Origin of the sequence: Saccharothrix sp. ALI-22-I, from assembly GCF_001984175.1 — a bacterium.
Lineage (GTDB): Bacteria > Actinomycetota > Actinomycetes > Mycobacteriales > Pseudonocardiaceae > Actinosynnema.
Window position 1 is genome coordinate 112,746 of the sequence record NZ_MTQP01000062.1, and the last position, 111,899, is coordinate 224,644.

The following is a 111,899-nucleotide window of genomic DNA, read 5'->3' on the forward strand; positions in this document are numbered from 1 at the left end:
GGCGGTCAGTTTGTCCTGGTCGTCTTGCAACTGGTTGATCCGGCTCTTCACCACGTCGCCGATGCTGACGATGCCGACCAACCGGCCATCGTCGACCACCGGCACGTGGCGGATGCGCCGCTCGGTCATCAACACCGTGAGGCTGTCGACCGAGTCGCGGGGTGTGCAGGTCAACACCTCGCTGGTCATGATCTCCGACACGGGCGCGCTCAACAGCTCGCCGCCCCGGTCGTGCAGCTTGCGAACGACGTCCCGTTCCGACACGATCCCGGCGATGCCCTCGGGCCCGATCACGACCATCGCGCCCACGTTGTGCTCGGCCAGCGCGGCGACGAGATCCGCTACCGACGCTCTCGACTCGACCGTGGCCACGGCCGACCCTTTGTTCCGCAACACGTCAGCGATCCTCATGGGCGCCTCCCGATCTCCGCCAGACCCGGTTGCTACCCAGCTCAGGCTAGTTCTCCGAGCGCGTGATCGGCAGATCACGCGCCCAATAGGACCACTCTGCGTCGAGTCGGTCCTCAGTCGAGACGCATTTGAGACGCCGTCGCGAACACCCCCATCGCCGTGATCACGATGATCACGATGATCACCACGGCGGTCTGCTGGAACCCGCCGAGCGCCGCGCCCAGCGCCGGTCCGGCGGAGAAGCCCACCGTGCGTACCAGCGTCGTCACGCCTCCGGAGGTGCCCATCAGCTCCGGAGGCGTCCGCTCCAGGACGGCCGCCGCGTCGGTCCGGCGAACAGTCCGTGGCCGATCCCGATCACCGCCAACCGCCACGCCAGGTCCCACGGATCATCACCCGCTTGGAGCAACAGCACGGTACCGATCAAGATCACGGCGGCGCCCACCAGCGCGACCACCCGGTACCCGTACCGTCCGCGATCACGCCACGCGGCCTGGACCGGACCCGCCACCGGCAGGACGGCGGCGTAACGCGCGTGCAGCTCGACCCGTTCACCGGGGAGCAGCCGCCGGTAGACCGCGTCACGGATCAGGGCGTGCCGGAACGCGTAACCGTCATCGTCCACGACCCAGCGTCCACAATGGACCGGATCGGAGCTGTGCCCTGGACCTTGCTCGGCAGATCGTGGGAAATGCGCCTGCCACCGACGGCGGCGGCGCAGTCGGCACTTCCCGGCACCGCCTCACCGCCGACGAGCACCGTCGCGGGCGCGTTGTCGAACGCGCCCGCGAGGTGCCCGATCTCGGCCGACCGCCCGAACAGCTCCGGGCTCACCAGGTGTGCGCTCATAGCGCGCCGGAGACTGGTCGAGCGGTCGCGTCGCGCCCGTCAGCCGCCGCTCGTGCGGCGGAACACGCGCCGTCCCACGAACGTGTTCTGGTGCGGCCGACCGGGGACCTTGTTCACGCTGTCGTTCTTGTTGGCGTGACCGCGGCGGGCGGCGCGGTTGAGCGGGGCGGCCGTCTCTTCCTGCTCCTGCGGCTCCTGCTCGGCGTCGCCCTGCGGAACGTCTTTGTCGGTCATGTGTGCCTCCTGGGGTGTGGCGAAGTCGCTGGTCAGCGACGCCGCATGGCGTACTGGCGCGGGTTGACGGCAGCCCGACCGCCAGCGAAACGCGGGTGCACCGCGCCGGACGAGCGCGCGCCGCGGCGTGCGGCGCGATTGGTCGGCTGACCGTCGTGTGGCGGTTCGTTGCGCATGGTGGGCATGCGATCGCCTCCTCGATGTCGAGGCGTGCAAAGGCTACGACCCGTGGTTCGACAGGGTCGCGGGAACAGCCGCTAAGGCCACCAGGAGAAGGGCGCGGCACGGCCCGAGGCCAGTGCGGCGCTGGAGGAAGAGATCCTCAGAAGTAGATCTGAAAGAACATGGTCATGACGTTAGCGTGCTTCACGCCGAAGCGCCAACTGATTTACGGCGGCCGAGCTGATGGAGTAGAGCGCGGAGCACACGTAGAACGCCCCGTCACCGACCGAGAGTTGGCCGGCTGAGCAACCGCGAGCACCAACCGGGCCGGCTCGCGGTCGGTGTTACTCGCGGATCTCCAGGACCTCGCCGTCGATGACCGTGCCGTCCACGACTGCCGGGGGTTCGTCGCGTTCGGTGAAGAAGCGGGCGGCGAAGGCGCCTACGGCGCGGGTGGTGACGGCGTCGAAGGTGCCGCCGATCACTCCGCCCACCAGCGGGACGCCCTTGGCCAGGGTGACGGTGGCCTTGCTGGTGCCGTACTTGGCCAGCAGGGTGAAGCCGACCCGTTTGTTGATCTCGCGGATGAGCTGCGCCGGGATTCGCTCGATCAGGTTCATGGTGAGCTTGGCGCCCACCTTGATGCCCGCCTTCTTCAGCAGCTCGGTCCCGGCGTTGCCGAGCAGGCACACCAGGATGGCGGTCTGTACCTCGTCGCTCTCCAGGTCGTGCCCATAAACGGCGGCGATGGAGGCGATCAGGTGCGTCTGCACCAGGTAGGCGGCGGTCAGGTTGGCGGGCAGGCTGATCGGCAACGTGATCAGGCCGCCGACGTTCGTGGCGAAACCCTGCACGCCCGCCGCCGCCACGTGCGTCCTGATCAGGTGCTTGATCGCCTCCTCCGGCGGCAGCCCCTTCTCCAGCGCCTCCACGGCCATCTGCTGAGCACCCTTGAACGGCCCGAACCCGTTGATGCCCACCCTCAGGAGGTGGTCAACCGCGTTCTGCTGCACCCTGGTGATCGCACCCGGTTCGTCCACCATGCCCCCGAGGTTACGCGGCGCGCGAGCGGGTAGCCGAGGCCAATGGACATGTCTTCGTTGGGAGAGCTGGTCAGGCAACGCGGCCCGTTCGCGTCGGTCTACCTGGACGCCTCGCACGACACCGAGGACGCGGCCAAGGCCATGGAGCTGCGCTGGCGCGGTGTGCGCCAGGAGTTGGCCCGGCAGGGTGCGGACGAGGCGACGTTGGACGCGATGGAGGGCGCGGCGCTGGAGCCGGTCGTCGGCAAGTCCGGCCGGGCGCTGATCGCGGCGCACGGGCGGCTGCTGCTGGACCGGGTGCTGCCGCGCCCGCCCGCCGTGGAGACGGTGCGCTGGTCGGACCTGCCGCACCTGCTGCCCCTGGCCACCTGGACGGAACCCACCGTGCCGCACGTGGTCGTGCTGGTCGACCGGGCGGGCGCGGACCTGCACGGATACGACGGGCGGGGTGAACGGGCCACCGAGGTGCACGGTGAGGAGCACCCGTTGCACAAGATCGGTGGTGGCGGCTGGGCGCACAAACGGCTGCAGAACACCGTCGAGGAGACCGCCAGGCGCAACGCGATGCGCGTCGCCGAGGAGGCCGACCGGCTGGTCAGCGAGGTGGACGCCCGGCTGCTGATCCTGGGCGGCGAGGTGCAGGCCCGCGCGGACGTGCGGGAGCAGCTCAGCCTGCGGTGCCGGGACGTGCTGATCGAGGTGGAGGGCGCGACCCTCGCCGAGGGCGGGGACGACGCCGCGTTCGACCACGCCGTGCAGTCGCTCGTCGCCCAGTACCAGTTCGACCTGGACAACGACGTGGTGGAGGAGTTCACCGCCCAGTCCGGCCGCCCGGACGGCCTGGCCGTGCAGGGCCTGGCGCCCGTGGTGGAGGCGCTGCGCGAGGCGAAGGTGGCCGCACTGCTGGTGTCCGACCCGGCGGTGGGCGACCGCACGGTGTGGTCCGGCGACGACCCGGCCCAGGTCGCGCTGCGCGAGAACGACCTGCGCGGCCTGGGCGTCGAGCACGTGGGCGAGCACCGCGCCGACGAGGCACTGGGCACCGCCGCCGCCGCGACCGGGGCACAGGTGGTCGTCGTCGACGTCACCGACCTGCGTGAGGGCGTGGGCGCGCTACTGCGCTACTAGCACCCCGTGTTCGAGGTAGAGGGTTACGCCGCGCTCCCGTGCTCCGAGCGCGGCGGACACCCACCTGGTCAGACGGCGGCCGCGATGACGTCCTCGGCCGGTTTCTTCTCCAGCTCGATCACCTTCTTGTCGCGCCGGTTGCGCTTCTCCAGGTACGTCGCCAGCCAGGTCAGCAGCAGGCACATGGCGATGTAGATCGCGCCCACCACGATCGTGACGGGCACCAGCGGCCGACCGAACTCGAAGGCCCGGCCGATCCGCTGCGCCTCGTTCAGCAGCTCCTCGTAGGTGATGAGGAAGCCGAGCGCCGAGTCCTTCAACAGCACCACGAGCTGGCTGATGATCGCGGGCAGCATCGCGCGCACGGCCTGCGGCAGCAGCACGAGCCTCATGACCTGGCTCTTGCGCATACCCACCGCGTACGCGGCTTCGCTCTGCCCGCGCGGCAGGGAGAGCACGCCGGCGCGGAACACCTCGGCGAGCACCGAGCCGTTGTAGAGGGTCAGGGCGACCACCACGGAGTAGACCGGCGCGCCGAGCGACAGGCCGTAGTGGAACATGAAGATCATCACGACCAGCGGGATCGCGCGGAACAGCTCGACGATCAGCATCGACGGCACGCGGATGATCTTGTGGTCGGAGAGCTGGCCCGCCGCGAAGATCGCGCCGAACAGCAGTGCGAACAGCGCTCCGAAGGCGAACGCGCGCAGCGTGTTGCCCAACGCGCTGAGCAACTGGAGCTGGACGAACTCGTACTGGGGCCACGACCACTTCTCCGCGGAGAACTGCCCGGTCACCCAGAACCGGTACACCACGAAACCGATCACACCGACCACCGCGGCGGTGCCGATGACGGCGTAGAGCCGGTGGCGGATCCGGGCCCGGGGCCCGGGGACGTCGAACAGGACCGCGCTCATCGGGCGATGCTCCACCGCTTCTCGAGGCTGCGTTGCAGCAGGGTCATGGGAGTCACGAGCACCACGAAGAACAACGCGATCCAGAGCAGGCCGATGAGCTGACTCTCGCCCCGATCGGACAGGTTGAGGCTGATGGAGCCCGCCTGGAACACCGAGAAGCCCGCCGCGATGGTGGTGTTCTTCAGCAGCGCGATCATGGTGCTCATCATCGGCGGCACGACCGCCCGGCCGGCCTGCGGCAGCACCACGGAGGCGAGCATCTGGCCGAACGTCAGGCCCAGCGCGCGGGACGCCTCGGCCTGGCCGACGGGCACGGTGTTGATGCCGGACCGCACGACCTCGCAGACGAACGCGGCCGTGTACAGGATCAGCGCCGCCAGCGCCGCGTTGCGGTAGTAGGCGGCGGCCGAGCCGAAGCTCGCCGGCGTCACGATCTCCAGCAACGGGAACGCGAAGGTGAAGAAGAAGAACACCAGCGTGAGCGGCGTGTTGCGGATGAGCGTCACGTAGGCGGTGCCCGTGGCGCGCAGCATCGGGACCGGCGCGACCCGCAGCATCGCCAGCAGCGTTCCCAACACCAGCGATCCGACCGCGGAGATCAGGAAAAGCTCAACGGTGTTGAGGAACCCTGGCCCGTACAGGTCGAGGTTGTCGAGCAGGACGTCCATCGGCTTCCTCGGCTAGATGTGGTGCGGATGTGGTGCAGGTGTGGTGCGGCCGGTCGCCGGGACGACGACCGGCCGCGGGAAGTGATCAGTAGCGGTCGAGCACCGGCTTCTCGGCCGTGGAGCCCGACTTGCCCAGGGTGGCGTCGTACACCGACTGCCAGTCGCCGCCCTTGATGGCCGCGTCCAGGATGTCGTTGACCTTGTCGCGCAGGGCCTTGTCGTCCTTCGGCAGACCGATGCCGTAAGGCTCGTTCGAGAACGGCTTGCCGACGACCTTGAACTTGCTCGGGTCCTGCGAGGCGTAGCCCTTCAGGATCGCGTCGTCGGTGGTGACGGCGTCGACCGCACCCTGCTCCAGCTGCGTCACGCACTGCGAGTAGTTCTGCAGCTCGACGATGTTCTCCGGCTCGGTCAGACCGTCGGTCTTGACCTTCTGGATCGGCGTCGAACCGGTGACCGAGCAGACCTTCTTGCCCTTGAGCGTGTCCGGGCCGGTGATCGAGTTGTCGTCCTTCTTCACCAGCAGGTCCTGACCGGCGGTGAAGTACGGGCCGGCGAACCCGACCTGGTCCTTGCGCTTGGCGTTGATCGTGTAGGTGCCGACGTAGTAGTCGACGTCACCGTTGATCAGCGCCTGCTCGCGGCCCTGGGACGCGATCGCCTTGTACTCGATCTGGTCGCTGTTGAAACCGAGCTTGGCGGCGACCAGCTTCGCGATCTCGATGTCGAAGCCGGTGAACTTGCCGGTCGTCGGGTCCTTGTAGCCCAGACCCGGCTGGTCCTCCTTGACCCCGACGATGACCTTGCCGCGGCCCTTCATCTTCTCGAACGTCGCGGAGCCGTCGACCGTCACGTTCGACTCCACCTGCTGGGAGGGGGCCGTGCCCGGGTCGGTGGGGCTCCCCTCCTTGCCGCATGCGGTCAGGGCGAGGCCGCCGGCCAGCAGCGCCACCGCAAGGGTGCGAACCCTCATCGTCACTTCTCCTGCTCTTCTTCGGGTAGAGCGGCGCCAGGCTCAGCGCCGCGGTCTGGGGACTTCAGTGGGTCAGGATCTTGCCAAGGAAGTCCTTCGCGCGGTTGGACTTCGGCGCGGAGAAGAAAGCCTCCGGCGTCGAGTCCTCGACGACCTCGCCGTCGGACATGAAGATCACGCGGTCCGCGGCCTTGCGGGCGAAGCCCATCTCGTGGGTCACCACGAGCATGGTCATGCCCTCCTTGGCCAGCGTGGTCATCACGTCCAGCACCTCCTGCACCATCTCGGGGTCCAGTGCGGAGGTCGGCTCGTCGAACAGCATCACCTTGGGCCGCATCGCCAGCGCGCGGGCGATCGCCGCACGCTGCTGCTGCCCACCCGACAACTGGGCGGGGTACTTCTCCGCCTGGTTCGCGATGCCGACCCGCTCCAGCAGCTCCATGGCCGTCTTGCGAGCCTGGGCCGTCGGCGTCTTGCGGACCTTCACCGGCGCGAGCATCACGTTCTCCACGATGCTCTTGTGGGCGAACAGGTTGAACGACTGGAACACCATGCCCACGTCGGCGCGCAGCCGGGCGAGCTCCTTGCCCTCGGCGGGCAGCGGCTGGCCGTCCACCTCGATGACACCGGAGTCGATCGGCTCCAACCGGTTGATCGTGCGGCACAGCGTGGACTTGCCCGAGCCTGACGGGCCGAGCACCACGACGACCTGCCCCTTCGGCACCTCGATCGTGACGTCCTTGAGGACGTGCAGAGGCCCGAAGAACTTGTCCACGCCCGCCATCCGGATCATCGGCGGAGCAGGAGTGGCGGCGGTCATCAGTCCTCCAGTAGGGGTTCCTGAGCGATGGCGGAAACGTAGGTGTGAATCACCACACCAGTCCAGGCGGTTGAGCAAGACTTAGGGTCTCAACTCTGTCACAGGGTGGCGACATTATCGGGAGGCTCCACGGTGCGGGTGCTGTTGGTCGAAGACGACGACCGCGTGGCAGAAGCGCTGGTACCGGCGTTAACGCGGCGCGGTTTCACCGTAGATCGGCAGGCCACCGGTCGGGGGACGCTCGATCGACTGGCCGGAATCGACGTCGTACTGCTCGATCTCGGCCTGCCCGATGTGGACGGTGTCACGCTCTGCCGCCACATCCGTGCGGCGAGTGACGTGGCGATCATCGTGGTCTCGGCCCGCGGCGAGATCGACGACCGGATCCTGGGGCTGCACGCCGGCGCGGACGACTACCTGGTCAAGCCCTACGACGTGGGCGAGCTGGTGGCCCGGGTGCACGCGGTGCGGCGGCGGCGCGGCGATCCGGTGGGCGTCGGCGGCACCGGCACCGAGGTGTTCGAGGTGTCCGACGTGCGGGTCGACCTGGGTCGGCACGAGGTCACCGTGGCCGGTGAACCGGTGGCGTTGTCGCGCAAGGAATTCCAGGTGTTGGCGCTGGTGGTGGCCGCGGGTGGCGCGGTGTGCACCCGGGAGCGCATCCTGGCCGAGGTGTGGGGACGCACCTGGGCGGGGGCCAACCGGACCCTGGACGTGCACGTGGCGACGCTGCGGACCAAGCTCGGGCGTCCATCTTTGTTGGAGACGGTGCGCGGAGTCGGGTACCGGTTGAGCGGGGGCTGAGTGCGGTCGCGGCTGCTGGGCATCATGTTGACGTTGGTGGTGCTCGTGCTGGTCGGCATGGGTGTCCCGCTGGGGCGAGGGGTGGCCCAGACCGAGCAGCAGGAGATGTTCCTGGACCGGCTCACCGACACCACGCGGTTCGCGTCGGTGGCGCAGCGGCCGTTCATCGACGACCAGCCGGAGGTGCTGGCGGCCGAGCTGCACCGCTACCACGAGCTGTACGGCATCCGGGTGGCGCTGCTGGGCCGGGACGGGCAGGTGGTGGCGGCGTCCCCGGGCAACGTGGACGTGTCCTCGCCCGAGGTGTCCGACCTGGTGCGAGGCGCGTTGGCCGGTCGCCAGCCGGTCGCGCCGGAGCTGGTCATGCCGTGGGAGTCGACCGAGCTGGTGCTGGCCGAGCCGGTGCTGGAGGCGGGTGAGGTCCGCGGCGCGGTGGTGACGTTCTCGCCGCCGTCGAAGACCCGGATCGAGGTCCTGCTGTGGTGGTCGGTGCTGCTCGTGTCCAGCCTGCTGGTGCTGGTGCTGGGCGTGTTCGTGGCGTTGCCGCTGGTCCGGTGGACGCTGCGGCCGGTGCACCGGTTGGACGACGCGACCGGGCGGCTGCTGTCGGCGGTGGTGTCCGGGCAGCCGGTGCAGCCGGTCGGCTCGTCCGACGGGCCGCCGGAGCTGCGGCAGCTGTCCCGGTCGTTCGACCAGATGGCGGCCAACGTGAGCGACGTGCTGGCGGCCCAGCGGGCGTTCGTCGCGGACGCCTCGCACCAGCTGCGCAACCCGTTGACCGCGTTGAAACTGCGTCTGTCCAATTTGGAGGACTACGTGGTCGGCGAGGGCGTCGCGCACCAGGTCGCGGCGCTGGACGAGGCCAACCGGCTCAACCGGATCCTGGACGAACTGCTGTCCATGGCACGGGCGGGCGCGGCCTCGGTGGACCCCTTGCCGGTGGACGTGGACCGGGCGGTGGCCGGACGCCTGTCGGCGTGGCAGCCCGCCGCCGCGGCCCGCGAGGTGCACCTGGTGCTGGACGGCGAGCCCGGTGGCATGGCGCTGGTTCCGCCGCGCGGTGTCGAGACCGTGCTGGACGCGCTGCTGGACAACGCGCTGAAGTTCACCTCCGACGGCACGCTGGTGCACGTCGACGTCCGCCGGAGGGACGGCGTGGTGCGGCTGTCGGTGCGCGACGAAGGGCCGGGGTTGGCGCCGGAGGAGCTGGAACGCGCCACCGACCGGTTCTGGCGCAGCCCGGCCCACCAGAACGTGCAGGGCTCCGGGCTGGGACTCGCGCTGGTGCGGCAGATCGTGGAACGGGTGGACGGCTCGATCCGCCTGGAGTCGCCCGAGGCGGGCGGGCTGCAAGTGGTGGTCGAGTTCCCCGGTGTTTGATTGCCGCTGCTCCGCAGACGGCGGGCGAGGTCGCCTGGGAAGACGCGACCTCGCGTACTAGATGCGAGGTCGCGTTCTAGATCTTGACGTCGCGGTAGTAGCGCATGGCGCCGGGGTGCAGCTCGATCGGGGTCGTCTCGATCGCCGACCGGACCTCTATGGATCTGGCCACCGGGCTCGCCGCGACCAGCTCCGACTGCGCCTGGAACAGGCCTCTGAGCAGGGCTTCCGCCACGTCGTCCGACATCGTGTCGTTGACCAGCAGGAAGTTGCGCACGACCAGCGTGACGACCGGGCCGCCGTCGAGCTGGTAGGCCGACGCGGGCAGCGTCGCCGAGCCGTACACCGGGTACTGCTGGCGCAGCTTCGGCAGCACGTCGCTCAGGTCCAGCATCCGCACCTTCACCGTCGTGGCCAGGGTGGTGACGGGGCCCGTCGGCACGCCACCGGACCAGAAGAACGCGTCCAACGCCCCGTCGCGCATCGCGTCCGCGCTGGTCTGCAGGTCCATGTACTGGACCTTGAGGTCGCTGTCCAACGAGATGTCCGCCGACTCCAACAGCCGCTCGGCGATCAACTTCACCCCCGAGTTGCTCGCGCCCACGCTCACCCGCCGGCCCTTCAAGTCGGACAGTTTGGTCACCGGCAGGTCGTCCCGCACCACTACCTGGAGGTAGTCGTCGTGCATCCGGGCCAAGGCGAGCAGTTTGTGGCCTGTGCTCTCCTTCTGCGCCCGCTCCGCCGCGTCCGCCGCCGAGAACCCCACCTGCGCCTGGTTGGCCCGCAGCCGGCCCAGGTTGTCCACCGAACCGGCAGTGTTCGCAACCTGCGGTCGGGGAATGCCGGGGTCCCGGCTCCACGCGTCCGCCAGCGCCATGCTCAACTCGTGGTAGACACCGCCCGGGCTGCCGGCCGCCATGGTCAGCTTCACCTGGTCGAAGTCGTCACCGCACGCGCTCAACGACAGGGTGGCCAGGGCCAAGGCGGCCCCGACCGCGTGCAACCGCAGCAGCGTTCCCGACACCTGCGCATCGTCGCACGTCCACGCTCTACGCTGGACCCGACGGAAGGACTAGGTTGCAGTGACGCGCAGTTACCAGATCCGCACGTTCGGCTGCCAGATGAACGTGCACGACTCCGAGCGCCTGGCCGGCATGCTGGAGGACGCGGGCTACACGCCCGCCGAAGGCGACGTCGCGCCGGACGTGGTGGTGTTCAACACCTGCGCGGTGCGGGAGAACGCCGACAACAAGCTCTACGGCACGCTCGGTCACCTCGCGCCCGCCAAGTCCGCGAACCCCGACATGCAGATCGCCGTCGGCGGCTGCCTGGCGCAGAAGGACCAGGCCGCGATCGTCAAGCGCGCGCCGTGGGTGGACGTGGTCTTCGGCACGCACAACATCGGCTCGCTGCCGGTGCTGCTGGAACGCGCCCGGCACAACCGCGAGGCGCAGGTCGAGATCCTGGACTCGCTGGAGACCTTCCCCTCGACACTGCCAGCGCGCCGCGACTCGGCCTACTCGGGCTGGGTGTCGGTGTCCGTCGGCTGCAACAACACCTGCACCTTCTGCATCGTCCCGTCGCTGCGCGGCAAGGAGAAGGACCGCCGCCCCGGCGAGGTGCTGGCCGAGGTGCAGGCGCTGGTGGACGAGGGCGTGCTGGAGGTGACGCTGCTGGGGCAGAACGTCAACTCCTACGGCGTCGAGTTCGGCGACCGGTTCGCGTTCGGCAAGCTGCTGCGCGCCGCCGGCGGGATCGAGGGCCTGGAGCGGATCCGGTTCACCTCGCCGCACCCGAAGGACTTCACCGACGACGTGATCGCCGCGATGGCCGAGACGCCCGCCGTGTGCCACCAGCTGCACATGCCGTTGCAGTCGGGCTCGGACCGCGTGCTCAAGGAGATGCGCCGCTCGTACCGGACCGCGAAGTACCTGTCCATCCTGGACAACGTGCGCGCGGCCATGCCGGACGCGGCCATCACCACCGACATCATCGTCGGCTTCCCCGGTGAGACCGAGGCGGATTTCCAGGCCACTTTGGACGTCGTCCGCGAGGCCCGGTTCTCCTCCGCGTTCACGTTCCAGTACTCCAAGCGCCCCGGCACGCCCGCCGCCGACCTGCCCGACCAGCTGCCCAAGCAGGTCGTGCAGGAGCGGTACGACCGGCTGGTCACGCTGGTCAACGAGGTGGCGCACGAGCTGAACCTGGAGCAGGTCGGCCGCAGGGTCGAGCTGCTGGTGGCCTCCGGCGAGGGCCGCAAGGACGCCGAGACGCACCGGATGACCGGCCGCGCCCGTGACGGCCGCCTGGTGCACTTCACGCCCGGTGACGCGCACGTGCGGCCCGGTGACGTGGTGGAGACCGTGGTGACCTACGGCGCGCCGCACAACCTGATCGCGGACGGCCCGCTGCTGTCGCACCGCCGGACCAAGGCGGGTGACCGGTCCGAGGCCGGGATCAAGCCGAAGACGCCCGGTGTGACGCTGGGCCTGCCGTCGTTCGGCAAGCCCGCGCCCCTGCCCGCGGCCGTCGGTGGGTGCGCAGTCGGATGACCTCCGAAGAACCGGACGACCTGGCCGGGTTGCGCGCGGAGATCAACGGGGTGGGCCGCTCGGCGGCCAAGCGCTTCGACCCCGGCGCGGGAGCGTTGACGATCGCCGTGGCGGCGCTGGCGATCCTGGTGTCGCTGATCCTGCCGTGGGTGGACGGCATGCCGGGGCTGAGCGTGCTGTTCGGCGAGGCGGACGCGTTGCCGAAGGTGTTCTCCTACGCCGCGGTGGTCGTGGGCGTGCTGTTGCCCGCGTTGACGCTGGCCGTGCGCCGGTGGGCGTTGGCGTGGGTGTGCGCGCTGGCGTCGTTCGCCACGTCGGTGGCGGGCGTGCTGTCGATCTGGACCACGCAGACCACCACCGGTCACCACCCCGGTCCCGGTCCGGGCGCGGGTCTGGTGCTGGCCGTGGTGGCGGTGGTCGTGCTGCTGGTGAAGTGGCTGCGGCTGGCCGCGTCCCGGCCGCCCATGCAGTGACCTGGCGATGTCCGACCGGACGGCGTTCGACAACACCTCGTTCGACAACGCGGAGCTGCGCACCGAGCGGCTGACGCTGCGGCGGCCCGCCGCCCACGACGTGATCGCGGTGCACGCCATCCACAGCGACCCGGCGGCCTACGAGCACAACCCGTCGGACGCGCTGCGCACCCACGACGAGGCCGCCCACCTGCTGCGACGGTGGATGGCGCACTGGCACGACTTCGACTTCGGCTACTGGGTGGTCCGCCCGCTCGACTCCCAGCGGCCGGTCGGGTTCTGCGGCGTGAAGTTCACCGAGATGGACGACCGGCGCGCGCTCAACCTGTTCTACCGGTTCAGCACGGCGAGCTGGGGCCAGGGCGTCGCCACCGAGGCGGCCCGCGCGGTCGTCCGGTGGGCCCGCGAGCACCTGCCCGAATACCCGGTCGTCGCCAGGGTCCGGCCCGCCAACACCGCCTCGCAGCGAGTCGCGCTCAAAGCGGGTCTGACCCGCGCCGAACACCTGGACCGACCCGGCGAGGACGGCCCCGACCTGCTGTTCACCGCGGGCTGGGCCCCCTCACCACCGGTGAAGGGGCCCCTCGCCCACTAACGGCTCGCGACCGCCTGCTCGGCGGCGGCCAGCCACTCGCGCCACTGCTTGGCCTGGGCCTCGGCCTGCTCGGCGCGGCGCTTGTCGCCCGCCGTGCGGGCCTTGGCGGCCTGCGCCTCGAACTGCTCCACCCGCTCGCGGAACTGGGCCACGCGGGCCTCGGCCTCCGGGTCGGAACGACGCCACTGGGCGTCCACCGCGCCGCGGACCCGCTCCTCGATGGTGCGGAGCTTGCCCTCCAGCTCGCGGACCCGCTCGCGCGGCACCTTGCCGATCGCGTCCCAGCGCTCCTGGATCTTGTAGAGCTGGTTGCGAGCGGCTTCCAGGTCCAGCGACGGGTCGATCCGGTCGGCCTCGGCGAGCAGTTCCTCCTTCAGCTTCGCGTTGGTCGCGAACTCCGCGTCACGCTCGTTGAACGCCTCGGAGCGCTTGGCGAAGAACGCGTCCTGGGCCGCGCGGAACCGCTGCCACAACGCGTCGTCGGCCTCCTTGGGCGCCCGCCCGGCGGCCTTCCACTCGACCATCAGGTCCTTGTACCGGCCCGCCGTGGCGCCCCAGTCGTCGGACTCGATGAGCTTCTCGGCCTCCTCGACCAGCTCCTGCTTGCGGGTCTTGGCCACGCTGCGCTGCCGGTCGAGGTCCGCGAAGTGCGAGCCGCGCCGGCGGTTGAACGCGTCGCGCGCCTTGGAGAACCGCCGCCACAGCTGCTCGTCGGTCTTGCGGTCGACACCCCGGATGGTCTTCCACTCGTCCAGGATCTGCCGCAGCCGGTCGCCGGCCGCCTTCCACTGCGTCGACTCGTTGGCCAACGCCTCGGCTTCCTCGACCAGCTCCTGCTTGCGGGCGCCGGCCGCGGCCCGGGCCTCGTCCTTGGCGGCCTTGGCGGCCTCCAGGCCCTCCTCCGCCTTGACCAGCACGTACTCGACGCGCGCGGCCAGGGCGGCGAGGTCGCCGACGACCGCCGCGTCGGCCAGGCTCTCCTGCACGTGCTTCGCGCTGGTCAGCGCGTGCTTGGGGTCGCCCGCACCGGAGGACAGCCGCGTCACCAGCAGCTCGACCTCGGTGCGGATGTCGTCGAACCGGCGCGCGAAGTGCGCCAGGCCCTCGGCGGGCTCGCCCGCCTGCCAGGAACCGACGACCCGCTCGCCCTCGGCCGTCTTGACGTAGACGGTGCCGTCCGCGTCCACGCGCCCCCAGCGGTCAGGGTGGTCCGACGCCACGGGGACCGGCGGTGGCGCCGTGACCGGCGTGACCGGCGTGGCCTCCACCGGCGTAGCTTCCACCCGGGTCTGTTCGACCACCGCCCCCGCACCACTGTCGCCAGTGGTTCCCGGTGTCGTCTCGTGCTCCGTCATCGCCGGCTTCCTCCTCGCCTGCCCACTTCGTGGTGCCCGTGCCGACCACGGGCGCCCCGCCTACGACGGGGCCCAGCACCCGGGTACCGCGACGCTCCCGAGAGTGCCCAGTACCTCGCGCGCATTCAAACAGGTCAAGGCTCGCATCGGTACCGGTGGTGGCCGATGAGTAGCGTGGACTGCCATGATCTCGCGCCTGGTGGTCGTGCCGCACCCTCCGCTGCTGGTGCCGGAACTGGTGGCCGGAGCGGTGTCGGAGACCGAACCGGTGCGCTCGGCGTGCCTGGCCGCGGCACGGGAACTGGCCGCGCACGCGTCGGACTGGGTGGCGGTGGGCGTGGATCCGTCCGGGCCGCGGGTGGTCGAGGACGTGGCCGGCACGTTCCGCGGTTTCGGGGCGGACGTCCCGGTGTCGCTGTCGGACGACGCGTCCTCTGTGGATGACGACCTGCCGCTGTCGGTGCTGGTCGCGGCGTGGCTGCGGGAACGGGCGGGCGCACGGAGCGTGCGCGTGCACCTCGTGCCGCCGGATCTGCCCACTGCCGAGTGCGTCGCGCTGGGTGAGCGGCTGGCTGGTTCGCGCGCGCTGCTGGTGCTGGGCGACGGGTCGCACCGGCACGGGGAGCAGGCCGTGGGACGCCCGGACGAGCGGGCCGAGCCGTTCGACGAGGACGTGCGCACGGCGCTGGCCACGGCGGACACGGGCGCGTTGCGGGCGATCGACCCGGCGCTGGCCGCCGAGCTGGGCGCGTCCGGGCGGGCCGCGTGGCAGGTGGCGGCGGGTGTGCCGGGCGCGTGGCGGTGCACCCGGTCGGCGTTCCTGGCGCCGTTCGGCGTCGGCTACCACCTCGCGGTGTGGGACAGCGCGATCTGAAGGGCTCGGGCACGTCTGAGAGGCTTGGACGCGTGAGCACCCCTCTCGCAGTCGTCGGCCCCACCGCCACCGGGAAGTCCGATCTGGCCGTCCGGCTGGCCGCCGAACTGGGCGGTGAGGTGGTCAACGCCGACGCGATGCAGCTCTACCGGGGCATGGACATCGGCACGGCCAAGATCACCGAGGCCGAGCGGCAGGGCGTGCCGCACCACCTGCTCGACGTGCTGGACGTGACCGAGACCGCGTCCGTGGCCGCCTACCAGCGTGAGGCACGGGCCGTGGTGGAGCGGCTGCTGGCCGACGGCCGCACGCCGGTGCTGGTCGGCGGTTCCGGCCTGTACGTGCAGGCCGTGCTGGACGACCTGGTGTTCCCCGGCACCGACGAGAAGATCCGCACCCAGCTGGAGCAGGAGCTGGTGATGTTCGGCGCGGAGACCCTGCACGGCCGGCTGGCGCAGCTCGATCCGGCCGCGGCGCTGGCGATCCTGCCCAGCAACGGCCGCCGGGTGGTGCGCGCGCTGGAGGTCATCGAGCTGACCGGGCAGCCGTTCTCGGCCACGCTGCCCAAGCCCGGACCCGCCCGCTACGGCACGGTGGTGATCGGGCTGGACCGCGAGGTGTCCGAGCTGGACGAGCGGGTCGACGCGCGGGTGGCGCGGATGTTCGAGTCGGGCCTGGTGGACGAGGTCCGGGCGTTGGAGGCCCGCGGTCTGCGTGACGGCCGCACGGCGTCCCGCGCGCTGGGCTACCAGCAGGTGCTGGCCGCGTTCGACGGCGAGTACTCGCTGGAGGAGGCGGTGACGACGACCGCGCAGGCCACCCGGCGGTTCGTCCGCAAGCAGCGGTCCTGGTTCCGCCGCGACCAGCGGGTCACCTGGTTCGACGCGGGTGACCCGGGGCTGGCCGAGGACGTGCTCAAGCTCGTCGCACCGTAGCCTGGTGCGCGTGGGAGTCGAGTTTCTGAAGGGCCACGGCACCGAGAACGATTTCGTGGTGCTGCCCGATCCGGACGGCGTGCTGGACCTGACCGAGTCGCGGGTGCGCGCGCTGTGCGACCGGCAGCGCGGCCTGGGGGCGGACGGCGTGCTGCGGGTCGTGCGGCCCGATTTCGTGCCTGATGCCGCCTCGGCGGAGAAGAGCACCTCGGGCGGGCCCTGGTTCATGGACTACCGCAACGCCGACGGCTCGATCGCCGAGATGTGCGGCAACGGGGTGCGGGTGTTCGTCCGGTACCTGGTGGAGGCCGGGTTGATGCCCGCCGGCGAGTTCACCATCGGCACGCGTGCCGGTGAGCGGCACGTTGTCGCGCACCCGGACGGCACGGTGACGGTGGACATGGGGCGCGCCCTGGTCACCGGCACGGGCACGGCCACGGTCGGCGGCAGCGCGTTCGGCGGGGTCGCGGTGGACGTCGGCAACCCGCACCTGGCGTGCGTGACCGAGACACCGGTGGCCGAACTCGACCTGCACGTGCCGCCCGGCCACGACCCGGTGCTGTTCCCGCACGGCGTGAACGTGGAGTTCGTCAACGTCCTCGGTGACGGCGCCCTTCGGATGCGCGTGCACGAGCGCGGCGTGGGCGAGACCAGGTCGTGCGGCACGGGCACGGTGGCCGCGGTGGCGTCGTGGCTGTACGGGACCGGTCAGCGCACCGGCAAGGCCACTGTGGACGTCCTCGGTGGACAGGTGTCCGTGGTGATCGAGGAGGAGACCTCCACGCTCACCGGCCCGGCCGTCCTCGTCGCCCGCGGCGAGCTGGACCAGGCCTGGTGGGACGCGCTCTAGAGCGTCCGGAGCACGAGGGTCACGCCGTGGTCGAGCCGTTGGGCGAACCCGCCCGGATCCAGGTCGTCGGCGACGGCCCGCAGTGACGGGTAGTCGCCCGGTGCCTCGACCAGCGCGTCGGCCAGCCGGCCGTCACCGGCCTGTTCTTCCAGCACCAGCCCCAGCGTGAGGTGGACGAGGGTCCGCAGGGTCCACGCCACCCGCGGCACCTCGCCCGCGATCAGGGCCGCCGCCAACGCTTCGCTGAACCGCAACGTGCCGGGCTCGGCCATGTGGGTGCCGACCACGGCACTCGCGCCGTCCCGGTGCGCCAGCAACGCCCGGCGCAGCCGCCTGGGCAGTTCGGCCGCCCGTTCCCGCCAGTCCTCTGGCAGGCCGGCCAGGTCCACCTCGCCGACGATGGCGTCCGCCATCAGCTCCCGCAGCCTGGCCTTGCTCTTCACGTGCCAGAGCACGGTGTTCATCCGCACGCCCAGCCTTGTGGCGACGGCACGCGTGGACACCGCGTCCAGCCCTTCCTCGTCGAGCAGGTCGAGGGCGGCGCGCACGACGGTGTCGCGGTCGAGCCGGGTGGGGCTGGGCCGACCGCCTCGCGTCTTGGTCACTGACCTATTTTAGAGGCTGATCGACCGCAGTGACCTGGGCCACATCACGCATCGACCGCAGCGGTGACAGGACCACCCAGAGCACGGACAGGATCATCCCCACCGACGCGACCCACAACGTGTTCCGCACGCCGATCCACTCGGCCAGCGCACCGCCCGCCAACGCGCCCACCGGCATCGCGCCCCAGGCCAGGAACCGGACGCTGGCGTTCATCCGGCCCTGCAGCCGGTCCGGGCACAGCGCCTGCCGCAGGCTGACCTGGGCCACGTTGTAGACCACGACCCCCATGGACGTGATCAGCGTGCCGACCGCGAACAAGGAGAGCCGCCAGTCCGGTTCGGCCAGCGGGATCAACACCCACGCCGGCTGCGTGACCAGCATCGACAACCAGATCAGCCGCACCTGCCCGATCCGGGCCAACCGGGCGGTGAGCAGGCCCACCAGCGCGCCGCCCGCGCTGCCCAGGCCCAGCAGCACGGCCGCGGCCGTCGGCGACAACGCGAGGTCGTGCAGCAGGAACAGCAGGTTGACCGCGACCCATATGCCGTTGGCCAGGTTGAACGACGTCGTGCACAGCACCGTGGGCCGCAGGAGCGGATGCCCGAACACGAACCTCAAGCCCTCGGCCATCTCCGCCCGGAGCGCACGTTCGCGCGGCTCCACCGGCTGCTCGACCAGGCGTATGCCGCGCAGCAGCAGCGCCGAGGCCAGGTACGAGATGCTGATCGCGAGGACGGCGTTCGCGTTGCCCAGGAACTGCACCATCGGCCCGCTCAGCGGCCGTCCGGACAGCCGTGCGACCTGCTGCGTCGACACCAGCCTGCTGTTGGCCTGCGACAACTCGCCGCGCAGCACCAGAGCGGGCAGGTACGCCTGGCTCGCCACCTCGAAGAACACCGTCAGCACACCTGCGGCCAGCGCGGCGAGCAGCAGGTGGAGATAGGTGAGGCCGCCCAGCCACGCGGCGACCGGGACGGTGGCGAACAGCAGCGCGCGCCCGGTCGTGGTCCACATCAGCAGGGGCCGCTTGCGCAGCCGGTCGATGTAGACGCCCGCGGGTAAGCCGATGAGCAGGAAGGCGGCCATCCCGGCGGCGGCCAACAGGCCGACCTGGAACTCCGAGGCGTCCAGCGCCTCGATCGCCACCACCGGCAGCACGAACGACGACACCGCCGTGCCGAACTGGTTGATCGCGTCGCTGCCCCAGAACAGCCGGAAGTCACGCGGTGACGGCATCACTGCTCCTCAGCGGCGACAGCAGGGCGACCACGACGAGGTGGACCAGCGTGAGCACGCCCAACCACCAGGCCACCGGGATGGACAGCATCAACGCCGCGCGGGCGAAGTCGGCCACGAGCATCACCGGACGGCGGCTCAACCGGTCCACCCACACCCCGACAGGCAGCCCGATCAGCAGGAACGCGGCCGTCGCGGCCGCCGACAGCACACCCATCTCGAACGGCGTCGCGGCCAGCGCGCCCGCCGCGAGCAGCGGCAACACGGTGCGGCCGATCGACGAGCCGAACTGGCTGATGGTGTCGCCTGCCCATAACAGGCGGAAGTCGCGATGGGACCAGAGAGTCACAGTCGAAGTGTCGCGGGAGTGATTGGAAACTGTCAATCACTTGTTCTGGCGGGACCTATGCTGGGCAGGGTGGAGAGACGTCCGGCAACCGACGCCGAAGCCGCCGCCCTGGCCTCGGCCGTGCGGCTGCGCATCATCCGGCTCACCTACGGCCGCGCGATGACCAACAAGGAGATCGCCGAACGGCTCGGCAAGGACCCCGCCACCACGCTGCACCACGTGCGCAAACTCGTCGCCACGGGCTTCCTGGAGGCCCAGCCCGCCCGGACCGGCAACCGGGGCGCGCGGGAGATCCCGTACAAGTCGACGGGCCTGTCGTGGCAGCTCACGAAGGAGCGCAGTCCGTACGCGACCGAGACCGGCGAGGCCATGCTCCAGGCGTTCCTCGGCGAGGTCGCGGACGTCGGGCCGGCCGCCGTGGACCAGATCCGGTTGGTGGTCAGGGTCGACCGCGCGGAACTAAAGCGGCGCCTCCGTTCGTTGTTCGATGAGCTGGCAGCCGAGCCGGCCCACCCCGACGGGGAACGCGTGGCGATCTACCTGGCGCTCTACCCGGGAGATTAACCACTCGGTCCTGGTAGGGGTGCCGTGGGACGATGAAGGGCAAATGACGGAAAACACGCACAACAGCAACGACTGGCTCGACCACGAGGACGAGCTGTCCACCGGCGACCTGGCGCTCGAAGAGCGCGCCGCACTGCGTCGCGTAGCGGGGTTGTCCACCGAGCTCGAGGACGTCACCGAGGTCGAGTACCGGCAGCTCCGCTTGGAGCGCGTCGTGCTGGTCGGCGTGTGGACCGAGGGCACGACGGCCGATTCGGATGCCTCCATGGCGGAACTGGCCCTGCTCGCCGAAACGGCGGGCTCGGAGGTGCTGGAAGGCCTCGTGCAGCGGCGCGACCGGCCCGACCCAGCCACCTACATCGGCTCCGGCAAGGTCCACGAACTGCGCGACGTCGTGATCGCGACCGGCGCGGACACGGTGATCTGCGACGGCGAGCTCTCCCCCGGCCAGCTGCGGCAGCTGGAGGAGAAGCTGAAGGTCAAGGTCGTCGACCGCACCGCGCTGATCCTCGACATCTTCGCCCAGCACGCGTCCACCCGTGAGGGCAAGGCGCAGGTCGAGATGGCCCAGCTGCAGTACCTCCTGCCGCGTCTGCGCGGTTGGGGTGAGTCGCTGTCCCGGCAGGCCGGTGGTCGTGCGGGCGGCGGCAACGGCGGCGTGGGTCTGCGCGGTCCCGGTGAGACGAAGCTGGAGACCGACCGCAGGCGCATCCGCGCGCGCATCTCCAAGCTGCGCCGCGAGATCTCCGCGATGGGCGTCATCCGGGAGACCAAGCGGCACCGCAGGGTGTCCAACGCGGTGCCGAACGTGGCCATCGCGGGTTACACGAACGCGGGCAAGTCCAGCCTGCTCAACGCGCTGACCGGCGCGGGGGTGCTGGTGCAGGACGCCCTGTTCGCGACCCTCGACCCGACCACCCGGCGCACCGAGACGCCCGACGGCCTGCCCTACACGCTGACCGACACGGTCGGCTTCGTGCGGCACCTGCCGCACCAGCTGGTCGAGGCGTTCCGGTCGACGCTGGAGGAGGTCGCCGACGCGGACCTGCTGGTCCACGTGGTCGACGGTTCCGACGCGATGCCGGAGAAGCAGGTCGTGGCGGTGCGCGAGGTGATCACCGAGATCTCCTCCCGGCGCGACGACCCGATGCCGACCGAGCTGCTCGTGGTGAACAAGATCGACGCGGTGGGCGAGCTGGGCATCGCACGGCTGCGGCACCTGTTCCCCACGGCGGTGTTCGTGTCCGCGCACACCGGTGAGGGCATCTCCGACCTGCGTGACCGCATCGCGTCCATGACGCCGCGGCCGGAGGTCGTGGTCGACGCGCTGGTGCCGTACGCGCGGGGCGAGCTGGTCGCGCGCGTGCACCGCGAGGGCGAAGTGCTCAAGGAACGGCACACCGAGGAGGGCACCGAGCTGTCCGCCCGGGTCCGGCCCGACCTGGCCGGCGTGCTGGAGAAGTTCGCCGTGAACGGAAGCCGCGCCTGAGCCGTTGCGCGCCTTCCTGGTAGCAGTCGCACTGTTGTCGACGGCCGGTTCCGCTTCGGCGGAGCCGGCCGTCGCCGACGTGTGCGCGGTGACCGACGAGCGGCTGGCGGAGCTGTCCGGCCTCGCGTCGGACGGCGGCCAGTGGTTCGCGGTGAACGACAGCGACGACGGCCGGCTCTTGATCCAGGTGATGGACCGCAATTGCGCGATCACCCGGACGATCACCGTGCCGACCAACCCGCTCGACGTCGAAGATCTCGCATTGGCCCCTGACGGAACCCTGTGGGCGGCGGACACCGGGGACAACGGCAAGTCGCGGGAAACCGTGGCATTGCACGCGGTTTCCCCGGACGGCTCGGCCCGTTTGTACCGACTTACGTATCCTGACGGAAAGCACGACGCCGAAGCATTGTTGGTGGACCGCGACGGCATTGCGCACATCGTGACGAAGGAAACGATCGGGTCGCCTTTGGTGTACCGGCCGGTTTCCGGGTTGACCGAGGGCGTGCCGACGCCGATGGAGCAGGTGGCGAGGGTGCCGATCAGCGGCACCGACACCCCCGGCGGGCCGTTGCAGAATTCCGTGGTGACGCGCCTGGTGACGGGCGGTGCGATGTCGCGGGACGGCCAGGTGGCGGCGTTGCGGACCTACACCGACGTCTACCTGTTCCCGGTGCCGGACGGTGACCTGGCGCGGGCGTTGGAGTCCGACCCGGTGCGGGTGCCGTTGGCCGGTGAGCCGCAGGGTGAGGCCATCGCGTTCGACCCGGACGGCACGCTGCTGTCGGCGTCCGAGTTCGGCAACGGCGGCGGTACTTCGTCCGCCGTGCGGGCGGTACAGGGTGCGGCGGCGTTGGCCGTGCCGCCCTCGCCGACCACGACTACGGACGCTCCGGCAGCCGGGAACGACGTGTCGGCCGCTCCCCCGGCCTCCTCCGACTCGCGGTCGGCGTGGCCGGTGGTGGGTGGCGGCGTGGTGGCGTTGGTGCTGATCGGAGCCCTGGTCCGGCGTTCACGCCGACGCAAGCCTTAACCGGGCTGAGCGGCCCGTGCCTCGCGACCCGGACCGCTACCCCGCTGTCCTCCGACTGTCCTCCGACGTGCTCAGAGCCTGCGCAGGACCGCCACGACCTTGCCCAGGATCGACGCGTCGTCGCCCGGGATCGGTTGGTAGGCGGCGTTGTGCGGCATCAGCCACACGTGCCCGTCCTCCTTGCGCTTGAACGTCTTGACGGTGGCCTCGCCGTCGATCATCGCGGCCACCACCTCGCCGTTGTCCGCGGTGGGCTGCTGGCGCACGACGACCCAGTCACCATCGGTGATGGCGGCGTCCACCATCGAGTCACCCACGACCTTCAGCAGGAAGACATCGCCCTCGCCGACGATCTCGCGCGGTAGCGGGAACACGTCCTCGATGGCCTCCTCGGCCAGGATCGGCCCGCCGGCCGCGATGCGGCCCAGCATGGGCACGTACGCGGGCGTCGGCTTGGACGCCGGGTCCAGGCCGGTCACGATCTCGGCCGGCAGCACTCCCACCGCGCGCGGTCGGTTCGGATCGCGACGCAGGTACCCCTTCCGCTCCAGCGCTCGCAGCTGGTGGGCGACCGAGGAGGTGGAGGTCAGGCCGACCGCCTCCCCGATCTCACGCACGCTGGGCGGGTAGCCGAACCGGTCGAGCCAGTCGCGGATCACATCGAGCACCTTGCGCTGGCGCAGGGTGAGCCCGGCATTGCCCGCGATGTCCGCCGGTTCGGGCGCGGAGGGCACATCGGCGGTGCGCAGGTCTTCGTTGGTCTTGCGTGCCACGGTGCTTCCTCCTCACCGGTCCCGATTGCCCAGGCCGGCTTCTCCGACGATCTTCACTTGTGGACGGTAGTCGCGTTCCCTGTCCAGATCAAACACCTGTTCGAAGTAAAACGCGGCGTGTCCTAGCGATTTCGCCCGGTGAAGTGGTAGACATTCGCACGGACGTTCGATCGAACACAGGTTCGATCATGATCGGATGACCTGCGTTGGAGGACATCATGGCGGTGGTCATTGGCACCCGGAACAGCTTCGAACTCGTGGACGGCGCCGGTGTCGAGGATGTCGCCCTCGGTGTCGGATTGCGACCCGGACCACGGGTACTGCGCCGGTTCGAGGTGGCGGACAAGGACAACCGCCGCCCATCGACCCGCCCCCGCCCCATCGCCGTCCAACAGACCCCACCCGAGCCGGCCGCCTGCGAGGTGCGCCCACAGCGCCACCCGGCCGTCCAGTTCCTCGCCTACGCCGCAGCGGCAGCCGTGTTCGCCGCCCTCCTGAGCCTGCTCTACCTGTACACCTCCGGCGCCACCACCGTCCCCGAACGGACCAGCGTCCTACACGTCCAGGTGGGCGAGACCCTGTGGGACGTAGCGGAGCGCAGCGCCCCCAACAGCAACCCCGACGCCGTGGTCGCCCGCATCCGCGAACTCAACAACCTCCCCAACTTCGACGTACTCCCCGGCCAACCCCTCATCGCCCCCCACGGCACCCCCTGACCCCTCACCAGCTCCCGCGAGAGTCGAACCCTCAGCCCCCGAGAGTCGAACCCTCAAGTCGCGCGTGTCCAACGTCCAGAACGCGCGTGTCCAACGTCCAGGACCCCCGAGTTCAACGTTCGGAACGTTGAACTCGGGGGTCCTGGACGTTGGACTCTCGGGACCTGAGCGTTCGACTCTCGCGTTTGCGTTCGCAACTCGAGGGTGACCTGCGGTGTCACCGGAGGCGGTGAGTGATCACGGTGTCGCGCAGCGCAGACCGTCCCAGCGGGTGGGCCGGGAGGGGTGTGTCGGAGTTGCAGAGCAGTAGGGTCCAGGCATAGGTTGACCCCTACATCTAGTGGTTACACCGTTGTAGTTAGTCCACAGGTTGGGGTATTCCCCGCCATGGGGGCTGACGCGATGGATGCTGCGCGGAGGAGGGGGAGACCAGCCGTGCGATGCCCGTTCTGCCGGAACGCGGACTCTCGTGTGGTCGACTCGCGCGAGGTGGACGAAGGCCAGGTGATCCGTCGCCGGCGGTCCTGTTCGAGCTGCGGACGCCGGTTCACCACCGTGGAGGAAGCCGTGCTCGCGGTGGTCAAGCGCTCCGGCGTCACCGAGCCGTTCAGCCGGGACAAGGTCGTCAACGGCGTCCGCCGCGCCTGCCAGGGCCGCCCGGTCGACGAGGACGCCTTGCAGCAGCTGGCCCACCGCGTCGAGGAGTCCATCCGCTCGGGCGGCAACGCCGAGATCCCGAGCCACGAGGTGGGCCTGGCCATCCTCGGCCCGCTGCGCGACCTGGACGAGGTGGCTTACCTCCGGTTCGCCAGCGTTTATCGATCCTTCTCGTCCGTAGAGGACTTCGAGAAGGAGATCGCCGATCTTCGCGACGCCCAGCGCACTGACGACTGAGCACCGCGACGCAGGACCTGCGACCGCATCGAACGGGGAGCCGGACGTGGGTCGCGCAAGAGAACTTCGAGAACATGTGAATACGGGAAGAGGACACGGGGAATGACGGAGACCGTCAGTGGCTCCAGCAAGAAGACGGCCACCCGCAACGGCGCGGGGGACAGGAACGCCAAGCTGAAGGTGGAGCGCGTCTACACCACGGCGGGCAAGCACCCCTATGACGAGGTCACCTGGGAGCACCGCGACGTCGTCATGACGAACTGGCGCGACGGCTCGGTGAACTTCGAGCAGCGGGGTGTCGAGTTCCCCGACTTCTGGTCGGTCAACGCCACCAACATCGTCACCAGCAAGTACTTCCGCGGCGCGGTGGGCACGCCGCAGCGCGAGCACAGCCTGCGCCAGCTCATCGACCGCGTGGTGAAGACCTACGTCGAGGCGGGCGTCAAGCACGGCTACTTCACCACCGACGCGGACGCCGAGATCTACGAGCACGAGCTGACCTGGATGCTGCTGCACCAGGTGTTCAGCTTCAACTCGCCGGTGTGGTTCAACGTGGGCACCAGCTCGCCGCAGCAGGTCAGCGCCTGCTTCATCCTGTCGGTCGACGACACGATGGAGTCGATCCTGAACTGGTACCGCGAGGAGGGCCTGATCTTCAAGGGCGGCTCCGGCGCGGGCCTGAACCTCTCGCGCATCCGGTCGTCCAAGGAGCTGCTGTCCTCCGGCGGCACGGCGTCCGGCCCGGTGTCGTTCATGCGCGGCGCGGACGCGTCCGCGGGCACCATCAAGTCCGGTGGCGCGACCCGCCGTGCGGCGAAGATGGTCGTGCTGGACGTCGACCACCCCGACGTCGAGGAGTTCATCCAGACCAAGGCGCGTGAAGAGGACAAGGTCCGCGCCCTGCGCGACGCAGGGTTCGACATGGACCTGGGCGGCAAGGACATCGTGTCCGTGCAGTACCAGAACGCGAACAACTCGATCCGCGTGTCGGACGAGTTCATGCACGCCTACGAGAACGGCGGCCAGTTCGGCCTGCGCGCGCGCCAGACCGGCGAGGTCATCTCGACCGTCGACGCGAAGGACCTGTTCCGCAAGCTGGCGCAGGCCGCGTGGGAGTGCGCCGACCCGGGCATCCAGTACGACGGCACGATCAACGACTGGCACACCACGCCGGAGTCGGGCCGGATCACCGCCTCGAACCCGTGCTCGGAGTACATGCACCTGGACAACTCCAGCTGCAACCTGGCGTCGTTGAACCTGATGAAGTTCCTCAAGGACGACGGCACGTTCAACGCGGAGCTGTTCGCCAAGTCGGTCGAGCTGATCATCACCGCGATGGACATCTCGATCTGCTTCGCGGACTTCCCGACCCCCGCGATCGGCGAGACGACCCGCGCGTTCCGCCAGCTCGGCATCGGCTACGCGAACCTGGGCGCGCTGCTCATGGCGACCGGTCACGCGTACGACTCCGAGGGTGGCCGCGCACTGGCCGCCGCGATCACGTCCCTGATGCAGGCCGTGGCGTACAAGCGGTCGGCGGAGCTGGCGGGCGTCGTCGGCCCGTACGAGGGCTACGCCCGCAACGCCGAGGCGCACCAGCGGGTCATCCGCAAGCACTCGGCGGCGAACGACATGCTGCGCACGTACTACGCGAACGACGGCGCGGTGCAGAAGGTCGCGACCAAGGCGTGGCAGGAGTGCCAGAAGATCGGCGCCCGCAACGGCTGGCGCAACGCGCAGGCCAGCGTGCTCGCGCCCACCGGCACCATCGGCCTGATGATGGACTGCGACACCACCGGCATCGAGCCGGACCTGGCGCTGGTGAAGTTCAAGAAGCTGGTCGGCGGCGGCTCGATGCAGATCGTCAACCAGACGGTGCCGCGCGCGCTGCGCGTCCTGGGTTACCAGGAGGAGCAGATCGAGGCGATCGTCGAGTACATCGGCGAGCACGGCCACGTGGTGGACGCCCCGGGTCTGAAGACCGAGCACTACGAGGTGTTCGACTGCGCGATGGGTGACCGCTCGATCGCGCCGATCGGTCACGTGCGGATGATGGCGGCGGTGCAGCCGTTCATCTCGGGCGCGATCTCCAAGACGGTGAACATGCCGGAGACGGCGACCGTCGAAGAGGTCGAGGACATCTACTACCAGGGGTGGAAGCTGGGCCTGAAGGCGCTGGCGATCTACCGCGACAACTGCAAGGTCGGCCAGCCGCTGTCGGCGGGCAAGACGGCCAAGGCAGTCGGTTCCGGCTCGCCTTCGGAGGCCAAGACCGAAACGGTCGTGGAGTACCGCCCGGTGCGCAAGCGGCTGCCGAAGAAGCGCCCGTCGCAGACGGTGTCGTTCACGGTCGGCGGCGCGGAGGGTTACCTGCACGCCGGGTCGTACCCGGACGACGGCCTGGGCGAGATCTTCGTCAAGCTGGGCAAGCAGGGTTCGACGCTGGCCGGCGTGATGGACGCGTTCTCCATGTCCATCTCGGTGGGTCTGCAGTACGGCATCCCGCTGGAGTTCTACGTCTCGAAGTTCCAGAACCTGCGCTTCGAGCCGGCGGGCATGACCGACGACCCGGACGTCCGGATCGCGACCAGCGTGCTGGACTACCTGTTCCGCCGCCTGGCACTGGACTACCTGCCGGTCGAGAAGCGCGCGCAACTCGGCATCTTCACCGCCGACGAGCGCACCGCGCAGGTGTCGGCCGACTACGGCAACGGCGACGTGGACCTGGAAGGCCTGCGCACGTCGGTCGACTCCGCCCCTGCCGCTCCCGCCGCGTCCACCCCGGCACCGGCGGAGAAGAAGTCCAAGCCGCAGGACGTCAGGGTGGGCAGCTCCACCGAACTGCTCGAACTGCACCTGGGCAAGGCCGCCGACGCGCCGCTGTGCATGACCTGCGGCACGAAGATGCGCCCCGCCGGCTCCTGCTACCTCTGCGAAGGCTGCGGCTCCACCTCCGGCTGCAGCTGATCACGAGCGCTTTAGCAGGTGAAGTACCTGATCGGGCCGGGGGTCGACGGAAGTCGGCCCCCGGCCCTCTTTCATCTAGTCTGTCTAGATAGATGGTGAGGAGCATGCGCAATGAACGGACACTGGCAGTTGCAAGAGGCCAAGCAGCGTTTCAGCGAGCTGATCAGGTCTGTCGAGACGGACGGCCCGCAGTTCGTCACCAGGCATGGGGAAGAGGTCGCGGTGGTCATCGACATCGCCGAGTACCGACGTCTCCGAGGTGGCGGGGAGGACTTCAAGGCGTTTTTGCGGGCTGCCCCGGACCTTGACCTTGAGGTTGACCGGTCGTCGATGCCCGCGCGAGTTGTCGACCTGGGTGAGGGTGAGTGAGCTTCCTCCTCGACACCAACATCGTGTCGGAGATCCGCAAGAAGGTGCCGAACCCCGGTGTTTCCGCCTGGTTTACGTCGGTTCCCGCGAGCGAGTTGTTCCTCAGCGTGATGGTTGTCGGCGAGATCAGGCAGGGCATCGAGCGGCTCGCCCGGCGAGACTCGACCCAGGCCGAGGTCGTCGAGCGGTGGCTCGGACAGTTGATCGACGTTTACGGCGACAGGGTCGCGCCCGTCACCGCGGAGGTGGCTGAGACATGGGGGCGTCTCAACGTCCCCGACCCCCTGCCGGTCGTTGACGGCCTACTGGCGGCAACCGCCCTGGCACACGGGTGGACCCTGGTCACGCGGAACGTCAGCGGTGTCGCCTCGACTGGTGCACGGCTCCTGAACCCCTTCACCACGGACGCACGCTAAGAGCAACACCGCCGGTGTCGAGCCGGACCTGGCGCTGGTGAAGTTCAAGAAAGGCTCGCCGCCGGGCTGCCGTGGCGGGAGGCCACCGGGGCCTCGTCCAAAGGGTGTGGCGCGAACATGCGTGTAGCGCCGGTGGGACTCGTGCCGGACCTGTCCGACGACGACCGCACCGGGATCGCCCAGCTCCAGTCCGCTCTCACGCACGGCCACCCGACGGCGCTGGCGGCCAGTGAGCTGACGGCGTTCGCGGTGCACTGGTTGCGCGGTGGCATGGATCCCGGCGACCTGACGACTGCGTTGCGGCAGCGGTGCGCCGAGCAGCGGTCCGACTACCGCGAGGACTGGTTGGGCGATCTGCGGGTTGGCGAGAGTTTTAGACAGATCGTTACAGAACCTGCTACCGTCACCGGCATGCCCCGACCCAAGGCATTCGACGAGGAGCAGGCGGTCGACGCGGCCATGCGCGCGTTCTGGGCGAACGGCTACGAGGCCACGTCCACCGAGGACCTGTGCCGGGCCACCGGGTTGGGGCGGAGCAGTATCTACAACACGTTCACCAGTAAGCACGAGCTCTTCAAGCGCGCGCTCGTCCGCTACACCGAGCTCATGACCACCAGCCAGGTCGCGCTCCTCGAAGACGAGACCCGTTCGGCGAAGGACCGGCTGCGTGATGTGCTCGACGCGATCATCGCGGGCGAGATCGAGAACCGACGTGACGACCGGGGGCTGGGCTGCCTCACGGTCAACACCACCGTCGAACTCGCCGCACGGGACAGGGAAGCCGCCGAGTTGGTGGCACGAGATCAGCAGCTCAGGCTGGACGCGCTGGCGACGGTCATCCGGATCGGCCAACGCGACGGCGAGTTCACGTCCACCAGAGACCCGGCGGAGCTGGCGCGTTTCCTGAACGCCGTCATCGCGGGCATACGGGTCACAGGTCAAGGCGGCGCGGACATCCCGACGCTGCGCGCCATCGCGACCACCGCCTTGGACGCCCTCTAGAACGACACAGCGGGCCCGAGGAAGTCACCCATGCCCGCATTTTGGACAGATCAATACAAAATAGGAGCACCCAGAATGCCCCGTGTCGTCCACCTGCTGGCCCTCGGCATCTTCGCCATGGTCACCAGCGAGTTCGTCGTCGCCGGCCTCATGCCGCAGATGGCCGCCGGCCTGCACGTCACCATCCCCGAGATCGGCTACCTGATCACCGCGTTCGCCGCCGCGATGGCCGTCGGCGGACCGCTGCTCACCGTGCTGATGCTCCGGCTCCGCCCCAAACCGGCGCTCATGACGCTGTTCGCCGTCTTCCTCGCCGGCAACGCCCTCGCCGCCACCGCCGCCGACTACGGCGTGATGCTCACCGCCCGCGTCATCACCGGTGCCGCGTCACAGGCGTTCTTCGGCGTCGCGATCTCGGTGACCTCTGCCCTGGTCAAGGAGAACCTGCGCGGCCGGGCCACCGCGACCGTCCTCAACGGACTGATGCTGGGCACGCTCCTCGGCCTGCCGCTGGCCACGTTCATCGGCGAACACCTCGGCTGGCGCGCGGCGTTCTGGGGCATCGCCGTGCTCACCGTCGCGGCGGCCGCGAGCACGTTCGCGGGCGTGCCGACCTTGGACCGCGTCAACGGCGACACGACCGTTCGGGCCGAACTGAGGGCCTTCGCCCGGCCCAGGCTGTGGCTGGTGCTGTCCACCAGCACGTTCGTCATCGGCGCGACGTTCGCCGCGTTCAGCTACGTCAACCCGATCCTGACCGAGGTCACCGGCTTCACCCCGAGCACGGTCCCGTTGCTGCTCATCGCCTACGGCGCCGCCACACTCGTCGGCAACCACGTGGTCGGCCGGTTCGCCGACCGGCACGCGCTGCCGACGTTGTTCACCGGCCTGGCCCTGAACGCCGTCTTCCTCACCGGTTTCGCCCTGCTCGCCGACGCGAAACTGCCGGCAGTCGTGAGCCTGCTCGGCATCGGCCTGGTCGGCGTCACGATGAACCCCGCGCTGGTGACCCGCGTCCAGCGCACGGGCAACGCCGGACCGCTGGTCAACACCGTGCACGGGTCGTTCATCACGCTCGGCATCATCATCGGCTCGTGGCTGGGCGGCCTCCTCATCACCGATCACGGCCTGCGCGCGCCACTGTGGCTGGGCGCGGCACTCGCGGTGACCGGCCTCGCCACCCTGATCCCCGACCTGCGCCGCCGTGAAGTGCGCGAACCGGCGGACGGCCGGTCCGAGGCCGCCGGCTACCGGAAGTAGTCCGCCGCACCCGGCGCCGTGCCGTTGTCGAAGGTCACGGCGCCGGGGTGGACGGGTCTTCCCGCAGCGGCAGCCGGGTTACGACCGGCGGAACAGTTTGTTGCCCAGCCACACGATCGGGTCGTAGCGCTGGTCGGCCACGCGTTCCTTCATCGGGATCAACGCGTTGTCGGTGATCTTGATGTGCTCCGGGCACACGTCCGAGCAGCACTTGGTGATGTTGCACAGCCCCAGGCCGTGCGAAGACTGCGCCTGCGCCACCCGGTCCGCCTCGTCCAGCGGGTGCATCTCCAACTCCGCCACCCGCATCAGGAACCGCGGCCCGGCGAACGACTCCTTGTTCTCCTCGTGGTCACGGATGACGTGGCAGGTGTTGTTGCACAGGAAGCACTCGATGCACTTGCGGAACTCCTGCGAGCGCTCCACGTCGACCTGCTGCATCCGGTACTCCCCCGGCGCCACGCCGGCCGGCGGCTTGAACGACGGGATCTCGCGCGCCTTGCGGTAGTTGTACGACACGTCCGTCACCAGGTCGCGGATCACCGGGAACGTGCGCATCGGCGTCACGGTCACCGTCTCGTCCTCCGCGAACACCGACATCCGCGTCATGCACAGCAGTCGAGGCTTGCCGTTGATCTCCGCCGAGCACGACCCGCACTTGCCCGCCTTGCAGTTCCACCGCACGGCCAGGTCCGGCGTCTGGGTCGCCTGCAACCGGTGGATCACGTCGAGCACCACTTCACCCTCGTTGACCTCGACGGTGAAGTCCTCCAGCCCTCCCCCCTGGTCCGAACCGCGCCACACCCGGAAGTGCCCCTGGTACCCCATGTCACCCCTCCAGCTCGTCCGCGGTCAGGTACTTCTGCAACTCGGCGTGCTCGAACAGCTCCAACAGGTCCGACCGGATCGGGATCTGCGGCTCCTCCACCACCTCGACCGAAGCACCCGGACCATCGGCACCGGGCAGCCGGCACACCAGCAACTTCCGCCGCCAGTCCGCTTCCATCTGCGGGTAGTCGTCCCGCGTGTGACCGCCGCGGCTCTCCGTGCGCATCAACGCGGCCTTCGCCACGCACTCGCTGACCACGAGCATGTTCCGCAGGTCGAGCGCCAGGTGCCAGCCGGGGTTGAACTGCCGGTGCCCCTCGACGACCAGGGTCGCGGCCCGCCGCTTCAGCTCGTCCAGCCGCTTGATCGCCTGGTCCATCTCCTCGGCCTTCCGGATGATGCCGACCAGGTCGTTCATCGCCTGCTGCAACTCCATGTGCAGCGTGTACGGGTTCTCACCGCCCTCGTCGGAACCGGAGAACGGCGCCACGGCCACCCGTTCCGCCTCGGCCACGGCCTCGGAAGAGCACACCGGCCGAGCCGAAAGCTCCGACACGTACCCGGAGGCGCCCGCGCCCGCCCGTCGCCCGAACACCAGCAGGTCGGACAGCGAGTTGCCGCCCAACCGGTTAGAGCCGTGCATCCCGCCGGACACCTCGCCCGCCGCGAACAGCCCCGGCACCGACGACGCGCCGGTGTCCGGATCGACCTGCACGCCGCCCATCACGTAGTGGCAGGTCGGCCCGACTTCCATCGGCTGCGCGGTGATGTCGACGTCCGCCAGCTCCTTGAACTGGTGGTGCATCGACGGCAGTCGCCGGGTGATCTCCTCGGCGGGCAGCCGGGTCGAGACGTCCAGGAACACGCCGCCGTGTTCGGACCCGCGTCCGGCCTTCACCTCGGAGTTGATCGCGCGGGCGACCTCGTCGCGCGGCAGCAGCTCGGGTGGCCGACGGTTGTGCTCGGGGTCGGCGTACCAGCGGTCGGCCTCGGCCTCGTTGTCGGCGTACTTGTCCTTGAACACCTCGGGGATGTAGTCGAACATGAACCGCTTGCCGTCGGAGTTGCGCAGCACGCCGCCGTCACCGCGGACCGATTCGGTGACCAGGATGCCCTTCACCGACGGCGGCCAGACCATGCCGGTCGGGTGGAACTGGACGAACTCCATGTTGATCAACGACGCGCCGGCGCGCAGGGCCAGGGCGTGACCGTCGCCGGTGTACTCCCACGAGTTCGACGTCACCTTGAACGACTTGCCGATGCCACCGGTCGCCAGCACCACGGCGGGCGCCTCGAACAGCACGAACCGGCCGGACTCGCGCCAGTACCCGAACGCGCCGGCCACGCGGCCGTCGTCGAGCACCAGGTCGGTGACGGTGAACTCCTGGAACACCTTCAGCCGCGACTCGTAGTCGCCGGTCTCGGCGAAATCGTCCTGCTGGAGGGACACCACCTTCTGCTGGAGGCTGCGGATCAGCTCCAACCCGGTGCGGTCGCCCACGTGCGCCAGGCGCGGGTACTCGTGGCCGCCGAAGTTGCGCTGGCTGATCCGGCCGTCCTTGGTGCGGTCGAACAACGCGCCGTAGGTCTCCAGCTCCCACACCCGGTCCGGGGCCTCGCGCGCGTGCAGCTCGGCCATCCGCCAGTTGTTGAGGAACTTCCCGCCGCGCATGGTGTCCCGGAAGTGCACCTGCCAGCTGTCGTTGGAGTTCACGTTGCCCATGGCCGCGGCGATGCCGCCCTCGGCCATCACCGTGTGCGCCTTGCCGAACAACGACTTGCACAGCACCGCCGTGCGCATCCCGTGTTCCCTGGCCTCGATCGCGGCGCGCAGCCCCGCACCGCCGGCACCGATCACGAGCACGTCGAACGAATGCCGTTCCAGCTCGGGCAAAACCACTCCTCAGTTGACGAATCGGAGGTCGGAGATCGTCCCGGAGGCGACCAGCGCGACGTAGAGGTCCGTGACGCAGACGAAGATCAGCGAGGCCCACGCCAGCTGCATGTGCTTGGCGTTGAGCTTGGAGATCTGGGTCCACGCCCAGTACCGGACCGGGTGCTTGGAGAAGTGCTTCAGCTGCCCGCCCACGATGTGCCGGCAGGAGTGGCACGACAGCGTGTAGGCGGCGAGCAGGCCCACGTTCGCCAGCAGCACCAGGTTGCCCAGGCCGACGCCGGTGCTGAACGCGTAGCCCGCGTCGTAGATGTTGATCAGCAGCAGGAGCGACGCGGCGTAGAAGAAGTAGCGGTGCAGGTTCTGCGCGATCAGCGGGAAGCGGGTCTCGCCGGTGTACTTGGCGTGCGGCTCGGCCACCGCGCACGCGGGCGGGGACATCCACGCCGCCCGGTAGTACGCCTTGCGGTAGTAGTAGCAGGTCACCCGGAAGCCGAGCAGGAACGGGATGATGACCACCGGCGGGGTGAGGAACCCCGGCAGCTCGGGCAGCGGCCGGCCGAAGTGCGCCGCCGCGGGCAGGCACTCCTCACTCAGGCACGGCGAGTACATGGGCGTCAGGTAGCGGTACTCGTCCACCCAGTAGTAGTCGCCCATGAAGGTCCTCACGGCCGCATAGATCGAGATCAGCAACAAGCCGACGAACGTCGCCAGCGGCGGTAGCCACCACCGGTCCGTCCGCAACGTGCGCTGGGCGATCTGCGCCCTCATACCTCACCTCGTTCCACGTCGTTGTGGTGCGGGACACATTGTGGTGCGGGACACACTTCGGGGCCGAAAACGGGAGCGGCCCCCGCGTTCTCACGCGGGGGCCGGCCTTCGGTCTGGTCAGGTGCGTTGACTGCGGTAGCCGCCGAGACCCTCGTCGTCGGCGTCGGTCCACAGTTTCGGGTCGTACGGCGTGTCCGGCACGACGACGACCTCCCGTTCGACTCTCGGGGCCTCACGCTGTCGGGGCGTGCTGTCCATGTCCAGCAACTCGGTCGCGTCGATGTCCAGTCGCTCTACGTCGTTGGCCAGCCTCTGCACCGCGGCCACGTCGCCATACCTGGCGCGCAAGCCGCCGACGCAGTGGCGCAGTTGGCCAAGCGTCCGGCGCAGCTCGACGATCTCGGAGGACGTCATGGTCAGCACCTCCCTCGGTGGGTCCGTGTGCCGACTCTGCCAAGTCCGACGCCCTGTGACAAGCACCACAGGGATTTGAGTCACATCCCATTATCTGAATCGGTTTTGTGACGATCATGTGTCGTGACTTACTGTGCGGGTTGTCACGTCCGCACGTGCGACGCCAGCGCTGCCGTCCCACCGGGTCCACTACGGCCCGTGATCACCACCGGAGACAGCGAACCATGAGCGTGCATCCCGTCGTCGCCGGAGTGACGGCTCGAATCGCCGCCCGCAGTGCCGCCGGCCGGTCCGCCTACCTCGAACGAATCGCTCAGGCCCACCAAGAGGGCCCCGCCCGTGGCGACATGGCGTGCAGCAACCTGGCGCACGGTTTCGCGGGGATCACGGGCGGTGACAAAGACCTCCTTCGGGCACTTCGCCGCCCGAACGTGGCGATCGTGTCCGCGTACAACGACATGCTGTCCGCCCACCAGCCCATGCACGAGTACCCGGCGTGGATCAAGGACGCCGCACGTGCCGTGGGCGGCGTGGCCCAGTTCGCGGGCGGCGTGCCCGCGATGTGCGACGGCATCACCCAGGGCCGCGCGGGCATGGAGCTGTCCCTGTTCAGCCGGGAAGTGATCGCGATGTCCACCGGCATCGCGCTGTCCCACGAGATGTTCGACTCGGCGCTGCTGCTCGGCGTGTGCGACAAGATCACGCCGGGTCTGCTGATCGGCGCGCTGTCGTTCGGGCACCTGCCCGCGATCCTGGTGCCCGCGGGCCCGATGAACTCCGGGCTGCCGAACTCGGAGAAGGCCCGCGTGCGGCAACTGTTCGCGGAGGACAAGGCGTCCCGCGAGGAGCTGCTGGAAGCCGAGTCCGCGTCCTACCACAGCCCCGGGACCTGCACGTTCTACGGCACCGCGAACTCCAACCAGCTCGTGGTCGAGGTCATGGGCCTGCACCTGCCGGGCGCGAGTTTCGTCCCGCCGGGCACCAAGCTCCGCAAGGCGTTGACCGAACAGGCCGCGCGGCGCGCGGTGGAGATCAGCCGCGGCGACGACTACACCCCGATCGGTCACGTGGTGGACGTGAAGTCGGTCGTCAACGGCGTGATCGCGCTGCTGGCCACCGGTGGGTCGACCAACCACACCATGCACCTGGTCGCCATCGCCTCGGCCGCGGGCATCGAGCTGAACTGGGACGACTTCTCCGAGCTGTCCTCGGCGGTGCCGCTGCTGGCCCGCGTCTACCCGAACGGCTCGGCGGACATCAACCACTTCCAGGCCGCGGGCGGCGTGCAGTTCCTCGTCTCGACGCTGTTGGACGCGGGCCTGCTGCACGGTGACGTGCAGACCGTCGCCGGACCCGGGCTGGACCGCTACCGGCAGGAGCCGGTGCTGGTCGAAGGCGTGCTGACTTGGCGCGATGGGCCCGGCCACTCGCTGGACACCGACGTGCTGCGGCCCGTGTCGGAGCCGTTCGCGGCCGACGGCGGCCTGCGGATGCTGTCCGGCAACCTCGGCCGCGCGGTGATCAAAGTGTCGGCGGTCAAGCCGGAGCACCGGATCGTGGAGGCGCCCGCGCGGGTGTTCACCTCGCAGGAGGGTTTCAGCGCCGCGTTCCAGGCGGGCGAGCTGGAGCGGGACGTGGTGATCGTGGTGCGCCAGCAGGGGCCGCAGGCCAACGGGATGCCCGAGCTGCACAAGCTCACCCCGGCACTGGGCGTGCTGATGGACCGGGGCTTCAAGGTCGCGCTGGTCACCGACGGTCGGATGTCCGGCGCGTCGGGCAAGATCCCGGCCGCCATCCAGCTCACCCCGGAGGCGGCCGTCGGCGGTCCGCTGGCCCGCGTGCGGGACGGTGACGTGCTGCGGCTCGACGCCGAGACCGGCACGCTGGAGGCGTTCGTGGACCCGGCGGAGCTGGCCGGGCGCGAGCTGGTGGACTTCCCCCCGGACGCGCAGGCGTGGACCGGCACGGGCCGGGAGCTGTTCGGCGCGCTGCGCCGGGCGATCGGGCCCGCCGACCGGGGCGCGAGCGTGTTCGGACCGATCGCGGCCTCGCACTTCGAAGGCCAGCTCAACCAGGAGGTTTCCCGGTGACCACGACCCCCTCACACGCCACGGCCGCGGATCTGCTGGCGCTGTCCCCCGTCATTCCGGTCGTCGTCGTGGACGACGCCGACCACGCCGTGCCGCTGGCCCAGGCGTTGCTGCGCGGCGGCATCCGCGTCATCGAACTGACCCTGCGCACGCCCGCCGCGCTGGCCGCGATCGAGCGGGTGGCGGCGGAGGTGCCGGGCATCGTGATCGGCGCGGGCACGGTGACCGCGCCCGAGCACGCCGAGCAGGCCGCGAAGGCCGGTGCCGCGTTCCTGGTGACGCCGGGCTCGACGGACCGGGTGCTGGACGCGGCCGAGGACACCGGGCTGCCGTTCCTGCCGGGCGCGGCGACCGTGTCGGAGGCGATGCGGCTGGCCGAGCGCGGGCTGACCTCGCTGAAGTTCTTCCCGGCCGAGGCCGCGGGCGGGGTGGACTACCTCAAGTCCATCGGCGGCCCGCTGCCCGGCCTGCGGTTCTGCCCGACCGGCGGCATCACGCCGGCGAGCGCACCGCGTTACCTGGCGCTGCCGAACGTCGGGTGCGTCGGCGGGTCGTGGCTGGCGCCGAAGGACGCGCTGGCCTCGGGTGACTTCGCGCGGATCGAAGAGCTGGCACGCGCCGCCGCCACTCTCTGAGTTTCGTGAATGGGCGCCTCCTCTGACGGGGAGGCGCCCGCTTCGTTGCCAGGAATGACTCTCAGGTCACAGCAAGTACGTCAGGGCTTCCGGGACCGAGTCGGCGACCGGCACGCCGGTCTGTTCGAGCACCTTGCGCGAGCTGGTGCCGGTGGCGACCAGGACGACCTGCGCGCCGACGTGCCGGGCGGCTTCGGCGTCGTCCACCACGTCGCCGATGAGCACGACCTGGTGCGGGTGCAGCTTCAGCGCGTCGAGGTGTTCGGCGAGGTGTTCGGCCTTCGAACCGCCGCCGGTGGTGAGGCGCAGGCCGTCGACCCGGGTGAACAGCTCCCCCAAGCCGAAGTCCGTGACCAGCGGGACCAGCTCGTCGTGGAACCACATCGAGAGCAGCGACTGGGTGTGGCGCAGCCGCCGGAGGTGGTCGGGCACGCCGGTGGCCAGGCCGCACAGGTCCAGCAGGGCGCGGTACTCGTCGTGGTAGAGCACGTCGATGAGGGCCCAGTCCGCTGTGGTCAGGTCGCGGTCGAGCAGGCGCTCGTAGCAGTCCTTGAGGGGGCGGCTGAAGACGTCACGCCAGTGGTCCAGGGTGACCGGCGGGCGGCCGAAGTGGCGGCAGACCCGGTTGACCGCGGCCAGGACCGCGTCGTTGTCGGCGAGCAGGGTGCCGTTCCAGTCCCAGACCACGTGTTCGGCGCTGATGTGCCCGGCCCCTATGCCCACCCGCGCAGGGTACGACGATAGGTTGAATGTTCACTTTTCGGGGGAGGTAGTGCGGGATGAACGCGCGACGAACCACGGTGATCGCCGAACCTCGTGGGCAGGTAGCGCTGGTGTCGGTCGGGTTCCCGGTGCTGGGCGCGGTCGTGGTGTGGGGCTTGAAGTCCATCGCCGGGTGGGTGGCCGGGCTGTCGTGGGCGCCGCTGCAGGGACCGTTCCGGTTGGTGGCGGACGTCCCGGAGCCTTGGGCGACGGTGGGTTCGGTGGCGGTCGGCGCCGTGCTCGGGCTGGTGGTGGCCGGGATCGCGGCGCACGAACGGCTGGTGGTCGAGGTGTTCAACGACGGTGTCGAGCTGTTGAAGGGCGGCAAGCACCGGAGCTTCGACCGGACGCTCGTGTCCGGTGTGTTTTTGGACGGCAAGAAGCTCGTGCTGCTCGGGGTGGACACCGGTGAGTTGGCCCGCGAGACCCACGACCTGAAGCCGGAGGAGCTGGCGGACGCCTTCCAGTCGCACGGGTACCAGTGGCTGGAGGACGGCGACCCGTACCGGGACCAGTACCGGCGGTGGGTCGACGGGACGCCGGACCTGCCGCCCGGGGCGAACGCGTTGTTGAAGGTGCGGGCCGAGGCGTTGCACAAGGATGACAACGACGACGCGGCCGAGCTGCGCGACGAGTTGAGCCGGCTCGGTGTGGTCGTGCGCGAGGAGAAGAAGCGCCAGTACTGGCGCCTGACCCGGCCACTGCACTGAGGCCGGTCACCGCACTGAGGCCGGCCCCGACGGTCGGCCCCGCCCCGTCCGACCTGACCGTCCGACCTGACCGTCAGTCCTGGGTCAGGTCGTCCAGGGTGGTGGTGTCTTCGCCCGCACGCCGGAGTTCTTCGCGCACCACGCGGTAGGCCAGGCCTTCCGCGTAGCCCTTCCGGGCCAGGGCGGAGACCAGGCGGCGGATCTTGGTGGTGTCGTCCAGGCCGCCCATGGTGCGCAGCTTCTTGCGCACCAGGTCCCTGGCCCGGTCTTCTTCCGCCTCGTCGTCCACCGCCGCGACGGCCTCGGCCGCGATCTCGTCCGCCACGCCCTTGCGGCGCAGTTCCATGGCCAGGGCCCGACGGCCCAGACCCTGGTAGGTGTGCCGTGAGCGGACCCAGACCTCGGCGAAGGCGGCGTCGTCGATCAGGCCCGCCCGGTCGAACTTGGCCAGCACCAACTCGGCGGTCTGCTCGCTGATGCCCTTGCGCAGCAGGGCGTCCTTCAGCTCCACGCGCGTTCGGGCCCGGGCGGTGAGCAGCGCGTAGCAGATGTCCGTCGCCTTGCGCTGCTCCTTCGCAGGGTCGACCGGGCGCGGCTCGGTGTCGTCCTCGGCCGAAGGGTCGCGGGACAACCCGCGACCACGGCCACCTCGTCCTGCCATGCCAGGTTAGAACTCGACCGGCGCCGCGGCGGTCTCCTCGGCGTCGAGCGTGGCGCCGATGCCCAACTTGTCCTTGATCCGCTTCTCGATCTCGTTGGCCACGTCCGGGTTCTCGCGCAGGAACTTGCGCGCGTTCTCCTTGCCCTGGCCCAGCTGGTCGCCCTCGTAGGTGTACCAGGCGCCCGACTTGCGCAGGATGCCCTGGTCGACGCCCATGTCGATGAGCGAACCCTCCCGGCTGATGCCCTGGCCGTAGAGGATGTCGAACTCGGCCTGCTTGAACGGCGGGGCCACCTTGTTCTTCACGACCTTGACCCTGGTGCGGTTGCCGACCGGCTCGCCGCCGTCCTTCAGGGTCTCGATGCGCCGCACGTCCAGCCGCACCGACGCGTAGAACTTCAGCGCCTTGCCACCGGTCGTGGTCTCGGGCGAGCCGAACATCACGCCGATCTTCTCGCGCAGCTGGTTGATGAAGATCGCGGTGGTGTTGGAGTTGCTGAGCGCACCGGTGATCTTGCGCAGCGCCTGGCTCATCAGCCGGGCCTGCAGACCCACGTGGTTGTCGCCCATCTCGCCCTCGATCTCGGCGCGGGGCACCAGCGCCGCCACCGAGTCGATGACCAGGATGTCGAGCGCGCCGGAGCGGACCAGCATGTCCGCGATCTCCAGCGCCTGCTCGCCGGTGTCGGGCTGCGAGACCAGCAGCGCGTCGGTGTCGACGCCCAGCTTCTTCGCGTAGTCCGGGTCGAGCGCGTGCTCGGCGTCGATGAACGCCGCGATACCGCCGCCGCGCTGGGCGTTGGCCACGGCGTGCAGCGCCACCGTCGTCTTACCGGAGGACTCCGGGCCGTAGATCTCGACCACGCGGCCGCGGGGCAGGCCGCCGATGCCGAGCGCCACGTCGAGCGCGATCGCGCCGGTGGGGATCACCTGGATCGGGGCGCGGGCCTCCTCGCCGAGCCGCATGACCGAGCCCTTGCCGAACTGCTTGTCGATCTGGGCCAGGGCCAGTTCGAGGGCCTTGTCCCGGTCGGGTGCCTGGGGTGCCATCTGGAGTCCACCTCGGAGTGTCTTGGGGTCGCTGTGCGATGTCGGGGCCGACGTTACGGGTGGGGTCCGACATTTTTAGGCGGGGACCAGGTCACCTGCGGGGTGTCGTCACCCGGTCGTGTCGGGGAGTGTAGCCGAACAGGTGTTCGACCACCTGGTCGACACGCCCGGTCACCGCCGCTGCTCCGGCACGTCGAAGGCGTCGCAGACGGCCAGCCAGATCTCCTTGGCCGGCACCCCCGCCTCCAACGCCTGGTCGGGCGTGCGCCCGCCCAGCGCCGACAGCACGTGGTCATTGGCCACCATCTCCGCCCTGACCTGGCCGAACTCGTTCGCCATCAGTTTGCGGAACATCGTGATGCGCATCCCCTCCAGGTTATCGCGCCGCCTTCCACGCCGGACTGTCGACGTAGTGGTTGTCGAACCGGTCCTGCGAGTCGCGGATCTCCTGCGGGCTCGCCTCGCCGCGCTGCACGCGGTCGAGCAGCCGGTAGTAGTCGAACCGCCCCATGCCGGGCGTGAAGACGAACAGGACGTCGGCGTCGGCGCCCTTGAGCGCGCCGAACGCGTGCGGCATACGTGGCGGCACGACCAGGAAGTCGCCGCGCTCCAGGGTCACCACGTCCTCGTCCAGCAGTACCTGGAGCGTCCCGTCGAGCACGAAGAACAGCTCCGAGGCGCGGGTGTGGAAGTGCGGCGGCGCGCCGTCCGAGCCGTCGCGGAAGGTGGACCGGTTGCTGGTCAGGCCGTCGAGGTCGGCGAGGAGGGTGACGACGGCGGCGGGGTCGGCGGCGAGCTTTTCGGCCTGGTCGGCTCGGACGAGCAGGGTGTTTTCCATGTGGTCGAGATTCGTCGCCCGGAGGACCCCGAACAACGACGAAGATCGGATAGAACGATAACCTCCGTGTTATGGAACGGCGTGACCTGGAGGTCTTCCTGACGCTGGCGGAGGAGCTGCACTTCAGCCGCACCGCCGAACGCCTGCGCGTCTCCCAGGCGCGGGTCAGCCAGTCCGTCAAGCAGCTGGAACGCCGCATCGGCGCGCCCCTGTTCGAGCGCACCAGCCGCCGGGTCGCGCTCACCCCCATCGGCCGCCGCCTGCGTGACGACCTCGCGCCCGCCTACCAACAGATCGTGGACGGCATAACGCGCGCTGTGGAGGCCGCGCGCGGGACTGCTCTGCTGCGCGTCGGGTTCGAGGCGCCGGCCATCGCCGACCTGATCACGGACGTCCTCGACACCTTCCGCGCCCGCCACCCGGACAGCGAGGTGCGCGTCCGCGAGGCCCCGTTCACCGACCCGTTCTCGCTGCTCAGGGCGGACGAGGTGGACGTGCTGGTGACCCTGTTCCCGGTGGACGAGCCCGATCTCACGTCCGGTCCGGTCGTGTTCGAAGAGCCCTTGGTGCTCGCCGTGTCGGACACACACCCGTTCACACGGCAGAAGTCCGTGACCCTGGAGGACCTGGCCCGCGCCACGGTCTTCAAGGCCGCCTACTGGAGCGACACGACACCGACCGGCGCGCCGATCAAGCGCGGGCGGGACCTCACGACGTTCCAGGAACTGCTCACCGCGATCGCCAACGGCGAGGGTGTCTGCCCGCTGGGCGCGCACGCCGTCGGCTACTTCACCCGCCCGAAGATCGTGTTCCTGCCGCTGGTGGGCGCCCCGCGGCTGGCGTGGGGCATGGTCTGGCGCAACGCGGGCGAAACGGTCCGGGTGCGCGAATTCGCCGCGGCTGCGCGCTAACCTCGACGTGTGCTGTTGTTGCAGGAAGACCCCACGGGCATGTCGTCGCCGATCGTCACGATCGCGGCGATCGCCGCCCTCGTCGCGGCGATCGTCGTGGGCCTGCGCGCGCTTTGGTACAACCGCAAGCGCTGACAGGTCAACGCACCCGCTGCAACGACGAGTACAGGCACGCCACCAGCAGCGGCAGCGCGGTGAACCCGACGAACAGCCCCAACGCGGCGTAGGACCACGCGGTCACCACCACGCCCGCCGCGATGCCGCCGAGCGCGCCGCCGACGTTCATGGACAGGTCCGACAGACCCTGCGCGGCCGGCCGGTCCACCACCGCCACCGACTCGGTGAGCAGCGCCGAGCCCGCCACCAGGCCCGCCGACCAGCCGAAACCCAGCAGCGCCAGCCCGGCCGCCAGCTGCGGCGCCTCGTGCGAAGGCGCCATGCCCGCGATCCCGGAGGCGGCGACCACGAGCGCGGCGCCGATCGCCAGCACCGGCACCCGGCCGAGCCGGTCGGCCATCCACCCGAACAACGGGCTGGCCACGTACATCGCGGCGACGTGCAGGCTGATCACCAGGCCCACGACCCGCAGCGACGAGCCCGCGTGGTCCATGTGCACCGGGGTCATCGACATCAGCCCCACCATCGCGGTGTGGCACAGCGTCACGCCGCCCAGCGCGAGTTTCCCGGTGGCGGGCAGCGACCGCCACACCGCCACGGACCCCTTGGCGACGACCACTCCCCCGGCGCAGTGCGCGGGCGTGACGGCGGACTGCGCGATGGTCAACGGGTCGGGCCTGAGGAACCGCAGGACGACGACCGCGGCCAAGCCGAACAACACCGCCGACAGCAGGTACGGCCCCGCGCCCACCGGCAACCCCAGCCGCACGGCCACCTGCCCAGCCGGGTCGGCCAGGTTCGGCCCCACCACCGCGCCCACCGTCGCCGCCCACACCACCAACGCCACCGAGCGCGCTCTGCGGTGCGGGTGGGCGAGGTCCGCGCCCGCGTACCGGGCGGCGAGGTTCGCGCTGGACGCCGCGCCGAACAGGACGAGCGCGGCCAGCAGCACGTGCCACGAGCCGAGCACCACCGCGCACGCCGCCACCGCCGCGCCGATCGCGCCCGTGCCGTAGCCGAGGACCAGCGCCGGACGCCGTCCGCGCCGGGCCGCCAACCGGGCCGCGGGCAGGGCGAACACGGCCGCGCCGAGCACCGCGCTGGTCTGCGCCAGCCCGCCGACCACGTCGGAGTCCGCGAGTACGGCCGCGATGAGCGTGCTCACCGCCAGACCGATGGTGACGCCCGCCGCGCCGAGGACCTGGGTCACCGCCAGCACCCGCAGCACCCTGCGCTGCACGACGTCGACCACAGTCATGATCATGATCGTGCCAGGGGAAACGGGTCCCGACCAGCCACCGTCCGGGTTCAGGTGCCGGGCTGGACGGTGTTCTCGAAGAAGTCCGCGACCTGGTCCGCGGTCAGCTCCTCGGCGCCGCTCTTGGTCACGATGCCGAGCAGCGGGAGGTTGTCCGCGGTGAACACGAGCAGCCCCAGCCCGCCGTCCGCGGCGGCCCGGTACTTGCCGGTGAGGCCGTTGCCCGCCCACTGGGCCTCGACCGTGTCGCTCTTGAGCGACCGCACGACGGCATCCGCGCCGTTCTGCGCGCCGACGACCGTCTCGGTGAGGACGTACTGGACCGAGTAGTCGTCCTTCACCGCGCAGCTGACCACGGTGCCCTTGATGCCGTCGACCCCGCCCACGCCCGGCGTGCCGCCCGCCTTGCAGGTGCTGGTGTCCGGGATCGTGCCCGCGAGGCGGCGCAGGCACTCGGTGAAGCCCTTGTCGTCCTGCTGGGTGTCGTTCTTGCACTCCTGGGCGCTGGGCACGCCCGGCCCGCCGAACGCGAAAATCCCGCCGACCACGCCCAGCACGAGCACCACGGCCGCGCCGACGGAGATCAGCACGGTCCGGTTGGGCTTCTTCTTCTCCGGTTTGGTCTGTTGGCGCGGGCTCACGGTCGGGAAGTTGAACTGCTGCGGCCCGGTCTGCGGGTAGCCCACCTGGTAGGGCCCACTGGTGTTGGGATTGACCTGATACGGACCGCTGGCGTTCGGGTTGACCTGGTACGAGCCGCTCGCATTGGGATTGACCTGGTACGAGCCGCTCGCGTTCGGGTTGACCTGATACGGACCGCTCGCGTTCGGGTTGACCTGATACGGACCGCTCGCGTTCGGGTTGACCTGATACGGACCGCTCGCGGCCGGATTGACCTGGTGTGCGCCGCTGACCGCCGGGTTCACCTGGTGCCGGCCGCTGGCGTTCGGGTTCACCGGCTTGGTGACGACCGTGTCCGGCTCCTTGGGCCGCTGCGGCTCCTGCGAGCGCGGCGTGACGCCGTTCTTGGGGACGTGGTGGGCACCCAGGGCGACCGAGGTCTCCGGCTGGTCCAGGCTCGTCGGCACGATCCGCACCTGCTCGGCGATCATGGCCGCGACCAGCGGGATGCGGCTGGCGCCGCCGACCAGGTAGATGCCCGCGAGTTGGTTGGGCGCCATGCCGGTGGAGCGGATGGTGGATTCCAGCAGCTCCACGCTGCGCATCATGCTCGGCCGGACCAGCGCTTCCAGGTCGGAGCGGCTGACCAGCACGTCCTCGAACGGCTCCGGCATCGGCACCTCGGTGTGCGCGTGCCGCGACAACGACTCCTTGGCGGCCCGCACGTCCTCCAGGAGCGCGCGCCGGGCCCGGCGGTCGGCCGTGGACTCCGGGCGCAGCAGCCGTTGCCAGGTACCAGGATCGCGGTGCGAGACCTGCCGCCCGACGTGTTCGAGGAGGGCCTGGTCGACGTCGAGGCCGCCCAGGTCCGGCAAGCCGTCCTCGGCGAGCACGGTGAAGCCGCTCTGGGTGGCTCCGACGATGGCCACGTCGAACGTGCCCGCACCCAGGTCGTACACCGCAAGCGCTTGGCCGACGGCCAGCGAGGCGTAGTGGGAGGCGGCGGCGACCGGTTCGGGGACGAGCACGATCTCGCCGGTCGCGCCCGCCAGGCGGGCCGCGGACAACAGCACGTTGCGGCGCGTCGCGCCCCACTGGGCGGGATGGGTGAGGCGGATCTCGTCCAGCGACTCGCCGCCCAGTTGGCGGTTGGTCTCGTCGAACACGCGGCGCAGCACGGCGGCCAGCGCGTCGGTGACCGGGAGGACGTTGGAACCGAGGAGCAGCACGCCGTCGTCCACGCGGCGCTTGGGATTGGGTTCGAAGCGGGCCGGGTCGAGGCGGGCGCGGCGCTCGGCGTCACGACCGACGACGAGCGTGCCGTCCTCTTCGCAGTAGACGGCCGACGGCATGGTGGCCGAGCCGTCCACCTCCACGACCCGGGGCGGCCTGCCGTGCGCGGCGAGCACCGCAACGGTGTTGGAAGTGCCCAGGTCAACGGACAGGACGCGCACAGTCACCCCTTTGGATCGAACGGGGTGATCGTGCCATAGACGAAAATTGTCGTACCCCTGGTTCAGTATGGACGGCATGGAAGTCCAGGCCGCTTTCTCGCCCGCTACCCGGCAGTGGTTCGCCGGGGCGTTCGCCGCGCCCACGGCGGCGCAGGTGGGCGCGTGGGAGGCGGCGGCCGCGGGCGAGCACGCGTTGGTCATCGCGCCCACGGGGTCCGGCAAGACGTTGGCCGCGTTCCTGTGGGCGTTGGACCGGCTGGCCTCGACGCCGAAGCCGGCCGAACCCAAGCGGCGGTGTCGGGTGCTGTACGTCTCGCCGTTGAAGGCGTTGGCGGTGGACGTGGAGCGGAACCTGCGGGCGCCGTTGGCGGGTATCCGGCAGGCCTCGCACCGGCTGTCGCTGCCCGAGCCGGACATCACGGTCGGCATGCGCACCGGCGACACACCGGCGGACGCGCGGCGCGCCTTCTCCAGGACCCCGCCGGACGTGCTGGTCACCACGCCGGAGTCGCTGTTCCTCATCCTCACGTCGGCGGCACGGGAGTCGTTGCGCGGGGTGGAGACGGTGATCGTGGACGAGGTGCACGCGGTCGCGGGCACCAAGCGCGGCGCGCACCTCGCGCTGGCCCTGGAACGGCTCGACGCGCTGCTGGACAGGCCCGCCCAGCGGATCGGGCTGTCCGCGACGGTTCGGCCGGTCGAGGAGGTGAGCGCGTTCCTCGCGGGTGGGCGGCCGGTGCGGGTCGTGCAGCCGAAGACGGCCAAGACGATCGAAGTGCGGGTCGAGGTCCCGGTCGAGGACATGTCGGTGCTCGGCGAGCCGACCGGGGAGGTGTCCGGCTCGGCGGCGGGCGCGGAGCAGCGGGCGTCGATCTGGCCCGCGGTGGAGAACCGGGTGCTGGAGCTGGTCCGGCAGCACCGGTCGACGATCGTGTTCGCGAACTCGCGGCGGCTGGCCGAACGGCTCACCGCGCGCCTCAACGAGCTGGCCGAAGAAGCCGTGGAGCTGGAGCGGTTCCCGGCGGAGGCGCCCGGCCAGTCCGGCATCACCACTCAGCGCACCGCCACGATCGCCCGCGCGCACCACGGCTCCATGTCGCGCGAACAACGGGTGGTGGTCGAGGAGGAGCTGAAGTCCGGGCGGCTGCCGTGCGTGGTGGCGACGTCGTCGTTGGAGCTGGGCATCGACATGGGCGCGGTCGACCTGGTGGTGCAGGTGGAGGCGCCGCCGACGGTGGCGTCCGGGTTGCAGCGGGTCGGCCGGGCCGGGCACCAGGTGGGCGCGGTGTCGCGCGGGGTGATGTTCCCGAAGTTCCGCGGCGACCTGGTGTCGTGCGCGGTGGTGGCGGAGCGGATGCGGGACGGCGCGATCGAGGCCGTGCGGTACCCGCGCAACCCGCTGGACGTGCTGGCGCAGCACGTGGTGGCCATGGTGGCGATGGAGACGTGGACGGTCGAGGCGCTGGCCGGGCTGGTGCGGCGGGCCGCGCCGTTCGCCGCGCTGCCGGAATCGGCCCTCCAAGCGGTGCTCGACATGCTCGCGGGCCGGTACCCGAGCGAGGAGTTCGGCGAGCTGCGGCCCCGGATCACGTGGGACCGGATCACCGGTGAGCTGCGCGGCAGGCCCGGCTCGCAGCGGCTGGCGGTGACGTCGGGCGGCACCATCCCGGACCGGGGGCTGTTCGCGGTGATGACGCCGCCGTCGGAGCGCGGTCCCGGCTCACGGGTGGGCGAGCTGGACGAGGAGATGGTCTACGAGTCGCGGGTCGGCGACACGTTCCTGCTCGGCACGTCGTCGTGGCGGGTCGAGGACATCACCCACGACCGGGTGATCGTGGTGCCCGCGCCGGGCCAGCCCGCGCGGATGCCGTTCTGGAAGGGCGACGCGCCGGGACGTCCGCTGGAGTTGGGGCGGGCGCTGGGGAAGTTCCTGCGCGAGGTGTCCACTATGGACTCCACGGAAGCGGCCGGGCGGACGGCGTCGGCCGGGTTGGACCCGTGGGCGACGTCGAACCTGCTGGCATATCTGGGCGAGCAGCGTGAGGCGACCAGGCACGTGCCCAACGACCGGATCGTGCTGGTGGAGCGGTTCCGGGACGAGCTGGGCGACTGGCGGCTGGTGGTGCACTCGCCGTTCGGGGCGCAGGTCAACGCGCCGTGGGCGTTGGCGATCGCGGCCCGGTTGCGGGAACGGCGCGGTATCGAGGTGCAGGCCGCGCACTCCGACGACGGGATCGTGATCCGGCTGCCGGACGCGGTCGACCTGGACGGCGCGCAGGTCGTGGCGGGGGCGGACGACGTGCTGCTCGACCCGGAGGAGGTCGAGCAGATCGTGGTGGCCGAGGTGGGCGGGTCGGCGCTGTTCGCGGCCCGGTTCCGGGAGTGCGCGGCGCGCTCGCTGCTGCTGCCCCGCCGCGACCCGCGCCGCCGCACCCCGTTGTGGCAGCAACGGCAGCGGGCGGCGCAACTGCTGTCGGTGGCGGCGAAGTACGAGAGCTTCCCGGTGGTCCTGGAGGCGATGCGCGAGGTCCTGCAGGACGTGTACGACGTGCCGGGCCTGCGTGAGCTGATGACGGACATCCGGGCACGACGGGTGCGCGTGGTGGAGGTGGAGACGCCGTCGCCGTCGCCGTTCGCGCGCAGCCTCCTGTTCGGGTACGTCGGGATGTTCCTGTACGAGGTGGACGCGCCGCTTGCCGAACGGCGGGCGGCGGCGCTGTCGCTGGATTCGGCGCTGCTGGCCGAACTGCTGGGCTCCGAGGCGATCCGGGAACTGCTCGACCCGGAGGTGGTCGAGGAGGTCGAGCGCAACCTGCAACGCCTCGCGCCGGACCGGCACGCGCGGGACGCGGAGGGCGCGGCGGACCTGCTGCGGTTCCTCGGTGATCTGTCCGAGGCGGAGGCGCTGGAACGGGGCGTGCGGCCGGAGTGGCTGGCCGACCTGGTGGCGCAGCGGCGGGCGATCCGGGTGCGCATCGCGGGCCAAGACCGGGTGATCACCATCGAGGACGCGGGCCGGGTGCGCGACGCGTTGGGCGTGGCGCTGCCGGTGGGCGTGCCGGAGGTGTTCACCGAGCCGGTGGCCGACCCGTTGGGCGACCTGCTGTCGCGTTACGCCCGGACGCACGGCCCGTTCCCGGCGATGGAGGCGGCGGAGCGGTTCGGTCTGGGCGTCGCGGTCGTGACCGGTGTGCTGGAGCGGATGGCGGCCACCGGCCGGCTGGTGCGCGGCGAGCTCAGACCCGGTGGCAGCCACACCGAGTACTGCGACGCCGATGTGCTGCGGCGGTTGCGGCGGGCGTCGCTGGCCCGGCTGCGGGCCGAGGTGGAGCCGGTCGAGCCGGCCGCGCTGGGCCGGTTCCTGCCGAGCTGGCACGGCGTGGGTCGGCGGTTGCGGTCCGCGCCGACGGTGGACGACGTGTACTCGGTGGTCGAGCAGTTGGCGGGCGCACCGCTGCCCGCGAGCGCGGTCGAGTCGCTGGTGCTGCCCGCCCGGCTGCCCGGCTACAACCCGGCGCTGCTGGACGAGCTGACCGCGTCCGGCGAGGTGACCTGGACGGGGTGCGGCTCGCTGTCCGGCGGCGACGGCTGGATCGCACTGGCGCCGACGGACGTGGCCGACCTGCTGCTGCCGGACCTGGTGCCGGAGGCGATGCCGGACTCGTCGCTGCACACCGCCGTGGTGGAGGCGTTGGCCGGCGGCGCGTTGTTCTTCCGGCAGCTGGTCGACCGGGTGTCGTTGCAGGGCCCGACGACGGACGGCGAGGTCGTCGGCGCGCTGTGGGATTTGGTGTGGGCGGGCGTGGTCACCAACGACACCTTGGCACCGCTGCGGGCGCTGGTCGCGGGCGGCGGCACGGCCCACAAACCCCGACGAGCCACGCCACGCGGCAGATACGCGCGGATGCGGGCGGGCCGCCCGGACATGCCCAGCCGCAGCGGCCCGCCGATGGTGGCAGGCCGGTGGTCACTGGCCGTCGTGCCCGCCGCGGACGCGACCCGGCGAGCGCACGCGCGGGCCGAGGCGTTCCTGGAGCGGCACGGCGTGCTGACCCGCGGCGCACTGGACACCGAGCGGGTGACCGGCGGGTTCAGCGGGGTGTACCGGGTGCTGCGCGCGATGGAGGAGTCCGGACAGGTCGTGCGCGGGTACGTGGTCGAAGGGCTCGGTGCGGCCCAGTTCGCCGCCCGGGGCGCGGTAGACCGCCTGCGCGCGTCCTCCCGGCCACCAGGCCAGGAACACGTCGGCACACCGGACGCCGTGGTCTTGGCGGCAGCCGATCCCGCGCAGCCCTACGGTGCGGCACTGCCGTGGCCAGAACTCTCCGGCGAGGGCAAACACCGCCCAGGCCGCAAGTCCGGCGCACTGGTCGTGCTGGTGGACGGTGACGCCACGCTCTACGTGGAGCGAGGCGGCCGATCCCTGCTGTCGTTCACGGAGGAGGAGGACCCGCTGCGCGCAGCCGCACAGGCCCTGAGCCGAGCCGTCCGCGACGGTTGGTTGGGACAGCTGGCAGTCCAACGAGCCGACGGGGAGGTGGCACTGGGCTCACGGCTGGCAGGCATCCTCCAGGAAGCAGGCTTCCGGGCGACACCGAAGGGCCTCCGGCTGCGCGCGTGAGGGAAGAGCGGTACGGCTGCCACAACCACCGATCCCGCTCAAGATCACCCAATTGAGCGAAGAAGCAGGTCAACCGGAAACTTTCCGCACACCATTGACGTTGCCGGGTTGGAAGGAGGCGAGGCGGCGCACGGCGGACCGATCTCACGCGATCACGCAAGAGTTCGCAGCCAGCCTCAGCGGAACTAGAGAACTCAGCCTCAGCGGAACAGGGAACTCAGGCCTCAGCGGAACAGAGAGCTGTAGGCGTTCAACGCAGGCTGGCCGCCGAGGTGGGCGTACAGGACCGTGGAGTCGCGCGGGATCTCGCCGGCGGAAACGAGTTGCACCAGGCCGGCCAGTGACTTGCCCTCGTACACCGGGTCGGTGATCATGCCTTCGAGCCGAGCCCCCAGCCGCATCGCGTCCAAAGTGGACTCGCCGGGCACGCCGTAGATGCCTTCGTGGAACCGGTCGTCGAGCACGACGTCCGCGTCGGCCACCTCGACGCCCAACAGGTCCGCCGTGCTCTTGGCGATCCGCAGCACCTGGTCACGGGTGTCGCGCGGCTCGGCGGACGCGTCGATGCCGAGGATCGTCCGCCCGCTGCCCGCGAACCCGGCGACCATGCCCGCCTGCGTGCTGCCGGTCACCGAGCACACGACGATCGTGTCGAACCGGACGCCCAACTCGGCCTCCTGCTGTTCGACCTCGGCCGCCCACCCGGCGAACCCGAGCCCGCCCAACGGGTGGTCCGACGCGCCCGCCGGGATCGCGTACGGCGTGCCGCCGGCCGCCCGGACGTCCTCGATCGCCTGCTCCCACGCGGGTTTCACGCCGATGCCGAAGCCCGCCTCCACCAGCCGCACCTCGGCGCCCATCAACCGGCTGAGCAGGATGTTGCCCACCCGGTCGTACACCGCGTCCGGCCAGTCCACCCAGCTCTCCTGCACCAGCACGCACTTCAGCCCGGCCCGCGCCGCCGCCGCGGCCACCTGGCGGGTGTGGTTGGACTGCACGCCGCCGATCGACACCAGCGTGTCGCAGCCCGTCGCCAACGCCTCCGCCACCAGGTACTCCAGCTTGCGGGTCTTGTTGCCGCCGTAGGCCAACCCGGAGTTGCAGTCCTCCCGCTTCGCCCACACCTGCGCGCCGCCGAGGTGCTTGGTCAGCCGCTCCAGCTTGTGCACCGGGGACGGGCCGAAGGTCAGCGGGTAGCGCGCGAAATCGTCCAGTGCCATGGTCAGTTCTCCTCAAGCAGGTCGGCCAACGTCGCCCAGTTCCGCTCGACCAGCCGTGCCGCCAGGTCGGCGTCGGCCGCGGCGCAGGCGGTGATGATCTCGTCGTGCATGGCCACCGAGTGGCGGCCGGTCGGCGCGGCGAACCGCAGCCGTTCCAGGCGGCGGACGAGTGGGGTGTAGCGCTCGATGGTGGCCGCCACGGCGAAGTTCCCGCTGCGCCGCACGGCCACCGCGTGGAACTCGTCGTCGGCGGCGAGCGCGCCCGGCACGTCGCCGATGTCCAGGGCCTGCGCGAACACCGCATTGGCCGCACGCATGGCGTCCAGGTCCGCCTCGACCACGCGCGGCACGGCCAGCCGGGCGGTCAGCGCGTGCATGGTCTGGATCACGACGTGCGCGTCCCGCACCGCCGCCGTGTCCAGCGGCGTGACCCTGGTGTAGCTGTGCGGCTTGGTCTCGACCAGGCCCTCGTCGGTCAGCCGCGCCAACGCCTCGCGCACCGGCGTCCGGGACAGGCCCAGCCGCTCGGCCAGCTCCACGTCCTTGATCGGCACGCCGGGCGCCAGGTCGCCGCCCAGGATCGCCTCGCGGATCGCGGTCAGCGCCTGGTCGCGGAACAGCTCCCGACTAATATATTGCATATCGGCAGACTGTAGACGCCCGCCTGAAAGATCGCCAGGACCTCCAGGTCTTGTCAGCGGCTACGTACATGATCCGGATGGCGCCGAGTTGCCGGCTGGTCTGGGCGGTGACCTTGGTGGTGAGCGGGCGGTGCCGGCGTCAGGGCAGGGCTGGTCCCGGCGGTGGACGGCGCGCTGGAAGTTCGAGGGCGGGGCGGTGGTCTGCTCTGATCTGGACCCGTCGGCTGGGAATTCACATGGCCCTGATGGCCGACCTGGCCGGTCTCCCGCGCTGACTCCCGCTCGGGCGAGGGCTGCCCTCGATCAAGCCTCAACCGGACACGGCATCAACCGGACACGGCGCACACCGGGGTTCCGGTTGTGCGCCAACGTGTGTCTTCCGCGGATTCGTCACCACTGGCGATCCCGCTGTGCACGTTCGAGAGGACAGCGATGTACGTACGAAAGGTGGCCGGTGCCTCGGCCATGTTGCTGGTGGTGCTGTCGGGCGTCGCGGTCGCGGCATCCGATGCCGGCACGGCGGCCGGGCCGCAGACCGCGGCGGCGTGCGAGTACCCGGCCGACGTGATGGACCTGTCGATGTGGAAGATCCAACTGCCCACCGGATCGCAGGGCTCGGTGGACGAGGTCAAGCAACCGGAGCTCGACAGGTTCCGGGTGGACCCGTGGTTCATCGCCAGCGGGTGTGACGGCATCCGGTTCCGCGCGGCGGTGAACGGCGTCACCACCAGCGGTTCGAAGTACCCCCGGTCCGAGTTGCGGGAGGTGAACCGCGACGGCTCCAAGGCGGCCTGGTCCACCACCTCCAGCGTGCACACGATGGTCATCGACCAGACCATCACCAACCTGCCCGCCGGCAAGCCGCACGTGGTGGCGGGCCAGATCCACGGCGGCAGTGACGACGTCACGGTCTTCCGGCTGGAAGGCACGAACCTCTACGTGACCGACGGCGACAACCCCCACCACAAGCTGGTGACCGACAACTACAAGTTGGGGACGCGGTTCGAGGCCAAGTTCGTCGCCCGGAACGGTGTCATCGAGGCCTACTACAACGGCGTACTGCAAACGAAGCTCAACAAGTCCGTCTCCACCGCCTACTTCAAGGCCGGCGCCTACACCCAGGCCAACTGCACCAACTCCTCGCCGTGCGGCAGCGGCAACTACGGCCAGGTCGTCATCCACAACGTGCGCGTGACCCACGGCTCCAACCCGCCGTCGACCACCACTCCGCCGACCACTACTGCGCTGCCCACCACGACGCCGCCATCCACGACGCCGCCATCCACGACGCTGCCATCCACCACCACTCCGCCGACCACCACGACCCGGCCGACCACCACCACTCCGCCCACCACCACGACCCCGCCCACCACCACTCCGCCATCCCCGGGCGGCAAGCTGGAGGTGTGCGACACGTGGGCCAGTGACGACGATGGCAACCTGCCGGCCAACGCCATCGACGGTGACATGACCACGCGGTGGTCGGATGAAGGCGACGGCGTCTGGTTGCGGCTGGACCTGTGTCGGACGGTGGACGTCGGATCGACGGCCATCGCCTGGTCGAAGGGCGACACCAGGAAGGCGACCTTCGAACTCCAGACGTCCGTCGACGGCGAGAAGTGGACCACCGCCCTCCCCCGACGCGACAGCAGCGGTGACACAACCGGATTCGAGAACTACGACTTCGCGGACGCGAAAGCCCGCTACCTCCGCGTTGTCGGCTACGGCAACACCTCGAACGACTGGACTTCGGTCCTGGAGATCGTGGCCTACGCGCCCTGACCGACGTGAGCGCGCGGGGGTGCACCACCGATGTCGGAAGCGGCGCTGGATCGCCTCGGCGTCGGTGGTGCACCCCCTTTAAGGCGGCCAGGAGCTCCGCCGCCACCGGGTGCAGCGCGGTGGGCGTGCCGCCGAGGTAGGGATGGGCGACGAACTCGCCCTCGTGCCAATAACAGGTCAGACAAACTCGCGCGGCGCAGACGCATGACCACTCCAGGACGCGGGCCAGGACAGTGCTCCTGGCGAAGAAGCACGCGGTGAGAGGGCCGAGCCCGTGCTTGACGGGCCCGGCCCGATCGTTCGACTGGGCAACTGACGGGGCTTGGACACCGCAGGTCCAGTTCGCGTAGACGTGCGCCCTCCACGATCTTGGTGACGACCATCGCCGGTGGTCACACCTGCCGGGGTGTGGCCGGTTCGTGCCAACCCGCTGTGCGTGAGTGCCCTGCGACCCCACCATGAGCGAACTGCCGACGGGGAGGGGACCAGATCATGTCGGGAAATCCGGAAGAGCGGAATCCGTACCGAACCCCGCCGATGCCTCCGCCATCGCCCTGGGACTATCAGATGCCGCGTCCGGGGACGCTCACCGCCGCGGCCGTGCTGTGGATCATCACGGGTGTGCTCCTCACCGTGTCCTACGGCTCCGCGGCGTTGAGGGCTTTCCTGGACGGCAACGATGTCATGGCAGCCGTTGCCAGCGTGTTGACCGTGGCGGCAGTGGTGATCTGGCAGCTCGGCCGAGGGCTGCGGCACGGGAGCGACAACCGCACCGCGCTCACCGTGCTGAGCCTGGTGGGACTGGGGCTCTTCCCGTTGGTCCTGGCGGCCATCGTTCTGCAATACGTGCCCGCAAGCCGACAGTGGTTCGCCATGCCTCCGGCCGAGACGACCCCTTGACCCGTCAGCGGGGCGACAGCACGCAGAACTCGTTGCCCTCACGGTCGGTCAGCACGACCCACGGCACGTCGATCTGCCCGACGTCCGCCCGCACCGCGCCCCACGCCTCCAGCCGCACCACCTCGGTCGGCAGATCGCCGTCGGCGGGCGGCACGACATCGAGGTGCAGCCGGTTCTTCACCACTTTCGGCTCGGCCACCCGCACGAACTCCAACGACGGTCCGGCCTCCTGGCTCAACGACGCGTACTCGTCGTGCTCGCGCGTCACCGGCAGCCCGACCACACCGGCCCAGAACGCCGCCTGCGCCCGCGGGTCGTGCGCGTCCACCACGACCGCCGCGACCGGGCCGGTGTGCGCGTACTCGTCACGCGGCTCCAACACGCAGAACTCGTTGCCCTCCGGGTCGGCCAGCACCACCCACGGCACGTCGCCCTGCCCGATGTCGACCGGCTTCGCACCCAGTTCCACGGCCCGCGCCACGATCGCCGCCTGGTCCTCGGCGGAGGTCGAGGCCAGGTCCAGGTGCACGCGGTTCTTCACCACCTTCGGGTCCGACACGAGCACGAACACCAGCCACAGCCCGTCGTCGAGCGCCACGTCGACCTCTTCGGCGCTCTCACCGGTGATCGGCTTGTCCAGCAACGCCGACCAGAAACGGCCGAGTGCGATCGGATCGGCCGAGTCCACGACGATGCCGTACCACTGCGTTGACATGTCCCGACGGTAACGTCTGCCCATGCCTGAGCTCGTTCTTGGTCCGGTGCTGCGGCACGTCGACTCCACCTCGGCGACGGTGTGGGTGGAGACCGACGCCGCGTGCGAGGTCGCCGTCGCGGGCCGCCGCGCCGGGACGTTCCAGGTCGGCGAACAGCACTTCGCCCTGGTCGTGGTCGACGGCCTGGCGCCCGACACCGTCACGCCCTACGACGTGCGGCTGGACGGTGACGTGGTGTGGCCGCGGCCGGACTCGCCGTTCCCGTCGCCCAGCATCCGCACCGCGCCCGTGCGGCGGCTGCTGTTCGGGTCGTGCCGTGCGGCGAAGTCCGAAGTCACGCCGGACAAGCTCGGGCCGGACGCGCTGGACGCGTACGCGTTGCGGATGAAGGACGAGCCGCAGGACCGGTGGCCCGACGCGCTGGTGCTGCTCGGCGACCAGGTCTACGCGGACGAGCCGACGCCGCGGATCACGCGGTGGCTGGCCGAACGCCGACCGGAGCCGGCGGGCGAGGTGGTGTCGTTCCGGGAGTACGCCGAGCTGTACCACGAGACGTGGGCCGACCCGGAGATCCGCTGGCTGATGTCCGTGGTGCCGACGTCGATGATCTTCGACGACCACGACGTGCGCGACGACTGGAACACCTCTCGGACGTGGCGTGAGCAGATGGCGCGGAAGCGGTGGTGGCCGGAGCGCATCCGGGCCGGGCTCGCGTCGTACTGGGTGTACCAGCACCTGGGCAACCTCGGGCCGGACGACCTGGCGCGCGACCCGCTGTACGAGAAGGTGCGGTCCACCGGCGGTGACGTGCAGGCGTTGTTGGAGGACTTCGCCGAGCAGGCCGACCGCGAGGTCGACGGCGGCAAGTCGACGCAGTGGAGCTACCGGCGCGATTTCGGCCGGGTGCGGCTGCTGGTGGTGGACACGCGCAGCGGGCGCATCCTGTCCGGGCCGGAGCGGCTGATGGTGGGCGACCGCGAGTTCGGCTGGATCGAGGAGAACGCCCAGGGCGATTTCGACCACCTCCTGATCGGCTCGTCGCTGCCGTGGCTGATGCCGCACGCGTTGAGCCACTTCCAGTCGTTGAACGAGCGGCTGGCGAACCTGCCGGGCTGGCGGGGACGGCTCGGGGAGAAGGTGCGGCAGGTCGGGGACCTGGAGCACTGGCCCGCGTTCCGGGCGTCGTTCGAGCGGCTGGCCCGGTTGCTGGAACGGATCACGCGGTCCGACAACCGGCCCGGCACGGTGTGCGTGCTGTCCGGCGACGTCCACCACAGCTATGCGGCACGGGCGACGTTCGCGTCGGCGGCGGACGCGAAGGTGTACCAACTCGTGTGCTCGCCCGTGCACAACGAGCCGCCGTGGATCTTCCGGCCCGCGTTCCGGCTGTCGTGGTCACGCCCGATCGCACGCGTGCTGCGGTGGTGGGCGGACCGACGCGGCATCTCGCCCGACCCGGTGGCGTGGCACAAGCTCAGCGGCCCGCACTTCGGCAACTCCGTGGGCGTACTGGAGATCGAGGGCCGCAACGCCCGCTTCCGCCTGGAAACAGCCACTGCCGACGGCCTGCGCGAAGCCACCTCCATGGCGCTGTGAAGCCGGCCGACGCCTCGCAAGTCAGCGCCTCGCAGGTCAACGCTTCGCAGGCGTACCCGCCAGGGGACCCCTGCTTTTATTCTGCCGCAAAGGTCTGACGATTTCGGCGCCCGACGAGCCGGCTGTGGACAAGCCGGTCAGGTGTGGACAGGCCCGCCGCCGAATCGGGTTGGTCGTGTGGTGCGTCCGCAGCCGGGTGGGAGGTCAGGTGGCCCCCGGCGGCGGACGCACGTCCACTCGGTGTGCGGCCTCTACTTGGTGGCCAGCCTGAGCAGCGCCCACAGTTGGGCGATGGCGTCGTGGTCACCGGAGGGAGGCGGTAGGTCCCGGTCGGGGATTCGGCCCCACAACCAGCGGTACACCTGCATCGGGGTGCCGGTCACCTCGCCGTCCGCCGACGCGGCCTCCTCGCCGCCGACCAGGCGCGCCACCGCCGGGTCCGGGCCGGTGGTGGCCAGCCACACCTTGCTGCCCGCACGGATCGCCACGGTGCCCTGTCGGGTGCCGCGCACGCCGAGGATGTCCAGGCGGTGGCCCAACCAGAGGGTCAGGACCTCGTCCACGCCGTCCTCGGCCACGTCGTCGTCCACGTCGTCGACCGGCAGCCCGGCCGCCGCCTGCACGTCCATCCGGTGCACGGTCGACTCGTGCGCCAGCCGCCGTGCCCAGAAGTTGTGGTTGCGCTCGGCCGGCCACCACGTCTCGCACGGGTCGTCCGGTCCGCGCGCCCGCAAAGCCCGCACCAACGGCGGCACACCCGAGCGGACGTACTCGGGCAACGGCTGCCCCGCCTCCGGGTCCTGCTGCCACACCAGCGGTTGGCTGCCTTCCTTCAGCCACGTCGACACCATCCGGTACGTGCTGCCCACGTGCCGCGCCGTCTCCCCGAGGTTGAGCCCGGGGCACGCGGGCACCTGGCGTTCCGGGCGCTGTCCTTCGGCCGACGCCGCCAGGCGTTCGGCTTCCTGCTCCACCACGTCGATCAGGCGGTCGTAGCCGACCAGTCCCCTGCTCACAGTCCGTCCTCGTACATGATCTCGTCGACCAACTCGGTGAACTGCGCCGCTTGGCGCACCAGGTCGTCGGCTGCGCGCTGGGTGACCTGCCTGGTGATGCCCGCCTGCACGGCCGCGCGCGTCGCCGAGCAATCGGCGAAGAACGCAGCCCACTCGCGCAACTCCGGCGCGAGGGAGGGCAGCAGGACCCACACGCTGGTCGGCTTGGACCGGCCCCGGTGGGGTCGGCCCCTCGCCGCCAGCACGGCCGCCGCGGCCCGCATCGCGGCCAGGTAGGCCGTGGCGAATCGGGTGTGCGGCGCGGGGTCTCGTTCGGCCTCGGTCAGGCACTCGCGGGCCTGACCGAGCAGGGTCACCGCCGACGCCGGTGGCAGTGGGAGGGGGATGCGGCGGGTGTGGGGGAAGTCGGTCGAAGTGCTCATCTCGCGGCCTCCTCGCGGCGTCGGGACAGCGACGACCGCCGCGGGGAGACGGCGGCACTTGGTGGTGGGGCGCTTCCCCCGCCCCACCACCAAGGCATTGCTCGAACAAGTGTTCGAGCTAGATCAGACTATCCTGCCGGCCCGGCACTCCTCAACCCGAGCACACGTGGTCTCATGGACAGGTGAGCGCACTCGACCACCCCGGCATCCGCAAGGTGGCCGCCGCACTGTCCGAAGCGGGCCACCACGAGGCGGCGAACGGGATCCGCGTGCTGGCCGACGCCGTCCGCACCGCCGCCGCGGCGGCCGAGGCGGTGGGTGTGCCGGTCGGCGCGATCGCCAACAGCCTGGTGTTCGCCGCGGTACGCCACGGCGTCGCCTCACCGCTGCTCGTGCTCACGTCCGGCGCGCACCGGGCGGACACGGCGAAGCTGGCCGCGTTGGCGGGCGCGGACTCGATCGAACGGGCCACGCCCGCGTTCGTGCGGGAGCACACCGGCCAGGTGATCGGCGGTGTCTCGCCGGTGGGTCACCCGGCGGCGATCCGCACCTTCGTGGACGTGGCGCTGGAGCAGTACGAGGTGGTGTGGGCGGCGGCCGGGCACCCGCACGCGGTCTACCCCACCACCTACGCGGGTCTGGTGGACCTGACCGGTGGCACACCCGCCGAGGTCGCCCGGTGACCGCCGCACCGTCGCAACGGGTCGTCACGCTGTCCGCGCGGGAGTTGAGCTCCCGGCTGGACGAGGCGCTGGCGCTCTACGTCAGCGCGATGGACTACCCGCCCGGCACGGCCGAGCAGCGCGCGCCCATGTGGTTGGCGCACATGCTGCGCGACGGCTGGCGGTGCGTGGTGGCGTTGGGCGAGCAGGACGAGCTGATCGGCATCGGCTACGGCTACCGCGGCTCGGTCGGCCAGTGGTGGCACGAGCAGGTGCGGCACGGCCTGACCATGGTGTCCGGGCCGAAGGCCGTCGAGGAGTGGATGCGCGACTACTTCGAGCTCACCGAACTGCACGTGCTGCCGCGCGCGCAGGGCCGGGGCGTCGGGGAGCAACTGTTGCGCAACCTGCTGGAGGGCGTACCCAGTTCACGGGTGCTGCTGTCCACTCCGGAGGGTCCGAGCAAGGCCTGGCGGCTGTACCGGCGCACGGGTTTCGTGGACGTGCTGCGGCACTACCAGTTCACCGGCGACCCACGGCCGTTCGCCGTCCTGGGCCGCACCCTGCCCGTCACCTGACGCCCGCTACCTGGCACCCGTCATCTGACGCGGTCGCCTGACGCGGCCACGCTTCGCTGGGGTCCCCGCCGGGGGACCCCTGTCTTCATTCTGCCGGCGGGGTCCGACAATTCCGGGCTAGAACGGCGAGACGAAGCCCGACGCCTGGAGGTACTTGCCCGCGTTGAGGCCCTCGATCTTGCGCAGCTTCGAGTAGACGACCCGGTCGTCGAAGTTGCCTTCGACGGTGCGGACGTGCGTCGCCTTGCGGCCGGTCCGGTCGTACTTGACCTCGACCACCAGGCCGACGTGCGCGTGCATGTCCGGGTAGTTGCCGTAGACCACGGCGTCACCCGGCGCGACGTCGCGCTCGGCGATGTCCTTCCACCGGCCGTTGGCCTTGCCCCACTTCTGCCAGTACGTCGCCCAGTGGCCCTGGTCGAGCACGGACGTGCCGGGGGCGGGTCGCATCGACGGCCGGTCGGGCACACCGGCGCTCGTCCAAGCCCAGTTGACGAACACGCCGCACCACTCGGCCGGGCGCAGGATGCCCTGGCCGATCTCCTGGTACCGCTGCGGGTAGTAGTTGGCGTTGGTCTCGCGCGCGCCGACCTCGCGCAGCGCGTTGTCCACGATGTCCTGCCGGATGCGCCACTGGGCCTGGTCGCTGACCCCGCCGGGTTGGGCCAGCACGAGCGCCGGGGATCCGCCGATCAGCAGCGCACCGGCCAGCACCACACCGAGTGCGGCCCGCATCGCCCGTCTGGTCATCGCCGATCCCCCTACCCCGTCGTCCACCCCGCTCGATCCAACACCAACCCCGGTGACCCCGGCGTGAGGCCGAGGCCACCGGGCAACGCGCGCGTCAGAGTTCGGCGAGCCGCTCACGAAGAGTGTCCAGCCCCATGGCGCCCATCTCCAAGGCTTCCGTGTGGAAGATCTTGAGGTCGAACGCGTCGCCGTGCCGGGCGCGGGCGTCGTCGCGGGCCGCCAGCCACAGCCGCTCGCCGAGCTTGTAGGACGGGGCCTGGCCGGGCCAGCCGAGGTAGCGGTCGATCTCGTCGTGCACGTGCGCCGGCTCGGTGATGGTGCGGGTGAGCATGAACTCCAGGCCCAGGTCCGGGGTCCACCGCTCGCCCTCGTGGAAGCCGGTGCCCTTGGGGATCTCCAGCTCCAGGTGCATGCCGATGTCGATGATCACGCGGGCCGCGCGGAACAGGTGCCCGTCGAGCATGCCCAGCAGATCACCGTCGTCCTCCAGGTAGCCGAGTTCGCGCATCAGCCGCTCGGCGTACAGGGCCCAGCCCTCGCCGTGGCCGGACACCCAGCACAGCAGGCGCTGGAACTCGTTGAGCTTCTCCGCCTGGTAGACGGCCGTGGCGATCTGGAGGTGGTGGCCCGGCACGCCCTCGTGGTAGACGGTGGTGACCTCGCGCCAGGTGGAGAACTCCTCCTTGTCGTCCGGCACGGACCACCACATGCGGCCGGGGCGGCTGAAGTCGGGCGTGGGGCTGGTGTAGTAGGCGCCGACGGGGCCACCGGGCGGCGCGATGCGGCACTCCAGCTTCATCAGCTCGTCGGGCAGCTTGAAGTGCACGTCCCGCACGTCCATCAGCGCCTTGTCGGACAGCTGCTGCATCCACGACTGGAGGCCGGCCTTGCCGTGCACGAGGTAGCGCGGGTTCGCGTCCAGCGCGGCGGCGGCCTCGGCGAGGGTCGAGCCCGGCTTGATCCGGTTCGCGACCTGCTTCATCTCGGTCTCGATGCGGATGAACTCGGCCCAACCCCACTCGTAGGCCTCGGCCAGGTCCAGGCGGGAGCCGGTGAAGTAGCGCGACCACAGCCGGTAGACGTCCTCGCCGACGGCGTCCTTCTTCGGCGCCCGGGACGCGAGGTCGGTGCGCAGGAACGCGGCCAGGTCGCCGTACGCCTCGGCGGCGGCCTTCGCGCCCGCCTCCAACTCGGTGCGCAGCGCGCCGTCCACGGGCGCGTCGGCGATCAGGCCGGCGAAGAACGACTGGCCACCGGACCGGCCCGCCCACTTGTCGCACTGCTCGGCGACCCGGGTGACCTGCCGCAACGCCGACACGTGGCCCTTGTCGGCGGCGTAGGAGAAGCCCGTGCGCAGGTTCGCCACCGCGTCCGGCATGGCGGTGAGCCGCTTGGCGATCACGGCCCAGTCGTCGGCGGTCTCGGTGGGCATCAGGTCGAAGATCTCGCGCAGCGACTGCACGGGGCTGGCGATGACGTTGAGGTTGCCCTCCATCAGGCCGGCCTCGTGCAGTTCGACCTCCAGGCCGATCCGCTCCTGGAACACGGCCTTCGCGTCGGCCTCCGACTTGTCCGCCGGCTCCGCTGCGGTGACGGCGGCGAGCGCGCGCTGCGCCAGCTCCCTGCGGACGGCGTGGCCCTCCGGCGAGTAGTCGGTCAGCCGCTCGTCGTGGCCGGGCTTGCCGATGAACGTCGCGGTCAACGGGTCCGCCGCCGCGTAGTCGGCTACGAACTGGTTGCTGATGCCGTGCACACCGGCGGAGGAGGTTGACATACGCCGCACGTTACCTGCGGGCCGTGTCCCCCCAACAGGTAATTAGCCAGGCTCACGACCGTGTCCCGGCAGTCAACTTTTGACCGCTGCCGGCAGGATGACCTGGTGTCCAGAGCCTCCGCGCTCCTCCTGCCGGTGTTCCTCCTCGCGCTGTTCTCGCTGACGGGGTGCGTCCGGCTGCACGCCGCCATGGCGTTGTCCCAGGACGACCGGGTGTCCGGCGAGATCACCGCCGCCACGCCGCCCACCCAGGACAACGACCCCGGCCCGCAGTTGAAGGTGCCGAACGAGCTGGCCAGCCGGGTCTCCACCAAGCCGTACAAGGTGGACGACTACGTCGGCACGCAGCTGTCCTTCAGCGGGTTGACCTTCGAGGAGGTCCGGGCGCTGTCGCTGGCGACCAGCGCGTCGTCGAGCCGCTACCAGCTCTCGTTCCGGCGGTCGGGCGACCTGGTGACGCTGTCGGGATCGGTGGACCTGACCCAGGTGCCGCCGGAGCGTGCCGACATCCAGGTGAAGATCAGCTTCCCGGGTGAAATCGTCGACACGAACGGGCGAGAAGAGGACAACTCGACCATCGCGTGGTCCCCGAAACCCGGCCAGGCCTCGATGTTGACCGCGACGGCCCGGTACGCCGGCGAGAATTCGGTGTCCTACTTCGGCTGGACCATGCTGGTGGCCGCCTTGACCGGCAGCGCGGCCCTGATCGTGCTGATCCTCGCCATCGTCGCCCACCGTCGCAGCCAGGTCGCATAGCTGTCATCACGCTGTGCAGCCACACCGCGGTTGCGGCGACCACCACGCGAGGTCGCGACTTCCAGGCGACCGAGCCCGCGTCGCCGGAGGCGGCGCAATCCTACACAGCGCGGGCGGGGACGAGGCCGAGGCGGGCTACTACCTCGCGGGTCGCCTTGGAGCGGTTCAGGGTGTAGAAGTGCAGGCCCGGGACGCCTTCGGCGAGCAGCCGCTGTCCCACCTCCGTCACCAGGTCGATGCCGGCCTTGCGGAACGACGCGGGGTCGTCGGCGAACGGGTCGAGTCGACGGGCCACCGAAGGCGGCACCGGCGCGCCCGAGAGTTCGACCGTCTTCACCAGCGTCCGGGCCGAGGTCAACGGCATCAGGCCGGGCAACAGCACGGTGTCGCAACCCTGCGCGGCCACGCGGTCACGCAGGCGCAGGAAGTCCTCCGGCTCGAAGAACAGCTGGGCGATCGCGAAGTCGGCACCCGCCCGGAGCTTGCGCACCAGGTACTTCGTGTCCTCGTCCAGGTCCGTCGACCGCGGGTGGCCGTACGGGGACGCCGCGACGCCGACGCAGAAGTCGCCCAGCTCCCGGCACAGCCGGACCAGTTCCTCCGCGTAGGTCAGGCCCTCGGGGTGGGGCACCCACTCGCCGTTGGGGTTGCCGGGCGGGTCGCCGCGCACGGCGAGGATGTTGCGCACGCCGACCGCCGCGTACCAGCCGATCACGTTGCGCAGCTCGGCCACCGAGTGGTCGACCAGGGTCAGGTGGGCCATCGGCAGCAGGGTCGTCTCCTGCGCCACCCGGCCCGTGGTGCGGATCGTGCGGTCACGCGAGGAGCCGCCGGCGCCGTAGGTGATGGACACGAACGCCGGGTCGAAGGCTTCCAACTCGCGGATCGCGCGCCACAGCACGCCCTCTTCCGCCTCGTCACGAGCCGGGAAGAACTCGACGGAGAAGACGGGGGAACCCCCGCGCAGGCGTTCGACCACCGACGTCATGCCGGTAAGCCTAGAGGTAGGTCCGGACAGTGGGAGTTCCCTTTCACTTGATGAGACGAGCCCCCCGGTTGGGCACTCGGGGGCGGCAGAGGTGACCATAGACGGGTGCCGCCCCACCCGTTGGACCTCGAACTGCCCAAGCACGTCGACGAAGCGTTGGCAGGTTATCTCGCCGACCGGCGGGCACTGGGTGCGCGGATGGAGGAGAACTTCACCAGCGCCGTGGACGCGCTGGCCGATTTCGTCCTCGGCGGAGGCAAGCGCATCCGGCCCACTTTCGCATGGTGGGGCTGGCGGGCCGCGGGTGGCGACCCGGACGGCGAGTGGGCGCAGTCCGTGCTCACCGCGGTCAGCTCGCTGGAGCTGATCCAGGCGTGCGCGCTGGTGCACGACGACCTGATGGACGCTTCGGAAACCCGACGCGGGATGCCGACCGTGCACGTCCGGTTCGAGCGCAAGCACCGCGCCGAGGGCTGGCTGGGCGAACCGGAGCGGTTCGGGCTGGCCGCCTCGGTGCTGATCGGCGACGTGGCGCTGGCCTGGGCGGACGACATGCTGTTCGCCGCCGGCCTGCCCACCGACGCCCTGCAGCGGCTGAGCCTGCCGTGGCGGGACATGCGCACCGAGATGCTGGCCGGCCAGTACCTCGACGTGCTGACCCAGGCGCGCGGCGACAGCTCGCCGGACGCCGCGCTGCGCATCGACCGGCTCAAGACCGCCGCGTACACCGTCGAACGGCCGCTGCACATGGGCGCGGCGATCGGCGGCGGCTCACCGGAGCTGGTGGACGGCCTGCGCTCGTTCGGCACCGACATCGGCGTGGCGTTCCAGCTGCGGGACGACCTGCTCGGCGTGTTCGGCGACCCGGCGGTGACCGGCAAGCCCGCCGGTGACGACCTGCGCGAGGGCAAGCGGACGCTGCTCGTCGCCCTGGGGATGGAGTTCGGCGCGGACGTGCTGCACGAGGCGCTGGGCCGTCCCGACCTGGACGTGGCCATGGTGGACGAGGTGCGCGCGCGGCTGCGCGAGGTCGGCGCGGTGGACGCGGTCGAGGAGCGGATCGCCGAGCTGACCGAGTCGGCTCTCAAGGCCCTGCAACGCGCGCCGATCGCCGAACCGGCCGGTGAGCGGCTGGCGGAGCTGGCGATCAGCGCCACGAAGCGGACCTCCTGACGATGCGCACGGTCACCGGCCGGACGGACCACGTCGTCGTAGTCGGCGCGGGCCTGGCGGGGCTGTCCGCGGCACTGCACCTGCTCGGCGCGGGCCGCCGGGTCACCGTGGTCGAGCGCGACGCCGTCCCCGGCGGCCGGGCTGGGCGGCTGGACCTGGGCGGGTACCGGTTCGACACCGGACCCACCGTGCTGACCATGCCGGAGCTGGTGGACGAGGCGCTGCACGCGGTCGGCGACTCGCTGCACGACCGGCTCGACCTGCGTCCGGTGAAGCCCGCGTACAAAGCCCGGTTCGCCGACGGCAGCACGCTGGACGTGCACGCCGACGCCGAGGCGATGGAGGCCGAGGTGCGCCGGTTCGCCGGTCCGCGCGAGGCCGAGGGGTACCGGGCGCTGCGGCGCTGGCTGACCGAGCTGTACCGGGTGGAGCGCGACTCGTTCATCGGGGCGAACTTCGACTCGCCGCTGTCCCTGCTCACGCCGCACCTGGCGAAGCTGGCCGCGTTGCGCGGGTTCGGCCGGCTCGGGCCGTCGGTGGCGCGGTTCGTGCGTGACGAGCGGTTGCAGCGGGTGTTCTCGTTCCAGTCGCTGTACGCGGGCGTGCCGCCCCGCAAGGCCCTCGCCGCGTACGCCGTGATCGCGTACATGGACACGATCGCGGGCGTCTACTACCCGGACGGCGGGATGCGCGCGCTGCCGGACGCGTTGGCGGCTGCGGCCCGGGACGCGGGCGCGGACCTGCGCTTCCAGACCCCGGTCGCCTGGCTGGAGCGGATCGGCGGCCGGGTCACCGCCGTGCGCACCACGCACGGTGAGCGCATCCCGTGCGACGCGGTGGTGCTCACCCCGGACCTGCCGATGTCGTACCGCCTGCTGGGCCACCGCCCGCGCCGGCCGGTGCCGATGACGTGGTCGCCGTCCGCGGTCGTGCTGCACGCGGGCGTGGACCGGACGTGGCCGGAGCTGGCGCACCACACCCTGTTCTTCGGCCGGGAGTGGGAGCGGACGTTCGACGAGCTGACCCGCCGCGGCACGCTGATGAGCGACCCGTCGCTGCTGGTCACCGCGCCGCCGGGGCAGGGCATGTTCGTGCTGGCGCCCACGCCGAACCTGCGCACCGGCCCGATCGACTGGGAACGCGTCGGCCCCGCCTACCGCGACGAGCTGGTGAACGTGCTGGAGGCACGCGGGCTCACCGGGTTCGGCGACGCGATCGAGGTGGAGCACCTGGTCACGCCGCGGGACTGGGCCGCGATGGGCCTGGCCGCGGGCACGCCGTTCTCGGCCGCGCACACGTTCGCCCAGACCGGCCCGTTCCGGCCGCGCAACCTGGTGCTGGACAACGCCGTGCTGGCCGGCTGCGGCACCACACCCGGTGTCGGGGTGCCGCCGGTGCTGATCTCGGGCAGGCTCGCCGCCCAGCGGATCACGGGGTCCGTCGGCGCAGGGTCGCGGCGCCCAGCAGCAAGGCCACAAGCGCACACCCGGCGATGACCAGCAGGTTCCGGATCAGCGTGCCGTCCACTTCGGACGACGTCGTGACCTGCGTCAACGCGTCGACCGCGTAGGACAGCGGCAGCACGTCCGAGACCCGGTCCAACACCGTCGCCATCTCGTCACGCGGCACGAACAGCCCGCACAGCAGCACCTGCGGCATCACGATCGCGGGCATGAACTGCACCGCCTGGAACTCGGTGCGGGCGAACGCGCTGGCGAACAGGCCCAAGGCCATGCCGAGCAGCGCGTCCAGCACCGCGATCACCAGCAGCAGCCACACCGAGCCGCTGATCCCCAGCCCCAGCCAGGTCAACGCGACCGTGGCCGCCACCGCCACCTGCACCACCGCCACCAGGCCGAACGCCAGCGCGTAGCCCAGCAGCAGGTCGATCTTGCCGATCGGCATCGTCATCAACCGCTCCAGCGTGGCGGTGAGCCGTTCCCGCAGGGTGGTGATCGACGTGACGATGAACATGATCGTGAACGGGAAGACGCCCAGCAGCGCGGGCGCGGCCCGGCTGAACGCCTGCTCGGAATCGAAGACGTATCGCAGCAGCACGAGCAGCAACGACGGCAGCAGCACCATCAGCGCCACGGTGCGGTGGTCGTGCCGGAGCTGGGTGAGGATCCGCTTCGCGGTGGCCAGGGTGTTCATCGCCGCAACCCCCCTCATCGCCGTAGCCCCTTCATCGCCGCACTAGAGCCAGGAAGGCCTGCTCCAGGTCCGGCGTCCCGGTCTGCGCGCGCAGCGCGTCCGGGGTGTCGTCGGCGAGCAGCGCGCCGTCCCGCATCAGCAGCAGCCGGTCGCACCGGGCCGCCTCGTCCATCACGTGGCTGGACACCAGCAGCGCCGCGCCCGCGTCGGCGAGCCGGTGGAACAGCAGCCACAGCTCCTCGCGCAGCACCGGGTCCAGGCCCACGGTCGGCTCGTCCAGCACGATCACCTCGGGTTTGCCGAGCAACGCCACCGCAAGGCTCGCCCGGCTCTTCTCGCCACCCGACAGCGTGGTCACGAGCTGATCGACGTTGCCCTTCAGACCGACCTCTTCGAGCACCCGGTCCACGTCACCACGCGGCGCCCGCAGGATCGACGCGAAGTAGCGCAGGTTCTCCGCCACGGTCAGGTCCGCGTACACCGACGGGCTCTGCGTCGAGTAGCCGATCCGCCTGCGCAGCACCGGACTGCCCGCCGGGTGCCCGAGCACGGTCACCCCGCCCGACGCCACCACCTGGACCCCGACCACGGCGCGCAGCAACGTCGTCTTGCCGCACCCGCTCGGCCCGAGGAGCCCGGTGACCGAGCCGCGCGGCACGTCGAAACCGACACCGCGCACGACCTCACGACCACCGCGCACCACGCGCAGGCGATCGACGCTGACCGCGTTGGACATGTGTTGAATTATCACCTCCACCGGGCTGTCGAACAGGTCCACGCAGGTGGAACCGATCCCGATCCGGGTGGCGAATACTCCATGTGGTCACTCGCCCGAGTGACCCGCCCGTGCGAAGATCGCTCCGGGTGTTACGAGCCTGTCACCAGACTGCGCCATCACATGTCGGCGCCTCCCGCCGCTGTGCGACGATGTTGCCGCGATGGCCGCGACCCCGTCCTTTCCACGATCGAGCGCCGCACCTGTCGAGCCGGTGCGGTCGTCGGCTACCCCGGTGCGGGACCACGCGGACCGGTCGGACCGGCCCGATCCGGGCGGCATCCCGATCCGCACGATCCTGCTCGGCGTCGGCGGCGTCATGCTGCTCGCCCTGGGCGGCACCGGCGCGGGCGCGATCCTCAAGCACGACCCGCTGCTCGCCGACACCTCGCTGAGCTGGATCCGGTACGGCCACGGCCACGACCTCGCCAACGCGGTGCTCTACGTCGGCCTCGGCATGGTCATCTGGTCGTGGATCCGGCTGGGCCGGATGGTGCGCAACGGGCACGTCGGCAGCGCCGCGGTGCTCACCGCGATCGTGGCCTGGACGCTGCCGCTGCTGTTCGCGCCGCCGTTGTTCAGCAAGGACATCTACAGCTACCTGGCACAGGGCCAACTCGCGCTCAACGGCCTGGACCCCTACTCGGTCGGGCCGGCGGTGTTGCAGAGCCCGCTGTCGGACAACGTGAGCTGGGTCTGGCAGAACACCCCGGCGCCGTACGGGCCGCTGTTCCTGATGCTCGCCCAGGGCGTGGTGTGGGTGACCAACGGCAGCGTCATCGGCGGCGTGGTGATCATGCGGATGGTGCTGGCCGTCGGCCTGGCGCTGCTGTGCTGGGCGCTGCCCGGCCTGACCCGCCACCTCGGCGGACGGCCCGCGATCGCGCTGTGGGTGGCCGCGGCGAACCCGTTGATGCTGGTGCACCTGATCGGTGGCGCGCACAACGACCTGCTGATGGTCGGCCTGCTGGCCGCCGGCGTGCTGCTGGTGCTGGACCGCAGGCACGTGCTGGGCATCGCGGTGGTGACGCTGGCGTTCGCGGTGAAGGCCACCGCCGTGGTCGCGCTGCCGTTCCTGGTGCTGGTGTGGGCGCGTCGGCTGGACGGCACGCGGAGGGCGCAGCTCGGCAAGGCCATCGCGGGCGGCGTGGTGACGTTCGTCGCGGTGTTCGCCGCCACCACCGTCGTGTCCGGCCTGGACCTGGGCTGGATACCGGCGCTCAGCTCGTCGTCCACGATCGTGAACTGGCTGTCGCTGCCCAGCGCGGTCGGCGATTTCGCGCACACCGTGGTCAGCGGGTTCGTCCGGGTCGAACCGGGCTGGTTCATGACCATCGCCCGCGGCCTCGGCTCGGTGCTGCTGATCTACATCGCGTGGCGGCAGTGGCGGGCCGCGCAGGACGGCGGGCCGGAGGCGGTTCGGCGCGCCGCGATCACCATGCTGGCCGTGGCCCTGCTGTCCCCCGCCACGCTGCCCTGGTACTTCAGCTGGCCGCTGGTGATGGCCGCGGCGCTGCCGTGGACCACGACCGGGCTGAAGGCGGCGGCGTTCTTCTCCACCTGGATGCTGCTGGTGACCTTCCCCAACGGCGACACGGCGCTGTACTCGTGGGTCTACCTGGCGATGGTCGCGGTGGTGTCCGCCCTGGCGTGCGTGTCGTTGACCAGGCCCGACCCGTTGAAGCTGTCCGGCAGGTACGAGTGACGGACCTCGCCACACCGGACGTCACCGCGGCCTACGCCCGTTGCCGCGAGCTGAACGCCAGGCACGGCCGCACGTTCTTCCTGGCCACGCGGATGCTCAGCCCGGCACAACGGCCCGCCGTGCACGCGCTGTACGGCTTCGCGCGGTGGGCCGACGAGATCGTGGACAGCGGCGAGTCGGCCGACCCGGCGACCGAGCTGAAGCTGCTGGAAGCGCAGTTGACCGACGAGCTGGCGGGTCGTCCCACCGGCCACCCGGTGCTCGCCGCTCTGGTGGACACGGCGGCCCGGTACTCGATCGACCCCTCGCTGTTCACCGAGTTCCTGGCGTCGATGCGGATGGACCTGACCGTCACGTCGTACCCGGACTTCCCGGCGCTGGAGCGGTACGTGCACGGGTCGGCGGCGGTGATCGGGCTGCAACTGCTGCCGGTGTTCGGGACGGTCGTGCCGCGTGCCGAAGCCGAACCGCCGGCCGCCGCGCTCGGCCGGGCGTTCCAGCTGACCAACTTCCTGCGCGATGTGGGCGAAGACCTCGACCGGGGGCGGCTCTACCTGCCCGAGGACGTGCTGGCGGCGTACGGCGTGGACCGCGAGCTGCTGGTGCGGTGCCGGCGGACCGGCCAGTCGGACCAGCGGGTGCGGCGGGCGTTCCAGCACCTCGTCGCGCACACGTTCGCCGTGTACCGGGAGGCCGCGGTGGGTGTGCCGATGCTGCGGCCCGTGTCGCGGCCGTGCGTGCGGACCGCGCTCACGCTGTACCGGGGGATCCTGGACGAGATCGCGGCGGCCGACTACCAGGTGCTGGACCGGCGCGTGGCGGTGCCGAACTCACGGCGGCTGGCGGTGGCCGTGCCCGGTTTCGCGCGGGCGCTGATGGCCCGGGTCACCGGTCGCTGAGGCCTCTTCGGAACGGTTGTCCACAGGCCGCCCTCTACCGGCCCCGAATTGTCAGACCCCGCCGGCAGGATAAAGACAGGGGTCCCCTGGCGGGGACGCCTGCGAAGCATGGCTACAAGAGCACGGCACGGAAACGCGACGTCCGGACGACTCCCGTGAAGGGCGCCGCCCGGACGTCGCTGGTCGTCGGGTGGTGAGGGGCTCGTCAGAAACGGCTGGTCAGAAACCCAGGGCCTGTGCCCGCCGCTTCACCTCACGGCCTCGGTCGCCGCGCAACGCCTCGATGGGCGTGCCGGGCAGGGTCTCGTCCTCGGTGAACAGCCACCGCAGGATCTCATCGGTGGAAAAGCCGGAATCGCGCAGCACCGTGATGGTGCCGGGCAGCCCCTTGACCACGCCTCCGGCGGCGAGGAACTCGGCGGGGACGACGAGGACACCGTTCCGGCGCTCCGCGAGCAGTTGGCCGTCGCGCAGCAACTGGTGGACACGGTTGATCGGTAGGGCAAGACGCTCGGCGACCTCGGCGAGGGGCAGGACCTCGAGGTCGGGAGCCAGCACATCCGCAGCGGCAGGAATCGCACTCACGTGCGTCACGATGCCACAACGCCGGGAACGACGCCCTGCGCCAACCGGGTGGTGGCGGTACACCCGGGGGTTGGCTTGCGGACACCCCCTGTTTCACCGGACTTTGACGCCGATCCCACACGCGCGCGTGAGATGCTCCTGCGCACAGCATCGGTCGGCACCACCCACCGTACGATTCACGGCTGTGGAAAGGTCGGCGACGAACGTGATCGGCGGGCTGCTCGAACAACGCTACCGGGTAGGCACCCTGGTAGCGCGGGGCGGCATGTCCACCGTGTACCGAGGTGTGGACACACGTCTTGAGCGCACGGTGGCCATCAAGGTCATGGACCCCAGGTTCTCCGCCGACCCGCAGTTCGTAGCGCGGTTCGAGCGCGAGGCGCGGGCCGCGGCGAAACTGCACCACCCTGGCGTGGTGCAGGTGCACGACCAGGGCGTGGACGAGGACCGGGTCTACCTGGTGATGGAGTTGGTCGAGGGCGGCACGCTGCGCGACCTGCTCAACTCGCGCGGCAAGCTGGACGTGCCGCTGGCACTCACGGTGATCGAGAAGGTCCTCTCACCGCTGGCGGCCGCGCACCGGGCCGACCTCGTACACCGGGACGTGAAGCCGGAGAACGTGCTCATCGGTCCGGGCGGAACGGTCAAAGTCGCCGATTTCGGCCTCGTCCGGGCGGTGTCCACAGTCGGTGTGACCAGCGACACGATGATCCTGGGCACAGTCGCCTACCTCTCGCCCGAGCAGGTCACCACGGGCACCACGGACGCGCGCAGCGATGTGTACTCGGCCGGCGTGCTGCTCTACGAGATGCTGACCGGCACGCCGCCGTACGTGGGCGACAACGCCATCTCGGTCGCCTACCGGCACGTGAACGACGAGGTGCCGGTGGTGCCGGGCGTGCCCGCCGAGGTCGCCGAGCTGGTGCGCCGCGCGACCCGCAAGGAGCCGTTCCTGCGGCCCGCGGACGCCGAGTCGTTCCTGTCCGAGGTGGAGACGGTGCGCGCGAAGCTCGGCATCGCCGGCGTGGACGTGCCGATGCCCGTGGCAGCGGCGGCAGCGGAGGAGGCGACGCAGCACGTGGCCGCGCCGCCGAGCCCGGCCGAGCAGACGTTGCGCGTGGAGCCGGTGCGGGTGGGCGCCGGCGCGCCGTTCGCGGACCCGACCGTGCCGGTGCAGCGGCCCAACCCGCTCGTGCCGACGGTGGCCGGTCCCCAGGGCACCAGGGCGATCCCGCGGGCGGACTTCCTGCCGCCGGCCGGCCTCAACGCCGCCGCGCCGCAGTCCGCGCCGCTGTCCGCGCCGGCCCGTGTGCGCGCCAAGAGACCTCCGAAGAAGAAGACGCCCGAGCAGCTGTACGAGGAGATGCGGGCCCGCAGCAAGCGGCAGTTCATCACGTGGCTCAGCGTCGTGGTCGTCGCCGCGATCATCATCGGCATCAGCAGCTGGTGGTTCGCGATCGGTCGGGTCACGACCGTGCCGAGCGTGATCGGCAAGGACGAGGCCACGGCCACCTCGATGATCGAAGAGGCCGCGCTCAAGTACACGCTGCGGACCGAGAACAGCGACACCGTGCCCAGCGGTCAGGTGCTGAGCTCCGACCCGCCGGCCGGGACCGAACTCACCCGGGACGACCTGGTGCGGATCGTGGTGTCCGCGGGCAAACCGGTGGTGCCGCAGGTCAACGCGGGTGTCGAGGTGGCGGCGGCCGAGCAGGAGATCGCGTCGGTCGGGTTGAAGTCCGAGCTGGACCCCGCCGAGGACGCGTTCAGCGACCGCGTGCCCAAGGGCAAGGTGGTGACGCTGAAGCCCGCACCCGGCACGCAGGTGCCGATCGGCTCGACGGTGACGATCGTGCTGAGCAAGGGCTCCCAGCCCAAACCGGTGCCCAGCGTGACCGGCAAGTCGAAGGACGAGGCGTTCGCCGAGCTCAGCGCGGCCGGGTTCGAGCCGGTCGACGGCGGGGAGGAGTCCTCCGACAAGGTCGGCCCGGGCAAGGTGATCCGCACCGACCCGCCGGCGGGCACGAACATGCCCCCGAACAACCGGCGGGTGACCGTCGTGGTGTCGGCGAACGTGATCACCGTGCCGCAGGTCGAGGGCAAGCGGGTCAAGGAAGCCAAGGAGATCCTGGAGGACGCGGGCTTCAAGGTCGAGGTGCAGTTCAACGACCGCGACAACGCCCGCGTGATCAACCAGTCGGTGCGGGCCGGTGAGCGCGTGCCGAAGGACACCAAGATCACGCTGATCGCCGTCTGACCCCGTCCGACCAGCCCTGGAACGGCGGTGGCCCCCGACTCGTGGAGTCGGGGGCCACCGGCCTTCTCAGCGGTGTGCGGTCAGCTGCGGAGCATCTCCGCGACCAGGAACGCCAGCTCCAGCGACTGCTGCGTGTTCAGCCGCGGGTCGCAGGCGGTCTCGTAGCGGCCGGCCAGGTCGATGTCCGAGATCTCCTGTGCGCCGCCCAGGCACTCGGTGACGTCCTCGCCGGTCAGCTCGATGTGGATGCCGCCGGGGTGCGTGCCGAGCCTGCGGTGCACCTCGAAGAAGCCCTGCACCTCGTCCACGATCCGGTCGAAGTGCCGGGTCTTGTAGCCGGTGGAGGCCTCGTGGGTGTTGCCGTGCATCGGGTCGCACTGCCAGATGACCTGGTGGCCGGAGGCGGTGACCTTCTCGATGATGGGCGGCAGCACGTCGCGCACCTTGCCGTTGCCCATCCGGCTGATCAGGGTCAACCGGCCGGGCTGGTTGTGCGGGTCGAGCCGCTCGACGTACTCGACGGCCATCTCCGGCGTGGTCGACGGGCCGATCTTCAGGCCGATCGGGTTGGACAGCAGCTCGGCGAACGCGATGTGCGCGCCGTCCAGCTGCCGGGTCCGGTCGCCGATCCACAGGAAGTGCGACGACAGGTCGTACAGCCTCGGCTCGTCGTCGCGCACGTCCAGGCGCAGCAGCGACCGCTCGTAGTCCAGCAGCAGCGCCTCGTGCGAGGCGAAGATCTCGGTGGTGTGCAGCGACGAGTCGTTCACGCCGCACGCCGACATGAACCGCAGGCCGCGGTCGATCTCGGCGGCCAGCGCCTCGTACCGCTCACCCGCGGGCGACTGGCGGACGAAGTCCTTGTTCCAGTCGTGCAGCCGGTGCAGGTCGGCCATGCCCGCGCTGGTGACGGCGCGCAGCAGGTTCATCGCCGCGCCCGCGTTGGCGTAGGCGCGGATCATCCGCGACGGGTCCGGCACCCGCGCTTCGGGCGTGGCGACCAGCGAGTTGACGATGTCACCGCGGTAGGACGGCAGGCCGAGCGCGTCGATGCCGGACGAGCGCGGCTTGGCGTACTGGCCCGCGATGCGGCCGATCTTCACCACCGGGAGGCTGGCGCCGTAGGTGAGCACGACGGCCATCTGGAGCAGGGTGCGGATGTTCGCGCGGATGTGCGGCTCGGTGTTGTCCGCGAACGTCTCCGCGCAGTCGCCGCCCTGCAGCAGAAACGCCTCGCCGCGCGCGACCTCGGCCAGGTTGCCGCGCAGTCGGTCGATCTCGGCGGGCATGGTGATCGGCGGCACGCTTTCCAGCACGGCCCGCACTCGCCGCACCTGCTCGGAGTCCGGCCACTCCGGCTGCTGTGCGGCGGGCCGCCCCAGCGCGTCGTCCAGCCGCGAGCGCATCTCGGGCGGGAGGGGCGGAAGCTCGGGAAGCGTGTCCACGGGCACGTCCACGGTCCAGTTCACACGTTAAAGATAGCTGTCCACGCAGAGAGACGGGCACGGGTCCGGCTGTGCAGGATGTGGACCATGCGTGACACCCGAATGGATGACGACACGGTGGCCAGGCTGCTGTCGACGGCGGTGGAGAACATCCGCCGGGACTACCCGACGCACTGGTCGCACGTCGTCACCGATGCCACTGGACTGGTGCCGCAGCGCACCCTGCACCCGATCTTCGCCGGGTCGTTCGACTGGCACTCGTGCGTGCATCAGACCTGGTTGGCGGCTCGTCTGCTGCGGCTGCGACCGGAGGTCGAGGGCGCGGCGGAAGCCCGTCGGACGCTCGATTCGTTGATCACCGCGGAGCACGCGGAGACCGAGGCGGCGTTCTTCGCCGGCCCCAGCGGCGGGTTCTGGGAACGCCCATACGGGTGGGCCTGGCTGCTGGTCTTGGATGCGGAGCTCCGAACCTGCGGTTCGCCGTGGGCGCAAGCGCTGCGGCCGTTGAGCACGGTCCTGCGTGACCGGTATCTCGCCAAGGTGACCAGCGCGCGGCTGCCGATCCGGACCGGCACGCACGGCAACACCGCGTTCGCGACCGGGCTCGTGCTCGACGCGGCGCGCGCCGTGGGTGACGAGGAGTTGGCCACGGCGTGCGAGGAGGCCGCGCTGCGGTGGCACCGGGAGGACGTCGGGTACGGCGGGTTCGAACCCGACGCGGCCGACTTCCTGTCGCCCGCGCTGACCGAGGCGGACCTGGTGCGGCGGGTGCTGCCGGCCGACGAGTTCACCGCGTGGTTCGAGGCGTTCCTGCCGAACCTGGAGGAGGCGCGCTGGAAGGTGCTGTGCGAGCCGGTGCCGGTGGATGACCCGGGCGACGCGTACGGCTCGCACCTGGTGGGCTTGGCGCTGTCGCGGGCGTGGCAGTGGCGGTCCATCGCGGACGCGCTGCCCGCGGACCACCGTTACGCCCACCTGGCCCGCACGGCCGCCGAGGAGCACCAGGAGACCGGTTGGCGGTACGTGTTCGGCCACGGCTACTACGCCGAGCACTGGCTGGGCACCTTCGCCGCCTACCTGCACCTCGGTGCGTTCAAGGCGATCTGAGGCGGTCTGAGACCGGTTGAGACCAGCTGAGACCGGTTAGCAGGAGGAGGCGGCGGCCCGGCACCTGCTCTCCTCCAGCGGTCGGCGCATCGCCGCGAACTGCTCGGCCGCCTCCAGGAACAGCGCCGCCGCCTGGGCGCGCTGGCCTTCGGCGCGCCGCACCTCGGCGCGCACCTCCCACAGCGCGGCCGGCCACGGGCCGCCCTGCCACAGCCCGCTGATCCGCTCCGCCTCGGCCAGGTGCAGCCGGGCCCGGCTCGGGTTGCCCGCGCCGGCGCACGACGTCGCCGCCGCGATCCGGAAACCCATGGAGCACGGGTCGCACACGTGCGGGGCCTCGGCGAGCCAGCGTTCCGCCTCCCGGATCGCGCTGAGCGCCCCGCCGAGGCTCTCCGCGGCGAGCACGCGGACCCCGTGGACGCGGATCACCAGGTGCGACGGAATCCCGGACGACCGGGCCAGCGGCAACGCGCGGTCGAGGTCGGCGCGGGCGGCGGCGCGGTTGCCTCGTCGGGCCTCGGCCTCGGCCCGGCGTTCCAGCGCCAGGGACTGCGCCGAGACGCACCCGGCGCGTTCGGCCTCGCTCAGGGACCACCGCAGCGTGGTCACCGCGATGTCGCGACGCCCGGACAGCAACGCGAACTCGCCCAGCAGCAGGTACGCCAGCGCACGGCCCGAGGCGGACCCCGCCCGTGACGCGATGTCCAGCAGGTCCCGGCCGAACGCCTCGGCGCCCTCGTGCCCCTCCGGTCCGTACAGGTAGAACTCCTGGAAGCACAGGTGGGCGTCGTAGACCTCCGGCCGCGTCTGGTGCCGCACGGAGTCCGCGAACTCCTCCCGGAACAGCTCGTGCCACGTCCCCCGCGCGTGCGCGACCAGCGCGAGCAGCGTTGACGCCTCCCCCAGCTCGTGCCCGAGGTCCGCGTCCAGCGCCAGCACCCGCGCCTGCCTCGCCAGCCGCTCGGCTTCGGCGAGGTTGCGCCGCCCGAACGCGACGAGACCGTTGGCCAGCGCCACCGCCGCCCGCTGCGACGGCGACGGCGGGTCGGCCGCGTCCACGGCCAGCGCCGACTCGTACAGCGCGATGGTCTCCGCGTCGGGCCCGACGCCGATCCGCTCCCGCAGCGCGTGCCGCAGTCGTTCGAACTGGCGCAGCGCCTCACGGCGGTTGCCGGCGGCCAGGTGCCGGCGCATCACCGCGCGGTGTGCCTCTTCGTCGGTCTCGTCCAGTTCGAGCACCCGCGTCCAGTCGCCGGCGGCCCGCAGCAGGGCGACGTACCGGCTCTTGGCCTTCTCGTGCGGCTCCGCCACCCAGCACTCGTAGCGGTCGTCGGCGAGCAGGTCACCGTGGTACTCGGCGGCGGCGAGCGCGCATTTCGTGGCGTCACCCGAGGCCAGCGCTGCGTCGGCGGCCCGCTCGAACCGCTCCAGGTCCACGTCGAGGACCCCGGCCGGCCACAGCGTCAGCAGCCGCCCCTCGCACCGGACCGCGTCGGCGCACCCGAGCGCACGCCGTGCGTAGTACAGCGCCTTGCGCAGGTTCGCCCCCGCCGCTTCCACGGGCAGATCCGGCCACAGCCGGTCCATCACCTGCTCGCGGTGCAGGCGGTGGTCGGGTTCCACGGCCAGCAGCTTCACCACGTCGGCCGCCCGCCGGTTCCGCCACACGTTGCCAGGGACGGGTCTGCCGTCGACCGTGACGGAAAACCTGCCCAGAACACGCACCCGGCAGGTGGCTGGCATGGCGGAACCATACGTCCGGCGCGACAAGAACGCTGGTGGGAACGCTTTGGGAACACCTCGCCGGCTAGCCTCCGCCTCTTACCCCACGTATTAGGAGGACGCCATGTTGTTCATGGACGTGCACAACAGCCTCCCCGAGGGTGCCGGCGCCAAGGACGTGGCCGACGCCCACGCCGCCGATCTCCGGACCCAAGAGCAGTACGGCGTCAAGTACCTCCACTACTGGGTCGACGAGAAGGACGGGAAGGTCTTCTGCCTGGTCGAGGCGCCGGACGCGGAGACGGCGCACCGGGTGCACCGCGAGGCGCACGGCCTCGTGGCGGACGAGATCTACCCCGTCGTGCAGGGCTGACCACGCTGAGAAAGGGATGACGATGTCTGTACTCGAAGCGAAGAGCTTGACCGAACCGGAAGAGGTGCGGCAGTTCCCGCACGGCCACGTCGACCTGGTCACCGTCGGTGACACCACCGTCGGCAAAGCCGAGTTCGAACCCGGCTGGAAGTGGTCGAACGACGTGAAGCCGATCGCGGGCACCGACTCGTGTCAGTCCTTCCACACCGGCTACGTCCTGTCCGGCCGGATGCACGTCGTCATGGACGACGGCAGCGAAGCCGACGCCGGCCCCGGCGACGCCGTCATGATCGAACCCGGCCACGACGCCTGGATCGTCGGCAACGAACCCTGCGTAATGGTCGACTTCACCGGCCTACGCGACTACGCCAAGCGCTAACCCCGCCCCGCGTGTCCAACCCCCAGAACGCGCGTGTCCAACACTCAGAACACCCGAGTTCAACGCTCAGAACACCCGCACAAACGTCAGGCGCCCCGAACGCAACGTTCGGGGCGCCTGGGCGGACAGGTGTCGATCAGCCGAAGAAGACCTCGGCCTCGGCGTAACGCTCCATCGGAACGGTCTTCAGCTCCGCCGTCGCCTCGGCCAGCTTCACCCGGACGATATCCGTGCCACGCAGCGCGACCATGACGCCGAAGTCACCCTCCGCGACCGCGTCCACCGCGTGCAGACCGAACCGGGTCGCGAGCACGCGGTCGTAGGCGGTCGGGATGCCACCGCGCTGGACGTGGCCCAGCACGACCGCGCGGGACTCCTTGCCGGTCCGCTCCGCGATCTCCTCGGCCAGCCACGTGCCGATGCCGCCCAGCCGAACGTGGCCGAACGCGTCCTTCTCACCGGAGTGCAGCACCTCCGCGCCGCCCTCGGGCATGGCGCCCTCGGCGACCACGATGATCGGGGCGAACTGGCGCTCGAAGCGCCGCTCCACCCACTCGACCACCTTGTCGACGCTGAACTGCCGCTCCGGCACCAGGATCACGTTCGCGCCGCCGGCCAGACCCGAGTGCAGCGCGATCCAGCCCGCGTGCCGGCCCATGACCTCGACGACCAGCGCCCGGTGGTGCGACTCGGCCGTCGTGCGCAGCCGGTCGATCGCCTCGGTGGCGATGTGCACGGCGGTGTCGAAGCCGAACGTGTAGTCGGTCGCGCCCAGGTCGTTGTCGATGGTCTTCGGCACGCCCACGACGCCGATGCCGTCGTCGGTCAGCCGCTTGGCCACACCGAGGGTGTCCTCGCCGCCGATCGCGATCAGCGCGTCGACCTTGTTAGCCGCGAGGTTCTCGCGGATCCGGTCGACACCGCCCTCGACCTTGTACGGGTTGGTGCGCGACGAGCCGAGGATGGTGCCGCCCCTGGTGAGGATGTCCTCGACTTCACCGAGCCCGACCGGCTTGGTCAGGTTCTCGATCGGCCCCTGCCATCCGTTCCGGAACCCCACGATCTCCCAGCCATGGGCCTCGATGCCCTTGCGGACCACAGCGCGGATGACCGCGTTGAGGCCGGGGCAGTCGCCACCGCCGGTGAGCACACCAATGCGCATTTGCTTAGCCAATCTCTTCTCGTGGCGTGGGTCACCCAAGACTGACACGCGCTGGATCGGTGCAGCAAGTGAGGGGTCCAATTACCGGACTGTTACCGGAGTGCGAAACCTTTGCGCAGGCGTTCGCTCTCGATCACCTTCCACCGGGCGAGGTTGTGCCGGGCGTCGGCCAACGCGTCGTGCGCGTCCGAGGGCGCCTGCGGCAGCCGCGGTTTGCCCACGTCCTCCCAGCGTTGGCGCAGGTCGCGGGTGAACCGGGGCAGGCAGCGCGGCAGCGCCGGCATCGGGCCCCAGAGCTGCGCCAACGCCACGTGGTCGTAGGCCGCGAACCACGCCCACAGCTCGATGTCGTCCCGGTTGGCCTTGGGGCCGCCGAGGAAGTCGAGCAGGTCGTTGCGGATCCGCTCCCGGCTGCGCCACGCCTGACTGGCCGGCGACGGCAACTGGTTGAGCACGTTGGCGCGCACCCACGGACCGGCCTTGGCCGGGTCGAACTCGGTGGACACGGCGTAGAACTCGCGGCCTTCCTCGTCGACCACTCCGATGGAGACGAGGTCGATCGTCACCCCGTCCTCGATGAACTCACAGTCGTAGAAGAACCGCACCCCACCACCCTAGGGTGCTGGATCAGCCCGCCTTCGTCTCGGGCAGCCGATCGACCTCTTTCGCGGGCTGCGGGGCGGCCTGCACCTCCTTGGCCTTGGCCGCGTACACGTCGACGTACTCCTGGCCGGACAGCTCCATCAGGGCGTACATGATCTCGTCGGTGATGGACCGCAGCACGAACCGGTCGCCGGACAGGCCCTCGTAGCGGGAGAAGTCCAACGGCTTGCCGATCTTGATCCGGATCGGGTACGGCTTCCACATCCGCGAGCCGATGGGGTTGGCCTTGTCCGTGCCGAACATCGCGACCGGGATGACCGGCGCGCCGGACTCCAGCGCGATCCAGGCGACGCCGACCTTGCCCTTGTACAGCCGGCCGTCGGGCGAGCGGGTGCCCTCGGGGTAGATGCCGAGCAACTTGCCCTCGCGCACGATCCGCACGCCGGTGTCGAGCGCGCCCTGGGCGGCCGACGCGCTGGACCGGTCGATCGGGACCTGGCCGACGCCGTAGAAGAACCAGCGCTGGAGGGCGCCCTTGAGGCCCGTGCCGGTGAAGTATTCGATCTTGGCGGGGAAGGTGACCCGGCGGGACAGCTTCAACGGGAGGAAGAACGAGTCGGAGACCGCGAGGTGGTTGCTCGCCAGGATGGCGCCGCCCTCCTTGGGGATGTTCTCCGCGCCCTCGATGATCCGGGGTCGGAAGAACAGCTTCAGGAGCGGCCCGAGAAAGATGTGTTTCATCAACCAGTAGAGCACCGCTGGAAGCGCCTCCTCGACGAGCTTGATCCCCGACGCCAGCCTACGGAGCCGACGGCGCAAGACACAACGAAGACCGGCGCCGAGGCGGTACGGTCCCAGGGTCCACCGGCTGCCGTAATCCGCAACACAACGGGCTCGTGGGACGATGGAACCTGGCAGAAGGATTGGCCTTCACGACCTGGAGGGCTGGAGCACGCCGATGAACTCGCGACGCGACTCGACCGACGGCCCGGAGGACGTGGACGCGACCTTCGCCGAGATCGTGGCGGGCCTGGAACGCGAAGGCGTGGGCAAGCAGGCCTGGTCGGAGTCGGAAGAGGTCGAACCCGACGAAGGCGACGAGGCGGAGCCCGTGCGGCCGGTGCGGCCCGAGGGGCAGCCCGCCGTGGCCACGGTCGAGGACGGGCCGGACGACGATGACGCCGACTCGGACGACCCGAACGACCACTACGTGCCGCCGGACCCACCGCCGTTGCCCGCGTTGCGGCCGGGGACGATCGCGGCGTTGCTGGTGATCGTGCTGGGTGTGGTGCTGCTGGTGGCGCCAGGGCTGTTCGGGTTGACCGGCGCGATCGGCACGCCGTTGGCGTTGATCGTGATGTGCTCGGGGGCCGGGTGGCTGGTGCTGCGGATGCGCAGCGGACCGCCGCCCGACTCCGGCTGGGACGACGGCGCAGTCCTGTAACCACACCCCACCCGCACAACTAGCCCGTCCCGAACGTTCAACTCACCCGTCCCGAACGTTGGACACGCGCGTTCCCAACGTTGGACACGCCCGAGAGTCGTACGTTCAGGTCGCGAGAGTCGTACGTTCGCGGTCCGGGGTTCGACTCTCGGGGTCTGGGGGTGGGGTGGGGTTAGGGGCCGGCGGTTAGGCGGATGGTGTAGCCGTTGGGGTCTCGGGTCATGGTGACGTTGCGGCAGGTGCGGTGGGTTAGCCAGAGGCCTACGCCGGCGGTGGCGGTGCGGTTGGTGGGGACCAGGCCGGCGAGGGGGGATTGCGGGCCGTCGCCGTGGTCGGTTACGGCGACTACGACGTGGGTCGGGCCGGCCCACGCACGGAGGTGGACTGGCGGTCGGCCGTGGTACTGGGCGTTGGTGACGGCTTCGCTGGCGGCGTAGACGATGTCGTCCACTTCGTCCCGGCTCAGATGTGCAGCGCCGCACGCCGTTGTCACCGCACGTCGGGCCTCGGCGGGTGACGGGTCGGTCAGTTCGACCAGGGGTGGTCCGGTCTCCAGCGAGGTGGGGTCGGCGGACGGCAACGTCCACGCCGAGCTGTAGCGCGGGTTCGGCAGGTGCGTCCCGTCCACCCCGACCACGCGCGGGTGGGTGCGGAGGACGTCGGCCAGCACGGAGGCAGGCGTAACGCGCAGGTCGTACGGGCACAGGCCCCACAGCGGGAACTCGTCGAAGACCTCGGTCACCGCCGCCTCGTACCGCGACCACCAGTCCCACGACGCGCCGACGCCGGGGTGCGGCACATCCCCCACCACCCGGATCTGCGCCACGCCCGCGTACGACGCGAACAGCTTCCGGTAGGTCAGGATCGCCTCGGTCGGCCGGTCGTAGTGGCCGCCGCCGGTCAGGAAGACGATGCCGGAGACGTCGGCCACCGCGTCCCGGATCAGCCGCTCGTTGTCCGGTCGGCACGCCACCAGCACCGGTTCGCGGGCCGACACACCACCGTCCAGGAACGGCACCACGATCGACCGGAACTCGTCGTCACTGCCGTAGAACGCCGTCTCGTGGAAAAAGCCGACATGTCCGCGCGCCGCACCCGTCCTCATCCGGACACCACCGGGTCGATGCAGGGCGCGCGGACGTGGTCGTCACGCGGCCCTGACACCCGGTTGGCGACCACGGAGTCGCAGGTCCGCATTCCGCGATGCTACGCGCGACGGGCGTCAGCGTCGCCCGTTGCGGGCCGCCCGCGAGGCCACGTCCCGCGCCAGCGTGGCCACGCCGACGATCCCCGCGTCGTCACCGAGCTGCGCGGTCCGGATGCGGGCCAGCGGCCGCTGCCCGGCCCCGGTCACCACGGCCGCGTAGTGCTCACGGGCGTCGTCCAGGAACAACGGCGCGGACTCCGACACGCCGCCGCCGATCACCACGACCTCCGGGTCGTACACGTCGGCGACCAGCGCCAACCCCTCACCCAGCCACCGCGCCAGGTCCGCCATCGCGCGCTGCGCCAACGGGTCACCGTCGCGCGCCGCGCCCGCCACCCGACGCCCGGTCACCGCCCGCGAGTCACCCAAAGCCTCACGCGCCAGCACCGTGGACAGGCCAGGATGCCGGGCCAACAGCTCGACCGCCGTCGTGCTCAACGCGGTGCCGCTGCAATACCGCTCCCAGCACCCGTTCTTGCCGCACGGGCACGGCCGCCCGTCCGGCACCAGCCGCAGGTGACCCAGCTCGGGCGCCACCCCGTACGCGCCGCGGAACACGTGCCCGTCGATCAACAACGCCCCGCCGATCCCGGTCCCGATCGCGATCAGGGCGGCGATCGACGCGCCGCGCGCCGCGCCGAACCGGTGCTCGGCCAACGCGGCGGCGTTCGCGTCGTGCTCCAGCACCACCGGCATCCCGACGCGTTGCGAGATCCGATCCGCGACGGGCGCCTGCCGCCAGGCCAGGTGCGGCGCGAACCGCACGGTCCGCCGGTCCGAGGCCACGAACCCGGCCACGGCCAGCCCCACGGCCGACACCCGGTGCCGGGACGCCACCTCGGCGACAGCCGCGCAGATGGCCTCCTCCAACGGCTCCTCACCGCTGGGCGTGGCCGCACGCGCCGTGTCGAGCACCGCGCCGTCACCGTCGACCACACCCGCACGCACGCTCGTCCCGCCGACGTCGACGCCGACAGTCAGCACTGCGACCCCTGGCCGCGCCGCACCACCGGGATGTGCTGGACGCGCGGCTTCTCCGGCCGCGCCCGCTCCTCGCCGACGTCGCCGACGTCACCAAAGGCGCCATCCGCGGCGGACGACGGCTCGGCCAGCGCCGCACGCAACACCGCGATCAGCCCCGCCACGTGCTCGGCGGCCTTGGCGGCCAGCTCCGACCGGTCACCGCGCGCCAACGCCACCGCGTTGCACACCGGGCACCAGCCGCACGTTCGCGTGTCGTGCTCGTCCTCGGTGGCCATCCGGTGCAGCCAGGGCTGCGCCCGCTCGGCGGCGGCGTCGAGCAGCAGGCGCAGCTCCTCGACCAGCTTCGAGTCGGCAAGCTTGGAGTCCACGTGCCTCACCGCATCCACAGATCGGGGTCGGGTGCGAACCGCACCGCCAACCCGGTGTCGTCCAGCTCCGCGCCGGTCACGAGGCAGCGCTGGAGCAGCGACGGCAACGCGATGAGCCGCCGCCTGCCGTCCACGGTGACGGCCAGGTCGTCCCCCACCCGGGCCAGGTCCAGCGACGAGTCGCCGACCGGCAACGCGATGCGCAGCGTGTACTCCAGCTCGCCGGTCCGCTCGACCGCCAGCAGCTGCCCGTCGTCGGCGGTGCCGTCCAGCGGGTCCTGGCCCTGGTAGAGGCCGTCGGCGACATCCAGCAACGCGGTCGTGCCGACCGGTTCGGCGGCCCGGTGCTCGACCGTGCGCACCGACCCGAGGTCGGCCAGTTCGGCGAGCACGGCGTCCTGCTCGGCACGGCGGGTGCGCAGCCACGCGGCGGCCGGGCCGCGGCCCGCGCCGGGGTGCGGCACGACCCGGTTGGCCACCACGCCGTCCACCCGGATGCCCTGCAACGCCAGCGCCGTCACGGTCCGCCGGGTCTCCGCCGCAACCACCCGTTCGGGGGTCAGCACCAGCCGCACGCTGGTCGTCGGCGAGGTCAGCAGGCCGCGCAGCTGTTCCAGGTTGTCCGCCAGCCTGCCCAGGGCGTCGGCGGTGGCGTCCCACTTCTCCACCGTGCCGTTGCCCGCGACACCGGCCAGCAGCCCGCGCACCACCCGCCGGTGGGTCGGGAACAGCCGTTCCAGGTAGGAGGCGAACGCCTCGGGCAGCGCCAGCAGGCGCAACGTCTCGGCGGTCGGGCCGCAGTCCACGACCACCACTTCCCACGGCCCGCAGCTCGCCAGCCGCTGCACCTCGGACAGCGCCAGCAGCTCCTCGACGCCGGGCAGGACGGTCAGCTCCTCGGCGTCCAGCTCGTCGACGCCCGCGCCCGCGAGCACCGTGCGCAGGTGTCCGCGCAGGTCGCGCCAGGCGTCGTCGACCAGCGCGCGCGGGTCGATCTGCGCGGCGTGCAGTGTCGCGGAAGCGGAGCCGACTTCGGTGACGTGCCCGGACAGCGGCACGCCCAGCGCGTCGCCGAGCGAGTGCGCCGGGTCGGTGGACACGACCAGCGCCTTGCGGCCTCCGGCGGCGAGCGCGGCGGCGGTGGCGGCGGCCAAGGTCGTCTTGCCGACCCCGCCCTTACCGGTGAACAGCAGCAGGCGTGCGCTCATCCAGCGTTTTCCACCCGCCGCTTGAGCTCCTTGAGCGCGGTGTCCATGATCATCTTCTCGGCTTTGCGGCGGAACAGGCCGATCATCGGCACGACCAGCTGCACCGAGAGGGTGTAGACGACCTCGGTCGAGTCGCCCTTGGGGACCAGCACGTAGCTGCCCTCCTGCGACTTCTGCATCTGGCCCTTGACCAGGCGCCACGAGATCCGATCGGTCGACCACGCGTCGTACGCGAGCACGTACTCGTCCTTGATCGGGCCCTGGTCGATGTTGAACCTGACCTGGGCCGCGCGGCCGTCCGACCCGGTCTCCAGCACCTCGGTCCGCTTCACCCCGTTGGCCCACTCGGGGTAGGCATCGAAATCGGCGATGACCGCCAGGATCTCCTCGGGCGTCGCGTCGATGACGATGGACTGGGTGGACTCGTCGGCCATGTCGGGGAGGCTACCCGGTAGTTCTGCTCACCAATGCAACACGTGGGGCGTGCCGCTGCGCTGGAAGTGACCGACGTTGACGCACTCGGTCCAGCCGACCCGCACCCGGCGCACCATCGGCTGGTGCACGTGCCCGAACACCGACCACCGGGGCCGGTCGCGCTCGATCACCTTCAGCAACGACGTCGAGCCCAGCTCCGGTCGGCGGGCGACCACGTCGTAGGTCAGCTCGGCCACCGCGGGCGGCACGTGGGTGCACAGCACGTCCACCTCGCCCAGGCCCGCGAGGGCCGCGCCGAACTCCTCCTCGGTGCGCAGGTAGGGCCGCCACGGGCCGCGCCTGCTCGGCACGAAACCGGGGTGCAGCAGCGCGCCGCCGGCGAAGCCGAACCGCAGCCCGCCGATCTCGGCCACCTGACCGTCCAGGACGTGCACGCCGTCGCGGGCGAACATCGGCCACAACTCGGGGCTGTCCACGTTGCCGGGCGTGGCGTAGGTGGGGGCGCTCATCGCGCCGAACAGCGCGGTGTACTGCTCCATGATCGCCTCTTGGACGACGTCCTCGGCGTTGTCCAGGCTCTCCCAGAGCGACCGCATGTAGCGGACCGTCTCCGCGCCGAGCGTGCCGCGCCGCAGCCGGGCGAAGACCTCGACCTTCTCCGCGCCGAACACCCGGCCGAGGATGCCCTTGCCGTGGTCGTAGTAGTCGACGAAGTCGACCAGGTCGCCGAGCACCACCAGGGCGTCGGCACCCTCACCGGCGCGGGCCAGGGCCTCCGCGTTGCCGTGGACATCCGAGACGACGTGAACCCGCACGGGGCTTGAATCTACGGCAGGGCGGGGGCGATCCCGGGCGGCCGGCCGTCCTCCAAGGTCGATTTCAGGCCCAGGGAGACCTCCTTGGCGGCCAGCTGGCGGCGCCGCACCTCCTGCCGGACCCGCTTGTCGGAGGGGTCGCCGGGCAGGTCGGCGCGCAGGAAGTAGTGCAGCAGGGTGCCGTCCAGGACGGGCTCCAGCCACACCTCCATCGTTCCGACCAACGCGCCCCCGACCGTCCAGCGCAGCCCCTGAGTGCCCCGATCGGCGTAGACGTCGAGGGTCAGGTCGGGCCAGAATTCGGCCCATGCGGAAGGTGGCGCGAAAGCGGCGGCGACCACCGCCGGAGGCACTGCGAGGAACGTCTCGTCCACCACGTCGACACTGGGCACGGGTGGGAAGAGTGCCACGACACGGTTACGGAACTACCCACCAGCCTGGTGTATCGCCGGAATCACAGGCTAAGTTTCCCCACCGGTAACAAACAAATCGTCCGGAGGTCGACGTGCGCGAGTTCAGCGTCCCCGCCACCGCCACTGTGGCTGCCGAGGAGAACCTCACCGACATGGTGTGGGCGAACGCGGAGCGCTTCGGCAACGCCGTCAGCTTCCGCCGCCGCGTGGACGGGACGTGGGTGGACATCACCGCCCGCGATTTCGCCGCCCAGGTGCTCGCGGTGGCGAAGGGCCTGGTCGCGACGGGTATCCAGCCCGGTGACCGGGTGGGCCTGATGTCCAAGACCCGCTACGAGTGGACCTTGCTCGACTTCGCCATCTGGCACGCCGGCGGTGTCGTGGTCCCGATCTACGAGACCTCCTCGGCCGAGCAGGTCGAGTGGATCCTGTCCGACTCCTCGGCCAAGGCCGTGTTCGTGGAGACCTCCGAGCACCGGGCGACGGTGGACTCGGTGGTCGCGGGCCTGCCCGAGGTGCGGCACGTGTGGCAGATCGACGGGCCCTCCGGTGACGCGGCGGGCGCGATCGACGAGTTGACCGCGCTGGGCGCCTCGGTGTCCGACGACGACGCGCGGGCCCGGCGCAAGGAGGTCGGCGCGGACGACACCGCGACCATCGTCTACACCTCCGGCACCACCGGCCGCCCCAAGGGCTGCGAGCTCACCCACCGCAACCTGCTGTCCGAGATCCGCGGCGCGAACGTCGCGTTCCCGCAGCTCATGCAGGCGGGCAACTCGCTGCTGGTGTTCCTGCCGCTGGCGCACATCCTGGCCCGCGCGCTGTCGGTGTGCGGTCTGTACAACCGGGTCACCATGGGCCACACGTCGGACGTGAAGACCCTGGTCGAGGACCTGCAGTCGTTCCGGCCCACGTTCGTGGTGGCCGTGCCGCGGGTGTTCGAGAAGGTCTACAACGGCGCGAAGCAGAAGGCGCACGCGGCGGGCAAGGGCAAGATCTTCGACGCCGCCGAGGCGACCGCGGTGGCCTACAGCCAGGCGCTGGACACCGGTGGCGCGGGCATCGGGCTCAAGGTCAAGCACGCGGTGTTCGGCAAGCTCGTCTACAGCAAGCTCCAGGCGGCGCTCGGCGGCCGGGCCATCGCGGCGATCTCCGGCGGCGCGCCGCTCGGCGAACGGCTGGCGCACTTCTTCCGCGGCGTCGGCGTGCCGGTGCTGGAGGGCTACGGCCTGACCGAGACCAGCGCGGCGGCGTGCGTGAACACCGAGGCCGCGTTCCGGGTCGGCACGGTGGGCCGTCCGGTGATCGGCACCTCGGTGCGCATCGCCGAGGACGGCGAGATCCTGATCAAGGGCGACATCGTGTTCCGCAGCTACTGGAACAACGCCCAGGCCACGGCGGAGTCGCTGGAGGACGGCTGGTTCCACTCCGGCGACATCGGCGAACTGGACGACGACGGCTTCCTGCGGATCACCGGCCGCAAGAAGGAGATCATCGTCACCGCCGGCGGCAAGAACGTCTCGCCCGCCGTGCTGGAGGACCGCCTCCGGGCCCACCCGCTGATCAGCCAGTGCATGGTGGTCGGCGACGCGCAGCCGTTCATCGGCGCGCTGATCACGATCGACCCGGAGTTCTTCCCGGCGTGGAAGGAGCAGAACGGCAAGCCGGCGTCGGCGACCGTGTCCGAGATGGTGGACGACGAGACGCTCCGCGGCGTGATCCAGGCAGCCGTCGACGAGGCCAACCAGGCGGTGTCCAAGGCGGAGGCGATCAAGAAGTTCCGCATCCTGCCGGTGGACTTCACCGAGGCGGGCGGCGAGATGACCCCGAGCCTGAAGCTGCGCCGATCCGTCGTGGCCTCGACCTACAAGCAGGACATCGAAGCCATCTACGCAGGCTGACCCCCACCCCTACCCCCACCATGATCTACGCGGGCTAACCCTCACCGCGACCTCGCCCGCCGTCTGCGGAGCAGCGGCCATCCAACACAGACGAGTGGCCCGCACCTTTCGGTGCGGGCCACTCGACCCCCAGTGATCGCGTATCCGCTGACGCGGACCCGAGAAGTTGTGTTGTCCCGGTCCCCCAACCGGGACGATCCCAAGAGTGCCTGAGCGCGCTGTCGTATCGCTGACGCGGCGGTGACTCGGGCCGTCAGCGCCCGTCCTAGGCTGTGCCGCGGGGAGGCCGGACGAGGGGACGCAGGCGGATGGGTGCTGGGCCGTGGTTCGGTCTTCTCGGCCCCCTTGACGTGCGCATACAGGGTCAACCGGTACCGGTTCGGGCCGGAAAGCACCGGGCGCTGCTGGCCGCGTTGTCGCTGCGCGCCGGCCGGGTCGTCTCAATTGGCGAATTAGTTTCGTTTTTGTGGGGTTACGACCCACCGGCCCGCACGCGCGGCACCTTGCAGACCTACGTCATGCGACTGCGGCAGCTCCTGGGCGACCCGTCGTTGATCCGGACCACTTCGGACGGCTACCGGTTGGTGGTGCCGCCCGAGCACGTGGACGTGCACCGGTTCACCACCACGGCGGGCCTCGCCCGGCAGGCCGCGCAGTCCGGGCACCTGGCGGACGCGGCCGAGCTGTACTCGGAGGCGTTGAGCCTGTGGCGCGGTCCGGCGTTGTCGGACGTGCCGTCGGAGGCGTTGCGCGAGGACGAGGTGCCGAGGCTGGCCGAACGGCTGCTGGTGGTGCACGAGGAGCGCAACGACGTCGAGCTGGCGTTGGGCAACCACGAACGGCTGGTGCCGGTGCTGCGGTCGTTGACCACCGACCACCCGTTGCGGGAACGGTTCTGGGCGCAGCTGATGGTGGCGCTGTACCGGGGCAGTCGGCAGGCCGAGGCGCTGGAGGCGTTCCGGCTGGTCGACCGGATGCTGAACGAGCAGCTGGGCATCGAGCCGGGGGTGGCGCTGCGCGAGCTGCACCAGGCGATCCTGGTCGGTGACCCGAGCCTGGCCGCGCCTGCCGAACGGGCCGATCCGGACGTGCCGGACCAGTTGCCGCCCGACGTGCCGGGGTTCGTCGGGCGGGTCGAGCTGGTGGAGCGGATTTCGCGGCTGATCGCGCCGGACGGGCCTCGCACCGCCGTGCCGATCGTGGTGCTGACCGGCGTGCCGGGGGTGGGCAAGACGGCGTTGGCGGTGCACGTGGCGCACCGGCTGCGGGACCGGTTCCCGGACGGGCGGCTGTACGTGGACATGCGCGGGTACGGGTCGGGGCCGGTGGTGGAGGTGCTGCCCCGGTTCCTGCGGGCGCTCGGCGTGCCGCCCGAGCAGATCCCGGTGGACTCCGACGAGCAGAGCACGTTGTTCCGGTCGTTGCTGACGGGTCGGCGGATGCTGCTGGTGCTGGACAACGCCGCCGCGCCGGACCAGGTGCGGCCGCTGCTGCCGGGCGCGGCGAGCTGCCCGGTGCTGGTGACCAGCCGGGACGACCTGCGCGGGCTGATCGCCGTCGACGGCGCCCGCCGGGTCGGGCTGGACGTGTTCGAGCCGCACGAGTCGCTGGCCCTGCTGCGGCGGTCCGGGGAGGCGGCGGAGGAGCTGGCGCGGCGGTGCGGGCACCTGCCGTTGACGTTGGACATCGCGGCGGCGTCGGTGGGCGACGGGTCCGTGGGGCGTTATCTGGAACGGTTGGGCGCCCGCCATCCGCTGGACCTCGCGCACGCCTCGCTCACGCCGGGCGCGCGGCGGCTGTTCGGGCTGCTGAGCGTGGTGCCGGGGCCGGACTTCAGCACCGAGGCGGCGGCGAACGCGGCCGACCTGCCGGTGCCGGAGGCCGCCGCGCTGCTCGACGAGCTGACCGGGGCGCGGCTGGTGCTGCGGTCCGGGGCGGGGCGGTACTCGTTCCACGACGAGCTGGCGCGGTTCGCCGCCGAGGTGGCCGACGGGAAGGCAGCCGACGCCGAGCCGGCCTCCGACGTGGACGCGGCGCGGGTACGGGTACTGGAGTTCTACGTGCGGGCGGTGGACCACTGCGCCGAGCTGCTGTACCCGGATCTGATGCGGTTGCCCGCGCCGGTCGGGCGGGCGGTGCGGCTGCCGCGGATCGAGACGGCGGCGCAGGCGCGGGCGTGGCTGGACGCGGAGCGGGCGAACCTGACCGCGGCGATCCGTTCGGCGGCCGAACGCGGGCCGGCCGCGGTGTCGTGGCGGCTGGCCGACGCGCTGCGCGGGTACCTGTGGATCGGCAAGCACGTCACCGAGTGGCTGTCGACCGCGCAGTACGGGTTGGACGCGGCGCACTCGCAGCGTGACGTCGCGGGTGAGGCGGCGATGCACCAGAACCTGGCCACGCTGCACTGGCGGCTCGGCGACTTCGACACGTCCATCTCGTACTACACGCGGGCCGTGGAGCTGCACCGGATGTCCGGTGACCTGGCGTCGGAGGCAGGGGTGCGCAGCTACCTCGGCGTGGTGCGGATGGAGGCGGGCGACCTGGCGGGGGCGCGGAACGACCTGGAGACGTGCCTGGCGTTGAAGCGCGAGTCCGGCGGGCCCCGGTCGGGTGATGCGGGCGTGCTGACCGGGTTGGGCGTGCTGGCGATCGAGACCGGTGAGCTGACCGAGGCGGTGGACCTGCTGGGCGAAGCGCTGGCGATCAGCGTGGACCACGGTATGCGCGCCAGCGAGATCACCGCGTTGACCTTGCTGGGCGTGGCGTCGCAGCTCATCGGCGAACCGCAGCGCGCGCTCACCCACCTCTCCGAGGCGCTGCGCCTGTCGATCGAGGCAGGCTTCCGCGAGGCCGCCGCACGCGCCCTGGAGAGCATCGCTTCCGTGCGCCTGGACCTCGGCGAACACTCCGAGGCCCTTTTGCTGGCAGACAAGGCGTTGACCGAACTGCGCGAGGACGGCGACCAGCGCATCACCACGAACGTGCTGATCGTCATGGCCTCCGCGAACCGCGGCCTGGGCTCCCTCCGAACCGCCGACGAACAGTTCCAACAGGCCCTCACCAAGGCCCGCCGCATCGGCTACCTCCCCGGCGAGGCCCGCGCGCTGGTCGGCCTATCGGCCGTCCGCAGACTCCTGGGCCAACTCACCGAGGCCAAAGCCCTGGCCACCCAGGCCGTAACCCTCACCACAACCCTGGGCCTCCGCGTAACCGAACGCTCCGCCCGCACCGAACTAGCCGCCGCCCACCAATCCCCAGCCAACGAAACCACCCAACCCAACCCCCACTCGCACCCCCAGTGAGAGCGCTCCCACCCTCACACCCCCATCCCGAACGCTCACTTCACCCATTCCCAACGTTGGACACGCGCGTTCTGAACGTTGGACACGCGCGACGCGAACGTAGAACTCACCCGTCCCCGACGTTCGAGAGTCGAACACTCAGGCCCCGCGTGTCCAACGTTCAGAACGGGCGTGTCCAACGGTGGGAATGGGTGAGTTGAGCGTTCAGGTGTTGATCAGGGTGGCCAGGCGGTCGGCTAGGGCGTCCCAGCGCCAGTTGGTGGTGACCCATTCGCGGCCGGCGGCGCCCATCTTGGCGGCGGTGCTGGGGTCGGCCAGGAGGGCGGCGACGGAGTCGGCTACGTCGGAGATCTCGCGGCCGTCCACTACGCGGCCGGTCACGCCGTCGCGCACGGTTTCGGGGGCGCCTCCGGAGCGGCCGGCGACGACCGGCAGGCCGGTGGCGGACGCCTCCAGGTAGACGATGCCCAGGCCCTCGACGTCGAGGCCGCGACCGCGCGTCCGGCACGGCATGGCGAACACGTCACCGGCGTTGTAGTGCGCGGGCAGTTCCTCCCACGGCACGGAGCCGGTCAGCACGACGTGGTCCGACACCCCGACGGAAGCCGCCAGGCTCTCCAGCGTCTTCCGGTACGGCCCGCCGCCCACCAGCAGCAACGCCGCGTCGGGCACCTGCCGCCGGATCTCCGGCAACGCCCGCACCAGCACGTCCTGCCCCTTCCGCGGCACGAGCCGCGACACGCACACCACCACCGGGCGGTCACCCAGGCCGTAACGGGCCCGCAGAGCGGACCGCGCGGAAGCATCCGGGGCGAACACCGACGTGTCCACACCGGACGGCAGGTGTTCCAACGCCGCCAGCGGACCGAACGCCGCCGCGAAACGGGACCGCGTGTACCGGCTCACGTACGTCACCACGTCCGCATCCGACCCGATGCGCCGCAACGCCTGTCGCGCCCCCGGCAGCATCGACCACCCGACCTCGTGCCCGTGCGTCGACGCCACCACCCGCGAAGCGCCCGCCGCCCGCAGTCGGGACGTCATCAACGCCAACGGCGCCGCCGCCCCGAACCACACGGCCTCACAGCGCGCTCCACGCAGGATGTCCGACGCCCGCCGCACCACGTCCGGCGTAGGCAGCATCAACGTCCCCGGATGCCGCACCACTTCGAACGGCTGCGCCGCGTCGAACGACGGGTGCGAGCCCGCGGCCGACTCCCACGACGGCGCGTACACCACCAGCGAAGGCAGCCGCACGGCCAACGCGTGCAAGTAGGCCTGGATACCGCCGGGCCGTGGCGGGAAGTCATTGGTCACCAACAGGGTCCGACGCACGCGCCCACGTTACGGGAACGCCGGATCAGGGGAACGTCTGCCGCAGGAAGTCCTGCCACCCCCGCAGCAGCGCCGCCGTGTCGTCACCGGTGACCTCCACCAGCACGCCGTCCACTTCGGACGCCCGAACCCGCGCCAGCCGCCGGTACAGCTCCACCAGCCGCGGCTCCCCCAACGACGACGCGAGGTACAGGTTCAACGACCAGGACTGCTGGTAGGCCAACTCCATCGAGCCACCGCGGAAGTCCGCGTCCGACGGCAACGCCGAAGGTACCCCCTGCCGCACCTGCGCGGCCAGCAACGGCGCGGCCTTGCGCGGCGGCACGTCACTGCGCCGGTAGCCCACGTAGTCCGCGAACCCCTCCAGCACCCACATGGGCGCGCCGTCCACCGTCGCACCGCGCGCGGCGATGTGCGTGATCTCGTGCCGCAGCAGCACCCGCAACGGCAACGGCGCCAACGCCCCCGCGCTGTCCGGGTTCAGCACCACCCGTTGTCCACGGGCGGTGTGCGTGTCGGGATCGACCCGATCGGCCACCGCGACGCCCGCGATCGACCCGGTGGCGAAGCCCGGTCCGACCAACGACACCATCTCTTCCGGGCTCGCCGGGATCAGCACGGCCACCTGGCGCGGCCACGCCTCGCCCCACACCTCGGTCACCGCGGCCACCGCGCTGTCCAGCTCCGCCAACACCCGCGCGGCCAGCACCTCACCGCCGGGGTGGCTCAGCACGAACCCGCCCGTGCCGACGAGCACGTGGCACGGCCCGAAGTCCCACGGCCCGCGCCAGGTTCGCCTGCCGACCGGTTCCAGGGCGGTGTCGGAGTTGAGGTACCACTGGTCGCCGCGCCGGGTGAACAGGTACGCCATGCCCTGGCTGCTCGGCTCCACGTCCACGCCGCTGAGCCGGTAGGACAGCCGCACGTCCGGCGCCCACACCTCGTCGGCGGCGGGCAGCTGGAGCGTGGAGAGGTCCGTCTCGCCCTCCACCAGGTAGTCCCACTCGGCCAGCGGCACGGCGGCGAGGTTGCGGAACAGGTCGAGCTGCCGTTGCCGGAAGTCGGCGTCGGCCAGCGGGTCGAGATCCGCGGTGAACGCCGTCTCGTCGCGTTCCAGCAACGCCCGCGCACGCCGTTCGAGCAGGGATCGCACGGCGTCCGCACGCGTCGAGGAGACGGTGTCGGCGGACGCCGAAGACGCGGACGGGCTCACCGTGCCCACCACGGCCACACCCAGTCCGGAGAGGAAGGTCACGGCCACCAACGCGGCCAGTAGGACCCGAAAGCGGCTCACGAGCCTCCAAAGTCATCAGCAGGGCCACCCCGTTCAGGATGGCCCTGCTGGACGACGACTGTCAGCCCGCGATGCGGCGCATCGCGTAGATGGAACCCGGGGACTCCAGCGACACGACCTTGACCGGGACGCCGTCGGTGGAGGCGTGCACGACCCGCCCGTTGTCCACCGCCATGGCCACGTGGTTGCCGCCGTTGTAGATGATCAGGTCGCCCGGCCCGACCTCGGCCCGGCTGATCGCCCGCCCGGCGCCGGCCTGGCCTCCGGAGGTGCGCGGGATGGTCACACCCGCCTCCGCGTAGGCCTTCGACGTCAGACCTGAGCAGTCCCAGAAATCCGGACCGGTCGCGCCGTACCGGTACATGTCGCCCTGCTGGTTCAGGGCGAACCGCAGGGCCTCGCCCGCCGCGCCCGCGGGCGCGGTGACGTTGACCACCTCGCCGACGCTGCGCAGCGTGTTGCGCTCCTGCGCGGTCAGCCGGTTGAGCTGGTCCTTGACCTCGGTGATCTGGCCTGCCAGCTCGGTCTGCCGCTTCTTGATGTCGTCGGCGATCCGGATCGCCTCGTCGGTCGCGGCCTGCGCCTTGCCCTGGGCCTCGGCCGCCTTCACGCGCGCGTCCTCGGCTGCGCTGACGGCGCCGGACAGCAGCCCGAGGGCTTCGTTGTTGTCCGCCGCGAGCACGCCGAGCGCGGACATGCGGTTCAGGAAGTCCTGCTGGGAGTCGGACACCAGCAACGCCGACAGCTGGTTGAACCGGGCGCCCTCGAACGAGGCCTCGGTGAGCTTGTCGACCTGGACCCGGAAGTTCTCCTCGTCGGTCCTCGCCTGCTCGCCCGCCGTGGTCGCCTGCGCGAGGGCCGCGTTCGCCTCGTTCAGCACGGCCTGGTTGGCGTCGCGCTGCTCTTCGGCGCGCAGGACCTCTTCGTTGAGCTTGGTGGCCTGCTCGGCCAGTTCGTTGTACTTCTTCAGCGCCTCGGAGGCGTTCGCGGGGGTGTTCGGCTGAGCTCCGGCGGGTACGGGCATGACGCCCACCGCGGCAGCGGCCACCGCCGTGGCCGCCATCGCCCCGCGCAGGCCGCGCTTGAGTCGTTGCGACGCCACAGTCGCGTGTGTCTCCTTCGTGTGAACCGCCTGCCGACCGGGCGCATGACAATGCCCGGCAGTCCTCTGGTTCGAGTGTCCGGCTCGGCTCCCCGACAGGCCGATTCGGCGGTGAACCCGCGTCGCGGCCCAGGATGGACCGCTGCCCGCCGCGAGATCTCGGCTAGGTTACGAAAAGTGAGTCCCTGCGTCCACTAGCGGGGGGCGAAAAACCACCCGGCTCGACGCTCGTTACCGAACGGCCTAGCTGTGACCTGGTCGTGTGACACCCGGTGGTGTTAAAAACACGATTTGGCTCACACCCGGCCCAAGCGGGCCAACAGCACCGCGGACGGCACCGGATGCGCGCCACGCCGCCGAACGGAATCCGCCACCGCCCGATCGGACGTCACCACGACCACCGGACGGCCCTCCGGTTCGGCCGTCACCAGAGCCCTGATCACGTCGTCCGCCAGCACGCCCGGATCACTGAACAGCACCCGGACCCCGCGCGGCGCGGACGTCGGCACGGCCACCACGCCCGCGCCGTCGAACACCAGCGTCACCTCCGCGCCGGTGCGTGCCGCCAACACCGCCAACTGGTGCACCAGGCGGTCCCGCTGATCGGACAGCGACAGCTCCGGGTAACCCGTCTTGGTGACGTTGTAGCCATCCACGATCAGGTGAACGGCGGGCAGCGCCAACAGTCGGTCCAACGCCGCCGGGTCCTCCACCCGCCCGACCGCGCCCTGCGCCGCGCTGGCGCCCCGCACGAGGTCCGCAGGCCTCGGCCCGGCCCCACCCAGGGCCAGCTCCCGGCGCAGCCCGTTCACCGCGCCGTCCAGGGTGTCCACGAGCAGGGCCAACCGCACCTCGTCGGCCTGGCGGGCCTCCTTGGCCGACTGGCGCGCCACCTCGGCGTCCGCCACGGCCCGCTGCGCCTTCGAGCGCTCCTGCTCGGCGCGTTCGCGCTCCCGGTCCCGTTCGGCGGTCAACCGGCGCAACTCGGCGTCGGCCTCCGCCCGCGCCCGCTCCATCTCGGCCACCGCCGATTCGGCCCGGTCCTTGGCCTCGCGCAGCCGCACGCCCTGCTCACGCAACCGCTTGCGCAGCCGTTCCAGCTCGACTTCGGCCTCTTCGCGGATCTTGTCCGCCGCGCCACCGGCCTGCGCCCGTTCCGCCTTCAACCGCTCCAACTCGGCCTCAAGCCGTTCCGCGCGCTGCACCGCGAGATCCCGCTCGGACCGCAGCGACGCGTCCGCCACGCGCCGGCCGACCAGTTCGATGAAGTGGGCCGCGACATCCTCGCCCTGGAGGATCGCCGCCGCGCCCGCCGCCACCGGGTCCGGCGACGTCACCTCCAGCGCGGCCGGCCGGTTGCGCTCCAGCCACTCCACGACGGCGGCGCGGAAGTTCGCCGACGCCTTCAACCCGCCGAGCAACGCGGGCGCCCCCAACCGCGCACGTTTGGTCGGCGCGAACCGCGCCACCGCGCGCAGGGACTGGGGAACGTCGACCTTCGCCAACTCCCCCAACGCATCCGCGCTCAACTCCGCCAGCCGCACCCGCAACGGCTCGGGCAGGACAGACCAGTCCACAGTGGACTCGACGACCTGCTCGGGCCCCTCGGCCACCAGGTCGTCGCCATCGTCCACCGGCATGATCGGCTCCTGCACCCATACATGCTACGGCCTGTGTTGGATTATCCAGCGATCCGGTAACACGAGCTAACACGCTCCGCGTCGCCCCCACGTCTCCCGCCCCGCGAGGTCGCGTCGGTCGTTCGTGACTCATTTTCCGGCGATCGCGCTTTTCGATCGCCGGAAAATGAGTCACGAACGACCGACTTCCCAGGCGACCTCGCCCGCCGTCTGCGGAGCAGCGGCAATCCAACACTGTCGGAGTCGGGAAGTACGGTGCGCGGCGATGACTACTCAGCTCACGTTCGACGAACTGGGCACCCCGCTGCGCGAGATCACGTTCGTCGTGTTCGACCTGGAGACCACGGGTGGCCGGGCCGACGAGGACTCGATCACCGAGATCGGTGCGGTGAAGGTGCGCGGCGGGCGGGTGATCGGCGAGTTCGGGACCCTCGTCGACCCCGAGCGCGGCATCCCGCCGCAGGTCGTGGCGTTGACCGGGATCACCCAGCTGATGGTGACCGGCGCGCCGACGCTGGGCACGGTGCTGCCCGCGTTCCTGGAATTCGCCGCCGGGGCGGTGCTGGTGGCGCACAACTCCGGCTTCGACGTGGGCTTCATCAAGGCCGCCTGCGCCCGCTACGGCTACTCGTGGCCCAAGCCGACCGTGGTGTGCACGGTGAAGCTGGCGCGCCGGGTGCTGAGCAGGGACGAGGCGCCGAGCTGCCGGCTGTCGGCGTTGGCGGACCTGTTCGGCGTGTCCGTGCCGCCGAACCACCGGGCGCTGATCGACGCCCGCGCGACCGTCGAGGTGCTGCACCACCTGCTGGAGCGGGTCGGGTCGGTCGGGGTGCACTCGCTGGAGGAGCTGGTCGCCTACCTGCCGGAGGTGACGCCGGCGCAACGGCAGAAGCGGACGCTCGCCGCGCACCTGCCGTCCACTCCCGGTGTCTACCTGTTCCGGGGGCCGTCGGAGGAGGTGCTGTACGTCGGCACGGCGTCCGATCTGCGGCGGCGGGTGCGGCAGTACTTCACCGCCAGTGAGGGGCGGCGGCGGTTGCGGGAGATGGTCTCGCTGGCCGTGCGGGTGGACGCGGTGGAGTGCGCGCACTCGTTGGAGGCGGAGGTGCGGGAACTGCGGCTGCTGACCGCGCACAAGCCCGCCTACAACCGGCGTTCCAAGAATGCCGGGCAGGCCTGGTGGCTCGTGCTGACGGACGAGGCGTTTCCGCGCCTCTCCGTGGTCCGCACGCCTCGGGAGGGCGCGCTCGGCCCGTTCCGGTCCCGGAGGCTCGCCGAGACGGCTCAGGAGGCGATGCTCGAAGCCGTGCCGCTGCGGGTGTGCTCGATCCGGATCTCGGCGCGCAACGCGTCCGCCACGCCGTGCGCGCTGTTCGAGTTGGGCCGGTGCAAGGCGCCGTGCGCGGGACGGCAGTCGGTGGACGAGTACTCCCCCGCCGCCGACGCGTTCCGGCGGTTGGTGGCCGGGGCGGACGTGGCGCCGTTGCACGGCCTCACCGCGCAGATCGACGCGCTCGCGTCAGCGCACCGCTTCGAGGACGCCGCCGCCCGCCGTGACCGCATGTCGTCGTTGGTGCGCTCGTTGGACCGGGCGCAACGGCTCGCGGGCCTGGCGGCGTTGCCGGAGGTGGTGGCGGCGCGCCCCGACGGCTCCGGTGGGTGGGAGTTCGCCGTGGTGCGGCACGGGCGGTTGGCGTCGGCCGGGGTGGCGCGGCGGGGCGTGCGGCCGATGCCGGTGGTCGACGCGCTGGTGGCGTCGGCGGAGACGGTGATCCCGGGTGAGGGGCCGCTGTTCGGCGCGCCCGCCGAGGAGGTCGGCGTGGTGCTGCGGTGGATCGACCAGCCCGGCACCCGACTCGTGCACTGCTCGACGCCGTGGACGTCGCCCGCGTTCGCCGCCGGCGCGTGGCGGGAGTGGGTGACACGCGCCGAGGCCGGTCGCGACCAGTACCGGGTGGCGGGCCACTAGCATGTGGTCGGTCGATACCCCGCCGACTTGTGGAGGACCGCTGTGATCACCGCGATCGTGCTGATCCAGGCCGCCGCCGAGACCATTCCGGACGCGGCGCAGGCGATCGCCGACATCGAGGGCGTCACCGAGGTCTACTCGTGCGCCGGTGACGTCGACCTGATCGCCCTGGTCAAGGTCGCCCGCCACGAGGACCTGGCCGAACTCGTGCCCGGCCACATCTCCAAGGTCCCCGGCGTCCTCAACACCGACACCCACATCTCGTTCCGCTCGTACTCGAAGCGCGACACGGACGCGGCGTTCGCCATCGGCCTCGAAGACGCCTGATCGAGTGACCCGCCAACCGCCCGAAATTGTCGGACCCGGCCGGCAGAATTAAAACAAGGGCTCCCCTGGGCGGGGACCCTCGCGGAGCGCTGAGGTCCGCCTAGTTCGTGGTAGCCGTCTCGTCCGACATGGGCGTCAGCGGCATGTCGAGTACGGCGAAAGATCGTTTCCAGACTGCATCGGGCCGGGTGGCGGGTCGAACCTCCCAGACGTAGACGCCCGGTTCGAGGGTCAGGCCTGGAGCGAGGGTGACTGCGATAGTCGCTGTGCCCGGGACGGCGATGCCCTCCTTGCCACGGACTGTCACGTCGACATCTGCTTCGATCTGGCCACCACGAGGGTCCTGAACCGAATTACCGCATTCATCGACGAGCTTGAGAGTCAGCCGATGAGTGATGTCGATTTCATCCGGCTCGACATCCACAAAGCTATCACCGAATGAGCGCCCAACGGTGTACTGGTCGTCGTCCAGCCGACACCAAGAGCGTTGAGCTTGTTGTGTGGGCCCTGCTGCGCGAAGTCTGCCAGCAAGACGTGCACATTCACCTGGCAATCCTCATGAAGGAAGACCGCTCCCACGCTTCGTCGATATGGCCGTCCTGGACCGCGCGCCCGGCCGGACCAGTAGGCTTCCTGCCGAACTTCAGAGCGAGCCGCAGTGGTCCCCGGTTGCCATGCCAACCGAAGTACAGCCGCCACAACTGCACCGGGATTCCCGGGTCACCGCCGAAGTTCCAGCGAAGCTCGTAGATCATCGGGTTGCGCTGGATGTGCTTGATGTCGACGTAGGGCTTTCAACTCGCCACGCAAGGCCGCCCGGCCGCCCTCATCAGATTCCTTGTCTCAGTCTGTCGCAGGTGGAGTGAGCGGCGTTACGCCCTAATCCGACGGCGATGGCGACCAGGGTTGCGGAGTCTACTTTGCCGACACGTGCGTCAGGACAACGCCGACAACTCGAAGATTTTTCATACGGCCGCACCGACTGAACCCAATTCCACGACGGCAACCAGTTTGACACCTTGGCAATGCGTATTGCCTCGCATACGACAAAGGGCCCCGCACCGGCACTGGTGCGGGGCCCTTTCGGTGAACGATCAGTCCTCGGGCTGGGCCGGCTTCCCGGCCAGTTCGCCCGCGGGCTTGTTCTCGGCGCTGAGGGAGTCGGCCGCGACACCGCGCTCGGCCCGTGCGCGGGCCAGGGCGGCGGTCTCCTCCGGCGCGTCCGGGGTCAGGAAGCTGCCCGGCACCGGGTGGCCGGCCGAGCCCAGCTTGTTCATCTTCTTCGGCACCGAAGCGCCCTGGTAGGCCAGGGGCAGCGGGTGGCCGTGGTCGTCCACCGGGCCGAGCGGCTGGTGGACCTCGATGAACTCGCCGTGCGGCAGGCGCTTGATGATGCCCGTCTCCACGCCGTGCTCCAGCACCTCGCGGTCCGCGCGCTGGAGACCGATGCAGATGCGGTAGGTGATGAAGTAGGCCAGCGGCGGCACGAGGAGCATGCCGATGCGGCCCATCCACGTCATCGCGTTGAGCGAGATGTCGAACTTCATCGCGATGATGTCGTTGCCGCCCGAGAGCAGCAGCACCATGAAGTACGAGATCGCCATCGCACCCAGCGACGTCCGAACGGGCACGTCACGCGGGCGCTGGAGCAGGTTGTGGTGCGCGTAGTCCTTGGTCATCTTGCGCTCGATCCACGGGTACACCGCCGCGAGACCGGTCAGCAGCGGCAGACCCAGGAGGAACGGCAGGAACGGCGCGGGCACCGTGTAGTTGCCCAGGTACAGCTCCCACGCGGGCCACAGCCGGATCAGACCGTCGGTCCAGCCCATGTACCAGTCGGGCTGCACGCCCGCCGACACCTGCGACGCGTTGTACGGGCCGAAGTTCCAGATCGGGTTGATCTGGAAGATGCCGCCCATGATCGCGGTGACCGCCACGACCACCGCGAAGAACCCGCCGCCCTTGGCCGCGAACACCGGCATGATGCGCACGCCGACGACGTTGGTCTCCTTGCGGCCCACGCCCGGGAACTGGGTGTGCTTCTGGTACCAGACCAGGCCCAGGTGCACCGCGATCAGCGCCAGGATGATGCCCGGGATGACCAGGATGTGCAGCGTGTAGAGCCGCGGGATGATCTCCGTGCCCGGGAACTCCCCGCCGAAGGCCAGCCAGTTGATCCACGTGCCGACCACCGGGAACGAGATCAGCAGCGCCGCCATCACCCGCAGGCCGGTGCCGGACAGCAGGTCGTCGGGCAGCGAGTAGCCGAGGAAGCCCTCGATCGCGCCGAGCATGAACAGCACGATGCCGATGACCCAGTTGATCTCACGCGGACGCCGGAACGCGCCGGTGAAGAAGATCCGGAACATGTGCACCACGATCGCGCCCATGAACAGCAGCGCGGCCCAGTGGTGGACCTGGCGCACGAACAGACCGCCGCGCACCTCGAACGAGATGTGCAGGGTCGACTCGAACGCCCGGGACATCTCGATGCCCTGGAGGTTCACGAAGCTGCCCGCGTAGACGACCTCCTCCATGGAGGGGTCGAAGAACAACGCCAGGTAGGTGCCGGACAGCAGCAGGATGATGAAGCTGTACAGCGCGATCTCGCCGAGCAGGAACGACCAGTGCGTCGGGAAGACCTTGTTCATCTGGTGCCGGGCGAACTTGGCCATGTGGAACCGGTCGTCAGCCCACTTGGCGGCGCCACCCGCCACGCGGGCGCCGGCGCCCTGCCGCTTTGTCGGCGTGGTGATGCCGCTCATGACTTACGCTCCCAGAACGCCGGACCCACAGCCTCGATGAAGTCGCTGCGGGCAATCAAGTATCCGTCCTCGTCCACCGTGATCGGAAGCTGCGGGAGGGCACGGGTCGCCGGGCCGAACCGGGGCTTGCCGTAGTGGAAGACGTCGAACTGCGACTGGTGGCAGGGGCACAGGAGCAGGCCGGTCTGCTGCTCGTACAGCGAAGTCGGGCACCCGAGGTGGGTGCAGATCTTCGAGTACGCGTAGAAGTCGCCGTAGTTGAAGTCCTCCTGGCCCGCGCGCTTGGTCACCGCCTGGCCGGGGCGCAGGCGGATGAGCATGACCGGGCTGTCGGCCCGCTTCAACGCGTGGACCAGGGCTTCTTCGTCGTCACGCTCCGACTCGCGGAACGGGAACACCGTTTCGAAACCACCGGCGTCCAGGTCCTCCGGACGCACCAGCGCGACCTCGTGGAAGTCGCCCGTGTGCCGGCGCAGGTAGACCTTCTCGCCGTTCTCGGCCTTCCACGCGGTGTGCCACAGGGAGTCCTTCGACTCGCTGTCCGCCCACGGGTTCTTGATCAGACCGCCGAGCGGCACCGCCAGCACGCCGAGGCCGAACACGCCGGCGCCCAGGCCCGCGGTCCGCTTGATGAGCGACCGGCGGCCCAGCGTGGCCCGCTCGCCCGTGTCGGCCAGTCCCGCCAGGATCGTGGCCTTGTCCACCTCGGACGACCCGCCGTCGTGGCGCTGCTGGACGGCCAGCTCCTCCGGGATGAACTTCTTCGTGTACAGCAGCGCGCCGACGCCGAGACCGAGCACGGCCACGCCGAGCGTGAGGCCGATGATCGGCGTGTACAGGCTGTACAGGATGTGGTCGGTGGAGTGCGGAGCCTCGTACTTCCACGGCCACCAGATGAACGCGACCAGGAACGCGACGCCGGCGAGCGCGGCGATGGTGAACCACAGGGCCACCAAGCGCTCGGCACGCCGCTCCGCGCGGGTGCCCTTGATCGGCCAGCGGTCCTCGTAGTGGACGATCTCGACGCCGTCCAACGACGTCCCGAGCTTGACCAGCTCGTCCCGGCTCATCCCGGCGAGTTCCGCCTCGTCGGGCACATCATTCGGCTTCACGCCGCTCATGCCTTGGCTCCGATCCAGAGGGCCACGCCGATCAGACCGGCGATACCCACGATGAACGCGATCAGACCCTCCGATACCGGCCCGAGGCCGCCGAGGGGGGCACCGCCGGGGTTGTTGTTCCCGTCGGTCACCGACTTGATGTACGCGATGATGTCTTCCTTCTCCTCCGGCGTGAGCTGCCGGTCGGAGAACTTAGGCATGTTCTGCGGGCCCGTGAGCATCGCGGTGTACAGCTGCTCTTCGGTCACGCCGTCGAGCTCGGGCGCGAACTTGCCGGACGACAGCGCCCCGCCGCGGCCGGTGAAGTTGTGGCACGCCGAGCAGTTGAGCCGGAACAGCTCGCCGCCGCGGGCCGGATCCTCGCCGCGCAGCGCCTCGCCGCGCTCCTCGGGGGTCTGCGGACCGCCGCCGCGGGACTGGATGAACGCGCCGAGCGCGTCCACCTCCTCCGGCGTGAACTTGGCGGGCTTGCGCTGGGCCTGCGCCTCCTGCCGGGCCATCGGCATGCGGCCGGAGGACACCTGGAAGTACACGGCGGCCTCGCCAACGCCGATCAGGCTGGGGCCGCGGTCCTGGACGCCGTCCAGGTTCTTGCCGTGGCAGCTGATGCAGGTGTTGTTGTAGAGCTGCTCGCCCAGTCGCACCTGCGCCGGGTCGTCCTGCGCCGTCGCGGTCTGCGGCTGCGGCGCGAGGGCGCTGAACAAGAAGCCCGCGGCCAGCAGCGCGAAGCCCAGCGCGAGCAGGCCCGAGATCCGCCTGCGCAGCTTGGTGCCGCGCTTCCGGGCCCGTGTGGTGTTGGTGGTCATGTGTGCGGCAACCCTTGCTGGTGTGAGTTCGGGGTTCGAGCTGGTCAGGGCACGATGTAGATGACGGCGAACAAGCCGATCCAGACGACGTCGACGAAGTGCCAGTAGTACGACACGACGATCGCGGAGGTCGCCTGCGCGGGCGTGAACTTGCTCAGCTTCGTGCGGACCAGCAGGTAGCCGAACGCGATCAGACCACCGATCACGTGCAGGCCGTGGAAGCCGGTCGTCAGGTAGAAGACGGTGCCGTAGGCCGAGCCGGGGATCGTGGTGCCCTCGTGCACGAGGTTGATGTACTCACCGGCCTGGCCGCCCACGAAGATCGCACCCATGATCAACGTCACGACGTACCACCGACGCAGGCCGAACACGTCACCGCGCTCGGCGGCGAACACGCCCATCTGGCACGTGAACGACGAAGCCACCAGGATGACCGTGAAGAACAGTGCGTAGGGCACGTTCAGGTGGGTCGGGGCTGGTGGCCAGGGTCCTTCGTTCTGAGCCTTCACCGTGAAGAACATGGCGAAGAGCCCGGCGAAGAACATGAGCTCACTGGACAGCCAGACGATCGTGCCGACGCTGACCATGTTCGGGCGGTTCAGCGAGTGCACGCGCTGGCCGATTGAGGGCGCTGCCGTTGTCACACGACGCATTATTGCTTGCAGGTTTTCGGTCCGCCCATCGGGTCCAGGGCGCGTCCGCAGGTCATCTGGGTCACACGCGCGGTGAGGACGTCATGAGCTTGTTGAGCCGGTTGCGTGATCGATGCGCGCGGCGGGGTGTACCCGCACTGGAGATCGATTCACCGGGTCTGGCGGTGGTGGTGGAGGCGTTCGACATCGCGGAGGCCGACTCGGCCGCGCTGGCCAGGTCGCCGCGGTGGCGGCCCGATCGGCCCGCGGTGCTGCGACACCACCTCGTACTGCCGCCTGACCAGGTAGAACGCGCGCGCGAACTACTCGCGCCGGACGGCTGGGAGTTGCGCGGCGACGGCCCGCTGCACGCGTTGCGGGTGCAGCGGCTGGACGCGCTGCACTGCGCGCAGGAGCGGGCCCGGATGGCGAGCCTGGCCCAGCGGCTGGGCGGCGACTGGATCGGGTGGGACGCACTGCAAGTCGCGGGACGTTAGCCAGATAACATTCGGGATCACCTGGCACCCGACCCCCGCCGGAGGATCGCGCAGATGAGCACGCAGACGACCAGGATCCTGGTGTTCAGCCACCGCCCCGAGGTGCGTGAGACGATCATCACTGCGGTGGGCCGCCGTCCCGCGCCGGATCTGGGGCGCGTCGAGTACGTCGAGGTGGGTTCGATCGCCGACGTCCTGTACGAGATGGACAACGGTGGTGTCGACCTGGCGATCCTGGACGGCGAGGCGCAGCCGACCGGTGGCATGGGCCTGTCCCGGCAGCTGAAGAACGAGATCACCGACTGCCCGCCGATCGTCGTCGCGGTGCGCCGCAAGGACGACCGGTGGCTGGCGACGTGGTCGCAGGCGGACGCGGTGCTGGTGCACCCGCTCGACCCGCTGGCCGCCGCCGAGACCGTGGCCGAGGTGCTGCGCTCGACGGCCCTGCCCGTCGTCCGGGGCTGATCGGCCCGATGAGCGCCGTGGAACGCACCTGGCCGTTGCTGCTGAACCAGCTCATCGACCGCGTCGACCTGACCGAGGACGACACGGGTTGGGCGATGGACCAAGTGATGTCCGGCGCCGCGACACCGGCGCAGATCGCCGCGTTCGCGGTCGCGTTGCGGGCGAAGGGCGAGACGCCGGAGGAAGTCGACGGCCTGGCCAGGATGATGCTCCAGCACGCCCGCCGGTTCACGGTGGAGGGGCGTGCGGCGGACATCGTCGGCACGGGCGGTGACAGCTCCGGGTCGGTGAACATCTCGACCATGGCCACGATCGTCGCCGCCGCCGCCGGTGTCCCGGTGGTGAAGCACGGCAACCGCGCGGCGTCGTCGAAGTGCGGCACGGCGGACGTGCTGGAGGCGTTGGGCGTGGCCATCGACCTGCCGCCGTTGGGCGTGCAGCAGACGGTGCGGGAGTTGGGGATCGGCTTCTGCTTCGCGCCGGTGTTCCACCCCGGTTTCCGGCACGCGGGCGCGCCGCGCCGGGAGATCGGTATCCCTACGTCGTTCAACCTGCTCGGACCGCTGACCAACCCGGCCCAGCCGAAGGTGGGCCTGGTCGGCTGCGCCCGTGCCGCGGCGGCACCGTTGATCGCGGGTGTTTTCGCACGTCGGGGCAGCACGGCGCTGGTCGTGCGCGGTGACGACGGGTTGGACGAGATCACCACGACCACCACGACATCGGTGTGGGTGGCCGACGGCGGACTGGTGCGGACCGACCGGATCGACCCCTCGGCGCTGGGCATCGACACGGCATTGCCGGACGACCTCAAGGGCGGCGACGCGTCGGTCAACGCGGAGGTCGTGCGCGAGCTGGTGGCCGGCAAGACCGGTGCGGTGCGTGACGCGGTGCTGCTCAACGCGGCCGGCGCGCTCGCGGCGCACGGCGGGCTGTCGGGCGACCTGCACACCGACATCGCCAACGCGATGGGCCGGGCCGCCGAGGCGATCGACTCCGGCGCGGCGGCGGACCTGCTGCGGCGGTGGGCGGCGCGGTCGACGGAACTGAAGGCCACCCTCCGCGACGTCTGACCGACACAAACGGCCCCTGCCGACGCCCGACCGGCGACAAACGGCTTCCGGCGAGGGCTGAGCGACGACAAACGGCTTCCGACGACGGACGGCCGGCAACAAACCGCCTCGCCGACGCCCCCGCAACCACGCCCCCTGGAACCACGCCGGAGACGACGGCCACCTTTTCACCGCCGGGTAACAGCGGCCGGTCATGCTATGACCATGCTCTACACGGTGATGAAGCGAGTGGTGGCGCCCACGGCGCGGCTGGTCTACCGGCCGAGGGTCGAGGGCCTGGAGAACGTGCCCACCGACGGTCCGGTGATCCTCGCGCCGAACCACTTGTCGTTCATCGACAGCATCGTCATCCCGATGGTGGTGCCGCGCCGCGTCGCGTTCCTGGCGAAGGCGGAGTACTTCGAGGGCAAGGGCGTCAAGGGCGCTCTCTCCCGCTACTTCTTCGGCTCCCTGGGCCACGTCCCCGTGCACCGCGGCCTCGGTCGGGCCGCCAGGGCCTCGCTGGACACCGCCAAGGCCATCCTGGCCGACGGCGGCGCGTTCGCCATCTACCCCGAGGGCACCCGCTCGCTGGACGGCCGCCTGCACCGCGGCCGCACGGGCGTGGCCCGGATGGCGCTGGAGTCCGGCGCGCCGGTCGTCCCGGTCGGTCTCATCGGCACCGACGAGGTGCAGCCGGTGGACCGCAGACTGCCCCGCGTCCGCCCGGTCACCATCCGGTTCGGCAAGCCGCTGCGCTTCGACCGCTACGCGGGCATGCACGAGTCGCTGCCGGTGCTCCGCTCGGTCACCGACGAGATCGTCTACCGCATCCTGGAACTGTCCGAACAGGAATACGTGGACAACTACCAGAGCTCGAACGCGGCCTGAAACACACGAACACGAAAAAGGGGGCCACCCCGAAAGGTGGCCCCCGAAAACCGGCTCAGTCGTGGCTCGGACCGGTGTGGTACTCGAACACGAGACCGCCGACGGCGATCAGCACCAGCACGACCGCGATCACCAGCAGCCAGACGTGCCAGAACGCCAGCGCCACCCCGCCCGTCGCCGCAGCCGCCGCCAGACCGATCGGCCAGTAGCTGCCGGGGCTGAAGAAGCCCAGCTCACCGGCACCGTCGCTGATCTCGGCGTCCGCGTTGTCCTCGGGCCGCACCTCGATGCGCCGGGCGACGAACCGGAAGTACGTGCCGACGATCAGCGCCAACCCGCCGGTCAGCGCGAGCGCCACCGTCCCGGTCGGCTCCACGGCGCCGGTGTCCGCCCACGTCCAGTAGCCGTACACGACGGCCATCAGGAACGAGAACGCCATCACCAAGTCAAAAATGCGCGCTTCGACCTTCATCGCAGCGTCCTCCTACTTCCCGCCGCCGGACGCCTCGCGGACAGTCCGGTCGGTGTCGAAGGGCTTGGTCGTCACCGCGTGCGGCGTGCACAGCTCACCGCAGTCCACCTCGGTCAGCGCCTCGGCGGCCGTGTACGGCTGCCCGGTGGCCCGGTTCGTCTGCTGCCGCAGGTACATGTACCGGTCGAAGTCACCCGGCGTCAGCGCCCTGACCTCGAAGTTCATCACCGCGTGGTAGGTGCCGCACAGCTCGGCGCAGCGCCCGACGAACGACCCGGTCCGGTCGATCTGGTCGATCTGGAACGCGTTGTCCTGGTTGTTCTTCTCGGGCTCGGGGAAGACGTCCCGCTTGAAGTGGAACTCCGGCACGTAGAACGAGTGGATGACGTCGGTCGACCGCAGGTTGAAGCGGATCGACCGGCCCTGCGGCACCACCAGGAGCGGGATCTCGCCGGACGAGCCGACGGTGCTCACCGGCAGCTGGGCGTCATTGGTCTTGAACTGGGGGTACTGGAACTCCCAGTTCCACTGGAACGCGATCACGTCGACCGTCACGTCGGGCGTCTTGCTCTTGTCCGTGACGTAGTTCTGCGTCACGGCGGTGAAGTAGAACAACACCGCGACGATGATCGTCGGCACGACCAGCAGCACGAGCTCCAGCGGCAGGTTGTAGGCGACCTGGCGGGGCAGCTCCTCGCTCTTCTTGCGGTGGAACGCGATCGACCAGAGGATCAGGCCCCACACGATCACACCGACCGCGAGAGCCGCGACGACCGACCAGGTCCACAGCTCGCGCATCGACTCGGCCTGCGGCGTCACGGCCACCGGCCAACCGAAGCGCAGCACCTCTTCCGTGGAGCAACCCGTGGCCCCGACGCCGACCAGGCCGACCAGCCCGCCGACCTTCGCCAGCCGGGCTGCCCTGGTGCCCTCCTTCAGGCCCACTGCTCGCCGCCTCCTCAGTCGCCCTCAACCGCTACACAAGTTCGCAGGCACGGGCGCAATTACGCGCCATGCCGGATCATGCGGGAGCGTAGCCCAGCGCATGGCACGTCACCCGTCGGGGGCCGCACCCGTGCGGTGCAGTTTCGGTCACACACCGACCCCCCGGCATACTGGACTCTTCTCCACACGACTCGAAAGGTGTTACCGCGTGTGTGGCCTGGTAGGACTGGTTTGCCCTGGCGAGAACGACGCCCAGCGAGCGCGCTCGGCGGTGGCGGGGGCCCTGCGCTGCCAGCGGCACCGCGGCCCCGACGAGAGCGGCACCTGGCAGGGCGGTGAGGTCGTCTTCGGCTTCAACCGCCTGTCCATCATCGACATCGAGCACTCGCACCAACCCCTGCACTGGGGTCCGCACGACCAGCAGGGTCGGTACGCGATCCTGTTCAACGGCGAGATCTACAACTACGTGGAGCTGCGCGCGGAGCTGACCAAGCAGTTCGGCGCGGTGTTCGCCACGGACGGCGACACCGAGACCATCGTGGCGGCCTACCACTACTGGGGCCCGTCCGCGGTGGCGAAGCTGCGCGGCATGTTCGCGTTCATGATCTGGGACAAGGCGCGCCGGGTGGTGTTCGGCGCGCGCGACCCGTTCGGCATCAAGCCGCTGTACTACGCGGTCGGTCCGGGCGGTGTGGCGTTCTCCAGCGAGAAGAAGTCGGTGCTGGAGCTGGCGCCCACGATCGGCATCACGCCGAAGGTGGACGAGAAGGCGCTCCAGCACTACCTGATCCTGCAGTACGTGCCGGAGCCGGAGTCGTTGCACGGCGAGATCCACCGGCTGGAGTCCGGGACGTCGTTCACGCTCACGCCGGGTGGCAAGCCGGTGATGGAGCGGTACTTCCCGGCCACGTTCCGGCCGCGCGTGGTGCACGGCGAGGCGGACGCGAACCGGCTGTACGACGAGATCACCGAGGCGCTGCGCGACTCGGTGGCCAAGCACATGCGCGCGGACGTGACGGTCGGCTCGTTCCTGTCCGGCGGCATCGACTCGACGGTGGTCGCGGCGCTGGCCAAGGAGCACAACCCGGACCTGATCACGTTCACCACCGGGTTCGAGCGGCAGGGCTTCTCGGAGATCGACGTGGCCGCCGAGTCGGCCGCCGCGATCGGGGTGAAGCACGTGGTCAAGGCGGTGACGGCGCAGGAGATGATGGATTCCCTGCCGCTGATCACCTGGTACCTGGACGACCCGGTGGCGGACCCGGCGCTGGTGCCGCTGTGGTTCATCGCCCGCGAGGCGCGCGAGCACGTGAAGGTCGTGCTGTCGGGTGAGGGCGCGGACGAGCTGTTCGGCGGCTACACGATCTACCGCGAGCCGCTGTCGCTGGCGCCGTTCGACAAGGTGCCGGACACGCTGCGCAAGGTCATGGGCAGGGTGTCCACGAAGATCCCGCAAGGTGTGCGCGGCAAGGACCTGCTGCGGCGGGGCGCGCTCACGCTGGAGGAGCGCTACTACGGCAACGCGCGGATCTTCATGGACGACCAGGTCCGGCAGGTGCTGCGCACGTACGACCCGAACGTGTCGCACAAGGACGTGACGGCGCACGTGTACCGGGAGTCCGAGGGCTGGGACCCGGTGACGCGGATGCAGCACGTGGACCTGTTCACCTGGCTGCGCGGCGACATCCTGGTCAAGGCCGACAAGATGACCATGGCGAACTCGCTGGAGCTGCGGGTGCCGTTCCTGGACCCGGAGGTGTTCCGGATCGCGTCGCAGGTGCCCTCGGAGTTGAAGCTGACCCGGGAGACCACCAAGCACGCGTTGCGCCGGGCGATCCGCGACATCGTGCCCGCGCACGTGCTCAACCGGCGCAAGCTGGGCTTCCCGGTGCCGATCCGGCACTGGCTGAAGGACGAGATGCACGACTGGGCGGTGGAGAACGTGCGCCAGTCGCAGACCGACCAGTACATCGACAAGGGCGCCGTGCTGCGGGTCATCGAGGAGCACCGGTCCGGCGTCGCCGACCACAGCCGGCGGAT

At 70.6% G+C, this 111,899-nt stretch carries 110 protein-coding genes and 2 pseudogenes (2 of these 112 cut by a window edge); 50 read left to right on the forward strand and 62 right to left on the reverse strand.

Annotated elements, in window-relative coordinates; genetic code table 11:
- The 6 genes from ALI22I_RS22245 to ALI22I_RS22265 form a co-directional block, all read right to left on the reverse strand.
- A protein-coding gene (locus tag ALI22I_RS22245; protein ID WP_077007466.1) for a CBS domain-containing protein crosses the window boundary here: on the reverse strand, positions 1 to 411 show its 5' portion. Its footprint begins 18 nt before the window's first position; the window shows 411 of its 429 coding nt (coding positions 1-411); the start codon lies at positions 409 to 411; its stop codon lies beyond the left edge, outside the window.
- A 113-nt stretch (positions 412 to 524) separates the two neighbouring features.
- Positions 525 to 680, reverse strand: coding sequence for a hypothetical protein (locus tag ALI22I_RS51055; protein WP_179118309.1), 156 nt, complete (start codon positions 678 to 680; stop codon positions 525 to 527).
- Between the two features lie 17 nt (positions 681 to 697).
- On the reverse strand, positions 698 to 1,036 hold the full coding sequence (locus ALI22I_RS22250; RefSeq protein ID WP_077007467.1) for a hypothetical protein: 339 nt from the start codon (positions 1,034 to 1,036) through the stop codon (positions 698 to 700).
- Positions 1,000 to 1,260: a hypothetical protein gene (locus ALI22I_RS22255; protein ID WP_077007468.1), complete on the reverse strand. Its 261-nt coding sequence runs from the start codon at positions 1,258 to 1,260 to the stop codon at positions 1,000 to 1,002. Before ALI22I_RS22255 ends, ALI22I_RS22250 begins: the two co-directional genes overlap by 37 nt.
- Positions 1,261 to 1,299: 39 nt before the next feature.
- Positions 1,300 to 1,494: a hypothetical protein gene (locus tag ALI22I_RS22260; RefSeq protein ID WP_077007469.1), complete on the reverse strand. Its 195-nt coding sequence runs from the start codon at positions 1,492 to 1,494 to the stop codon at positions 1,300 to 1,302.
- Positions 1,495 to 2,000: 506 nt separating this feature from the next.
- Positions 2,001 to 2,699 carry an EcsC family protein gene (locus tag ALI22I_RS22265; protein ID WP_077007470.1) on the reverse strand — a complete coding sequence of 233 codons (699 nt, stop codon included), beginning with the start codon at positions 2,697 to 2,699 and terminating at the stop codon, positions 2,001 to 2,003.
- Between the two features lie 48 nt (positions 2,700 to 2,747).
- Here ALI22I_RS22265 and ALI22I_RS22270 point away from each other — a divergent pair, with 48 nt between their 5' ends.
- The gene (locus ALI22I_RS22270; protein ID WP_143532359.1) at positions 2,748 to 3,827 is read left to right on the forward strand and encodes an Rv2629 family ribosome hibernation factor; all 1,080 of its coding nucleotides are present in this window, start codon (positions 2,748 to 2,750) and stop codon (positions 3,825 to 3,827) included.
- Positions 3,828 to 3,895: 68 nt separating this feature from the next.
- Here ALI22I_RS22270 and ALI22I_RS22275 read toward each other — a convergent pair whose 3' ends face one another.
- The 4 genes from ALI22I_RS22275 to ALI22I_RS22290 all read right to left on the reverse strand — a co-directional run bounded on the left by ALI22I_RS22275 (position 3,896) and on the right by ALI22I_RS22290 (position 7,178).
- Positions 3,896 to 4,744, reverse strand: coding sequence for an amino acid ABC transporter permease (locus ALI22I_RS22275; protein ID WP_077007472.1), 849 nt, complete (start codon positions 4,742 to 4,744; stop codon positions 3,896 to 3,898).
- Positions 4,741 to 5,412, reverse strand: coding sequence for an amino acid ABC transporter permease (locus ALI22I_RS22280; RefSeq protein ID WP_077007473.1), 672 nt, complete (start codon positions 5,410 to 5,412; stop codon positions 4,741 to 4,743). The genes ALI22I_RS22275 and ALI22I_RS22280 overlap by 4 nt, the downstream gene beginning before the upstream one ends.
- A gap of 85 nt (positions 5,413 to 5,497) precedes the next feature.
- Positions 5,498 to 6,385, reverse strand: coding sequence for a glutamate ABC transporter substrate-binding protein (locus tag ALI22I_RS22285; RefSeq protein WP_077007474.1), 888 nt, complete (start codon positions 6,383 to 6,385; stop codon positions 5,498 to 5,500).
- Positions 6,386 to 6,449: 64 nt separating this feature from the next.
- The gene (locus tag ALI22I_RS22290) at positions 6,450 to 7,178 is read right to left on the reverse strand and encodes an amino acid ABC transporter ATP-binding protein (protein WP_179118323.1); all 729 of its coding nucleotides are present in this window, start codon (positions 7,176 to 7,178) and stop codon (positions 6,450 to 6,452) included.
- A gap of 159 nt (positions 7,179 to 7,337) precedes the next feature.
- Between ALI22I_RS22290 and ALI22I_RS22295 the strand changes: the two genes are divergently transcribed.
- Complete coding sequence (locus ALI22I_RS22295; RefSeq protein ID WP_077007476.1) at positions 7,338 to 8,009, forward strand: response regulator transcription factor; 672 nt, start codon at positions 7,338 to 7,340, stop codon at positions 8,007 to 8,009.
- Positions 8,010 to 9,389, forward strand: coding sequence for a HAMP domain-containing sensor histidine kinase (locus ALI22I_RS22300; RefSeq protein ID WP_077007477.1), 1,380 nt, complete (start codon positions 8,010 to 8,012; stop codon positions 9,387 to 9,389).
- Between the two features lie 76 nt (positions 9,390 to 9,465).
- On the opposite strand, the gene ALI22I_RS22305 is transcribed toward ALI22I_RS22300, so the two are convergent.
- Positions 9,466 to 10,413 (reverse strand): TAXI family TRAP transporter solute-binding subunit, encoded by a 948-nt coding sequence (locus tag ALI22I_RS22305; protein WP_238598506.1) that lies wholly within the window; start codon positions 10,411 to 10,413, stop codon positions 9,466 to 9,468.
- A 58-nt stretch (positions 10,414 to 10,471) separates the two neighbouring features.
- Between ALI22I_RS22305 and miaB the strand changes: the two genes are divergently transcribed.
- The 3 genes from miaB to ALI22I_RS22320 are packed head-to-tail and all read left to right on the forward strand — an operon-like array spanning position 10,472 to position 13,009.
- On the forward strand, positions 10,472 to 11,941 hold the full coding sequence (gene miaB / locus ALI22I_RS22310) for a tRNA (N6-isopentenyl adenosine(37)-C2)-methylthiotransferase MiaB (protein WP_077007478.1): 1,470 nt from the start codon (positions 10,472 to 10,474) through the stop codon (positions 11,939 to 11,941).
- Positions 11,938 to 12,414: an Rv2732c family membrane protein gene (locus tag ALI22I_RS22315; RefSeq protein ID WP_077007479.1), complete on the forward strand. Its 477-nt coding sequence runs from the start codon at positions 11,938 to 11,940 to the stop codon at positions 12,412 to 12,414. Before miaB ends, ALI22I_RS22315 begins: the two co-directional genes overlap by 4 nt.
- Before the next feature lie 7 nt (positions 12,415 to 12,421).
- Positions 12,422 to 13,009 carry a GNAT family N-acetyltransferase gene (locus tag ALI22I_RS22320; RefSeq protein ID WP_077007480.1) on the forward strand — a complete coding sequence of 196 codons (588 nt, stop codon included), beginning with the start codon at positions 12,422 to 12,424 and terminating at the stop codon, positions 13,007 to 13,009.
- Here the strand turns inward: ALI22I_RS22320 and ALI22I_RS22325 are convergent.
- Positions 13,006 to 14,364, reverse strand: coding sequence for a DUF349 domain-containing protein (locus ALI22I_RS22325; RefSeq protein ID WP_143532360.1), 1,359 nt, complete (start codon positions 14,362 to 14,364; stop codon positions 13,006 to 13,008). The two genes, ALI22I_RS22320 and ALI22I_RS22325, sit on opposite strands and share 4 nt — an antisense overlap.
- Positions 14,365 to 14,548: 184 nt before the next feature.
- Here ALI22I_RS22325 and ALI22I_RS22330 point away from each other — a divergent pair, with 184 nt between their 5' ends.
- From ALI22I_RS22330 to dapF, 3 genes are read left to right on the forward strand one after another with little or no spacing between them, the layout of a single operon-like run.
- Positions 14,549 to 15,238, forward strand: a complete 690-nt coding sequence (locus tag ALI22I_RS22330; RefSeq protein WP_077007481.1) for a class III extradiol dioxygenase subunit B-like domain-containing protein — start codon at positions 14,549 to 14,551, stop codon at positions 15,236 to 15,238.
- A 32-nt stretch (positions 15,239 to 15,270) separates the two neighbouring features.
- Entirely contained in the window at positions 15,271 to 16,173 is a 903-nt protein-coding gene (gene miaA / locus ALI22I_RS22335) for a tRNA (adenosine(37)-N6)-dimethylallyltransferase MiaA (RefSeq protein WP_077007482.1), read from the forward strand.
- A gap of 10 nt (positions 16,174 to 16,183) precedes the next feature.
- A complete protein-coding gene (gene dapF / locus ALI22I_RS22340; RefSeq protein WP_077007668.1) occupies positions 16,184 to 17,023 on the forward strand; it encodes a diaminopimelate epimerase in 840 nt (279 codons plus the stop codon).
- Here the strand turns inward: dapF and ALI22I_RS22345 are convergent.
- From ALI22I_RS22345 to ALI22I_RS22355, 3 genes and pseudogenes are all read right to left on the reverse strand, one after another.
- A complete protein-coding gene (locus ALI22I_RS22345; RefSeq protein ID WP_077007483.1) occupies positions 17,020 to 17,628 on the reverse strand; it encodes a TetR/AcrR family transcriptional regulator C-terminal domain-containing protein in 609 nt (202 codons plus the stop codon). The two genes, dapF and ALI22I_RS22345, sit on opposite strands and share 4 nt — an antisense overlap.
- A 4-nt stretch (positions 17,629 to 17,632) precedes the next feature.
- On the reverse strand, positions 17,633 to 18,865 hold the full coding sequence (locus ALI22I_RS22350; RefSeq protein WP_077007484.1) for an MFS transporter: 1,233 nt from the start codon (positions 18,863 to 18,865) through the stop codon (positions 17,633 to 17,635).
- A 19-nt stretch (positions 18,866 to 18,884) separates the two neighbouring features.
- Positions 18,885 to 19,214: pseudogene (locus ALI22I_RS22355) on the reverse strand (MFS transporter); the annotation flags it as partial.
- A gap of 57 nt (positions 19,215 to 19,271) precedes the next feature.
- On the opposite strand from ALI22I_RS22355, the gene ALI22I_RS22360 reads away from it, so the two are divergent.
- From ALI22I_RS22360 to ALI22I_RS22370, 3 genes are read left to right on the forward strand one after another with little or no spacing between them, the layout of a single operon-like run.
- Positions 19,272 to 19,778 (forward strand): ArsR/SmtB family transcription factor, encoded by a 507-nt coding sequence (locus ALI22I_RS22360; RefSeq protein WP_077007486.1) that lies wholly within the window; start codon positions 19,272 to 19,274, stop codon positions 19,776 to 19,778.
- A gap of 43 nt (positions 19,779 to 19,821) precedes the next feature.
- Positions 19,822 to 21,267, forward strand: a complete 1,446-nt coding sequence (gene hflX / locus ALI22I_RS22365; protein WP_077007487.1) for a GTPase HflX — start codon at positions 19,822 to 19,824, stop codon at positions 21,265 to 21,267.
- Positions 21,268 to 21,301: 34 nt separating this feature from the next.
- Complete coding sequence (locus ALI22I_RS22370) at positions 21,302 to 22,300, forward strand: esterase-like activity of phytase family protein (protein ID WP_238598507.1); 999 nt, start codon at positions 21,302 to 21,304, stop codon at positions 22,298 to 22,300.
- A 71-nt stretch (positions 22,301 to 22,371) separates the two neighbouring features.
- Here the strand turns inward: ALI22I_RS22370 and lexA are convergent, their stop codons facing one another.
- A complete protein-coding gene (gene lexA / locus ALI22I_RS22375; protein ID WP_238598522.1) occupies positions 22,372 to 23,049 on the reverse strand; it encodes a transcriptional repressor LexA in 678 nt (225 codons plus the stop codon).
- Positions 23,050 to 23,291: 242 nt separating this feature from the next.
- Between lexA and ALI22I_RS22380 the strand changes: the two genes are divergently transcribed.
- The 8 genes and pseudogenes from ALI22I_RS22380 to ALI22I_RS22415 all read left to right on the forward strand — a co-directional run bounded on the left by ALI22I_RS22380 (position 23,292) and on the right by ALI22I_RS22415 (position 30,697).
- Positions 23,292 to 23,789: a LysM peptidoglycan-binding domain-containing protein gene (locus ALI22I_RS22380; protein WP_143532362.1), complete on the forward strand. Its 498-nt coding sequence runs from the start codon at positions 23,292 to 23,294 to the stop codon at positions 23,787 to 23,789.
- A gap of 435 nt (positions 23,790 to 24,224) precedes the next feature.
- Positions 24,225 to 24,683, forward strand: a complete 459-nt coding sequence (gene nrdR, locus ALI22I_RS22385) for a transcriptional regulator NrdR (protein ID WP_077007489.1) — start codon at positions 24,225 to 24,227, stop codon at positions 24,681 to 24,683.
- 102 nt (positions 24,684 to 24,785) lie between these two features.
- The gene (locus tag ALI22I_RS22390; RefSeq protein ID WP_077007490.1) at positions 24,786 to 27,650 is read left to right on the forward strand and encodes a vitamin B12-dependent ribonucleotide reductase; all 2,865 of its coding nucleotides are present in this window, start codon (positions 24,786 to 24,788) and stop codon (positions 27,648 to 27,650) included.
- 111 nt (positions 27,651 to 27,761) lie between these two features.
- A complete protein-coding gene (locus ALI22I_RS22395; protein ID WP_077007491.1) occupies positions 27,762 to 28,019 on the forward strand; it encodes a type II toxin-antitoxin system Phd/YefM family antitoxin in 258 nt (85 codons plus the stop codon).
- On the forward strand, positions 28,016 to 28,435 hold the full coding sequence (locus ALI22I_RS22400) for a type II toxin-antitoxin system VapC family toxin (protein ID WP_077007492.1): 420 nt from the start codon (positions 28,016 to 28,018) through the stop codon (positions 28,433 to 28,435). Before ALI22I_RS22395 ends, ALI22I_RS22400 begins: the two co-directional genes overlap by 4 nt.
- A gap of 21 nt (positions 28,436 to 28,456) precedes the next feature.
- Positions 28,457 to 28,957, forward strand: a pseudogene (locus ALI22I_RS55635) (ADP-ribosylglycohydrolase family protein); the annotation flags it as partial.
- Between the two features lie 84 nt (positions 28,958 to 29,041).
- Entirely contained in the window at positions 29,042 to 29,437 is a 396-nt protein-coding gene (locus tag ALI22I_RS54745; RefSeq protein ID WP_443216957.1) for a TetR family transcriptional regulator C-terminal domain-containing protein, read from the forward strand.
- 75 nt (positions 29,438 to 29,512) lie between these two features.
- On the forward strand, positions 29,513 to 30,697 hold the full coding sequence (locus tag ALI22I_RS22415; RefSeq protein ID WP_077007493.1) for an MFS transporter: 1,185 nt from the start codon (positions 29,513 to 29,515) through the stop codon (positions 30,695 to 30,697).
- 78 nt (positions 30,698 to 30,775) lie between these two features.
- On the opposite strand, the gene ALI22I_RS22420 is transcribed toward ALI22I_RS22415, so the two are convergent.
- The 4 genes from ALI22I_RS22420 to ALI22I_RS22435 form a co-directional block, all read right to left on the reverse strand.
- Positions 30,776 to 31,525, reverse strand: a complete 750-nt coding sequence (locus ALI22I_RS22420; protein ID WP_077007494.1) for a succinate dehydrogenase/fumarate reductase iron-sulfur subunit — start codon at positions 31,523 to 31,525, stop codon at positions 30,776 to 30,778.
- Between the two features lies 1 nt (position 31,526).
- Positions 31,527 to 33,419: a fumarate reductase/succinate dehydrogenase flavoprotein subunit gene (locus tag ALI22I_RS22425; RefSeq protein WP_077007495.1), complete on the reverse strand. Its 1,893-nt coding sequence runs from the start codon at positions 33,417 to 33,419 to the stop codon at positions 31,527 to 31,529.
- A 9-nt stretch (positions 33,420 to 33,428) separates the two neighbouring features.
- Positions 33,429 to 34,190, reverse strand: a complete 762-nt coding sequence (locus ALI22I_RS22430) for a hypothetical protein (protein ID WP_077007496.1) — start codon at positions 34,188 to 34,190, stop codon at positions 33,429 to 33,431.
- A gap of 117 nt (positions 34,191 to 34,307) precedes the next feature.
- Positions 34,308 to 34,604, reverse strand: a complete 297-nt coding sequence (locus ALI22I_RS22435; RefSeq protein ID WP_077007497.1) for a hypothetical protein — start codon at positions 34,602 to 34,604, stop codon at positions 34,308 to 34,310.
- A 224-nt stretch (positions 34,605 to 34,828) separates the two neighbouring features.
- Here ALI22I_RS22435 and edd point away from each other — a divergent pair, with 224 nt between their 5' ends.
- Both edd and eda read left to right on the forward strand, forming a co-directional pair.
- Entirely contained in the window at positions 34,829 to 36,694 is a 1,866-nt protein-coding gene (gene edd, locus ALI22I_RS22440; protein ID WP_077007498.1) for a phosphogluconate dehydratase, read from the forward strand.
- Positions 36,691 to 37,329, forward strand: a complete 639-nt coding sequence (eda, locus tag ALI22I_RS22445) for a bifunctional 4-hydroxy-2-oxoglutarate aldolase/2-dehydro-3-deoxy-phosphogluconate aldolase (RefSeq protein ID WP_077007499.1) — start codon at positions 36,691 to 36,693, stop codon at positions 37,327 to 37,329. The genes edd and eda overlap by 4 nt, the downstream gene beginning before the upstream one ends.
- 66 nt (positions 37,330 to 37,395) lie before the next feature.
- Here the strand turns inward: eda and ALI22I_RS22450 are convergent, their stop codons facing one another.
- Positions 37,396 to 38,052: an HAD family hydrolase gene (locus ALI22I_RS22450; protein WP_083751929.1), complete on the reverse strand. Its 657-nt coding sequence runs from the start codon at positions 38,050 to 38,052 to the stop codon at positions 37,396 to 37,398.
- A 56-nt stretch (positions 38,053 to 38,108) separates the two neighbouring features.
- Between ALI22I_RS22450 and ALI22I_RS22455 the strand changes: the two genes are divergently transcribed.
- A complete protein-coding gene (locus ALI22I_RS22455) occupies positions 38,109 to 38,801 on the forward strand; it encodes a YqeB family protein (protein WP_077007500.1) in 693 nt (230 codons plus the stop codon).
- 73 nt (positions 38,802 to 38,874) lie between these two features.
- On the opposite strand, the gene ALI22I_RS22460 is transcribed toward ALI22I_RS22455, so the two are convergent.
- From ALI22I_RS22460 to ALI22I_RS22475, 4 genes are all read right to left on the reverse strand, one after another.
- The gene (locus tag ALI22I_RS22460) at positions 38,875 to 39,462 is read right to left on the reverse strand and encodes a regulatory protein RecX (protein ID WP_083751930.1); all 588 of its coding nucleotides are present in this window, start codon (positions 39,460 to 39,462) and stop codon (positions 38,875 to 38,877) included.
- Positions 39,463 to 39,468: 6 nt separating this feature from the next.
- On the reverse strand, positions 39,469 to 40,512 hold the full coding sequence (gene recA, locus ALI22I_RS22465; RefSeq protein ID WP_077007502.1) for a recombinase RecA: 1,044 nt from the start codon (positions 40,510 to 40,512) through the stop codon (positions 39,469 to 39,471).
- A gap of 171 nt (positions 40,513 to 40,683) precedes the next feature.
- The gene (locus ALI22I_RS22470) at positions 40,684 to 40,878 is read right to left on the reverse strand and encodes a DUF3046 domain-containing protein (RefSeq protein ID WP_077007503.1); all 195 of its coding nucleotides are present in this window, start codon (positions 40,876 to 40,878) and stop codon (positions 40,684 to 40,686) included.
- 10 nt (positions 40,879 to 40,888) lie between these two features.
- Complete coding sequence (locus tag ALI22I_RS22475; protein ID WP_077007504.1) at positions 40,889 to 41,350, reverse strand: cupin domain-containing protein; 462 nt, start codon at positions 41,348 to 41,350, stop codon at positions 40,889 to 40,891.
- A gap of 71 nt (positions 41,351 to 41,421) precedes the next feature.
- Between ALI22I_RS22475 and ALI22I_RS22480 the strand changes: the two genes are divergently transcribed.
- Both ALI22I_RS22480 and ALI22I_RS54750 read left to right on the forward strand, forming a co-directional pair.
- On the forward strand, positions 41,422 to 42,261 hold the full coding sequence (locus ALI22I_RS22480; protein WP_077007505.1) for a LysR family transcriptional regulator: 840 nt from the start codon (positions 41,422 to 41,424) through the stop codon (positions 42,259 to 42,261).
- 9 nt (positions 42,262 to 42,270) lie between these two features.
- Entirely contained in the window at positions 42,271 to 42,396 is a 126-nt protein-coding gene (locus tag ALI22I_RS54750) for a hypothetical protein (protein ID WP_274522990.1), read from the forward strand.
- A 4-nt stretch (positions 42,397 to 42,400) separates the two neighbouring features.
- Here the strand turns inward: ALI22I_RS54750 and ALI22I_RS22485 are convergent, their stop codons facing one another.
- Together ALI22I_RS22485 and ALI22I_RS22490 are read right to left on the reverse strand one after the other, a co-directional pair.
- Positions 42,401 to 43,636: an MFS transporter gene (locus tag ALI22I_RS22485; RefSeq protein ID WP_238598509.1), complete on the reverse strand. Its 1,236-nt coding sequence runs from the start codon at positions 43,634 to 43,636 to the stop codon at positions 42,401 to 42,403.
- A gap of 50 nt (positions 43,637 to 43,686) precedes the next feature.
- The gene (locus tag ALI22I_RS22490) at positions 43,687 to 45,711 is read right to left on the reverse strand and encodes an Hsp70 family protein (RefSeq protein ID WP_077007507.1); all 2,025 of its coding nucleotides are present in this window, start codon (positions 45,709 to 45,711) and stop codon (positions 43,687 to 43,689) included.
- A 76-nt stretch (positions 45,712 to 45,787) separates the two neighbouring features.
- On the opposite strand from ALI22I_RS22490, the gene ALI22I_RS22495 reads away from it, so the two are divergent.
- On the forward strand, positions 45,788 to 50,332 hold the full coding sequence (locus tag ALI22I_RS22495) for an ATP-dependent helicase (RefSeq protein ID WP_179118310.1): 4,545 nt from the start codon (positions 45,788 to 45,790) through the stop codon (positions 50,330 to 50,332).
- Positions 50,333 to 50,556: 224 nt separating this feature from the next.
- Here the strand turns inward: ALI22I_RS22495 and ALI22I_RS22500 are convergent, their stop codons facing one another.
- Both ALI22I_RS22500 and ALI22I_RS22505 read right to left on the reverse strand, forming a co-directional pair.
- Positions 50,557 to 51,552 carry a 1-aminocyclopropane-1-carboxylate deaminase gene (locus ALI22I_RS22500; protein ID WP_077007509.1) on the reverse strand — a complete coding sequence of 332 codons (996 nt, stop codon included), beginning with the start codon at positions 51,550 to 51,552 and terminating at the stop codon, positions 50,557 to 50,559.
- 2 nt (positions 51,553 to 51,554) lie between these two features.
- Positions 51,555 to 52,193, reverse strand: coding sequence for a GntR family transcriptional regulator (locus tag ALI22I_RS22505; protein WP_077007510.1), 639 nt, complete (start codon positions 52,191 to 52,193; stop codon positions 51,555 to 51,557).
- A 432-nt stretch (positions 52,194 to 52,625) separates the two neighbouring features.
- Between ALI22I_RS22505 and ALI22I_RS51060 the strand changes: the two genes are divergently transcribed.
- Both ALI22I_RS51060 and ALI22I_RS22515 read left to right on the forward strand, forming a co-directional pair.
- The gene (locus ALI22I_RS51060; protein ID WP_077007511.1) at positions 52,626 to 53,975 is read left to right on the forward strand and encodes a polysaccharide lyase family 7 protein; all 1,350 of its coding nucleotides are present in this window, start codon (positions 52,626 to 52,628) and stop codon (positions 53,973 to 53,975) included.
- Positions 53,976 to 54,542: 567 nt separating this feature from the next.
- The gene (locus ALI22I_RS22515) at positions 54,543 to 54,875 is read left to right on the forward strand and encodes a hypothetical protein (RefSeq protein WP_077007512.1); all 333 of its coding nucleotides are present in this window, start codon (positions 54,543 to 54,545) and stop codon (positions 54,873 to 54,875) included.
- Between the two features lie 4 nt (positions 54,876 to 54,879).
- Here the strand turns inward: ALI22I_RS22515 and ALI22I_RS22520 are convergent, their stop codons facing one another.
- Positions 54,880 to 55,590 carry a VOC family protein gene (locus ALI22I_RS22520; protein ID WP_077007513.1) on the reverse strand — a complete coding sequence of 237 codons (711 nt, stop codon included), beginning with the start codon at positions 55,588 to 55,590 and terminating at the stop codon, positions 54,880 to 54,882.
- Between the two features lie 22 nt (positions 55,591 to 55,612).
- On the opposite strand from ALI22I_RS22520, the gene ALI22I_RS22525 reads away from it, so the two are divergent.
- Complete coding sequence (locus ALI22I_RS22525; RefSeq protein WP_077007514.1) at positions 55,613 to 57,187, forward strand: alkaline phosphatase D family protein; 1,575 nt, start codon at positions 55,613 to 55,615, stop codon at positions 57,185 to 57,187.
- Positions 57,188 to 57,438: 251 nt separating this feature from the next.
- Here ALI22I_RS22525 and ALI22I_RS22530 read toward each other — a convergent pair whose 3' ends face one another.
- Together ALI22I_RS22530 and ALI22I_RS22535 are read right to left on the reverse strand one after the other, a co-directional pair.
- Positions 57,439 to 58,203 carry a maleylpyruvate isomerase N-terminal domain-containing protein gene (locus ALI22I_RS22530; RefSeq protein ID WP_077007515.1) on the reverse strand — a complete coding sequence of 255 codons (765 nt, stop codon included), beginning with the start codon at positions 58,201 to 58,203 and terminating at the stop codon, positions 57,439 to 57,441.
- Positions 58,200 to 58,625 (reverse strand): SAV_6107 family HEPN domain-containing protein, encoded by a 426-nt coding sequence (locus tag ALI22I_RS22535; protein WP_077007516.1) that lies wholly within the window; start codon positions 58,623 to 58,625, stop codon positions 58,200 to 58,202. The genes ALI22I_RS22530 and ALI22I_RS22535 overlap by 4 nt, the downstream gene beginning before the upstream one ends.
- Before the next feature lie 182 nt (positions 58,626 to 58,807).
- Between ALI22I_RS22535 and ALI22I_RS22540 the strand changes: the two genes are divergently transcribed.
- Entirely contained in the window at positions 58,808 to 59,308 is a 501-nt protein-coding gene (locus ALI22I_RS22540) for a YbaK/EbsC family protein (RefSeq protein WP_077007517.1), read from the forward strand.
- The gene (locus tag ALI22I_RS22545) at positions 59,305 to 59,865 is read left to right on the forward strand and encodes a GNAT family N-acetyltransferase (RefSeq protein WP_077007518.1); all 561 of its coding nucleotides are present in this window, start codon (positions 59,305 to 59,307) and stop codon (positions 59,863 to 59,865) included. Before ALI22I_RS22540 ends, ALI22I_RS22545 begins: the two co-directional genes overlap by 4 nt.
- Positions 59,866 to 59,982: 117 nt before the next feature.
- Here ALI22I_RS22545 and ALI22I_RS22550 read toward each other — a convergent pair whose 3' ends face one another.
- Together ALI22I_RS22550 and ALI22I_RS22555 are read right to left on the reverse strand one after the other, a co-directional pair.
- Positions 59,983 to 60,615: a CHAP domain-containing protein gene (locus tag ALI22I_RS22550; protein WP_077007519.1), complete on the reverse strand. Its 633-nt coding sequence runs from the start codon at positions 60,613 to 60,615 to the stop codon at positions 59,983 to 59,985.
- Positions 60,616 to 60,709: 94 nt separating this feature from the next.
- Positions 60,710 to 62,389: a DUF885 domain-containing protein gene (locus ALI22I_RS22555; RefSeq protein WP_077007520.1), complete on the reverse strand. Its 1,680-nt coding sequence runs from the start codon at positions 62,387 to 62,389 to the stop codon at positions 60,710 to 60,712.
- Positions 62,390 to 62,494: 105 nt separating this feature from the next.
- On the opposite strand from ALI22I_RS22555, the gene ALI22I_RS22560 reads away from it, so the two are divergent.
- Positions 62,495 to 63,145, forward strand: coding sequence for a DUF3153 domain-containing protein (locus ALI22I_RS22560; protein ID WP_083751931.1), 651 nt, complete (start codon positions 62,495 to 62,497; stop codon positions 63,143 to 63,145).
- Positions 63,146 to 63,245: 100 nt separating this feature from the next.
- Here ALI22I_RS22560 and ALI22I_RS22565 read toward each other — a convergent pair whose 3' ends face one another.
- Entirely contained in the window at positions 63,246 to 64,133 is an 888-nt protein-coding gene (locus tag ALI22I_RS22565; RefSeq protein WP_077007522.1) for a methylenetetrahydrofolate reductase, read from the reverse strand.
- Positions 64,134 to 64,238: 105 nt separating this feature from the next.
- Here ALI22I_RS22565 and ALI22I_RS22570 point away from each other — a divergent pair, with 105 nt between their 5' ends.
- Positions 64,239 to 65,306 carry a polyprenyl synthetase family protein gene (locus tag ALI22I_RS22570; RefSeq protein WP_077007523.1) on the forward strand — a complete coding sequence of 356 codons (1,068 nt, stop codon included), beginning with the start codon at positions 64,239 to 64,241 and terminating at the stop codon, positions 65,304 to 65,306.
- A gap of 2 nt (positions 65,307 to 65,308) precedes the next feature.
- Positions 65,309 to 66,802 carry a phytoene desaturase family protein gene (gene crtI / locus ALI22I_RS22575; RefSeq protein ID WP_077007524.1) on the forward strand — a complete coding sequence of 498 codons (1,494 nt, stop codon included), beginning with the start codon at positions 65,309 to 65,311 and terminating at the stop codon, positions 66,800 to 66,802.
- Here the strand turns inward: crtI and ALI22I_RS22580 are convergent.
- Both ALI22I_RS22580 and ALI22I_RS22585 read right to left on the reverse strand, forming a co-directional pair.
- Positions 66,735 to 67,460 carry an ABC transporter permease gene (locus ALI22I_RS22580; protein ID WP_077007525.1) on the reverse strand — a complete coding sequence of 242 codons (726 nt, stop codon included), beginning with the start codon at positions 67,458 to 67,460 and terminating at the stop codon, positions 66,735 to 66,737. The two genes, crtI and ALI22I_RS22580, sit on opposite strands and share 68 nt — an antisense overlap.
- 31 nt (positions 67,461 to 67,491) lie before the next feature.
- The gene (locus tag ALI22I_RS22585) at positions 67,492 to 68,196 is read right to left on the reverse strand and encodes an ABC transporter ATP-binding protein (RefSeq protein ID WP_077007673.1); all 705 of its coding nucleotides are present in this window, start codon (positions 68,194 to 68,196) and stop codon (positions 67,492 to 67,494) included.
- A gap of 202 nt (positions 68,197 to 68,398) precedes the next feature.
- Here ALI22I_RS22585 and mptB point away from each other — a divergent pair, with 202 nt between their 5' ends.
- The gene (gene mptB / locus ALI22I_RS49485) at positions 68,399 to 69,940 is read left to right on the forward strand and encodes a polyprenol phosphomannose-dependent alpha 1,6 mannosyltransferase MptB (RefSeq protein WP_143532363.1); all 1,542 of its coding nucleotides are present in this window, start codon (positions 68,399 to 68,401) and stop codon (positions 69,938 to 69,940) included.
- Positions 69,937 to 70,839 (forward strand): phytoene/squalene synthase family protein, encoded by a 903-nt coding sequence (locus ALI22I_RS49490; RefSeq protein WP_077007527.1) that lies wholly within the window; start codon positions 69,937 to 69,939, stop codon positions 70,837 to 70,839. The genes mptB and ALI22I_RS49490 overlap by 4 nt, the downstream gene beginning before the upstream one ends.
- Before the next feature lie 219 nt (positions 70,840 to 71,058).
- Here the strand turns inward: ALI22I_RS49490 and ALI22I_RS22600 are convergent, their stop codons facing one another.
- Entirely contained in the window at positions 71,059 to 71,424 is a 366-nt protein-coding gene (locus ALI22I_RS22600; protein WP_077007674.1) for an Rv2175c family DNA-binding protein, read from the reverse strand.
- Positions 71,425 to 71,608: 184 nt separating this feature from the next.
- Here ALI22I_RS22600 and ALI22I_RS22605 point away from each other — a divergent pair, with 184 nt between their 5' ends.
- Positions 71,609 to 73,681 carry a Stk1 family PASTA domain-containing Ser/Thr kinase gene (locus tag ALI22I_RS22605; RefSeq protein WP_077007528.1) on the forward strand — a complete coding sequence of 691 codons (2,073 nt, stop codon included), beginning with the start codon at positions 71,609 to 71,611 and terminating at the stop codon, positions 73,679 to 73,681.
- A gap of 80 nt (positions 73,682 to 73,761) precedes the next feature.
- Here ALI22I_RS22605 and ALI22I_RS22610 read toward each other — a convergent pair whose 3' ends face one another.
- Positions 73,762 to 75,150: a class II 3-deoxy-7-phosphoheptulonate synthase gene (locus ALI22I_RS22610; protein WP_077007529.1), complete on the reverse strand. Its 1,389-nt coding sequence runs from the start codon at positions 75,148 to 75,150 to the stop codon at positions 73,762 to 73,764.
- 63 nt (positions 75,151 to 75,213) lie between these two features.
- Between ALI22I_RS22610 and ALI22I_RS22615 the strand changes: the two genes are divergently transcribed.
- Entirely contained in the window at positions 75,214 to 76,233 is a 1,020-nt protein-coding gene (locus tag ALI22I_RS22615; RefSeq protein ID WP_202971048.1) for a DUF2891 domain-containing protein, read from the forward strand.
- Between the two features lie 36 nt (positions 76,234 to 76,269).
- Here the strand turns inward: ALI22I_RS22615 and ALI22I_RS22620 are convergent, their stop codons facing one another.
- Positions 76,270 to 77,976 (reverse strand): AfsR/SARP family transcriptional regulator, encoded by a 1,707-nt coding sequence (locus tag ALI22I_RS22620; RefSeq protein WP_077007531.1) that lies wholly within the window; start codon positions 77,974 to 77,976, stop codon positions 76,270 to 76,272.
- Between the two features lie 103 nt (positions 77,977 to 78,079).
- Here ALI22I_RS22620 and ALI22I_RS22625 point away from each other — a divergent pair, with 103 nt between their 5' ends.
- Together ALI22I_RS22625 and ALI22I_RS22630 are read left to right on the forward strand one after the other, a co-directional pair.
- A complete protein-coding gene (locus ALI22I_RS22625) occupies positions 78,080 to 78,328 on the forward strand; it encodes a DUF4242 domain-containing protein (RefSeq protein WP_143532364.1) in 249 nt (82 codons plus the stop codon).
- Between the two features lie 22 nt (positions 78,329 to 78,350).
- Positions 78,351 to 78,707 (forward strand): cupin domain-containing protein, encoded by a 357-nt coding sequence (locus ALI22I_RS22630; protein ID WP_077007676.1) that lies wholly within the window; start codon positions 78,351 to 78,353, stop codon positions 78,705 to 78,707.
- A gap of 136 nt (positions 78,708 to 78,843) precedes the next feature.
- Here the strand turns inward: ALI22I_RS22630 and ALI22I_RS22635 are convergent, their stop codons facing one another.
- The 3 genes from ALI22I_RS22635 to ALI22I_RS22645 all read right to left on the reverse strand — a co-directional run bounded on the left by ALI22I_RS22635 (position 78,844) and on the right by ALI22I_RS22645 (position 81,228).
- Positions 78,844 to 79,869 (reverse strand): 6-phosphofructokinase, encoded by a 1,026-nt coding sequence (locus tag ALI22I_RS22635; protein ID WP_077007532.1) that lies wholly within the window; start codon positions 79,867 to 79,869, stop codon positions 78,844 to 78,846.
- A 92-nt stretch (positions 79,870 to 79,961) separates the two neighbouring features.
- Positions 79,962 to 80,474 (reverse strand): polyadenylate-specific 3'-exoribonuclease AS, encoded by a 513-nt coding sequence (locus ALI22I_RS22640; RefSeq protein ID WP_077007533.1) that lies wholly within the window; start codon positions 80,472 to 80,474, stop codon positions 79,962 to 79,964.
- Positions 80,475 to 80,496: 22 nt separating this feature from the next.
- Positions 80,497 to 81,228, reverse strand: coding sequence for a lysophospholipid acyltransferase family protein (locus tag ALI22I_RS22645; protein WP_077007534.1), 732 nt, complete (start codon positions 81,226 to 81,228; stop codon positions 80,497 to 80,499).
- 202 nt (positions 81,229 to 81,430) lie between these two features.
- Between ALI22I_RS22645 and ALI22I_RS22650 the strand changes: the two genes are divergently transcribed.
- Entirely contained in the window at positions 81,431 to 81,916 is a 486-nt protein-coding gene (locus ALI22I_RS22650; RefSeq protein WP_077007535.1) for a hypothetical protein, read from the forward strand.
- Between the two features lie 172 nt (positions 81,917 to 82,088).
- Here the strand turns inward: ALI22I_RS22650 and ALI22I_RS22655 are convergent, their stop codons facing one another.
- The 7 genes from ALI22I_RS22655 to ALI22I_RS22685 form a co-directional block, all read right to left on the reverse strand.
- Positions 82,089 to 83,021, reverse strand: a complete 933-nt coding sequence (locus tag ALI22I_RS22655; protein ID WP_077007536.1) for a sensor histidine kinase — start codon at positions 83,019 to 83,021, stop codon at positions 82,089 to 82,091.
- Positions 83,022 to 83,138: 117 nt separating this feature from the next.
- Positions 83,139 to 84,107 carry an ROK family glucokinase gene (locus ALI22I_RS22660; protein ID WP_077007537.1) on the reverse strand — a complete coding sequence of 323 codons (969 nt, stop codon included), beginning with the start codon at positions 84,105 to 84,107 and terminating at the stop codon, positions 83,139 to 83,141.
- The gene (locus ALI22I_RS22665; protein ID WP_077007677.1) at positions 84,101 to 84,475 is read right to left on the reverse strand and encodes a hypothetical protein; all 375 of its coding nucleotides are present in this window, start codon (positions 84,473 to 84,475) and stop codon (positions 84,101 to 84,103) included. Before ALI22I_RS22665 ends, ALI22I_RS22660 begins: the two co-directional genes overlap by 7 nt.
- Positions 84,476 to 84,480: 5 nt before the next feature.
- Entirely contained in the window at positions 84,481 to 85,683 is a 1,203-nt protein-coding gene (locus tag ALI22I_RS22670; protein WP_077007538.1) for an ArsA family ATPase, read from the reverse strand.
- Complete coding sequence (locus ALI22I_RS22675) at positions 85,680 to 86,117, reverse strand: SRPBCC family protein (protein ID WP_077007539.1); 438 nt, start codon at positions 86,115 to 86,117, stop codon at positions 85,680 to 85,682. Before ALI22I_RS22675 ends, ALI22I_RS22670 begins: the two co-directional genes overlap by 4 nt.
- A gap of 27 nt (positions 86,118 to 86,144) precedes the next feature.
- Positions 86,145 to 86,933: a metallophosphoesterase family protein gene (locus ALI22I_RS22680; protein WP_077007540.1), complete on the reverse strand. Its 789-nt coding sequence runs from the start codon at positions 86,931 to 86,933 to the stop codon at positions 86,145 to 86,147.
- 11 nt (positions 86,934 to 86,944) lie between these two features.
- On the reverse strand, positions 86,945 to 87,325 hold the full coding sequence (locus tag ALI22I_RS22685; RefSeq protein ID WP_143532365.1) for a polyketide cyclase / dehydrase and lipid transport: 381 nt from the start codon (positions 87,323 to 87,325) through the stop codon (positions 86,945 to 86,947).
- A gap of 113 nt (positions 87,326 to 87,438) precedes the next feature.
- Here ALI22I_RS22685 and ALI22I_RS22690 point away from each other — a divergent pair, with 113 nt between their 5' ends.
- Positions 87,439 to 89,247 (forward strand): AMP-dependent synthetase/ligase, encoded by a 1,809-nt coding sequence (locus tag ALI22I_RS22690; protein ID WP_077007542.1) that lies wholly within the window; start codon positions 87,439 to 87,441, stop codon positions 89,245 to 89,247.
- Between the two features lie 308 nt (positions 89,248 to 89,555).
- On the forward strand, positions 89,556 to 92,549 hold the full coding sequence (locus tag ALI22I_RS22695) for an AfsR/SARP family transcriptional regulator (RefSeq protein ID WP_083751932.1): 2,994 nt from the start codon (positions 89,556 to 89,558) through the stop codon (positions 92,547 to 92,549).
- A 204-nt stretch (positions 92,550 to 92,753) separates the two neighbouring features.
- Here ALI22I_RS22695 and ALI22I_RS22700 read toward each other — a convergent pair whose 3' ends face one another.
- The 4 genes from ALI22I_RS22700 to ALI22I_RS22715 all read right to left on the reverse strand — a co-directional run bounded on the left by ALI22I_RS22700 (position 92,754) and on the right by ALI22I_RS22715 (position 97,920).
- Complete coding sequence (locus ALI22I_RS22700; protein ID WP_077007544.1) at positions 92,754 to 93,884, reverse strand: glycosyltransferase family 4 protein; 1,131 nt, start codon at positions 93,882 to 93,884, stop codon at positions 92,754 to 92,756.
- Positions 93,885 to 93,909: 25 nt separating this feature from the next.
- On the reverse strand, positions 93,910 to 95,178 hold the full coding sequence (locus ALI22I_RS22705) for a basic secretory family protein (RefSeq protein WP_238598510.1): 1,269 nt from the start codon (positions 95,176 to 95,178) through the stop codon (positions 93,910 to 93,912).
- 61 nt (positions 95,179 to 95,239) lie between these two features.
- On the reverse strand, positions 95,240 to 96,280 hold the full coding sequence (locus tag ALI22I_RS22710) for a C40 family peptidase (protein ID WP_083751933.1): 1,041 nt from the start codon (positions 96,278 to 96,280) through the stop codon (positions 95,240 to 95,242).
- Between the two features lie 296 nt (positions 96,281 to 96,576).
- Positions 96,577 to 97,920 (reverse strand): NYN domain-containing protein, encoded by a 1,344-nt coding sequence (locus ALI22I_RS22715; protein ID WP_077007680.1) that lies wholly within the window; start codon positions 97,918 to 97,920, stop codon positions 96,577 to 96,579.
- Between the two features lie 265 nt (positions 97,921 to 98,185).
- Between ALI22I_RS22715 and ALI22I_RS22720 the strand changes: the two genes are divergently transcribed.
- Complete coding sequence (locus ALI22I_RS22720) at positions 98,186 to 99,889, forward strand: DEDD exonuclease domain-containing protein (protein ID WP_077007545.1); 1,704 nt, start codon at positions 98,186 to 98,188, stop codon at positions 99,887 to 99,889.
- Between the two features lie 42 nt (positions 99,890 to 99,931).
- Entirely contained in the window at positions 99,932 to 100,216 is a 285-nt protein-coding gene (locus tag ALI22I_RS22725; protein ID WP_077007546.1) for an Lrp/AsnC family transcriptional regulator, read from the forward strand.
- A gap of 100 nt (positions 100,217 to 100,316) precedes the next feature.
- Here ALI22I_RS22725 and ALI22I_RS49495 read toward each other — a convergent pair whose 3' ends face one another.
- From ALI22I_RS49495 to ctaE, 6 genes are all read right to left on the reverse strand, one after another.
- A complete protein-coding gene (locus tag ALI22I_RS49495; RefSeq protein ID WP_143532366.1) occupies positions 100,317 to 100,640 on the reverse strand; it encodes a hypothetical protein in 324 nt (107 codons plus the stop codon).
- 118 nt (positions 100,641 to 100,758) lie between these two features.
- Positions 100,759 to 100,971: a hypothetical protein gene (locus ALI22I_RS22730; protein WP_077007547.1), complete on the reverse strand. Its 213-nt coding sequence runs from the start codon at positions 100,969 to 100,971 to the stop codon at positions 100,759 to 100,761.
- Between the two features lie 339 nt (positions 100,972 to 101,310).
- The gene (qcrB, locus tag ALI22I_RS22735) at positions 101,311 to 102,981 is read right to left on the reverse strand and encodes a cytochrome bc1 complex cytochrome b subunit (RefSeq protein WP_077007548.1); all 1,671 of its coding nucleotides are present in this window, start codon (positions 102,979 to 102,981) and stop codon (positions 101,311 to 101,313) included.
- Positions 102,978 to 104,102 (reverse strand): cytochrome bc1 complex Rieske iron-sulfur subunit, encoded by a 1,125-nt coding sequence (gene qcrA, locus ALI22I_RS22740; RefSeq protein ID WP_077007549.1) that lies wholly within the window; start codon positions 104,100 to 104,102, stop codon positions 102,978 to 102,980. Before qcrA ends, qcrB begins: the two co-directional genes overlap by 4 nt.
- Positions 104,099 to 104,908: a cytochrome bc1 complex diheme cytochrome c subunit gene (qcrC, locus tag ALI22I_RS22745; RefSeq protein WP_077007550.1), complete on the reverse strand. Its 810-nt coding sequence runs from the start codon at positions 104,906 to 104,908 to the stop codon at positions 104,099 to 104,101. The genes qcrA and qcrC overlap by 4 nt, the downstream gene beginning before the upstream one ends.
- Before the next feature lie 44 nt (positions 104,909 to 104,952).
- Positions 104,953 to 105,561 carry an aa3-type cytochrome oxidase subunit III gene (gene ctaE, locus ALI22I_RS22750; RefSeq protein WP_077007551.1) on the reverse strand — a complete coding sequence of 203 codons (609 nt, stop codon included), beginning with the start codon at positions 105,559 to 105,561 and terminating at the stop codon, positions 104,953 to 104,955.
- Between the two features lie 83 nt (positions 105,562 to 105,644).
- Between ctaE and ALI22I_RS22755 the strand changes: the two genes are divergently transcribed.
- From ALI22I_RS22755 to ALI22I_RS22770, 4 genes are all read left to right on the forward strand, one after another.
- On the forward strand, positions 105,645 to 106,037 hold the full coding sequence (locus ALI22I_RS22755; RefSeq protein WP_077007552.1) for a hypothetical protein: 393 nt from the start codon (positions 105,645 to 105,647) through the stop codon (positions 106,035 to 106,037).
- Positions 106,038 to 106,091: 54 nt separating this feature from the next.
- On the forward strand, positions 106,092 to 106,502 hold the full coding sequence (locus tag ALI22I_RS22760; RefSeq protein WP_077007553.1) for a hypothetical protein: 411 nt from the start codon (positions 106,092 to 106,094) through the stop codon (positions 106,500 to 106,502).
- An 8-nt stretch (positions 106,503 to 106,510) separates the two neighbouring features.
- Positions 106,511 to 107,572 carry an anthranilate phosphoribosyltransferase gene (trpD, locus tag ALI22I_RS22765; RefSeq protein WP_077007554.1) on the forward strand — a complete coding sequence of 354 codons (1,062 nt, stop codon included), beginning with the start codon at positions 106,511 to 106,513 and terminating at the stop codon, positions 107,570 to 107,572.
- Positions 107,573 to 107,776: 204 nt separating this feature from the next.
- Entirely contained in the window at positions 107,777 to 108,442 is a 666-nt protein-coding gene (locus ALI22I_RS22770; protein WP_077007681.1) for a lysophospholipid acyltransferase family protein, read from the forward strand.
- A gap of 55 nt (positions 108,443 to 108,497) precedes the next feature.
- Here ALI22I_RS22770 and ALI22I_RS22775 read toward each other — a convergent pair whose 3' ends face one another.
- A complete protein-coding gene (locus ALI22I_RS22775; protein WP_077007555.1) occupies positions 108,498 to 108,914 on the reverse strand; it encodes a cytochrome c oxidase subunit 4 in 417 nt (138 codons plus the stop codon).
- 12 nt (positions 108,915 to 108,926) lie between these two features.
- Entirely contained in the window at positions 108,927 to 109,859 is a 933-nt protein-coding gene (ctaC, locus tag ALI22I_RS22780; protein ID WP_077007556.1) for an aa3-type cytochrome oxidase subunit II, read from the reverse strand.
- A gap of 208 nt (positions 109,860 to 110,067) precedes the next feature.
- On the opposite strand from ctaC, the gene asnB reads away from it, so the two are divergent.
- Positions 110,068 to 111,899, forward strand: the 5' portion of a protein-coding gene (asnB, locus tag ALI22I_RS22785) for an asparagine synthase (glutamine-hydrolyzing) (RefSeq protein WP_077007557.1). The gene runs 97 nt beyond the window's last position; only the first 1,832 of its 1,929 coding nucleotides appear in the window; the start codon lies at positions 110,068 to 110,070; the stop codon falls past the right edge of the window.

Bases quoted from the DNA above. Each gene is read 5' to 3' on its own strand.
- ALI22I_RS22315 (WP_077007479.1), top strand. From the start codon at position 11,938: ATGACCTCCGAAGAACCGGACGACCTGGCCGGGTTGCGCGCGGAGATC.
- qcrC (WP_077007550.1), bottom strand. From the start codon at position 104,908: ATGACCACCAACACCACACGGGCCCGGAAGCGCGGCACCAAGCTGCGC.
- ALI22I_RS22255 (WP_077007468.1), bottom strand. From the start codon at position 1,260: ATGAGCGCACACCTGGTGAGCCCGGAGCTGTTCGGGCGGTCGGCCGAG.
- ALI22I_RS22500 (WP_077007509.1), bottom strand. From the start codon at position 51,552: ATGGCACTGGACGATTTCGCGCGCTACCCGCTGACCTTCGGCCCGTCC.
- ALI22I_RS22265 (WP_077007470.1), bottom strand. From the start codon at position 2,699: ATGGTGGACGAACCGGGTGCGATCACCAGGGTGCAGCAGAACGCGGTT.
- ALI22I_RS22275 (WP_077007472.1), bottom strand. From the start codon at position 4,744: ATGAGCGCGGTCCTGTTCGACGTCCCCGGGCCCCGGGCCCGGATCCGC.
- ctaE (WP_077007551.1), bottom strand. From the start codon at position 105,561: ATGCGTCGTGTGACAACGGCAGCGCCCTCAATCGGCCAGCGCGTGCAC.
- ALI22I_RS22430 (WP_077007496.1), bottom strand. From the start codon at position 34,190: ATGAGGGCGCAGATCGCCCAGCGCACGTTGCGGACGGACCGGTGGTGG.
- ALI22I_RS22290 (WP_179118323.1), bottom strand. From the start codon at position 7,178: ATGATCCGGATGGCGGGCGTGGACAAGTTCTTCGGGCCTCTGCACGTC.
- crtI (WP_077007524.1), top strand. From the start codon at position 65,309: ATGCGCACGGTCACCGGCCGGACGGACCACGTCGTCGTAGTCGGCGCG.
- ALI22I_RS22520 (WP_077007513.1), bottom strand. From the start codon at position 55,590: ATGTCAACGCAGTGGTACGGCATCGTCGTGGACTCGGCCGATCCGATC.
- ALI22I_RS22505 (WP_077007510.1), bottom strand. From the start codon at position 52,193: ATGCAATATATTAGTCGGGAGCTGTTCCGCGACCAGGCGCTGACCGCG.
- ALI22I_RS22775 (WP_077007555.1), bottom strand. From the start codon at position 108,914: ATGAAGGTCGAAGCGCGCATTTTTGACTTGGTGATGGCGTTCTCGTTC.
- ALI22I_RS22280 (WP_077007473.1), bottom strand. From the start codon at position 5,412: ATGGACGTCCTGCTCGACAACCTCGACCTGTACGGGCCAGGGTTCCTC.
- ALI22I_RS22475 (WP_077007504.1), bottom strand. From the start codon at position 41,350: ATGGAAAACACCCTGCTCGTCCGAGCCGACCAGGCCGAAAAGCTCGCC.
- ALI22I_RS22415 (WP_077007493.1), top strand. From the start codon at position 29,513: ATGCCCCGTGTCGTCCACCTGCTGGCCCTCGGCATCTTCGCCATGGTC.
- ALI22I_RS22720 (WP_077007545.1), top strand. From the start codon at position 98,186: ATGACTACTCAGCTCACGTTCGACGAACTGGGCACCCCGCTGCGCGAG.
- ALI22I_RS22615 (WP_202971048.1), top strand. From the start codon at position 75,214: ATGCGTGACACCCGAATGGATGACGACACGGTGGCCAGGCTGCTGTCG.
- ALI22I_RS22555 (WP_077007520.1), bottom strand. From the start codon at position 62,389: ATGTCAACCTCCTCCGCCGGTGTGCACGGCATCAGCAACCAGTTCGTA.
- qcrA (WP_077007549.1), bottom strand. From the start codon at position 104,102: ATGAGCGGCGTGAAGCCGAATGATGTGCCCGACGAGGCGGAACTCGCC.
- ALI22I_RS22525 (WP_077007514.1), top strand. From the start codon at position 55,613: ATGCCTGAGCTCGTTCTTGGTCCGGTGCTGCGGCACGTCGACTCCACC.
- ALI22I_RS22550 (WP_077007519.1), bottom strand. From the start codon at position 60,615: ATGACCAGACGGGCGATGCGGGCCGCACTCGGTGTGGTGCTGGCCGGT.
- qcrB (WP_077007548.1), bottom strand. From the start codon at position 102,981: ATGAGCGGCATCACCACGCCGACAAAGCGGCAGGGCGCCGGCGCCCGC.
- ALI22I_RS22655 (WP_077007536.1), bottom strand. From the start codon at position 83,021: ATGAGGACGGGTGCGGCGCGCGGACATGTCGGCTTTTTCCACGAGACG.
- ALI22I_RS22325 (WP_143532360.1), bottom strand. From the start codon at position 14,364: ATGACGGAGCACGAGACGACACCGGGAACCACTGGCGACAGTGGTGCG.
- ALI22I_RS22380 (WP_143532362.1), top strand. From the start codon at position 23,292: ATGGCGGTGGTCATTGGCACCCGGAACAGCTTCGAACTCGTGGACGGC.
- ALI22I_RS22470 (WP_077007503.1), bottom strand. From the start codon at position 40,878: ATGCGCATCACGATGTTCCGCAAACTGATGGCGAACGAGTTCGGCCAG.
- ALI22I_RS22285 (WP_077007474.1), bottom strand. From the start codon at position 6,385: ATGAGGGTTCGCACCCTTGCGGTGGCGCTGCTGGCCGGCGGCCTCGCC.
- ALI22I_RS22650 (WP_077007535.1), top strand. From the start codon at position 81,431: ATGAACTCGCGACGCGACTCGACCGACGGCCCGGAGGACGTGGACGCG.
- ALI22I_RS22670 (WP_077007538.1), bottom strand. From the start codon at position 85,683: ATGAGCGCACGCCTGCTGCTGTTCACCGGTAAGGGCGGGGTCGGCAAG.
- ALI22I_RS22485 (WP_238598509.1), bottom strand. From the start codon at position 43,636: ATGACTGTGGTCGACGTCGTGCAGCGCAGGGTGCTGCGGGTGCTGGCG.
- ALI22I_RS22455 (WP_077007500.1), top strand. From the start codon at position 38,109: ATGAACGCGCGACGAACCACGGTGATCGCCGAACCTCGTGGGCAGGTA.
- ALI22I_RS22330 (WP_077007481.1), top strand. From the start codon at position 14,549: ATGATCTCGCGCCTGGTGGTCGTGCCGCACCCTCCGCTGCTGGTGCCG.
- mptB (WP_143532363.1), top strand. From the start codon at position 68,399: ATGGCCGCGACCCCGTCCTTTCCACGATCGAGCGCCGCACCTGTCGAG.
- ALI22I_RS22770 (WP_077007681.1), top strand. From the start codon at position 107,777: ATGCTCTACACGGTGATGAAGCGAGTGGTGGCGCCCACGGCGCGGCTG.
- ALI22I_RS22635 (WP_077007532.1), bottom strand. From the start codon at position 79,869: ATGCGCATTGGTGTGCTCACCGGCGGTGGCGACTGCCCCGGCCTCAAC.
- trpD (WP_077007554.1), top strand. From the start codon at position 106,511: ATGAGCGCCGTGGAACGCACCTGGCCGTTGCTGCTGAACCAGCTCATC.
- ALI22I_RS22580 (WP_077007525.1), bottom strand. From the start codon at position 67,460: ATGAACACCCTGGCCACCGCGAAGCGGATCCTCACCCAGCTCCGGCAC.
- ALI22I_RS22535 (WP_077007516.1), bottom strand. From the start codon at position 58,625: ATGAGCACTTCGACCGACTTCCCCCACACCCGCCGCATCCCCCTCCCA.
- ALI22I_RS22630 (WP_077007676.1), top strand. From the start codon at position 78,351: ATGTCTGTACTCGAAGCGAAGAGCTTGACCGAACCGGAAGAGGTGCGG.
- ALI22I_RS22460 (WP_083751930.1), bottom strand. From the start codon at position 39,462: ATGGCAGGACGAGGTGGCCGTGGTCGCGGGTTGTCCCGCGACCCTTCG.
- ALI22I_RS22495 (WP_179118310.1), top strand. From the start codon at position 45,788: ATGGAAGTCCAGGCCGCTTTCTCGCCCGCTACCCGGCAGTGGTTCGCC.
- ALI22I_RS22715 (WP_077007680.1), bottom strand. From the start codon at position 97,920: ATGCCGGTGGACGATGGCGACGACCTGGTGGCCGAGGGGCCCGAGCAG.
- ALI22I_RS22730 (WP_077007547.1), bottom strand. From the start codon at position 100,971: ATGATCTACGAGCTTCGCTGGAACTTCGGCGGTGACCCGGGAATCCCG.
- ALI22I_RS22390 (WP_077007490.1), top strand. From the start codon at position 24,786: ATGACGGAGACCGTCAGTGGCTCCAGCAAGAAGACGGCCACCCGCAAC.
- ALI22I_RS22270 (WP_143532359.1), top strand. From the start codon at position 2,748: ATGTCTTCGTTGGGAGAGCTGGTCAGGCAACGCGGCCCGTTCGCGTCG.
- edd (WP_077007498.1), top strand. From the start codon at position 34,829: ATGAGCGTGCATCCCGTCGTCGCCGGAGTGACGGCTCGAATCGCCGCC.
- ALI22I_RS22260 (WP_077007469.1), bottom strand. From the start codon at position 1,494: ATGACCGACAAAGACGTTCCGCAGGGCGACGCCGAGCAGGAGCCGCAG.
- ALI22I_RS22435 (WP_077007497.1), bottom strand. From the start codon at position 34,604: ATGACGTCCTCCGAGATCGTCGAGCTGCGCCGGACGCTTGGCCAACTG.
- ALI22I_RS22420 (WP_077007494.1), bottom strand. From the start codon at position 31,525: ATGGGGTACCAGGGGCACTTCCGGGTGTGGCGCGGTTCGGACCAGGGG.
- ALI22I_RS22695 (WP_083751932.1), top strand. From the start codon at position 89,556: ATGGGTGCTGGGCCGTGGTTCGGTCTTCTCGGCCCCCTTGACGTGCGC.
- ALI22I_RS22565 (WP_077007522.1), bottom strand. From the start codon at position 64,133: ATGACGTCGGTGGTCGAACGCCTGCGCGGGGGTTCCCCCGTCTTCTCC.
- ALI22I_RS22480 (WP_077007505.1), top strand. From the start codon at position 41,422: ATGGAACGGCGTGACCTGGAGGTCTTCCTGACGCTGGCGGAGGAGCTG.
- ALI22I_RS22515 (WP_077007512.1), top strand. From the start codon at position 54,543: ATGCCGCGTCCGGGGACGCTCACCGCCGCGGCCGTGCTGTGGATCATC.
- ALI22I_RS22755 (WP_077007552.1), top strand. From the start codon at position 105,645: ATGAGCTTGTTGAGCCGGTTGCGTGATCGATGCGCGCGGCGGGGTGTA.
- ALI22I_RS51060 (WP_077007511.1), top strand. From the start codon at position 52,626: ATGTACGTACGAAAGGTGGCCGGTGCCTCGGCCATGTTGCTGGTGGTG.
- ALI22I_RS22585 (WP_077007673.1), bottom strand. From the start codon at position 68,196: ATGTCCAACGCGGTCAGCGTCGATCGCCTGCGCGTGGTGCGCGGTGGT.
- recA (WP_077007502.1), bottom strand. From the start codon at position 40,512: ATGGCACCCCAGGCACCCGACCGGGACAAGGCCCTCGAACTGGCCCTG.
- ALI22I_RS22620 (WP_077007531.1), bottom strand. From the start codon at position 77,976: ATGCCAGCCACCTGCCGGGTGCGTGTTCTGGGCAGGTTTTCCGTCACG.
- ALI22I_RS22320 (WP_077007480.1), top strand. From the start codon at position 12,422: ATGTCCGACCGGACGGCGTTCGACAACACCTCGTTCGACAACGCGGAG.
- ALI22I_RS22360 (WP_077007486.1), top strand. From the start codon at position 19,272: ATGCTGGGCAGGGTGGAGAGACGTCCGGCAACCGACGCCGAAGCCGCC.
- ALI22I_RS22350 (WP_077007484.1), bottom strand. From the start codon at position 18,865: ATGCCGTCACCGCGTGACTTCCGGCTGTTCTGGGGCAGCGACGCGATC.
- ALI22I_RS22675 (WP_077007539.1), bottom strand. From the start codon at position 86,117: ATGGCCGACGAGTCCACCCAGTCCATCGTCATCGACGCGACGCCCGAG.
- ALI22I_RS54745 (WP_443216957.1), top strand. From the start codon at position 29,042: ATGACCACCAGCCAGGTCGCGCTCCTCGAAGACGAGACCCGTTCGGCG.
- hflX (WP_077007487.1), top strand. From the start codon at position 19,822: ATGACGGAAAACACGCACAACAGCAACGACTGGCTCGACCACGAGGAC.
- ALI22I_RS22625 (WP_143532364.1), top strand. From the start codon at position 78,080: ATGTTGTTCATGGACGTGCACAACAGCCTCCCCGAGGGTGCCGGCGCC.
- ALI22I_RS22395 (WP_077007491.1), top strand. From the start codon at position 27,762: ATGAACGGACACTGGCAGTTGCAAGAGGCCAAGCAGCGTTTCAGCGAG.
- ALI22I_RS22760 (WP_077007553.1), top strand. From the start codon at position 106,092: ATGAGCACGCAGACGACCAGGATCCTGGTGTTCAGCCACCGCCCCGAG.